Here is a 115343-nt window from a genome sequence, read left to right as displayed (position 1 = left end):
GTCGCCCTGACCCGCGATAATCGCCTGCGCCGCGTAGTTGACCGCCTGCAGCCCCGACGAGCAGAAGCGATTGATCGTGGCCGCCGACGTTTCGACGGGGAGTCCGCCGCGCAGCCACGCGAGGCGGGCGTGATTGAGCCCCTGCGAGGCCTCCGGCATCGCGCAGCCCCACTGCACATCCTCGATGAGTGCCGGATCCACACCGGCGCGATCGATGGCGGCCTTCATGACCGCGGACGACAGGTCCACGGGATGCACACCGGCCAGCGCCCCATCCGCCTTGCCTCGGGCGACGGCGCTACGCGCGGCGCTGACGAGTACGACTTCAGTCATCTGCTCTCTCCTCGCGCGCTCAGTTGCGCAGCGGCTTGCCGGTCTTGAGGGTGTAGGCGATCCGTTCCTGCGTCTCCTTGGTGCCGAGGAGACTGAGGAACTGTTCGCGCTCGAGGTCGAGCAGATCCTGCTCGGTCACATCGCGGGGCGTGCCGTCGCCACCGCAGAGCACATACGCCACGGCGCGTCCCACCCGACAATCGTGGGCACTCGCCTGACCGGCCTCCTTCGCCGCCCACAACGCGTATTCCAGGTTGCCGAGCCCTTCGCGACCGAGGGCCCGCACCGTCTTCTCCACCGGCGGCAGGTAGCCGGGCGCGAGATCGAGCACCCGCTGCTTGGCGTCGCTCAGGTGGTGATCACGGTTCATGCTGATGCGATCGCGATCGCGCAGGAAGCCATTGACCCGTGCTTCGAATGCCGACGTGCTCGTGGTCGCAAACGCGATGAGCTTGAAGGCGCGCTTGACCGCCGCGAAGTAGTCGACCTCTTCGTAGTGCTGCAGTTCGCCGGTGAAGCGCACCAGCAGTTCCTTGGTGCCGCCACCACCCGGCAACAGGCCAACACCGGCTTCCACGAGGCCGATGTAGCTCTCGGCGTGCGCCTGCACGGCATCGGCGTGCAACGTGAACTCGCAGCCGCCGCCCAACGTCATGCCGGCCGGAGCCACGACCACGGGGAAGGGCGCGCGGCGAATCGACATCACACTGTCCTGGAACGCCTTGATGCTCTCGGCGATGTCATCCCATGCGCCGGCGGCAATGGCGAACGACACGAGCGAGAGATCGGCGCCCACGCTGAACGCGCGCGGGTCTTCGTTGCCGATCACGAGGCCATTGAAGCCCAGTTTCTGCACCTTGGTGATCGCCTTGCCCAGCCCTTCCAAGACGCCGCTCCCGAGGCTGTTCATCTTGGAGCGGAACTCGAAGCAGGCCACGCCATCGCCCAGATCGATCAGGCGCGACAGGCCGTTGTCTTCGAGCACACGGCCCGCCTGCGCGAGCCCCACGAGGGAGATGCGCCCCGGGATGCCGGGGATGGGCTCGTAGGTACCTTCGAACGTGAGATACTCGCCGTCCTTGTAGAAGCTGCCGCGGGCCTGATCCAGCAGCGCCGGGATGGGCTTGCCCTGCAGGCGGAACTGTTCGCGGAGCCAATCGAGGCCAAGGGCATCCATGATCTGAAACGGTCCCGCCTCCCAGCCATAGCCCCACTCCATCGCGCGGTCGATCGCCACGATGTCGTAGGCGAGCTCGCTGGCGAGCGTGAGCGTGTAGTGGGCGGCGTCGGTGAGGTGATCACGCAGGAACGCGCCCTGTGCGCCCGGCACCGCGCGCGCGGCCGGCAGGCGCTGCGCGATGGGGGTGCGGATGGCCGCACCGATATCGCCGCCTTCGAGCCGCTGCTGCGGCACATACGTCTTCGTCTTCCAATCGAAGGTCAGCGTGCCCGTCTTGGTCTTGCTGTAAAAGCCGCCGCCCGTCTTGTCGCCCAGCTTCCCCTGCGCCACAAGCGACTCGTGCACCCACGTCGGCAGCGCAAAGTCTTCGCCGGTCGCGGCGCCGATCCCCTTGGTGACATGCGCGAGCACATCGAGGCCGGAGAGATCGCCGGTGCGGAACGTTGCCGTGCGGGCGCGACCGATCAGCGCTCCGGTCAGGCCGTCCACTTCGTCGATCGTGAGCCCGTGCTGCTCCATGCGCCGCATGGTCGCCACCATGCCGTACACGCCCAGCCGGTTGGCGATGAAACCGGGGACGTCCTTCGCGATCACGATGCCCTTGCCCAGCGTGCGCTCGGCGAACTCGCGGATCGCCCCGATCACCGCCGGATCCGTCTCCGGGGTCGGGATGATCTCGAGCAGGTGCATGTACCGCGGCGGATTGAAGAAGTGCGTGCCCAGGAACCGCCGGCGGAACTTCTCGCCACGATCCTTGAGCAGCAGCGCCATCGGAATGCCCGAGGTGTTCGACGACACGATGGCGGTGGGCTTCATGAGCCCCTCGATGCGCGCGAACAGCTGCTGCTTGGGTTCGGGCTGCTCGATGATCGCCTCGCAGATCCAGTCGCAGTCGGCGAGGAGGGAGAGGTGGTCGTCGGTGTTGCCGGTGCGCACACGCGCCGCCGCGGCCGCTTCCATGAACGACGCGGGCTTGCTCTTGAGCGCCTTCTGCAGGCCGTTCCGGGCCGGCGCGCTGCGATTGGGCGACGTGGGATTAGCGTCGCCGGGGATATCGAGCAGGACGACCCGGCAGCCAGCCGAGGCCGCAAGGGCAGCGATGCCGCTACCCATGGCGCCGGCGCCAACCACGCCGACCGTCGTGACACGCATTGAAGGACTCTCCGTGGGGGGACCGGGGAAACATCCGCCCGGGGGCAGACGACCGGAAGTGGTGGGACCCGTAAAATGTGACGCCGGCGTCGCGTTTTGGCGAGAGTGACTTTGGGTGCCGCCGAACGGCGGCATTGCGGTGGCGCCAAAAGCGGCCAGCGTTCAGTGATGTCGTTGCCCGAGCCCGCCACGTCAGCCCTCCTGCCGGCTACCTCGCCCCCGGCGACCCGCGTACCCCCGGCCGATCACCACGCCGTCCTGGAAGCCTTGCTGGCGCAGGCGCCGCTCGGTTTCGCCCTGATCGATCGCGAGCTGCGATTCTGGCGGGTGAACGACACACTGGCGGCGATCAACGGACGCCCGGCCGAGGCGCATATCGGGCGCACGGTGGCCGAGGTGCTGCCGTGGGTGGAGTCGGAGGCTCGCGCGATCGCCGACGAGATTCTGCGGACCAAGCGCCCCGTGCCGTCGCGCGAGTTCCGCGGGGAAACGCCCGCCCAGCCCGGTGTGGAGCGGGTGTGGCGGCAGCACTGGTTTCCGGTCTTTTCGGCGTCCGGCGACGTCGATGCGATTGGCGTGCTCGTGGAGGAGATCACCGCCCAGCGCGCCGCCGAGCAGCAGCGCGAGGAGCTGATCTCGGCGCTCAAGCACAGCGAGGAGCGGCTCCGGCTCAGTATGGAGGCCGCCTATCTGATCGGCTTCTCATGGGACATCGTGCGCGATGAGGTGCATCGGCTGCACAGCATCAGCGAAGGGTTGCCGCCCACCGCGCCCGAGGCGCCGATGCGGATCGCCGATGTCCGAGCCCGCGTGCATCCCGATGATCGCGAGCTGTTCGATCACCGGGTCAAACGCGCGCTCGCCGATCCGTCATCGTCGTACGAGAGCGAGTTTCGCATTGTGGAGCCGGACGGCCGGATTCGGTGGCTGTACGAACGTGGGACCGTCACCCGGAGCGCCAGCGGCGAACCGCTCGCGCTCTCGGGGCTTTCGCAAGACATCACCGCGCGCAAGTCGGCGGAAGAGGCACTGCAGCAGGCCAATCGGCGCAAGGACGAGTTTCTGGCCACGCTGGCGCACGAGCTGCGCAACCCGTTGGCGCCGATCCGCAGCGCCGCGGAAGTGTTGCGGTTGCTCGAGCGTGATGATCCGCGACTGTTGCGCGCGGCGGCGATCATCGATCGCCAAGTCACGCAGATGGTCCGGCTGGTCGATGACCTGTTGGACGTCAACCGCATCACCCGCGGCGACATCGCCCTGCATCGCGAGGTGATCGATATTGCGCGCGTGGTGCACGCGGCCGTCGAGACCAGCCGCCCGCTGCTCGAGGCGTCGCGCCACGACCTGCAGCTCTCCCTTCCGTACACGACGCTGCAGACCAACGCCGACGCAGCCCGTCTGGCGCAAGCGCTCTCCAACGTGCTGAACAACGCGGCGCGCTACACGCCACCGGGTGGGCGCATTGCGCTCACCGTGGCGCGCGACGAGGGGCGCATCATGATCACCGTGACCGACAACGGCTCGGGGATCCCGAGCGACCGGCTCGAGGACATCTTCGACATGTTCACGCGGGTGGCGCCGGCGGACGCCGTCGGCGGCCTCGGTATCGGCCTCGCGCTGGTGCGGCGCATCGTGCAGATGCACGAGGGTGAGGTGCGCGCGCACAGCCAGGGCGAGGGGATGGGCACCACCATCGAGATGTGGCTGCCGCTGCACGTCCCGGCGGCCGTGGAACCGATCGGGCGTATCCATGCCGGCATGCGCGTGCAGACCGATGAGACCACGCTGCGCATTCTCATCGTGGACGACAACGTCGACTCGGCCACCAGTCAGGCCACGATGCTCGAGCTCAAGCACCACGTGGTGTGCGTGGTGCACGACGCGCTCGCGGCGCTCGATGTGGTCCATGTGTTCGAGCCGGATGTTGCGCTGCTCGACATCGGCCTGCCCGGCATGAACGGCTATGAGCTGGCGCAACGACTCCGGCAGGACGCCGCGCTCGCGGGGATGGTGCTCGTGGCACAGACCGGCTGGGGGCAACCCGCTGATCGGGCCCGCGCGCTGGAGGCGGGCTTCGATGCGCATCTCACCAAGCCGGTGGACTGGGCCTCGCTGCAGCGCGTCCTCACCGGGAGCCGGGTCGGCGGCGGACGCGTTCGTCGCCGGTGAGCGACAGCGCGTCTCGTCAGGGATTCAGCCAGTAGCTCAGCTTGAGCAGCACTGTATTGAGCGGGCGCGTTCCGAAGAGGTCGCGCACATCGCGCGCCGGCACGAAGACCCCTCGACCGGTCGGATCGTCGGCGCGCCCCTGCTGCCAGACGAGGAATAATGTGCTCGCCGGGCGGTACTCCCAGCGCACCACGGCGTTCGAATTGAATTGCTTGACGTTGAAGCCCGCGGGTGCCGCGCTGCGATAGCTGCGGAACCGATCGGCATAGGCGGCGGCACGCGGTGCCCCGAGTTCCCGCCAGTTGCTGTAGTCACCGGTGGTGACGAACGGCTGCCCATAGAACTGGAACGACAGCGTGGGGGTGGCGGTCCAGTTCGCGCGCATGGTGATGCTCAGGATATGCTGATGGAGCCGCGCAAACGTGAAGTGCGTGGTATCGCTCAGGAAGTAGCCGTAGTTGCCCACCCACTGCTGGTCGTTGGTGACCTCGTCCCAGGTCAGCCCCATCGCCCCGGAGAAACGGCTGGCCACGCGCGCTTCCACGGCCGCGTCGCCGCCCCGATACCAGGATCGCCCGACGTCGCTGGTGCCTACGCGCCACGCCGCCTTGGGCACGATGGACGGGCGCGGATCACCGACCACATCGAGGCGGAAGGTGTACTTCGCACTCTGGCGCAGCGCGGGCCCGCCCCGGGCGCAGCTCACGCAGTGCGTTCCACCGTAATCACTCACGGAGGTGGTGAGGGCGCCGCCCCAATTGTTGTGCAGCGTGCCGCTGGTGTGCAGTGAGAGGGATTGCGCCGCGAGCAAGCCGCCGGTGGTCCAGTGGGTTTCGGTGCCCAGCTGCGAGAACGCCGACCGCAGGAACCGCGATGGTCGCACGGGACGCAGGTCGAGTGACTGCTTCACCTGCATGTCGTTCACGAGGTTCACGAACCCGAGGTCATTCACCTCGAGCCCCGCACTGGCATAGCGCACGTATCCCTCGTAGCGCAGCCGTCCGCCGACCTGCCGCAGCGTCACCGACGTGGAGGGGCCGCCAAGGGCCGTGCGGGTGGAATCGTAGTGCTGCTCGTGATCGGGGCGCTGATAGAGGTGCACGCTGTTGCGTTGAGTGAGGGCAATCGCCTGCGCCGAACCGCGCACGTCGTTGAAGGCCGCATAGCTCACAACTTCCCACCGGTTCTGCGCGAACCGATGGAATCCCTGCATCAGCAACGTGGTCGCGGAGCGGCGCAGGAACGGATCGGTGGCGGCGTCGAGCTGCCGCCGCACATCGGTGAGCTGAAAGCCGAGTTGGGAACGGCCGGTACGGAAGTCGCGCAGTCCGCGCACCACGAGATAGTTGGTTTGCGGTTCAACGGTGTTGCCGTCGCTCCCCATCACGCGTTCGGTGGACGCGTTCACGACCCCGAACGCCGTCCCGTTCGCAAAGCGGGCGGTGAGCTTGGCCGCCGCCGAGATGTCGGTGAACAGGGGATCGGAATTCGACCGACGCAGCTGCGGCGTGCGGCCGATGCGCCGCGTGTAGAACACCCCCTCGCACGAGCCCTGGCAGCGATACATCCCGGCCCCCTCCTGAAAGAAGGGGCGCCGTTCATCGAACCGGATTTCGAAGGCCGAGAGATTGAGCACCGCCGGATCGGCTTCGACCTGGCCGAAGTCGGGGTGCACCGTGGCGTCGATGGTGACGTTCGCGCCCAGCCCGGCTTTGAGGTCGAGCCCGCCGGTGAGTTCGCCGTGATTACCGAGGGGTCGGTTGGGGAGGTTCGGCACACTGCGCGCGACCGAGTACGGCATCAGCTCGAGCCGCCGCGGTGTGCCCACGTCGGCGATGCCGGTAAGCGTCCCCATCTGTGACATCAGCGTGCGCTGCGACTGCCGATAGCGCGGCCACGCATCGCGCTCGTTGCGCCGCGCGATATCGCGCCAGATGCCGAAGCCAAAGCTGAGGGTGTCCGACTGATTGAAGCGCAGCTGGCTGAAGGGCACGCGAAACTCGGCGGCCCATCCGAGGCTGTCGATGGAGGTGGCGACATCCCAGACCCCATCCCATGTGCCGTCTTCGACGTTGTCGCTGTAGATCACATAGTCGCGCTTCACGCCGGCGGGATTCACTGCCATCTCGACACCGCTCCGACGATCGAGATAGCCGTCGATGATGATCTTGAGCTGATCACTGGCCGTCTTCACATCGCGGCGCGAGAGCAGCGTGACGATGCTGTCGGGGTGCGGATCGTACGCGCGCACGTAGACGTACAGATAGCGCCGGTCGAACGCCGCCCGCGCTTCGGTGCGGAACGAGGCCGGAAAGTCCTCGCCGGGATCGAACTGCACGAAGTCCTGCATGAGCGGCGCCACCCGCCAGACGCCGTCGTCATCACGCCCATCGAGGACCGGCGCGCGTTCGGCGCGCACCGCACGGGCACTGGTGGCCGGCATCGGCACCGGCGCCGCCGGCGTCGGACGCGGCGAGGGGGCCGGTTGGGCGAAGAGCGTTCGGGCGGCGAGGGACACGACGCCCGGCAGCCAACGAGGGAGACGGGGCATGCGATCCCTACGGCTTACGGGTCAGGTCTGCTGCGACGGATTGTAGCCTCGCACATCCGCGAAGAGTGCCCGAATGCGGGCGATCCCGGCGAGGGGGTCGTCTTCGGTGGCCTCGACCGTGGGGCCCAGACGGATGACCTTGGTCGGCCAGTCGAAGGCGACACAGCAGATGGGGACCCCGGCGCCCTTGGCCACGTGCCAGAAGCCGGTCCGCCACTCCGTAACCTTCTTTCGCGTCCCCTCGGGGGCGAGCGTCAGCGCGAAGCGTGCATTCGCGTGAAAGGCGGCGATGGTGGCGTCCACGACGTTGTTCTTGGCGTGACGCTCCACGGGGATGCCGCCGTTCGCGCGCATGAACCATCCCGTGAGCGGGCCGAAGAGCGTGTGTTTGCCCCACCAGTGGGAGTCGAAACCCAGGGCCCACTTGGCCGCGAGGCCGACCGGGAAGTCCCAGTTGGACGTATGCGGCGCCACAATGCACACGAACTTGGGCACATCGGGCATACGCCCCTCGAAGCGCCACCCGGCCCGCTTCAGGAGCCACCAACCGAGCGAGCGCAGCCACTGGCGTTGCGATTGGGGCGCATTTGGACCGAGGGCCCAGTCGTGCATGAGAGAGGGGCAGGGGCGGGAGGGCGTGGCGCGCGGCGGGCTCGCTGGCACGCGGCCAGACGATGGGGTTCATTTGATCCATGTCCGCACCGAATCGCAAGAGCCGCTGGGCTCGTTTCGTCCGGCGTGTGCTGATCACCGGGGGGCTCGGTGCCACGTTCGGCTCGCCGGTCTCGGCGCAGCCGCGCGCCGAGGGACCGTTGGTACTTCGGCTCCCGGTGAGCGCCCGCATCCTCGCGCTCGGCAACGCCGGGCTCACGAGCACCGACGCCGATGTGCTGTTGAGTAATCCGGGCATGCTGGGGCAGGCCCGCGGGAGTGCGGCCTCGCTGCAGCGGTACGGCCGGTTCGCCACCGGCGGCGCGCTCGCCTCGGTAACGACCGCTGGGGTGCTGAGCGTCGCGGTGGGCGTCCAGTTTCTCGACTACGCGGCGCCGAGCGGACGGTACGACGACGCCGTGCAATTCGGTGCGACGCACCTGAGCGACGGTGGCCGCATGGCCGCGTCGAGCAGCGCCTTTACGCTGGGGATCGCGCGCACGCTGCTGGGCTGGCGCATGGGCGGGAGCGTGAAGTACGCCGAGGATCGGCTGGGCGCCCTGCACGACGGCACCGTGGCGGTGGATCTCGGCGTCAGCAAGCCGATGGGGCCCGCCGCGCTCGGCGTGGTGGTGCAGAACCTTGGCGCCGGTCCGCGCCTCGGCGGCGTGCGGGGCCCGCTTCCGACGCGTGTCGGCGTCGGCTTTGGGGGCGGCGGCTTTCCGCTCTCCGAGCAGTTCGACATCGGCGCGCAGATGGCGGTCACGGTCGAAGGTGACGGCTTCGTGCGACCCGCCGGCGGCGCGGAGCTCTCGTGGGTGCCCATCGACGGCGTGCAGGTCGTGTTGCGCGAGGGATTGCGCCTGCCGCGCGAGCCGGATGAATCACTCGTGACGGCGGGGCTCGGGCTGACCGTCGATCGGTTCTCGTTTGACTACGCGCTCGAGCCGATGCGCGGCGGGCGACCGGTGTCGCATCGGGTGGGCCTGCGGATCCGCTGAACGACGAAGGCCCCGGCAGATGCCGGGGCCTTCGTCATCACGTGGCGCCGATCGCGGTGATCAGCTGCAGCTGGGGCGCCCACGCGGAAGCGCGACGGTGCAGTTCTTCGTGGTGCCGTCTTCGGTGATCACGAGCTTGGCCGTGGCGCTGCCGTCGTAGGTCAGCACCTCGCGGCGCGTCTTGGTGACGGCCGCCGAGCCTTCGACGGTCGTGGTGGACTTCATGGAGCGCACCACCGTGCCTGCCGTCGGATACGTCTCGGCCGTCGTGGACACCGGGATCTTGAGACCGGTCGTCGTGTCACCGGCCGTGCGGCTCGCGGTGAACTTCTGGCCGTCGCGGTTGGTGCCGCTCGACGTTTCGGATCCCTTCGACCAGCCGTTGACCGTGCGCAGCGTGCTGCCACTCGCCAGGCCCGTCACCGTGCGCGACGAGCTGTTGTTGACCGTGGCCGTCACCGACGCATTGTCGCGGCCGCGCGTCGTGGTGCCCGTGACCGTGGTGTTGGTGACGATCTTGTCGGTCGTCAGCGTGTCGATGGCCGTCTGCGCCGTTCCGTCGGCCTTGAAGAGGTTGTAGACGGTGGTGATGGTGAGCCCGTTGCGCGTATTCGCGCAGGTGATGTTGGTGCCGCTCGTCGTGCAGCTCGCATCGATGCGCGCGGCCGCGAACGGACCGCCGTGCGGGCCACGACCCGGCGCACCGGCCGCGAAGCCGGCGCCGAGCCCACCACCCATCATGCCGGCCATGCCCGGGCCGCCCGGGCCACCACGACGCGGGCCACCCCACGCCATCCCTTCCTGTCCGTCGCCCGCATAGCTGCTGGAGACCGATTCCATGCCAGCCGGCACCGTGTTGAAGGCGCTGGCGAAGTCGAGCGAACGGGACGCCGTGGGCGCGTCGAGACAGGCGGTGGCGCCAACAACGGTCGCCGCCGCAACGAGACGAAGGGAAAGTCGTGCCATGGGTGGAGGCCCTGGGGTTCGGCTCGAGCGCCGGCGCGACTGTCGCGCACGGGTCGTTCAAGCGTTCACGAGCAAAGACACCAGCAACAGGCTACACCCTACGCCTGTCAGGACGATGACGCCAGCCGTGGCCTCAGTCAGCGTCGATTCGTTTCAAAAACGGGGCGAGCTTTTCCCGCAGTTGACGCAGGGCGCGACTCATGTTGGCCTCGACCGCCTTCACGGTGATGCCCAGCTGCTCGGCAATCTCGCTGTACTTGAGGTTGCGTTCGCGGCTCATGAGAAAGACTTCACGAGTGCGCGGAGGGAGATCTGCGATCGCGTCGCGAATAGCGGCTTCCAGTTCACCGGTATGCGCATCCGCGTCGGCGGCTTCGACCGGCTCGTTCAGCGCCTCGACATAGACCTGCGACTTCTTCTGCACCTGCAGATGTCGCAGGTGATTGAGCGCCCGATTGCGCACCGCCTGCAGCAGATAGCCGGGCACGCTCGACCCATCGGGGAGCGTTTCGCGCCGGCGCCACAATTCCAGAAAGACGTCCTGGGCCAGTTCCTCGGCCACGCCGGATTCGTGCAGGATCCGGTTGGCCGCGCGCACCACGGGCTCGTACCACTGGCGAAAGAGCGCATCGAACGCGGCGTGGTCGCCACGGCGAAGGCCAGCCAGCAGGTCAGAGTCGGTCACGAGGGAAGCGGGCGCGATGAATGAAACACGGGATTGGGCGAACCCGGGACGCAGGTATCTTACACCCGTGTCCAGCGGATTCAGGGGGGCGCCCCCCGTTCCGGTTGGCGAAATCGACCCGACGTAGGGTGCAGTCACTTTCCCGTGTTTCCCCGGCATGTCCGACGAAATCCGCGCCTTCCTGTCCGAAGATCCCGACGCGCGCTGGGAAGCGATCGCCCGCCACCTGGCAGGCGAGAGCGATCCGGCGGAGTCGGCCGCGGTCGAGGCATGGCTGACGGCGCATCCGGAAGACGCTGCGCTGGCCGCGGTTGTTAAGGCGCGCGCCGATCGGGCCGCGGCGATGGCCGCGGTAACCGTGGATACGGAAGCGGCGTTGGCCCGGGTTCGCGCGCGGATCGGCAATGGCCCCACGCTGACGGTGGAGCGGGGCGGTGCGCCGCGCCGGGCGCCGTCGGTACCGACGGCCGCACCTCGACGCCGCTGGCGGGGCGTGGGCTTTGCGGCGGCCGCCGGTCTCGCGGCGATCGTCGGCATCAGCCAGTGGCGCGCCAGTCGGCCCGCCGCGGCGCCCACGGAGTACCGCACGGCCGTCGGCCAGCGCGATTCGCTGCGGCTGCCCGATGGCACCACGGTGGTGCTGGCTCCGGGCAGCCGCCTGACGGTCGCGTCCGGCTATCAGACCGGCGCCCGCGAGGTCACGCTCGAGGGCGCGGCGTTCTTCGAGGTGCAGCACGACGACGCGCATCCGTTCACGGTGCATACGGCGTCGGCCGACATTCGCGATATCGGCACCGCCTTCTCCGTGAAGACGGCCGCCAGTGGCGTATCGGTGGCCGTCACGCACGGCATCGTCTCCATGGGGGCGAAGTCCGCCGCGGCGACCGAACTGCGCGCCGGGGATCGCGCGACGATGGCTCGGGGTACGGTGTTCGTGCAGCGTGGCGTGGTCACCGCCGAGGACGTGTCGTGGACGCGTGGGCAGTTGGCGTATCGCGATGCCCCGCTCAGCGAGGTGCAGGCCGATCTCCAGCGGTGGTATGGTCTCGATCTGCGTATCGCCGACAGTACGCTGGCGGCGCGCACACTCACGGCGACGTTCCGCGGGGATTCTGCCGCGCAGGTCGTCCATCTGATTGCTCTCGCGCTCGGTGCCGATGCCGTGCAGAAGGGCGATACGATTTTCCTCCAGCCGCAGGGATCGGGATCGCCGACCCCCTGAGCGAGGCGCCGAGGCGCATGCTGCACGGAATGCTGACGCGACGCGGACGATTCGCGGGCGCGATGGCCATGCTTACGGCATGGTCCGTCGTGCCCGCGGCCGTTGTGCGTGCCGCGCCAGCCGATCCGACGGCGCCCGGGTGCGCCACGCGCGTGGGGGCCGCCGACAGGGCGAGTCTGTGGGCACCGCCCCTCGATCGCATCGTCTCGGTGCGCCTCACGGACGCGCCGGTGCGCGAAGCGCTGGATCAGATCGCGGGGCTCGCCAAGCTCGAGCTGTCCTACAGCAGCGATCTCTTGCCGTCGGGGCGGCGCGTCTGTCTCGCGCTGACCAAGGTACCGGTGGGCGCGGTGCTCGAGTCTCTGCTCAGCGGTTCCACCTTGCGGCCGATCGTGCTTGGCACGGCGCAGGTCGTGCTCGCGCCCTCGCGACCGGCCGCCGTGGCCGCCGACGCGCCCGCGGTGACCACGCGTCATGCGAGTGTGCTCGACCGGGTCGTCGTGACGGGCTCGCCCGATGGCGCGTCGCAGCGTGGGTCGCCGTTCGCGTTGGATGTGGTGGATGGCGCCACGCTGGCGCAGCATGGGGTCAGCACGCTCGGGGAAGCGATGGATCTTGCCGTCCCCGGCGTCTGGACATGGACGGCGAGTGCAGGCATGGTGACCGCGCGCTACGGCAGCATACGCGGCGCGAGTTCGTTCGGGGCGAGCGCGCCCAAGATCTATCTCGATGGCATCGAGGTCGCGAACCCCTTGCTGGTCACGCAGCTCGATCCGTCGCGGGTGGCGCGCGTGGAAGTCATTCGCGGACCGCAGGGCGCCGCACTGTATGGTGCTGATGCGATCAGCGGCGTGGTGAATATTCTCACGCGCCACGACGGCACCAGCACCGGTGGTACGCAAGTCCAGCTGTCGACCTCGGCCGGCCTCTCGGCCACGGCGTTTGCACCGCGTGACGCCTTCGTGCAGGATCATGCGATCTCGTTGCGGCGGGGCAGTGCCTCGCGCAGTCTGGGGCTCGGCTTCAACGTGGGTACGGTCGGCGCCTATGTGCCGGGGGCATCGGAGCGTCGCCTGCTGGCCGACATGGATGGCCGGCTGGTGAAGGGGAGGGCCGTGCTCACGGGCACGGCGCGTTTCTCCCTGCAGCGGGCGAACGCATCGACCTCGGCGATGTTCGATGTCACGACCGGCGCCCTGTCGGTGCAGCCCACGTACACCACCGCCGCGCGCCGGAGCGCGGGGCCATCGGTGTTGGATTCGACGCGTGGCGCGCCGCTCCCGCGCGACACGGCCCGTTTTCTGGGCGACAGCGCCACAGGACAGGATCTGCAGCAATACACGGTGGGCGGCAGTGCTGCGTTCATGCCGAACCTGCACTGGACCCACACGGCGATCGTCGGCATCGACGGGTACCGCCTGCGTGGGCTTTCCACGCTCGCGACCGCGGCACCGCTGCAATACACCGCGCTCGCCTCGGTCTCGAATGCACAGGGAGCGGCGGACCGCACGACGCTGCGACTGCGCTCCGTGGGACGGTTCGATGTCGCGCCGGCCACGCTCCTCACGCTGACGCTCGGCGCGGAACAGTCGATGACGCGCGAGGCGTCGACGGCCACGGTGATGGGATGGAGTGGCGCGGCGCCCGCCGGCGGAACGGGGGGCGTGATGCCGCGCGTCGGGACGGTGCAGCAGTCCACCACCTGGTACGACAACGCTGGCGTGTCCGCACAAGGGCAAGTGGCCTGGCGTGACCGCTGGTTCGCCTCGGCGGGCGTGCGCGCCGAGCGGACGACGGGTGCCACGCCGAATGCCCAGCAGTCACTGTTGCCGATGCTCGGCGCCGCCTACGTGCGCGACCTGGGCGGCAGTGTCCTCAAGTTCCGCGGCGCGTTCGGCAAGGGGATTCGGCCCGCCCGCACGCTGCTCCGTACGAGTTCGTGGATCGGGCGCTCGCAGGCCGAGGCGCTCGAGGCGTTGGAAGCCGAACAGCAGCAGGGCACGGAGTTCGGCGCGGACCTGCTCCTCGGGGCGCGCACGAGCCTGCACCTGACGCGGTTCGATCAGCGGGCGTCGGGGCTGATCCAGCCTGTGGGCTCGATGACGACCACCACCAACGGTGCCGGACGCCTGCAGCGCACGATGAGCTACACGCTGCAGAACGTGGGCGCGATCGACAATCGTGGCTGGGAGCTCGAAGGCGTCACCCGTTTGCGCGCGCTCACCCTCTCCGGGACCTGGTCCTACGTCGACAGCCGCGTGGCGAAAACCGCGGCTGGATATCGCGGGGAACTGCGTCCCGGCGATCGCATGCTCGATGTCCCGCTCAACACGCTGAGTTTCAGCGCCGCGTACACGCGCGGTCGGTTGACCGTGACCAGCACGGCCACGCACGCCGCGAACTGGGTGGGGTACGATCGCAACGCCATCGGCGCGGCGTTGGTGGCCGACAGTCTGCCGCGTGATCTCGATGGCCCACTCATGCGCCGGTACTGGACGACGTACGGTGGCGTCACCCGCTGGCGCGGCTCGACCGCGTTCCGGTTACGTGGCGATCTGTCGATGGTGCTCACCGGCGACAATCTGCTCAACGTGCAGCGCGGAGCGCCGGACAATGCGAGTGTGATCGCCGGGCGGACCCTCAGCCTCGGGTTCCGAACGCTGTTCTAACCCAAGAACGCCGAACCTGACGACCCCGAACCCCCAACTGATCAGTGTGGGGTTCGGGGTCGTCAGGTTTGGGGTTCTTGGGTTTAGTGGGGAGTGATGCCGATATCGTCGAGCATCACCGCGCCAACCCGCTTCCGGTCGAAGACGAGGCGGATGGTCGTCAGTTGCGTGGGGTCGAACTGCGGGTTCGCCCGGATGAACTGCTCGAGGGGCGCTCGGTAGGTTTGCATCACCGGCTCACTCAGCGTGGTGAAGCGCTGCTTATCGCGCCCGGCGCGGCGGTAGATGTACGTCTCGATGGGCATGCGCACCGGGCCGAAGGTGCTGAGCGGCAGTCGCGCGACATGTCCGGCAGCATCGCTCACTTCCATGGTGAAGTCGGGCGGCAACGTGTCCTTGGCGGGCTTTCTGGGAGCGGGCTTGGGCGTGTCGGCCTTTCTGGCGGGCTTCTTCGCGCTGTCCGCTTTCGCGGTGCTGTCGCGCGCGGTGGTATCCCGCGGTGCGCCGCGTCGCGGGCCGGGCGTTTGGGTGGTGGTCCCCACCGTGAGCAGCAGCGCCCCGCGCGCGCTGGGAGCGAGCGCGGCGCGCAGCGAATCGGAGAGCGTCACGGTGAAGCGCGCCGGCGCACGTGGCGTCGTCGTGTCCTTGCCCACCGGCGTGTTGTTCCACCCCACGGTCACGACGTTGCTGCGGAAGCTCTGTCGGACGCGGCTCTGGACGTCATTCTCCTTCCATGTGCTGAGCGAGTCGGCGCTGATGCGCACCCCGGGCAGCGAGCCGGTGCTGACGTCGAAATCCTCGTCAAACGTCGCGAGCGACGTGGTTCGCGCGTCGGAGTAGCGCGTGAGGTACATGGTGGGCGGGAGCCAATCGCCGGCCGCGCGGTGATCCTGAAAGAGGGCGCGGTATTCGTGCTTCCCCTGCAATACCGCTTCGAGGAAGCTGGTGATCACTACGCGGCCGAACTGCCGCTGTTGTTCACCGCTGACGAGCGCATCGAGTTGCAGGCGTCGCCCGGAGGTCTTGCCGTTGTCCTTGTTCTGCCAGACGGTGTTCCACTGCCCGTGATTGGCGCGGTACATCCAGATGGCGCTCTTGAACTGGTCGCTCGGGGAAGTGAAGCGCACCCGGTTGAACTGCATCAGCCCTTCGAAATCGGAGATGTCGCCGTCGTGTGATCCGTGAATGGCGAGATAGCTCACGTCGGTCAGCACGGTGGGTTGCTGCGCCGGCTTGTATTGCCCGTCCACCGTGCCGATGGCCACCACGGCGCGGATGCCGAATCCGAAACTGAAGCGGCGCGTCGCATCGTCGGGGTTGGCGGGCAGCCGATTGAACGCTGCCGCGACCGCCGCCGCCTCACCGCCGCGCGAATGCCCGATCAGCGCGACGCGGCCCAGATCCACGCGCCCCGACAGCGGTTTCCCGACGGTGTCGTTCATGGCGCGGAGCGCTTCGAGATGCTTGAGCAGCATCCAGCCGCGCGCCCGATTGTTCTCCGTCGAGGTCTCGTTCAGGAAGTTTTCGTCCACCGACGCCGCGATGAAGCCGTGACTGGCCAGCTGTTCAGCGAGCCACACGTAGCCGGGGTCCGAGAAGTCCCGCATGTCGTGGTTCCCGTGCACGATCAGCACGACCGGGAACGGCCCTGCGCCCAGCGGATAGTACAGGCGCGCATTCAGCGGGAATGCCTTCTGATCGAAGCCCCAGTACTTACGGCTCGCCTTGGCGCCGTCCGGCCGAATGGACGCGAAGGGTGAGGCGTCGACTCGCGCTGTCCGATAGGTCACCGAGTCCCGGTACTCCGGACGCCGCCGATCCGTCCCGCTGCCGTAGTAGAGATGCTTCACCGTCATGGGCCCGCGGGCCCCGGGGTTGGGAGCCGTGATGGTCCGATGCGCGAGGACCGTGGACGCATCGCTCGGCGTCAGCGTCAGAGGCTGCGTGCAGGCCGCGAGTCCGGCCAGGGCCGCGGCGGCGAGAAGGGAGGCGCGGAGCATCCCGGAGTGTACGCGCCGGTTCCGCCAAAGCGCGAGGGGCGCCGCGGTAGCCGCGGCGCCCCTCAGGTCCGGCCATCCGGTTGGGGCGGATCAGAATGTCACGCCGACATCCGGCGAGCAGGTCGTCGAGCCGGCATTGCAAACGCGGTAGATGTAGCTGCCCTTGGCGAGCCGGCTGTCGTTCTGTGACCCGTCATTGGCGGTCGTCCAGATACGCGTGCCATTGCGATACACATCCACGTTGGTTGTCGTCGCGCCGCTCCAGAGGAGACGCGCGGTGTTGTTGTTCTTGGAGACCTGCTTGGTGATGCTGAGCGTAATGGCGACCGGGGCCGGCGGTGGCGGCGGCGGTTGCGTCGGCGTCGTGGTCGTGGTGGTATCGATCGGGGCAGGCGCCGGCGTCACGGCGGCCGTGAACAGCGTCGACAGCAGCATGTTGGGCGAGCCGGCCGGATCCGTGATCACGTTCGGCGTGGCGGCGGCGAGCATGGAGCTGCGCACCTGGTCGGCCGTATACGTCGGGTAGGCGCCCAGGATCAGCGCGGCGACACCCGTCACGTGTGGCGTGGCCATCGAAGTGCCGCTCAAGCCGGCGTAGGCGTTGTTGGCGCCGATCCAGCTCGAGGTGATACCCGTCCCGGGGGCGAAGATGTCCACGCAGGAGCCAAAGTTGGAATAGCCGGCGCGATTGTCGCCGCTCTCACTGGCCGCCACGGTGATCGCATTCGGCGTCGCTGCCGGCGAGACGTTGCAGGCATCCTGGCTCTCATTGCCCGCCGCGACGGCGAACACCACGCCGGCGCTGATGGACTTCGTGACCGCGTCATTCACCGACTGGATGTAACCGCCACCCAAGCTCATGTTCGCGACCATCGGAATGCTCTTGTTGTTCGTCTTCTGCTGCGTGACCCAGTCGATGCCGGCGATCACGCCGCTCCACGTCCCCGAGCCGGAGCAGTCGAGCACGCGCACCGGGATCAGCGTCACGCCGCGTGCGACCCCCATCGTGTTGCCGCCAACCGTGCCGGCGACGTGCGTGCCATGCCCGTTGCAGTCGATGGGATTGTTGTCGCCGAAGGCCGAGAAGCCGGTGAGCGTGCGGCCCACGAACTGCTCGTGCGACGTCAGGATGCCGGTATCGATGATGTAGGCCCGCACATTCGACGCCGTGCCGGTGAAGTTGTACATGCCGTCGAGCGGCAGCGCGCGCTGGTCAATACGGTCGAGCCCCCAGCTGTTGGCGGTCACGACGTCGTTGATCCTGACCGGCCCGTCGGCTTCCACGCGGGTCACGCCGGCGGTGCGCGCAAGCGCTTCGGCGGCGGCCGGCGTCAGATTCGCCACGAAGCCCTTGAGCGCGAACTTGTAGCTGCGCTTGAAGAGCCCCTTCTGGAGCCCGGTGAGCGACTTGCCTTTGGCATCCGGATCGGCCGTGGTGTCGGCCAGCGTGACGATGTAGTCAGTCGGATCCGCGCTCGTACTAGTGCTGTCGCTCGTCGTCGGCACGCGGGAGCGCCCGGTCGCGGCGGCCAGGCGGGCATCCGCCGGCTGGGTGGTCGTATCGGCGCAAGCGGCCAGGGCCGCGGTGCCCAGCAGGGCGAAAGACAGACGGGAAATCGGACGCATCGCGTGTTCTCGGATGATGTCGGGTGCGAGGCGGGCGCAGCGGCGCGTCGCTCGTCACACAGCAGACGGATCACCCCCCGGGTCCGGCACGCGCTTTTTCGCTCGTCGTGTGACGTGGATCTCAGTCTGTGACGGTTGTGAATGACATTTCATCTGCAGGCTTACGGATTGGGCGTGACGGCTGCACTTTTGCGCATGCAACGACGCCAATTCGTCTCCGCGCTGGCCGGCAGCACGGCGCTGCCGGCGTTCCTCCCCCAATTCGCGCCTGGGGCCATTCGCCGTCTGATCGATGCGAACGACGTGGCCAAGAGTCGGGGCCGCGCCCTGCTCGATGCCGACGCGACCGCCTGGCAGGGCACCGCCGCGGAAGCGGCAGCGTTCGCGGCCGACGAGGATTTCTGGGAGCCGGTCCAGCGGGCCTTCGACCTCGACCGCACCTGGATCAACCTGAACAACGGCGGCTGCTCGCCGGCGCCCAGCCATGTGATGGCGCAGCTCGAACGGGATCTGCGCTACGCCAACGAGCTCCCGGTGATTCACATGTGGCGTGACCTCGAGCCGCGCATCGAAGTCGTCCGCCGGGAGCTCGCACGGGAGTTCGGCTGCGACCCCGACGAGATCGCGATCACCCGCAACGCCTCCGAAAGCCTCGAGACCTGCATCTTCGGCCTCGATCTCAAGGCTGGCGACGAAGTGGTGGTCAGCAACCAGAATTACGGGCGCATGATCAACGCGTGGAAGCAGCGCGCGGCCCGAGAGCAGATCGTGCTCAAAGAGATCTCCTTCCCGGTGCCGTGCACCACACCGCAGCAGATCGTCGATGCGTTCGCCGCCGCGATCACGCCGCGCACCAAGGTCATGGAGATCACGCACATCACCAACCTCACCGGCCAGATCCTGCCGGTGAAGGAGCTGGTGGCGATGGCGCGGGCCAAGGGCGTCCAGACGATCGTGGATGGGGCGCATGCCTTTGCACAGTTCCCGTTTACGCGCGACGAGCTCGGGTGCGACTACTACGGCACGAGCCTTCACAAGTGGCTGCTGGCGCCGATTGGTACCGGCATGCTCTACGTGCGCCGCGACAAGATCCCGAGCGTGTGGCCGCTCATGGCCGGTAACCCGGGGCAGGAGAAGGACGTCCGGAAGTACGAGGAGATCGGCACACATCCGGCCGCGAATCACAACGCGATCGCGGTCTCGCTGGCGTTCCATCGCGCCATTGGCGCCGCTCGGAAGCAGGCACGCCTGGTCTACCTGCGCGACCGGTGGGCCAAGCGGTTGCTCGCCGAGGGCAACGGACGCGTGAAGGTGCTCACGCCGCTTGACTCCAAGTGGGGCGGTGGCATCGGCTTCTTCAACGTGGACGGGCTCGCGCACGACAAGCTCGGCAACTGGCTCATGGGGCAGTACCGTGTCGTGCAGACACCCATTACGCATCCGGAGTTCACCGGGATCCGCGTCACCCCCAACGTGTATACCACGCTGGACGAAGTCGATCGATTTGCGGAGCTCGTGCTCCAGGCCATCAAGAAAGGAATCGCGTGATGCGGGCAGGCAAGACGGCGGTGGTGCTTGGTGCGGCGCTTGCGGGCGTGGCGTCGGTGAGTGCGGCGCAGCCGCCGTTCGAAGGGGTGGTGACGATGCGCATGGGCGGCCGGGCCGCGGCCGGCGCGCCGGCGGGCGCGGTGACCTCCCAGGAGATCGAGTACAGCATCAGTGGCCGCCGCATGCGCATGACGATGGGTGGCCCGGCCGGCGGCATGACGATGCTGATGATGCCCGCCGACAAGAAGATCTACGTGCTCATGGCGGCGCAGAACGCGTATATGGAAATGCCCATGGCCGATGTGGCCGCGACCGCCCAGCGGGCGCAGTCGGCGACGCCCAGCGACGTGAAGGTGGTGCACACCGGGAAGTTCGATGTGGTGGCGGGGTACAAGTGCGAGCATCTCACTCTGACGGCCACCACGCCGTCCGGGCCGCAGAGCACGGACGCGTGTGTGTCGAAGGAGTTGGGGGCGTTCACCAATCCCATGAGCGGCATGGGCGCCAAGTCGCCGTCGTGGCAGACTTCGGTGGAGGCGCAGGGGTTCCCGCTCAAGGTCACCACGCCTGATGGCACGGTGGCGCTCGAGGTCACCAAGATCGAGAAGAAGCGGCTCCCCAACACGCTCTTCACGATTCCGGAGTCGTACACCCGCATGCAGGCGCCGCCCGCTCGGCGGTAACCGGTACGGCGCGCCGAAGGGCCGTGGCCAAACGACACGCGAGACCGTCGGTGAAACCTCCGCCCGGCGCGGTCGTTAGGAGAGCAGCACCCGACGAAGTTTGACGCCATACGGATTCCCTGGAGGCCCCCGATGATCATGGCCCTGCTGTCTTTTGCCGTCGCGACCGTGGTCGCGATCGTGCTGCACGGCTCGACGCGCAAGTTCGTGCGCAATCGCCTGCGTTACGTGGACGCGGTCCAGAAAGGGCTGGCTCCCTGGCTCGCCGGCGGCGCCGCCTTCTTTGTGGGGTCGCTCCTGGTCCCGGTCCTCCCGCTCGTCGGGATCGGCACGGCCCTCACCGCCGGCTTCGCCGTCGGCAGCGGCGTCGCCGCCGGCGCCCGGGACATCCGCAACGGCGTCTCCCCGATCGTCTACGGCCCCTAGTCCCGCCGTTCCCGCCGCACGTATACGCTCCACGTATACGCCCTACGTATACGCGGTACGTATGCGCCCCACGTATACGCCGTTCCCCCAAAGAGGGTCCGAGAGGCCCTCTTTGTTATTTTCCCCCCATGTCGTCCTCTCCCGCCTCTGACAAGACCCTCCCCTGGGTCGCCCCGTTTGCCGTCTTCATGATCTGGCTGGCGGTCGGCCCGTCGCTCGGTCTGCCGCAACCGTGGGAGTCGATCGCCCGCGTCGGTGTGCTGGTCGCGGTGCTGCTCACGATTTCGCGTGACGTCGTCTTCTCGCTGCGCATCCGGCACCCGCTCGCCAGCATCGCGCTGGGGGTGGCCGTCTGCGCGATGTGGGTCGCCCCCGACCAGCTCGTGCCCGGCTGGCGCGACCACTGGCTCTTCACCAACCGCGTGACCGGCAAGGTCACCACCTCGATTCCGCCCGAGGAGTTCGCGAACCTGCTCGTGGTGGTGCTGCGGGTGGTCCGAGCCGCGCTGCTGGTGCCGATTCTGGAGGAGCTGTTCTGGCGCGGGTGGCTGCCACGCTGGCTCATCAACAACGACTTCGCCAAGGTCCCCCTTGGCACGTTCAACACGATCGGCTTTGTGGGCACCGCCGTGCTCTTCGCGAGCGAGCACGGCCCCTTCTGGGAAGTGGGGCTCGCCTGCGGGCTGATCTACAACTGGTACATGTGGAAGACCAAGTCGCTCGGCGATCTGGTGCTGGTCCACGGCGTCACGAACCTGGCGCTCAGCGGGTTCGTGCTGATGACCAGGCAGTACGCGTACTGGATGTAGCGTCAGGTCGAGATGGTGTCTTCCCGCACGAGCAGGGCGTGGGCGCCGGCGAAATCGAGATGCAGGATGTCACCATGGCCGTGCAGGATCCGTACACTCATGGAGTGCGGCGCCGCCGGATTGTCGGTGTGCAGCATGTCGCCCTCCACGCGGTAGAGCAGGCCGATCACCTGATCCCTTCCTCCGACATCCACATGGTAGTGCAGCGCTCCGTCCGGCCGGAATTCCATGCGCACCCCCGGCGCGAAGTCGAGCGACGGGTCGGCGCGCATGAGGCGCCACGTGCCCAGCAGCCAATTCGCGGTCATGGGCGAAGAATAATTCGGGGGCTGACACTCGTGCTCGGACTGGTGCTGCTGGTGGCCCGGCCGGCCCGCGCGCAGATCGACCACGCGCTCTTTGATCGCCTGCTCAAGGCGCACGTGGTGAACGGGCTGGTGGACTACGACGCCTTTGCGCGGGCGCCCGAGTTTGCGCGGTATCTCGGGCAGCTCGCCACCACGGAGCTCCGGCAGCAGAGCGGGGACGAGCAGCTGGCGTTCTGGATCAACGTGTACAACGCCTACACGATTGCGCTCATCAACACCCACCATGAGCGCGGGTCCATCCGCAACATCAACAAGACGCTCGGGGTGCTGCAGCTCAAGGGGCCGTGGAACGAACGGATCGTGCGGGCCGCGGGGCGCACCCTCACGCTCGACGAAGTGGAGCACCGCATCCTGCGGAAGCAGTTCCACGAGCCGCGCGTGCACTTCGCCATCGTGGCCGCCGCCAAGGGGAGCCCGCCGCTCCGCAGTGAGGCCTATACCGGCGCCAAGCTGGTCGACCAGCTCTGGGACCAGGGGCACGTCTGGCTGACGCAGTACCCACAGGTGAACACCTGGGAGCGGAACGGCCTCACGCTGAGTCCCATCTTCAGCGCGTACTTCACCGACTTCGCCAATAACCACAAGGAGTTCGGGCTCTACATGGCCCAGTGGTATGACGGCGAAGCGCGGGAGAAGCTGGAGGCCGGGAAGTACTTCCGACGGCAGTCGCAGTTCGACTGGTCATTAAACCTGTTGCCCAGGACGGCGACGAGATAATCCGCGAAATCCGTGTCATCCGTGGCCACGGCATGCTGGCCACGGATGACACGGAAACGCACGGTGGAACAGCGGTTTCTTGTTGGGGGAATGCGGGGTTGGTCACCAATCCCCTGTTACCCCTGGGCAATCCGCCGCGTCGCATGAGGTATCCCTCCCACCTCGGAGACGCCCATGCCGTCGATTCGCCGTCAGGTTGCCCGTGTGAAGGCCATCCGCCTCGACCAGTCCTCGATTGGTGAGGCGGGGCTCGCGTTCCTGCTCGCGTACGTCGCTGCGTACTTCTTCAGCGCGCTCTGAGCGCTGATCAGGTCCGCCACGCCTGGCTCGCGATGCCATTGGCATCGCGACGCCACGGCACCCACGCCAGCCCAACCAGCTGGACGTGCACATCGCTCGCCTTGGCTTTGACCACTGTGGTGGTGAGTGCCTCGGTCTGCGCGTCATAGCTCGCGCCCAGCGCATCGATCTCGCTCTGGAGCGTCTGTTCGAGCTCGGCATATTGCGCCTGCGCCGCTTCGAGCGTCTCGGTGGCGCGTCCCACGTCGCCGCTCTGCTGCGCGGCGCGCCCCGCGCCCCGCACCGCCGTGCCCACCTTGCTCACGGTCGTCGCCGAGATCTTGCCGCGGCCAAAGATCGCGCCGAGAATCGCGCCGCCCACGCTGATCGCGGTATCCATCTTGGCCTGACTCGCCTGCGCGGACTCACGCTCGACCGCCTGCTGCGCGCGCCGCACCTTGTCCTGCGCCGTAGTGAGCTTGGTGGCGTACTTGGCGCGTAGCTTCTCGATCTTGGCGTCGCGATCTTCGCGCGACTTGAGCTGCAGGCGGGCCCGGAAATCCCCTTCGCTCTCGCCCGCGTTCGATGTGAGCTTGTAGGTGGGGCTCGTGAAGAGCTGCACCTGTTCGGTGGTCACCACGAACTTCTGCAGCGTCTTTTCCCACGCTGCGTAGTTCTTGGCCTTCATGGCCGCGTCGGGCACCGTGGCGAAGCTCGCCCCATCGGCCGGCACCTTCTCCAGCGCCGACGGGTCGAGTTCGATGCGCTCGGCGCTCGTCCAGTCGAGCGCAATGGGGCCGTCGTCCACGCCGGCGAGCAGCGCCACGCGGCGTGACTCGGTGACGTTGAGCTTCGCGTTGCTGAAGCTCACATCGGCGAGGCCGAGCACCATGGGGTGATACTGCAGCGCGCCAGCCCCCTCGCTGACGGCCGGCAGGAAATACTGCGGGACCTCCGCCGGCAGGACTGGCGGGCGGGTGTTGGCCGATGCATCGACGGCGGCGAGCCCGCCACCGGTATTCGTGGCTGCTGCCGCGGTGGGTGTCGCGGTTGCCGCCGGCGCCGGCGCTGCCGCGGTGACCGCCTTGATCTGCTCGCGCGTCATCGGGCCGGCGAGATAGCTCAACGTCCAGCGCGTTTCGAAGGTGATGGGCGCCGGTTCGTGCACGCTGTGCAGCAGGAACATGCGCTTGCCGAGGCCGGCGATCGTCTGCTCCATGGCGGCCTTGTCGAACGCCTGCCCCCCGCTCGCGCCCTCGAGGCCTTCCATCACGCGCATCTTGTCGCGCTCGGTCTGCAGGCGGCCAATGAACCAGGTGCCCGTGTTCGACAGGCCACGGTAGTCGAGGTCCACCGGATTCTGCGTCGCGAGGACGACCCCCAGCCCGAAGGCACGCGCCTGCTTGAGCAGCGTGAGCAGCAGCACCTTGCTCGGGGGGTTCGCTACGGGCGGCATGTAGCCGAACAGTTCGTCGATGTAGAGAATCGCACGCAGCGACCCGGTGCCCGGCTGCGACCGCACCCACGCCAGAATGTCCGAGAGCAGGAGCGTCATGAAGAACATCCGCTCGGCGTCGCTCAGGTGCGCAATGGAGATGACCGAACCGCGCGGTTTGCCGCTCGGGTCGTAGAAGAGGCGCGCCGTCTCCAGCGGTTCGCCCTGCATCCACGTCTGAAAGCCGGGGGCGGCCAGCAGGTTGTTGAGCTGCATCGCCAGCGCCATGCGGTCTTTCGGCGGAAAGACCGTGTCGAGCGGCATCACGCCCACCGTGCTGAAGGGCGGGCTCTGGATACCACCAATCAGCCCTGCGAGATCGAGGCTCTTCCCGTCGCTCCAGTGGTGATTGAGGAGGTTGGCGATGAGGATGTGCTCGCGGCTCGAGATCGGATCGGCTTCGATGCCGAGCAGCGAGAGCAGTGAGGTGGCGGTGGCGCTCACGCGCTCCTGCAGCGCTTCGGCATCGTCGCGAATCGCGGCCGGCGGTGCGTCGAAGGCGCGCAGCAGCGAAAGCGGGCGACCGGCGGTGGAACCCGGCGTGTAGATGGTTACCTCAGCCGCGTCGCGCAGGCGCTGAATGCGCGCACCATCCTGTCCCCACCCGGCGAGCCCATTCTTCCACGCGCTCGCCTGCTGTTCGGCGAATGCCTCGGGGGTGACCCCGGCGTTGCTCGCCTGCTGCGGATCCACCCACGGGCGGAAGTCACTCGCGGCGAGGTTGGGGAAACGCAGCGCGAGGTTGCCAAGGTCGCCCTTGGGGTCGATCGCAATGACCGGCACCTTGTCGATGAGCGCTTCCTCGATGAGGTCCACGCCCAGGCCGGTCTTGCCGCTGCCGGTCATGCCGATGATGACGGCATGCGTCGTGAGGTCCTTGGCGTCGTAGAGAACGAACTCGTCACGGCGCTGCTTGGCGGCGAGGTCGTAGCGCTTGCCGAGGTAGAAGGCGCCCAGCGTTTCGAAGTCAGTCACGGAGAGACCGGCGGCTCAGGGCCGCGTGGGAGGAGTGGGGCCCGCGGGGCGAAACTGCGCGAGCAGGTCGGCGACGTGTTTGCGCGCCGCGTCGATTTCGTAGTCGCGCACGGGCGCGTCGGTCCCATCGACGCGCTTGCGACGCGTCACGGCGGAGTCACCGGCGAAGGCGAGCGTGAGTTCGACCTCCAGCCGAGTGGGCGAGCGATCGGATGCCTGCGCGGTCTGGCTGCGCGATTCGGTGTACGTGCGCACCGCACCGGTGGGAGCCAGCTCGATCGTGCGCCGGGCCGTGCCGTCGGTGCCAAAGAGGATCTGTTCGGTCACGACGGTGAGGCTGTCGCGCGGTGCGGTCGTGAACGTGATGCGTTCGTCGCCGTTCTGCCATGCCCCGGCGGCGGGAAGGGCGATGGCCTCGTCGCGCTGACGTGCGGCGTCCTTCGCGGCCGGACGTTCGGTCGTGACGCAGGCCGCCAGCAGTGTCGCCAACAGCAGGATCACCGGCGTACGCGCGCCGGTGCGAGTCCACCCCCACATGGTGAGAACGGTACGGCTTAGAACTCGCGCCGCTTCATTTCCTTGAAGATCCCTTCGGCGTCGCTGCCGGGGAGATCGTCCTTGGTGCCACGCGTGGCCTCGAGGGTTGGGTCGTAGGCCTGGCGTGCGGGCTTCTTCGTCTGCGACGCCTTCTGCTGGGTCTTCTTGAGCAGGGCCTTCAGCTGGTTCTCTTTCATTGGCGCAAACGCTCGGTAGGGGACGCAAATCCGGCTGGGATGCCTGCTTAAGATTGTGCTACCGATGCTCCCCACTGTAAAGCGACGCGCCTGGCCCATTCTGCTGACTGTCCACCTGCTGGCCGCCCTGGCGGTCGGGGTGCAGCGACTGCTCTCCGGGGCCCAGATCAACAACTTCCTGATCTTCCGGAGCGCCTTTCACCACCTGATGGCGGGGCAGGACCTGTACGTGCCCTATCCGGCCGAGCACTTCGACCTCTACAAGTACTCGCCCACGTTCGCGCTGCTCTTCGCGCCCTTTTCGCTGCTGCCGCTCTGGCCGGCGCTGCTTGCCTGGAACCTGCTGAACACGGTGGCGCTCTGCTGGGCGGTTCGTGCCCTGGTCGGGCCCGAGCGCGGGGCGGTGGTGCTGGCGGTCTGCCTGCTCGAGGCGCTGGGGGCGATGCAGAACCTGCAGAGCAACGGGCTGGTCGCCGGCCTGATGATCGCCACGCTGGCAAGTCTCGAGCGGGAGGGGGTCGCCGGCGGGGCATTGGCCGTCGTGAGCGGAACGGCCGTGAAGATCTTCCCCGGAGCGGCCGGTCTGCTGGGAGTCATGGACCGCCGCTGGTGGCGCTTTCTGCTCTGGAGCGCCGGGCTTTCCGTGGTCTTCTTACTGCTGCCCCTGCTGGTGACGTCGCCCGAGGGGCTGCTTGCGCAGTACCGCTCGTATGGGCACCTGCAGGAACTCGACCGCCTGCGGCATCCGCAGATGTGGATCGGCGGCCTGCTGCAGCAGCGTGGGATCGCCGTGAACGGGGTGGCCCTTCAGGGGGTGGGGCTGGCGATCGTGCTGACGGCCGGCGCGGTGGCGCGAACGGCATGGCAGGACGCCGCCGTGCGCCGCCTGCTGCTGGCCATCCTGCTGATCTTCTCCAACATCTTCAACCACAACGCCGAGTCGCCGAGCTATGTGATCGGTCTGGCGGCCCTCGGGATCTGGTGGGTGTCGATACCGAGGGCGCGCTGGCGGGACGGCCTGCTGGCGTTCGGGGTGGTCATGGGGTCGCTCGTGGCGAGCGATCTGACGAGCAAGGCGTTCCGGGCAGCCTACCTGGTGGAATGGAAGGGTAAGGCGATCGTGATGACCGTCGTTTGGGTGGTGCTTCTCTGGGAACTGTGGGCCGCGGCGGCCGCCGCCCGGCGGCGGGTGGGACGAATCGGGGAAGCAACCCAAAGCTGGCCAGCGAGTTAGCTCACCACTTGACAGACAGCCGGGTTCGCCATTTTGCCTGTTGACACCCTGACGGGTTGGGGCTACCGTCTAGGGGCATTTGAAGATGAGGGGCGCGCCACGGGCGCGGGAAATCGTGTGACTGCGGGCGACTTCGGGGACCTGCAACTCAGCGGGTCCCTTTTTTCGTGGCAGTCGTTCGGACTCAATGCAGGGCATCCATCGCACAATGGATGCAACCCGCGCGGGGGTTTCGTCCGCGAACCAACACGAGTGCTCGGTGCGTACGGCAGGGCCGGACTCCGAACACACAGCAACAGGAGCAGTGCCATGCGTACGACCGGCAAGGTGAAGTGGTTCAACGATGCCAAGGGCTTTGGTTTCATCACGCCCGACGACGGCTCGAAGGATTGCTTCGTCCATCATTCGGCCATTCAGGGCGGCGGCTTCCGCACCCTGGCCGAGGGTGAGCGCGTCGAGTTCGACATCGTTCAGGGCCAGAAGGGCCCCGCGGCCGAGCAGGTCGTGAAGCTCCGCGGCTAAGCCGCGGTTCTTCAGGAACTGAAGCGGGCCACCAGTCACCAGACTGGTGGCCCGTTGTCGTTGCGGGGGGTGTTGTAAATCAGTGCGGCCCGATGCGGAGCGAGCGCGTCGCGTGGTACACTTCGCGCAGGAAGCTCACCAGCCCATAGATGAGCGCGCCCATCGTGAGCACAAAGAGCGTCGCCACCACGCGGGAAATGTCGGTGGGGATGAACGCACTGACGAAGAGAATGGCGATGATCACGCACACGAGCAGCGCCGCCAGCGTGAACATGGCAATGGCGCGATTGATGTGCCGCGCGCGGCGCGAGAGCCAGCGCAGGTCGTCACCCGCCAGGACGTGACGTTCGCCGGTGAGATCCGGCAGATGCCCTTCGATCAATCGCGCGCGATCGATGATCCGGCCGAGGCGGTTGGTGAGCACGCCCAGCATCGACGCAATACCCGTCAGCAGAAAGACCGGGGCGATGGCGGTTTGGATGATGTGAGCGATGGACTCGACGCGGGCTTCCTGGAGCATGATGCAAGGTAGTAGGGTGGAACCGATCAGTCGTGGGTGTCGGGTTCTAGGTCGTGGGTTGTGGGTCAACCGCGGTTCACCCGCAACCCATGACCAAAAACCCGAAACCGACAACTGATCAGTTCAACCCCAACCCCTATTTGATCTCCCCGTTCCCCCGGTAGTAATCGCCGAGCAGGTGCTCCGCGAAGTACTCCATCAGCATCCGCTGATTGTACGGCCCCGTATCGCGGTAGCCGTGCGGCTGGCCGGGATAGATGAACAGGTCAAAGCGCTTGTTCGCCTTGATGAGGGCATCCACGAGGCGGATGGTGCCGCCGGGGTGCACGTTGTTGTCGAGGTCGCCCGTCGTGAGGGCCAGGTTGCCCTTGAGGTTGGGGGCCAGCTCCCACGTGGTCGGGACCTTGATGTCGAAGCGGAGATTGTCGGCGTTCGTGGAGTCCTGCACCACCTCGCGCGCCGCCGCGTTGCCGGCGGGACCGCCGCGGCGCTGCCCGTTGGCGGCGGCTCCACGCGCACCGCCGCGGCCCGTATCGGCTTTGGCGAGCACCTTCACGCCGTGGTTCCACTCGCTCCAGTTCTGGTTGTAGATGTTGTTGTCGTGATTCCCCGACTCCGACCAGCCCACCTTGAAGAACTCGTTGTAGGGCGGGAGCAGCATCGCGGTGGCGGTCATGAAGCCGCCGCCGGAGTGGCCGAAGATGCCGACCTTGTCGATGTCGATGAACTTGTGGCGCGCCGCGAGCTGCTCGAGCGCCGACTTCTTATCGGCCAGCGCGTAGTCGCGCATGTTGAAGTAGCCGAAGCGATGATACGCGAGCGAGCGGAGCGGTGAGCCACCGCGGTGGCCCACCTCGACCACGATGAAGCCCAGCTGCGCGAGCTGCAGCAGCGGCTGCCGTACGCTGAAGCCGGTCGTGAGCCCCTCGGTCTGCGGACCGGGGTACACGTACACGATGACGGGATACGTCTTCGTGCTGTCGAAGTCGATCGGCTTCCACAGGTTGCCGAACAGTTCCGTCACCCCGTCCGCCGCCTTCACACTGAAGGTGCTCGGCAGCGTGAAGCCCAGCTCCTTGATCTTCGAGAGATCCATCTCCTCGAGCTTGGTGAGCTGCTTGCCGGTGAGGCCATCGCGCACGACGCTCTGCGGCGCGAGATCCATGCGCGAGAAGTTGTCGTACACATAGCGGCCGGTGGGTGAGACCACACTGCCACCGCCGCCTTCGCCGAGCGCAATGGCATGATGCGCGTTGCCGGCATCGAGGAGCGTGAGGCCCGTGCCGTTGCCGTTCACCTTGTAGAGGTGCGTCTGGTAGAGCTGCTCGCCCGGCTCGCGCCCCTGACCAATGACCCACACCGTGCCGGTGGTGGAGTCGATCTTGGCGATGCCGCTCACGTTCCACTGCCCCGTGGTGAGCGGCATCTTCTCGCCACCGTCGAAGCCATAGACGTAGTACATGCCCCAGCCGGTCTTCTGGCTCCACCAGAGGAAGTCGCCCCCCTTCTTGAGATACGCGACATTCTTGGGCTCGATCGCGGCGCCTTCCACGGCATCGGTGAGCAAGACCTTGATGGCGCCGGTCGCCACATCGACTTCGATGAAGTCCACCGCGCGCTGCGGGCGATCGCGGCGGACGAGCCGCACCTTGTCGCCGCTCACCGGGAAGTGCACGTCGCTCAGCGTCTGATCCTTCCACTTCGCGACGTTGAGCTGCTTGATGGCCTTCTCCCCGCGCCGATACACCCAGAGCTCGGTGCGCGTCACATCCTCCTCGCCCGGCATCGTGTACTTGTAGTGCAGCAGCACCGGGCGCGGATTCGCGAGCACATTCACGAGATAGAGATCCTTCACCTTGCGCTGATCACGGCGCACGAAGGAGAACGACTTGCCATCGGGTGACCACGTGCCGGCCGGGCGCACGCGCATCTCGCTGCCCGCGTTGTCGGTCTGGTCGTCGGTGTTTTCGCCGTCCTGCTGCCCGCCACCGCCGTTGAGCGCGTTGAGCTGCCGGCGATTCTCGGTGGTGTCGCGGGCGCCGAACGAGTAGTCCTCCACGCCGTCGCTCGAGATCTTGAGCGTGTCCGGCTTGCCCTTCTCCACGTAGTACAGGTTGTGGTTCAGCGCGAAGACGAACGCCGAGCTGTCGGGGTTGTAGTTGCGGAACTCGCGGCCACCACCGCCGCCGAAGCCCCCGCCGCCACCGCCACCGCGGCCACCCTGTTCAACTTCCTCATCCGCTGCCGGGGGCGCGCCGCGCTGGACACGGCCGAGGCTCTTGAGCTGCTCGGTCGCCAGCGTCCACTCATAGCGCGTGGTGTCCACATTGAAGCGGAACGCCTTGTGGTTCTTGAGGAACGTGATGCTCTGGAAGGGCAGGTTCGTGGCGTCGTACGGCTTCTTGCTCAACACCGTCAGCTGCTCGGCGAGCTTGCTCGGTTCGAAGAGCAGGCGCTTGCTGCCACCGGTGGGTGACGGCACGTAGAGCATGAACCGGACGCCGTTCCGGTCTTTCCAGTAGTAGTACATGCTGTCGGTCTTGCCGAGGAAGCGCGGCTGCACGACCTGCGTGTACGTGATGGGGCGGAGCGCGGCCGCCGTGAAGCGGTTGGCGAGCGCCCAATTGGCCTTGGTGGTGCGGCCTTCGTCAGGCTGCTTGGCTTGCGGGCCGACCTGGGCGCCGGCACTGGCGGCGACAAGGGCGAGGAGGCCGGTGAGATGGCCGGCGCGAACTCTCAGGGACATGCGGGGGGCTCCGTACGAGGGGTGACCTCAGAATACGGGCCGGGCGGCGGGTCTGCTGGGGGCCTGGGGCGCCTTCGGCGCGACAACCAACGAGGGAAGGGGACAACCAACGAGGATCTCCGCCACACCGATCCTCGTCAGTTGTCCCGATCCTCGTTCGTTGTCCCGATCCTCGTCAGTTGTCGCGCGAAGCGCCTGAGAAGCGCGTCGTGAAGTACGGCTGCGTCCACGCCGGCCGGTTGCCCGAGTCGATCACCTTCGCGCGCACATACCGCTCGGTGCCCGAGAGGGTGTACGACGGCGTCAGACTCCGATCGGTCTTGAGCACACGGCCTCCGGCGCCGATGAACAGGGTGGTGTACTTGAAGTCCCCCTGCGGCAGGATGCGCAGCGAGATGCGCGCGCCGTCGGCACGGATGGAATCAAGGATCGGCCCCGTGCTGGCGTAGAAGCGGCCGGCATCGAGCGCCTGCGTGATGGCGTGGCCATCGAGCGACGGGGCCCGCACCACGACCCAGCCGCGACCGGGGTTGGCGCGATTCACCGCGAACTCCCCCTGGAAGTGATGGGCGTCGTCCACCGCGATGCCGTAGATCCGCTTGCCGCCGGTGAGCAGCGCGTCCCACGCCTCTTCCATACCCGGCCAGTCGCCGCCGCCGGCGTTGTGCACGGTGGGGTGCCCGTTGAAGATCTCGATGAGCCGGTCGTTCTTCATGCGGCGCAGGACGGTGGTGTCGATGCTCCAGACAAAATTGGGGTGGTTCACGTGCGGTACGGCCTTCTCGGCGCGGATGGTATCGATGGCTTTCTGCAACGTACCGAGGAGCGTGCTGTCCTTCGGGGCGGGAATGACGCGGGTGACATCCAGCGCGTTGACGTGGATCTGAGCCTTCTGAAAGCTCGTCGTGACCTCTTCACCGGGAATGAGCCGGAAGCTCGAGTCCTGCAGCGAGTCGAGCGTCGCGGGGTTGGTGAAGACGTTGTGATCGGAGAGTACAAGCCATCGATAGCCGTGCGCGCGATACCAGCGGGCGACCTGCGACGGCGGCGTGTCGCCATCGGAGTTGGTCGTATGCGTATGCGTGTTGCCCTTGTACCACTGCCCACCGTCGGGGGACTGCCCGGGGAGGAAACGGGCGCCCGGTTGACGCACGAACGCGCTGGCCACCAGCGCCGCGAAGAGCGCGGCCGGAAGAATACGCATGGCAGTGGTCGGGTTTGAGGTGCCCCAATGTAGCGCGCGCCACGCGCCGGTGCGGGGTGCTAGACTTCAGCGGTGGCGCGTTCGTGACCGCGCCGGGATTCACTTCAGCTAGGGAGCAGGACGATGGGCCTTCTCGACGGCGCACTCGGCAACGTGGCGGGTTCTCTTCTCGGCGGACAGAGTGGTGACGCCGCGCAGATGATTGGGGGGTTGCTCAAACAGTTCGGCGGGCAGGGCAGCACGAATGGGCTGCTGGCCGCGGCGGTGTCGGTGCTCCAGCAGCACGGCGGCATCGAGGGACTCGTCGCCAAGTTCCAGCAGGCCGGACTAGGCGACATGGTGCAGTCGTGGATCGGCACGGGCGCCAATGCGCCGGTGACCGCCGGGCAGCTCGAACGCGTGCTGGGACACGACGCCGTCGCCGAGGTGGCGTCGCAGGCGGGCGTCTCCACGCAGCAGGCGGCTGGCGGACTGGCCTCGGTGCTCCCCGAGCTCGTGAATCAGCTCACGCCCGGCGGGTCGGTACCGGCGAACAGTTCGGAGTTGATCGGCACGGTCATGGGGATGCTGCGGGGGTGAAGGCTTGAGGCGCCTTTGGCGCGACAACTCACGAGGTCGGGGACAACTCACGAGGGCATGCGAGGTGGGCGGCCTCGTCGGCAGTCCCCTTCTTCGTTTGTTTTCGCGCGCAGGCGCCCTAGCCATACCCTCCAACGCGCGCGAGAATAGCACCATACGCCAACCCAACGCCGACATGCTGCAACTGACCGTCAACGGCACCCCCCGCACCTTCAGCGGCGACGAGACGATGCCGCTGCTCTGGTTTCTTCGCGATGAACTGGGGCTCACCGGCACGCACTACGGATGCGGCATCGCGCAGTGCGGCTCGTGTACCGTGCATGTAAACGGCGCCCCGGTGCGGGCCTGTCAGCGGCGCATGTCCACGCTGGCGGGGGCCACGGTCACCACGATCGAGGGGCTGCACCCCAGCGGCGAGCATGCGCTGCAGGTCGCGTGGCGTGCGGTCGATGTGCCGCAGTGCGGCTTCTGCCAAAGCGGGCAGATCATGCAGGCGGCCACGCTCCTGGCGCGTAACACGCAGCCGACGGACGCTGATATCGACGCGACGATGAACGGGCATCTCTGCCGCTGTGGGACCTACCCGCGCATCCGCGCCGCGATCAAGCAGGCCGCGGCACAGATGGACAAGGAGAAGACCAGGTGAGCGCGCGCACCCGACTGCCGTGGCTGGGCGCAACGGGCGCCGCCCGCGAAGGCACCGCCGACGATTCCCGTCGCGACTTCCTGAAGGTCCTCGGTTTGGGTGGCCTGGTGCTCTCGGCGAGCGCGCTTGGTGTCCGCCGTCTGGATGCGCAGGCGTTCAGTGGCCTCATCCTCGCGGAGCCGTGGGAAGCCCAGGCATACATTCGCATCGGCGAAGACGACATCGTCACGATTGTCTGCCATCGCTCGGAGATGGGACAGGGCATTCGCACGACCATGCCCATGCTCATTGCCGACGAGATGGAAGCCGACTGGAGCCGCTGCCGGGTGGAGCAGGCCGGCGGTGACGAGAAGAAGTACGGCAGTCAGAATACCGACGGATCCACGAGCATTCGTGACTTCCTCGATCGTTATCGGGAAGCGGGAGCGACCGCGCGTGCGTTGCTTGAAGACGCCGCCGCCAAGCAGTGGGGCGTACCGGTGGCACAGGTGAAGGCCCAGAACGGCGAAGTGGTGCATGCCGCGTCGAATCGTCGCCTGCGCTTTGGCGCGCTGGTCGCCACGGCGCGCACGCTTCCCATGCCGGCCGCTGGTCGCGTCAAGGTGAAGGCGCCCGCCGAGCGTCGTTGGGAAGGGAAGCAGATGCCCGGCATCGACCTCGTCCCCATGACCACGGGGACGGCCGTATACGGCGGCGACGTGCGCCTCCCCGGCATGAAGGTCGCCGTGATCGCGCGGCCGCCAGTGTGGGGCGGCACGATCGCGTCGCTCGACGACAGCGCAGCGAAGGCGATTCCGGGTGTCGAACGCATCGTGCGCCTGCCGGAATCCAAGGCACCGGCCGGCTTCATGCCGCTCGGCGGTGTCGCGGTCATCGCGGCGAACACCTGGGCCGCCATTCGCGGGCGCGACGCGCTCAAGATCACCTGGAATGACGGCGCCAATGCCAGCTACGACAGCGTGGCGTACAAGGCGCAGCTCATGGCTGAAGTGCGCAAGCCGGGGCAGGCCGGTCGCAATGTGGGCGACGCGACCAAGGCGCTCGCGGGTGCAGCGCGCAAGGTGAGCGCCGAGTACTGGATGCCGCACCTGGCGCACGCGCAGATGGAGCCGGTGGCCGCCATTGCGCGCTGGGAGAACGGCACGCTCGAGGCGTGGGCGCCCACGCAGAGCCCCATGGACGCGCGCAAGACGATCGCCGAGTATCTCAAGGTGGACGTCGAGAAGGTGAACGTGCATGTCACGCTGCTCGGCGGTGCCTTCGGGCGGAAGTCGAAGCCCGACTTCATTTGCGAAGCGGCGTGGCTCGCGCGCGAAGTGGGTGCGCCGGTGCGCGTGCAGTGGACGCGCGAGGATGACCTGCGCAATTCGTATCTGCATTCGTGCGCCGCGCATCGGTTGGAGGCGGCGCTCGATGCGAAGGGCAAGGTGACGGCGTGGCTGCATCGGTCGGCGTATCCCGCCATCAGCGCGACGTTTGCGCCCGGCGTGAAGGGCGCCGAGCCCGACGAGCTGACCAACGGCGCGAGCGACGTACCGTGGGATGTGCCCAACCTGCGCGTGGAGATCGGTGAAGCGCCGGCGCACACGCGCATCGGCTGGTTCCGCAGCGTGAACGCCATTCATCATGGCTTCGCGATCGGCTCCTTCGTGGACGAGCTCGCGCGGGCGGCCAAACGCGACAGCGCCGACTTTCTGCTTGACCTCATCGGGCCCGCGCGGCGCGTGGACCTCTCGATGGCCGGGTTGGTGAAGCCGGCGAGCAACTACGGCGGGACGTGGGCGGACCATCCGCTGGATACCGCGCGCGCGCGTCGCGTTGTGGAACTGGCCGTGGAGAAGAGCGGCTGGAGGAGTGGTGCGCTCGCAAAGGGTCGTGGCCGCGGCATCGCGATGCACCGTAGCTTCTTGACTTACGTCGCCGTGGTCGCCGAGGTGGAGGTCGCGCCGGATGGCACCGTGAGCTGTCCGCGGGCGACCATGGCCGTGGATGCTGGCTTCATCGCGAATCCCGATCGTGCGCGTGCGCAGATGGAAGGCGCCTTCATCATGGCCATGAGTAATGTGATCTACAGCCAGATGACCTTCGCCAACGGCAAGGCGGTGCAGGGGAACTTCCGCGACTACGAGCTCGCCCGGATGCGCGCGACGCCGAAGGTGCTCGATGTGGTGCTCGTGCCGAGCGAAGGCAAGCCGGGCGGGATTGGCGAACCGGGCGTGCCGCCCTCATGTGGGGCCATCGCGAACGCCATCGCAGCGGCGACGGGAGTGCGCGTGCGGTCGCTGCCGGTAGGGAAGCAGCTCGCGGGGTGGCAGACACGCGGCTGAGACGGATCGCCGACGTCAAAACGGGGCGCGCTCGGTACTCGAGCGCGCCCCGTTTTTGTGTGGGTGATGCAGCCTAGTACCGCGGCCGCGTCTTCCGCGGCGCCTTGCCGCAGTTCTGCGGCCAGTTCGCCGGCCACGTGCCCGGCGAGCGATCACGCTTGATGAATTCCGGATCTTCACTCGCGAGATACACCATCATGGCGGCGAGCGTCGCGTTGTGCTTGAGATCGTCGAACACGATCTTGTCGTACGTGTCGCGGTTGGTGTGCCAGGTGTACGTGTTGTAGTTCCAGCTCACCGCACCCATGCCAAAGCTCGGCGTGCCGAAGCAGGCGAACACCGCGCCGTCGGTGCCACCGGGGTTGCCGGTGGGCACGTCATTGAAGCTCCAGCTCACCACGTTGGCGCTCATGCTGTCGGTGTAGAAGCCTGGAAGCTTCTGGTACCACGCCTTGAGGTGACGGCCGATATCCGTGAGCCCCGAGCTCGAGAGGCTCTGCACGCGTCCGGTACCGTTGTCCTGATTGAAGAGCGCCTGCAGCCCCTTGAGCACTTCCGGGTGGTCTTCCGTGAACGCGGTGGAGCCGTTGAGCCCCTGCTCCTCACTCGCCCAGTGGCCAACCATGATCGTCCGCTTGGGCTTCGGATACGCGGCCTTCAGGATGCGCATCGCTTCCATGGCCATCATGGTGCCGGTGCCGTTGTCGGTCGCACCCGACCCGCCGTCCCATGAGTCGAAGTGCGCCGAGAGCATCACGTACTCCTCGGGCTTCTCGGTGCCCTTGATGGTGGCGATGGTGTTGAACACCGGCTGCTCGCCGAGCAGCGTCGCATCGAGGTCCAGGCGCACCGTGGGATGCTGGTTGTTCTCGGCCAGGCGATACACGAGGCTGTAGTCTTCGCAGTCGAGCGTGACCGCCGGCGCTTTGGTGTTGTACGTCTCGAAGATTTCGATGACGCCCCAGCCACCCGCCCCCTGCGCGCCACCGCCAAAGCCACCGAAGCCGCGACCGGCCTGGGCGAGGCTCGCCGCCGGGCCACCGCCACGATCGCTGGCGCCGGTCGGCGTACCACCTGCGCCGCCGCGTCCTCCGCCCGCTCCGCGTCCTCCGGCGCCGGCGCCAGCCGGCGCCGCCGCGAACGGATTGTTGAAGCCACTCAGCTTGTTGCGCGACGTAATCATGCCGAGTACGCCCGCCTTCTCGAGGCGCATACCCAGCGTCCCCGTGCCCAGCGCCATGGAGTAGCCCGTGCCGCGATAGAGCTTCGTGCTGTCCGGGCGGCCGTTCGTCGTCATCACCGCCCAATCCTGCTGCACCTTCGCGACGGCGCTGTCCATGCGCGCCTTGCTCTCCGGTGTGGCCCACCGGATCCAGTCTTCACTCGGCCGGCAGGTGGGGAACGCCGGCGACAGGAGTACGATCTTGCCGCGCGCCTTCGGGAGCCATTTCACGAACTCCGTGCTGTCGGCGAACTTCGGCAGAATGATCGCTTCGGCCTTTACGGGCACGCCCTTGGTGCCCGGGCTCCACGCGAGCATGGTGCCATCGAGCGAGCGCACGCGGGGGGAGATCAGGTCCACGTGCGACGTGCCGCGACGCCAGCCGCGCCACGTGCCGTAGTTTTCGCGCTTGGCCTCGATGCCCCAGCTCTTGTACTGGGCGATCGCCCAGTCGCTGGCCGCGAGGAAGCCCGGGCTGCCGGTGAGGCGCGGGCCGACGGAGTCCATCAGCGCCTGCGCGAGCGAGGCGACCTTCGAGCTGTCCATGCCGAGGCGCCACAGGCGCTGGATCACGGCATCGTCGGTGGGGAACGTGGTCTTCTGGGCGGCCGCGGGCGCCGCAACCGCGAGGGCGGCCGCGCCAGCCAACGCCGCATGACGCAACGCGTGGCGAAGGAAACGGGACATGAGGGGGAGCGATGAGGTGAAGCCGCGAAAATGAGCAGCACCCCAACGTACCACTCAGCGCCGGGTCCTGTTGGCCTCCTGCGCCCGTGAATCGGGGCGCTACTTCCCGCGCGGCTTGGGGGTGTCGAAGTCGTCCTTCGGGATCGCGCCCCAGTCCTTCTTGGGCGCGCCACGCTTGGGCCCGTCGTGCGGGTTGGCCCGCTTGGTCGCCGGCTTGGGGGTGGGGCGTTTGCGGCCGGTGCCGCCTTTACCGCCTTTCATCGTGCGCCTTTCGCTGCGCTGAGGATCTCGCTCGCCACACGCGTGCCCGATTCGACGGCCCCTTCGAGATAGCCCTGGGCCTCGATGGAGGTGTGCTCGCCACAGAAGTGGCAGGTCCCCACCATCTCGCGCTCCGCTCCGGCGATGCGCGTGTACTGACCGACGCGATAGAACGAGTACGAGCCGAGCGTCCAGGGATTCCGCGGCCAGTCATCGAAGGAGGCGACACCCGTGTACGCGGCGGTGAGCCCCGGCATCACCGGTTCGACGCGCGTGAGGAATTCCGAGGCCAGCGCCGAGGCGAGTCGTCCACTCTGCGCTCCGGTGACGTTGCCACCCGTGAAGTTCACGAGTACGCCCGAGGTGCCCGCCTGTGCACGCGTGACTTCCCACGTGGCCTGATAGCCGCGATCACTATAGCTATCGCCGTTGCCGCCCAAGGCTGTCCAGCGACGCGTACTGAACTGCAGCGCGAGCTTGGCGTTGCGTCCCATGCCGAGTTCTGCAATGGCGCGCTGCTTGAGTGCCGGAAACCCGGCGTTGCGCAGATCGACACGATCACGCATGACTGAGAACGGAATCGCGAGGACGAGGCGATCGGTGATCACACTCGTGCGGTCGTCAAAGTCGAGCGTCCAGCGAGAACCGGTGGCGCGGAGCGCCACAAGGGCCTTGCCCGTCTCGATCTGCCCTGCGAGCCCCGCGGCGAGGCGGCTGACAATCTGGTCGTTGCCGCCACGCACCTTGTACTTCTCGTTCGAGGGGCCGAAGAGACGCAGCTGTCCCTGGCCCACGCCGCCGAGGAGATACACCAGATTGAGCGCGGACTGCTCCGTGGTCTCGGCGCCGTACTCGATGTTGTACGCCACATCCAGCAGGGCGCCGATGGGCGATGAGACGCCGCCCGGAACGCGCGTATTGATCCAGTCGCGCACACTCAGGGCGTCGAGTGCGCGACCCTGCGCCGTCGACTGCGAATAGAGGGTGGGAAAGCCTGCCTCGACGTAATCGCGCTTGAGCGGCTGCCACACCGGCTTGAGGTCGTCGAGTGCCTGGCCATAGGAATAGGCGCTCCCGTTGAACCAGAAGAGTGGGGAGGTTCCGTTGGGCTCGGCCGCGAGCAGGTTGTCGAGCGTCAGGCCCAAGTCCTGCGCGAGTTGACGAATCGTGGTGTGTGCCTGATCGATCAGTTCGCCGCCATGCTCGGCCTGCTGCGGCGCGAAGGTCGAGCGATTGGTCCAGCATCGACCGCCGAGGCGTGTATTCGCCTCGAAGACCGTCGCCATGATGCCTTGCTGCTTGAGGCGCCACGCGCAGGTGAGCCCCGCCAGGCCAGCGCCGACGATCACGATCCGCTCCTCGCGTATGGCGGTGGGCGTGCTTGCGGTCGAGGCGTCGGCCGGGCTCGCCAGGTCGGACGCGCGACAGGCGGTCAGCAGTGCGCCGGCGCTGATACCGGATGCCTCGATGAATCGACGACGCGACCATCTCCCCGCGTCGGGCGCCGGTGTAGGCGTGGCGGTGGACGACGTGGCGGCGGTCGTCGCGACGAGATCGGCAAGGGAGCGGAGCAGCGGCGTGCGCATGGGAGCGGTACGGCTTCAGGCGGGAAAGGCGTCGACACCGGCCGATGCAGGTGCTGCGATACTATGCACCACACCGGAGCCGTGCGGAATCCGTCACGCCGCTGGCACCGCGCGGGCGGCCGTCAGTGATAGTTCCGCCCTTTTGCATGCTGCTCGCCGCCGCCGAGCTCGAGCGGTTTGAACTGCTTGGCGCGGACGTTCACGACGTGTTGCTCGACCTGCAACGTACCACGAATCAGCAGCAGCGGGGTGGTGGAGATGAGCAGCGCGTGCTGCTCGAAGCGGTCGGGGGTGATGACGATGTTGATCATCCCGGTTTCGTCTTCGAGCGTCAGGAAGACGAACCCCTTGGCGGTGCCGGGGCGCTGGCGGCAGATCACGAGTCCGGCCACTGCCACCGGTTGGCCGTCCTTGCCGCGTGCGTGCGCTTCGCGGGCGGTGAGCACACCGTTCAGCGCGAGATGTTCGCGCACGTGCTTCATGGGGTGACCCGCAAGGGAGAGTCCGGTCATGCGGAAGTCGGCCTCGGTCAGTTCCACGGCGGAGTACGCGGGGAGCTGCGGCGCGGGCGCCGGCGCGGCGCGCGGCGCGAGCGGGAGTTCGGGGCCACGGGTGGCCGCCATGACCTCCCACAGCGCCACGCGGCGGCGGCGCTCGGGGGGCTCGTGCGCGAAGAGACTGTCGAACGCGCCGGCTTCGGCGAGGCGGCGCCAGGCGGTGCGGTCCAAGGTGACGCGACGGACGGCGTCCTCGATACTGAGGAACGGGCCATCGTGGAGGGCGGCTTCGAGAGCGCGGCGGGCGCGGGCGCCGAGGCCGCGGACGAGACGGAGCCCTAAGCGGACGGCTAACCGATCAGTTGGGGGTTCCGGGTTCTTGGTGGTGGGTTGTGGGTTGATGCCCCAGCGGACGGTGCCGTCGTTGGGCATCAGCGTTCTGCCATCGGGGAGTTCCAGCGTGTGATCCCAGATGCTTTTCGTGAGATCGACCGGGCGCACTTCCACGCCGTGGCGTTTGGCATCTTCGATGAGCGTGCCGGGCGAATAGAACCCCATGGGCTGCGCGTTGAGGATCGCGCAGAGATACTCAGGGGCGTAGTAGTGCCGCAGCCACGCGGTCGCGTACACGATCAGCGCGAAACTCGCAGCGTGGCTTTCGGGGAAACCGTAGTCGGCAAAGGCGTTGATCTGGTTGTAAATGCGGCGCGCGGTCTCTTCGGGAATGCCGTTCGTGGCCATGCCGGCGATGAGCTCTTCGCAGATGGCGGCCATCCGTTCGCGTGAGCGCTTGTGGCCCATCGCGCGGCGCAGCTGATCGGCCTGCCCGGGGGTGAACCCGGCGGCGGCAATCGCGACCTGCATCCCCTGCTCCTGAAAGAGCGGCACGCCGAGCGTGCGGCGCAGCACCTTCTCCACGCTGGGGTGTGGATAGGTAATGGGCTCGAGCCCTGCGCGGCGGCGGAGATAGGGATGCACCATCTCGCCCTGAATGGGCCCCGGGCGAATGAGGGCGACTTCCACGACGAGATCGTAGAAGCAGCGCGGCTTGAGCCGCGGCAGCGTGTTCATCTGCGCGCGACTTTCGATCTGGAAGAGCCCCACGGTGTCGGCCTTGCACATGACGTCGTACACGGCCGGGTCACTCATGTCGAGTTGCCCAAGGTCGACGTTCACGTTGCGCGTGTGGCGGATGTACAGCAGACAATCCTGTACTACCGTGAGCATACCAAGGCCGAGCAGGTCGATCTTGACGAGGCCGACGGGATCGAGGTCGTCCTTCTCCCACTGGACCACGGTGCGCCCCGGCATGGAGGCCGGTTCGATGGGGACGATGGAGCCGAGGGGTTCTTCGGTGAGAATGAAGCCGCCGACGTGGATGGAGCGATGCCGCGGCAACTGATGGAGACCATCGACGACCTGCGCAAGCTGTTGCACGCGCGGATCGTTCGGGTCGAGCCCCGCGCGCGTGAGCATCTCGCGCCCGCTCACGCCATCGCGCGTGGCGGTGGTGCGGTTGCGCCGCTCTTCGTGGGATTCGTCGGCGTGGGCGTCGGTATATCCATCCACCGGCATGCGCGACGATGGATCGAGCTTGGGACGCAGCCGCCCGCCGGGGCGCGAGTTATCGGCGCCCTTGGCAAGCGGTCCGAGATGCGCGCGTTCATCACCCTCGATTTTTCGTTCGGCCTGCAGGTCGAGTAGCTGCTGCCAGGTCGCATCCCGCTCAGAGATCCCCTTGGGTGCCCGTTGCGCATTCGGCGACCCATACGGCTCATAACTCGCCTTGGGCTTCGGTCGATCACTCGCCGACAGTTTGGCGGTCGCCGCCACCTTCCGTGCCGCCTCCCGCACCACGCGCGCCTTGGTGGTCGCCTCGGTGCCGCGAATCATCGCCTGCCCGAGTCGTTCCGCCTCGCCGTTCGTCTTCCCGCCGTTCGTCTTCTCGCCGTCCGTCTTCCCGCTGTCTAATGCGTCCTCTTCATTCACCCGCAACGCCTCCGCCGTCGATCGCGCACTAAACCGATCCGACAACGCCGCCAGCACATCCGCCTGCTCCGTACTGAACCCCAGCACGCGCGCCGCATCGCGCACCGCGCTGCGTCCGCGCCAGGTGATCTGCTCGCACACCATCGCCGCGTGTTCGCGCCCGTAGCGGTTGTACACGTACTGCAGCACCCGCTCGCGGTCGCGATGGGCAAAGTCGATGTCGATATCGGGCGGCTCCTTGCGATCTTCACTCAGAAACCGCTCGAAGAGCAGCTCCATGCGAATGGGATCGACGGCCGTGATGCCCAGACAGAAGCAGACGGCCGAATTCGCCGCCGAGCCACGCCCCTGGCAGAGAATCCCCTCGCGACGCGCAAAGCGCACGATGTCCCACACGGTGAGGAAGAAGCCGGCGAGATCGAGCTTGCGGATCATGCCCAGTTCGTGTGCGAGCTGCCGATCGTGCTTGGGCGTCCGCTGATTCCCCCACCGCTCGTACGCGCCCTGTTCCACCAGTCGCGCGAGATACTCGTTCGCCGTCACCCCCGGGGGCAGTGGAAACGCCGGCATGCTCGGCTTGAGCTGCTCCAACCGAAAGGCACACCGCTCGCCGATGCGCAGTGTTTCGCGCACCCCCTCCTCGGCGCCGCGCCACCGCTTGTAGATGAGCGACGGCTTCTTGAGCGCCCACTCGGCGTTGGGTTTGAGCCGCGTCCCCATCGTGTCGAGTGTCTTTTCATGGCGGAGCGTGGTGAGCACATCGTGCACGATGCGCTGCTCCGGCGTGGCGTAGTGCACGTTGTTCGTCACCACCCAGGGCACACCAAGTCTGGCGGCGAGTGGGCGGAGCTGATCGACCAGCGCGCGCTCTTCCGGCAGCCGATGATCCCAACATTCGATGGCGAGATGCTCGCCGAACACATCGCGCAGCTCGCCGGCGGCGGTCCAGGCGTCGTCGGCCTTGCCTTCGGCGAGCAGCTGCGGAATCCACCCGCGCGGGCAGCCCGTCAAGGCCGTGACCCCCTGCACATGGCGCGTCACGAGCGCCCACGGCACACTGGGCCGGCCGCGTTCACTGTCCATGCGCGCGCGCGTCACGAGCGACGCAATGTTGCGGTAGCCCTCGCGCGTTTCGGCGAGGAGTACGAGATGGGTGCGCCGTTCACGGCGTGGGCCATTGCCGCTCAACTCGGGCATGCGCACGGTGAGCTCGGCGCCCAGAATGCCGCCGATACCGACCGCCTCACAGGCGGTGCCGAAGCGGACGACGCCCCCCAGCTCGTCGTGATCGGTGAGCGCGAGGGCGGGGTAGCCCAGGGCGGCGGCCCGCTCGGCGAGCGTTTCGGGGAGGGCGGCGCCGTCGAGGAGGCTCAAGGCGGAGTGGCAGTGGAGCTCGATATACCCGAACATACGCCGAAATATACTGCTGGCGGCGGGTTTGAACGGATCAGTTCGGGGTTTGGGGTTCTTGGTTGGGGGGGCTGGGTGAACGGTGGATGGAAAGTGATTTGTGACAATCGCTTGGACCGGTAGTCCGGAAGCTTTTTTTTATGGGTTCCGCGTTATCCTATTTCCCGTCTGAACGCCTCGATTCCCGTGCTGATGCCTGAACGTTCGTTGCCGTCCATTCCTGAGCTCCTCGAGACCGTCGATCAGTTGTCGACGGCGGAGCTTGATGGGCTGCCGTATGGCGTCATTCAGCTCGATACGGCGGGGCGGATTCTCAAGTACAACGCCACCGAATCCGAGCTGGCCTCGTTGCCGCAGGCGGAGGCGATCGGGAAGCAGTTCTTCACCGAAGTGGCGCCGTGTACGCGCGTGCAGGAGTTCTACGGCCGCTTCACGAATGGCGTGATCCAGGAGTCGCTCGACGTGAGCTTCCCGTTTCACTTCGCCTTCAAGCAGCATCCGCGCGATGTGCTGGTGCACCTCTGGTTCTCGCGCCGCACGCGCAGTGTGTGGGTGCTGATTCGCGAGATGGGTGGCGCGCGCGTGCCGGAGCGCGTCGCCTAACGTTCGACGCGCTTACCGCGCGCGCCGCAGAACCGCGCGCAGCGAGTCAAGGGACCCGTCATTCGGCGCCGGCTTTACGCCGAGGAGCGCCGCGAGCAGTTCGTAGACGTGGATATTCTGCACCGGCTTGAGCACCTGGCCCGGCGCGATGTCCGGCCCGGCCGCAAGAAAGAGCGCACCCATGCTCGGCAGCTGATTGTCATAGCCATGCGTGCCACCATGCACCGGCTTGCGGTTCGCCGCGCGCCACCGGGTGGTGGGCGTCCACCCTTCGTCGGCGATCAGTACGAGCGGCGTGATGCGCGGATGCGCTCGATAGTGGAAGCGCGCAGGGATACTGTCCTTGCGATACACCTGCACATGCGGCGCCTTGCGAAGCCCGGCATACACGGCGTCGAACTTTCTGGGCTTGGGCGTGATGGCCACCACCGGTGACCAGTCCACGACATCGGCATCCTCAATCGTGATGTAGTCGTCGAGGAACACCTGCCGCGACGTGTCGACCTCCGTCATGCCGTGATCGGAGACGATGATGATGTTCGTGCGATCCGTGAGGCCGCGCGCGGCAATACCATCGAGCAACTCGCCCACGAGCGTGTCCACACGCGCAATGGCGCTGTCGGTCTTGGCGTGCATCGGCCCGAAGTCGTGCCCCGCATCGTCCGTCGTGCTGTAGTAGAGCGTGACGAAGCGCGGCCCCTGACCCACGGGCATGGACAGCCACTCGAGCACCTTCGCGATGCGCTCGCGATTGGGATACTTGTTGTTGAACGGCGTGTACCAGCTCGGCCGGCGCCCCTGGATTTCGTAGTCGCTGCCGGGCCAGAACATCGCGGCCGTCTTGACGCCCTGCTTCTCGGCCGTATTCCAGATCGGCTCGCCGCCCCACCAGCGGGTGTCGCGGGCCACCATCGAATCGCTGATGGTGAACGTCTTCCCGATCACACTGTCGTACATCGTGTTGGCGATGATGCCGTGATGTTCGGGATAGAGCCCGGTGACGACGGTGTAGTGATTCGGGAACGTCTTGCTGGGGAAGGCCGGGATCATCCGCTCCAGCCGAGTACCGCGCGCGGCGAGCTCCCGCAGGCGCTTCGCATAGGGGCGCGCGATGTAGTCTGCGCGAAAGCCGTCGAGCGAAATGAGGACGGTGGTGTGCGGAATCTGCGGGGCGGGGCGCCAGGCGGATGCGGTGGCGGCGAGCGCGAGGATGAGGAGCGGGAGCAGGCGGCGCATGACTGAAACTTAGTGCGCGGGAGGGCGTGGTTCACGGGGCGCCAAAGGTGCCCCTATACTCCACCCGCCGGATCTCGGCAACCGGTCCGAAGTTGAGCAGCAGGCCGACCTGAAGCCCCGCTACCGCCAGATACCGCTCCAACTGCTCCACGTGCGCCACCGCCAGGCGTTGGGTGCGCTTGACCTCAATGATCACGACGTTGTTGACGAGAATATCCGCGCGATAGTAGCCGATCGGGATCTGCTCGTAGTACACCCGATAGGGTACTTCGCAGGCGACGATGAGATCGCGCTTGCTCAACTCGATGGCGAGCGCACGCTGATACACGGCTTCCTGCAGCGCGTGCGGCAACTGGCGGCGCACGCGGTAGTACGCGTTGATGATCTGGTCGGTGATGTCGCGATGGCGCATGCGGGGATCATGCGCCGACCGGGCGGATGTCGTGTCATCGTTTCGGCGCGCATGGGGGCATTCGAACGCGTTGGTGGTCCGCCCGGGAACCCTCGGCGGTCTGAACGGTACGACGGGTGCGCTTCACCCTCTCGAATGCCCAATGCAGACCGACCGCGCCTCCCTCGTTGAACTGGGCCTGCTGCCGGACGACACCGGAGCCTGGCCGCTCTCGTCGCTCTTCGATCACACGCACGCACGGGCTGGGCACGAGGCGCTCAAGCGGTTGCTGGTCACACCGCTCACCAGCATTGCCGAGATCGAGGCGCGGCAGGCGCTGCTCCCCAAGCTCGCGCGGGCGCTGCAGGGGGTGAGCTGGCGCGATCTCCACGCGCTCGCGCAGCAGGTGGAGCAGGGGCTCAGCTCCAACTACGTGCTGGCGCCGAGTTCGCGCGTGGAGGTGATGGCGTTCGCTATGCAGCATCGCGCCATCGTGACCTTTGCGGCGCAGTTGGTGGAGCGGGTACATCAGCTGCGGCAGCTCATGCGACCGATTGCCGATCAGGTGAGCGGCTTGTCGGGCGACGCGGCCTTCCTCGCGCTCCGCGACGGCCTGGCCATCGCCATGGCCGACGCGCGTGGGCAGATCCTCAGCGATGCCGTGTATGCGGGCGGGGCGACGCGCCTGGCGGCGTGTGATACGCTCGTGCGGGGATCAGGCACCGACACCGAGGTCGCGTATCGCGATCAGCTGCGCGTGGTCATCGCGGCCGTTGGGCAGCTCGACGCGTGGTGTGTACTGGCGCGGGCGAGTGCCTCCCTCGAGGGTGCGGTTCCGCGCATGGTGGCGCGTGATGGTACCCTGCAGCTCGAGGCGCTGCGGCATCCGCTGTTGCCCGATGGGGTGACCAACACCGTGCAGCTGGGGGCGCGCGATCGCGTCTGCTTCCTCACCGGCCCCAACATGGCGGGGAAAAGTACGGTGCTGCGGGCAATGGGTCTCGCAGTGTACTTCGCGCATCTCGGTCTCGCCGTGCCGGCGGTATCGGCCACGATCCCCTTGGTCGAGCGGTTCGTGGTATCCATCGCCGTGCGCGACGATCTCGCGCGGCGTGAGAGTCTCTACCTGGCCGAGGTGCGTCGGGTGAAGCGCGTGGTGGAGGCGGTGACGCGGTGCGAGGCCGTGTTCGCCATCATGGACGAGGTCTTTCGCGGCACTAACATCAAGGATGCCACCGCGGCGACCAGCCTGCTCGTGGACGGCTTGGCCGCCGCGTCAGTCGGGCGTTTCATCATCGCGTCGCATCTCGCCGAGGTGGGCTCGGCGCGCGAGACCCTGGCTGGCGTGCGCTGCCTGTTCATGGAAGCGGAGGTGCAGGGCGACGCGATTCGCTTCTCGTACCTGCTACGGCCCGGGGTGTCTGACGTGCATCTCGGGATGCGCCTGCTCGATGCGGAAGGGGTTGGCGGCATGCTCCGAGCCCTCATATCGCGTTGAGCCTCAGTCATACCACCCCTGCACAAACCACCGCGCGTCCGCACAGAACAGCAGCATCTGCCCCTCCTCCTCGGCCACGCAGCGCCAGTAGTCGCGCGCGTAGCCGTCGCCGCGCCACCAGTCGCCGCTCAGGCGTTCGGGACCGTGGGCTGACGCGAGGGTGAGCCGCCGCCCGCGCCACCAGATGGCGTCGGGGAGCCCGTGCGGCGCTTCGACTTCCACGGGTTCGGGGGCCTTGAGCAGGCGCAACACGGCGGGCGCGGTGCTGTCGGTGCTCGGTGGTGGTGGGAGGGGCGCCGAGGCGAGCGCGATGGGATCGGCGCTCACCCACGCACCGGTTTCCTCCACGCGATGCGTATCGCGCGCTTCGGGGTGCACTACGACTTCGCCGGTGTTCTCGGGGTCGAGCACGGCGCGCAGCCGCGCGAACACCGCTTCGGCGTTCATCGCGGCATCACGCCACGACGGCACCAGCAGATCGCCCTGATCTGCCGCGAGCGGCGCGGTGGCGGGGATGCTTACCGTAACGCCGATGATGGGCGCGGGGATGCGCCACCGCTCGAGGAGCGCGCGGCACTGATCGAAGAGGGGTTCGACGCGCGCGAGCGGACGCGCGGGCCGTACCTCGCGGGTGATGGTACGCTGGGGAATACTGAGGATCGAGCGGACAGTTCGTACGTCAGGAGTCAGGGGAGAGGGCGTAGGATGGAGTGCGCGTGCGGCGGCTGGCGCGCCGTCATCCGACGTCTCCATCACATTCGTATGCCCGCCCAACTCCGTCCCGATCTCCTCGATCGGATACTGCCGCCCGGCATCGAGCACGAGCGTCACCGCCACGGCGGCCGCGGCGCGCCCGTCATGCACACACTCCTGCAGCAACCGCTGCAGCTGCGCGCGCAACACGAACAGTACAGGCTCGGCGCTCTCCACCGCTTCCGGCAGTTCCACACTCGCACTGCGCGCGGCTTCCACACGCACCAGACCGGGGCGCCGCGCATCGTCACCGCGCGCGAGACGCCAGGCGGCGAGCCCCTCGGGGCCCCAGCGTTGTTCGATGTCGCCGGGGTCGAGACTCGCCAGCGCGCCCACGGTGCGCAGGCCGAGGGCCTGGAGCGCTTCGCGCAGATCATCGCCCATGGGGACGAGACCGAGTGGCGCGGGCGCGAGATAGCTGGCGCACTGCCCGGGCGGGACGATGGTGCAGTGCGCGTCGAGCTCACCGGCGCGCGGCTTCTTGGCGAGCGGTGCCCAGGTGGCGGCGCGCGCGGCGACACACGAACTCGCAATGGCGATCCGCGCCTCGGGGTGCCACTGCCGCGCGATGGCGTGCAGCGCCTCGATGAGTGCGACTTCGCCGCCCAGCGCATCGAAGCCCGTCGCTCCCACCCACCACATGCCGGGCGCGCCACTCACCGGCGTGACCTGCGGGCTCGCGGCGAGCAGCGCGCTGGTGGCGGCGAGCATCGCGTCGGTGATGGCATGATCATCCCAGGTGCGCACATCGAGCGCCGCGCACCGGGCTCGCGCCTCGGCGATCGTCATCCCCGCGCGCACCCCCGCGCGACCGGCGGCGAGTGATACCACGCGCAATCGCGTATCGGTCGCGAGCGCGCGCGGTACGCTATCCCAGTGCAGCGGGATCGCGTTGGCGCTCTCGTTCGCGTTCTGGTTGACGGCCGTCGCGCCCGACGCGCGGCGAGCCGTTGCTGCCACGCGATTGTCCACTGTGACTCGTGAGGATGGCGCCCGTCCGTTCGCGCGCGAGCTCGCGGCGGGAGCGGCGCCCGTAGCCGGATTCGGCGGCGCGTCGCCGGCCGCGGTACGTGGTCCAGTCGCGCGTGAGCCGGTCGAGCTCGCGCGTGTGCTGTTCGCTGAGCCGGTCGGGGGCGTCGTCGAGTCCAGCAGCAAGTCGAGCTGGATGGCCGGGAAGGTCAGTTCCGTACAGATCGTGGCTCCCGACGCCGAGTCCACCCCAGGTGACGGGATGTTCGGCGACGGGCTGCCCGGCGGCATCGGTGTGGGTGTCGGTACTGTTGCCGCGGGCGGCCCAGGGACGACGCGCGCTTCGCGCCACCCCGCGCCGATCGGGAATCTCGGAATCCGTACACACGCGACGCGCCACGACGACGACACGGGGAACCTCGAACGCACTGGGCTGATGATGGGAAGCGGCCCCCTTCTCCACGGTAACCGACATGGCGGGCTCGCTGGTGCTGCTGGTGCTGCTCGTACTGCCGGGGCGTCGTCGTCGGGACGCCTGGTGCAGTGACGGTGGCAGGCTGAGGGTGAGCCGCACGCGCACCGTGCCGGCGAGCCGTGTGTTGCGCGATTCGCCGGGTTGGAGATGCTCGAGCACCACACACGCTGCGTCGCGTTCGCGCGCGAGCTGCCCGAGTCGCACGCCCTGCACGCGCGTGAGGGGTGGCGCGCCATCGATGACCACCAACCCAAACACGCCGCTGCGCAGCAGCAGATCAGCGGCCCACGCACTGCGCTTGGCATCGGGTGGGCGCACCACCACGAAGCGCTCTCCCAGATCGGCCCACGGGGCCGGCGCGAGGGTATGGCGGGCGTCGATCCAGGCGACCCACGCGCCGCTGTGCAGCACGCGTGCGACCACCTGACGGAGGAGCGCGGTTTTACCCACGGCGAGCGGGCCGGAGAGTTCGGTGATGCGCCCCCGCGGCACACCGCCCCCCAGCGCGCGATCGAGCCGCGGGACGCCGGTGGGCCAGGGGGCGCCAGTCGTGCGCCCGCCGATGACCACGGCATCCAGCTGGGCGCGCAGGGGGGTGAGGGCCTCGAGGGAGGCGGCGACTGACGCAGACATCGTTTTCGGATATTACCCGAATAAAGCCCGAAGCGCCAGAGGTCGGAATTGCCGAGGGGCCTGCGCCGTCTGGAACGGGGCCGCAGTATTGCAGACCTGCCCGTTCTCCCCACCCGGAGTTTTCGTGATGCCCCGCTGGCCGTCCCCGGTTGTCCGTGCGCTCCTGATCGGCCTGCTCACCACCGGCTGCGGCAACGCCACCGAGAACGTGACGTACGATCCCGTGGTGGAGCGCTACATCGGCACCTGGAACGCGGTGCGGATGGGGAATGCAGCCCTGCCGTATCGCACCGCGAGCACGGCGCCCTATACCGAAGTCTCGTCGATTCAGCTCACGGTGGGGCAACTGCAGTTCAGCTTCGTGGAGACTGCGCAGCAATACACCGCCGGCAGCGCGACGCCGACCGCCGTGGGATGCGTCACCTCACGTCGCATCAAGGCGACGTCGAGCACGTTGATTGGTACCGACGTGATCAGTGCGAGTCCGCCGTGTCCGTTTCCCGACTTGGCCCTCAACTTCGTCGTGGCGGGCGATTCGCTGGCGGTGACGTATCGCGGGCAGCGGGTGGTGTTCGTACGGCAGTAGCCGCTGACGCACGATCAGAACAATGACAGTTGCGATTCGGTGGCGTCGAGGATGGCCGCCTCCAGTCGAAATGTCTCGTCGGCATCGCGCACGGACTCGCCGCTTTTCTTGTAGGCTCGCGTCCGCAGCCCATGCCTGCGGCACAGCCTCTCCACGACGCGATGCAGCCCGTCGCGATACGCGTCGCCGGCGTACACACTGTGGCGATACGTCTGCTCATAGCGTGCCGCGAGCGCGGGGAACGACGCCCGGATCATGGGCAGATAGCGACGCCGTGAGGCACTGCGCAGGCGAAGCGCGCAGGCGCCGAAGCTCGTCGCGCCGGCCTTGGCGACCTGCTCCACGACATCGGCGAGCATGCCGGGGTCGTCGGTGATACCGGGCAAGACGGGCATGCAATTCACGCTCACGTCGATACCGCCATCCGCCAACCGTCGCACGGCGCGCAGCCGGCTCTCGGGCGTGGGCGCGCGCGGTTCGAGCGTACGCGCGAGCTCGCGATCGGTGGTGATGAGCGACACGTGCACGCCCACGGTGTTGTGCCGCGCCAGCGATTGCAGCAGCGCGAGATCGCGCGTTACCAGCGGGCTCTTGGTGATGATCACGACCTTAAGTCCGCGCACGACCTGCAGCGCCTCGAGCACTTCACGCGTCACCCGAAAGCGACGCTCGGCGGGCTGATAGGGATCGGTGGCCGAGCCGATGACGAGCGACTCGCCAGCCCTGGGCGCCCGGGATGAGCGCAACGCCTCGCGCACACGCGCGCCGGCATGCTCCTTGACCAGTACGCGGCGTTCGAAGGCGAGCCACGGCGGCATCTCGCGGACGATCTGCCTCCCAAGGTCACCCGCGCGCTCGATGGTGTAGCGGTGCGTGTCGCGGGCGTAGCAATACGCGCAGCCGAAGGCGCACCCGACGTACGGGTTGATGGACCAGAAGCCCATATGCGTCGCCGCCGGGCTGTTGAGGATCCCACCGCCGGGAGCGGCGTGGTACCGGAGGTCGGCCTGCTCACTCAGAAGGCGGAGCGGGTCGGGGAGGATCGGCAGGGCATCCATACTTGGATGGTACCGAATATATACCGAAAGTGCAAACTGATCAGTTCTGGGTTTCGGGTTTTTGGTTGGGGGTTACGGGTTGGGTTCCGAGTGGGGTAGTCTCTCTCCATGACCGACGCACGGCTCTCGGATATCGAAGTGCACCGCAACCTGAGCGCACTGCCCGGCTGGGCGCGCAAAGGGGACGCGATCGCGAAGACCTACCACTTCGCCACGTTCCCGGCGGGGATCGCCTTCATCGCGCGCGTGGCCGAGGTGGCCGAGGCGCAGCAGCATCATCCCGATATCGACATCCGGTACACGCGCGTGCAGTTCGCGTGCAGTACGCATGATGCGGGCGGGATTACGGCGAAGGACTTTCTGCTCGCGTCGGCGATTGAAGCCCTGGCGGCATCGTAGGGGCGCCGAAGGCGCCCTAGTTCTTTCGCAGCGAAACCGACCCGTTCACCGTGCTCGCCCGCAGCCGTGTCCGACCATCCCCAATCGTCCCCCGCAGCCGCCGCGGTGAGAGCGTCCCACTGATCGTGATGGGGAAGTCGGTGCTCACGCGACCGTTCACCGTGCCCAGTTCGAGTTCGGCGCCGAAGTTGGACGGGAGTTCGAGCGTGATGGAGCCGTTCACCGTCTGGTAGTCGAGATCCTCGGCGCGGCCGAGTGAGCCCATGGCGACGGTGATGCTGCCGTTGGTGGTGCGGGCGCGAACGGGGCCGCCGGCGCTGCGGGCGGTGATGCCGCCGTTCACGGTCTGGGCGCGCACTTCGGTGGTGACGTCACGCACTTCGATCGCGCCGTTCACCGTGTTGAGGTCGACGCGTACGCCATCGGGGACGCGCACCTGGAAGTGCACCGACACATCGTTGTTCTCGTTCCAGCGCATGCGTCGTTCGTTGTGGATCCCGTCTTCTTCGCACGTCGCGCCTTCGTTGAAGAGCGCGCAGATCACGACATCATCACCGAACTTCTTCGGTTCGATGCGTACCATCTCGGGGTTGCCCTTGCGCCATCGCTTTTCGGCGGTGACCTCCACGCGGCCGCTGGTGCTGCGCGTGACATCGACGCCGCCGTTCACGTTCTTGATGGCGATGGTGCGCCCCGACGGAATGCTGCCGGACCAGGTAAAGGCGTTGTCGCGACGCGAGTCCTGAGCACGGGCCGGCGCGGAGACGGCCACGCCGATGGTGAGTGCCGCGAAGGCGGCGGAAAGCAGGCGGGAGCGCATGGGAAGGCTCGGAGGAAAGCGAAGAATCAGGAGCGGATGCCGCGCACGAGGCGCACGTCACCGCTGGAAGTTGAGAGGTCGAGCCGCAGCGTCGCGGGGGTGGAGCCGTTGCCGATTTCATAGTGCCGAGTGGCGCGCCGGCTGCGGGAACCGCCGACCTCACCGGGCATCAGCGTGAGCGGCCCGCCGGCGTCGAGTTCGCCGCTGATCGTGGTGAAGTCGAGCGCGGCGCGCGCGCCACCCGGCAGGCGGAGCGTGATGTCGCCGGAGTGTGAGGTGGCCTGGACGCGGGCGTCATCGGCCAGCCCGCCGTCGACCGTGACGTCGCCACTGATACTTTCGGCGGTGACGCTGGTGATGCGATCACCGTCAACGCGCAGGGTGCCGCTGGTGGTCTTGAGTTCGACGTCGCCGCGTACGCCGCGCAGATGCACGTCCCCGCTGATCGTGCTGACACGTACCCCGGTCACCGAGCCGACGACATCCACATCGCCGCTGAACGTGTCAACGCGCAGGCGGCCGGAGAGATTGTCGGCCACGAGATCGCCACTCACTGTCTTGATGTCGACATCGCCGCGCAAGTCGCGCAGGTCCACATCGGCCGACGAGGTGTTGACGACCAGCCGCACGTTGCGCGGGAGATCGAGCTCGAGCGGACCGTCATCGTCGCGATCGCGGGTGCGTTCATTCACGACGATGCCAACCCCGCTCGGACGGAGCTGGTAGTTGCGACCGCCGCCGCGCACGCTGCCGGTGCTGCGGTCGGTGCCGCGCACGATCAGGCGACCGGTGCGCAGCGTGACGTCAACGACGGCGTTGTCGGGGAGGCGGAGGGTCGAATCCTGGGCGTGGAGGCTCGACGCGGCGAGTGCTGAGAGGAACAGCAGACCGCGGAAGCTGAACAGCGGACGCTGGACGGCGGGAGCTGGACGACGGGTCACGGCGGGGGTCATAGCAGCGCCACCTTGCGCATCAGCTCCAGCTTGGCCTCGAGGGCGCGATCGAGCTGCTGCGCGACGAACGCACTGCGCGGGTCCTTCGCGAGCGCCTTGCGGCTGTCCGCGATGGCCTGATCAATGATCTGAAGATTGCGGCGGAGCTCGCTCACGGTCGTGCTGTCCAGCTCAGTGAACCGCTCGTTCACGATGCGGCGGAGGGCGACGATCTCGCGCTCGTATGTCACGCCAGGGGCCACCGGCACGGCACTGTTCGCCACCGTCGTCGCGACCGCCTCCGGCCGGCCCACTACCAGCTCGGCTTTCGGCACCACCAGCGAGCTGTCGGGCGTCTGCGGCTGCTGCGGCGTGACGGGGGCCGCGGTGGCCACGCGCGCGCTGTCCGTCTGAACGCCATCGCCGCCGGCGCGCGTGGCGAACTGCCAGGTCACGCCGGCGGTGATCGCCATGAGCGCTGCGGCCGCTGCACCGAGCCGTCGCACGGACCAGTGAGCAACACCAGGCGCGCGCCGAGCGGCGGTGGGCAGGGGAACGACCTCGGTTTCGAGGCGCTCCGCGATGCCCGCCCACAGATCACGGGGCGGTGACAGCGCTGGCAACGCGCCGGCGTCGGCCACGATCTGCTCGAGGTCGCGCGTCAGCGCATCGCAGGCGGTGCACTGCGCTCGATGCGCGGTCATGAACGCCTGTTCGCTCGGGCTCAGCTCCTGCTCGAGCCAGGCGCCAAGTTGCGCCTCGAAGCGCGCGCAGTCGGGAGCGGTCGGGTTGGTCGGTAGGGCGTCGGTCATCGGTCCTTCATCGCGTAAGCGCGGCCCGCAACAGCATGCGGGCGCGGTGGAGCTGGGCCTTGCTGCCGCCCGGCGTAATGCCGAGCTGCTCACCAATCTCTTCGTGGGTAAAACCTTCGACGTCGTGGAGCACGAACACCCTGCGGGCCCCGTTCGGCAGCCCGGCGATCGCCTGCTCGAGATCGAGCCGGTCGCCCACCGCGAGCGGGCGACTCGGCGCATCGTCGAGCGCCCCGTCATCGGCCAGGCGCCCCGCCTGCACGCCGGCCGTCTTCCGGCGCGACAGAATCACGTTCACCGCCACGCGATGCAGCCACGTGCTGAACGCCGACTCGCCGCGGAAACCGGGCAGCTTCTGCCAGACCCGCACGAACACGTCCTGCGTGACCTCGTCGGCCAGCACCCGGTCCCCCAGCATGCGCACGCCGAGGCTGTAGACGCGGTCCACATGCGCCCGGTACACCCGCTCGAACGCCGCGCGATCGCCGCGGGCGGCGGCGGTCACGTCACTCGGCACGGGCAGGCCCGTGTCGGTGGCGGCGAGTTCGAGGGTGGGGTCAGTCACACGCAGGGCGAGCAAAAGGGCTCCGGAAACTTGGCACGGGATTGGATACCGTGAGCCCCGGGAGGGTTTGAACCCCCGTGCGACTTACAGTTGCGCCACGACCTGCGGCAATTCGGTCATGCTGCCCATCCAGAAATCGGGGTGCGCCGGCGCCAACTCGTCCCGGGTGAACGGCCCCCACAGCGCCGCCCCGGTCCGGCTCCCGGCCGACCGGCCGGCATGCATGTCGTGCGGCGAATCGCCGACAAACAGCGCCCGCGCCGGCGGCACCCCGAGCCGCTCACACGCCAGCCACACCGGATCGGGCAGGGGCTTATGGCGTGCCGTCTCCTCATACGTCACGATCGCATCGAACGCGCCCAGCAGCCCCACATGCCGTAAGGATCGATCCGTCATGCCGCGCCCCTTGCTGGTCACGATCGCCGTCGGGTGCCCCTCCGCGCGCGCCCACGCCAGCATCTCGGGCACCCCGGCAAAGGCCGTCGTGAGCCGCTCGAGATGGAGATCCTGGTACTCGCGGTAGCGCGTCACCATGGCATCCACATCGGCCTCGGTGTCGCACCACTCCGCCAACTGCGTGCGCAGCGGCGTTCCGATCCCCGCCACCCACTGCGCCGTCGTCGGCCGCCGCTCGCGCGTTGCAAACGCAAACTCCATGCACTCGAGCAGGAGGCCGATGGAATCGATCAGCGTCCCATCAAGATCGAAGAGCAGAGCGTGGCGCGTGGTCATGGTGCGCGAAGTCTACACGCGCCGTTCGCGAAACGCAGCGCACGCCACCAGGAGGAGCACATACCGCACGCGCCCGCCCGACGCGCCCTCCGTCTCCGGTGTCGACACCCGCTCCTCAGCTGCCGGCGCCCGCGCCATCCAGTCGCCGACCGGCGCATTCCCCTGGGCGAGCCACCCGCGCAACGCCCGCTCCGCCACCGGCGAGCGCGCCATCGCCACCGCTCGCTGTGCCCGCACGAAGAACGGCGCCAGTCGCACCCGCTCCGCAACCGACAGCCCCCGCGCCACCCACGCGAGCTGCGCCGACGCGCTCCGCTGCACCGCACTCAGTGCCCCGGGATCCTCCCCCGCAATCACCCGCGCCGCCGCGCGCCCACGCCACCGCGCTTCGGCGCGCCACACCCCGCGCAGCCACGCGCGCTTCGCCGCACTCGACACCTGCGCCGGCGCCACCGGCCCCGCACTCGCCGCCGCCACGAACGCCATCACCCGCGCATCGCGCCCACTGACGCGCCATCCGCCATCCACCAACCAGGCGGCCATCACGCCGCTCGCCGCGCGCGATGCGCCGCCCGCGATCAGCGCCGCCACCACCGGTCGCACACCACCCACCACGGGCAAGGCCCGCACGCGCTGCACCGCCACCCGTAGCGACGCCGCATCCGGGACATCCACCGCGTCCGATGCACGGGCCCACTCGGCAAACTGCGCCAGCAGTGCACTGCGCACTTCCACCACACTCCGCGATCTCCCGGCGCGCCCCACCACCCGCGCACCAATCGCCGCCTTGCGCACCACCCGCGCCTCCCATCGCAACGCCCCCTCGACCTCGAGCGACGGCGCCAGCCGATAGACGTGCACCACCCCCCACGGTGAGCCCATGCGCACCGCGCGCCCCACTCGCTGATCACGCAACGCCGCGGTCCACGGCGCATCGCAATGCACCACGACGCCCGCATCCTGCAGGTTCACCCCCTCGGCTAACAGATCCGTCGTCAGCAGCACACGGATCGCCGCATGCGACGGCGGTGGCGGACGTTCATGCGCCCTCGGCGCGAATCGCTGCAACGCCTCCTGCCGGCCGATCGGGCCGCTGGCAATCCGCGCACGCGCACCGGTCAGCATCCCGACGCCAGCGATATCGCGGAGCGCCCGGTACATCGCCTCCACCGTGCGCGCGTACTGCGAGAACGCCACTACCGGCACCCCCGGATGCGCCGCCACTACGCGCCTCAACCACGCCGCCCGCTCCGCGTCACTACCACCGGCGCTCCGCAGCGCATCGGAAAGCGCTTCCAGCGCCGCCAGGTGACGGTCCAAAACGGCGAGCAACGGCCCATGCTCCACCGGCCCCGACGCCAACAGCTCGGCGAATCCGAGCTGCACGTCGCCCTCCGAGACGGCCCACGATCGCAGCTCCGCCTGCGTCGGATGGCGCCCCACCTCCAACGCATCGCGCAACACCGCGCCGCGCAACCGCCGCCTGCGCACCGCATCGAGCAACGCCGCCTCGCTCGAACACCAGGCGCGCAGCAACCCCATGCGGATGAGCGCCCCGGCCTCCGCCCCGTCCTTGGCCGGCAACGGCGCCGGCAACGCCATGATCCGCTCCAGAATCGCGCGATCCATCGGTACCCGATGCGCCCGATGCCACCGCACCGCCGGCCGGCTCCCCGCGACGGCACTCGATGCCCCGCCCACCATGGCCGCGTCTCGGCGCACGATCAGCTCCGCACGCCGCCCCGCCTCCAGTAGGTTCGGCCGACTTCCGGCAAAGAGCGCCAGCATCGCCCGGACATCGCCCTCGCGATTGTGCACGGGCGTCGCCGACAGCAACAGCACATCCGCGCCGGCAATCGCTGCTGACACCCGTTGGTATCGCTGCGTGGCGGGATTCCGCAGATGATGCGCCTCGTCGATGATCACCAGTCGTCGCGCGCCCGTATCGAGCGCAGGCCCATCGCCACGCGAAAAGGCATGCAGCGACACGAGCGCGGCTCCCGTGGTGTGCGTGCGCCGCACCGCCGCCGCCCACATCGGCAACAGCGCCGCTGGCGCAATCACCATGCACCGCTCGTACTCCCGCGCCACGGCCAGCCCCACGTACGTCTTGCCCAACCCCACATCATCGGCGAGCAACGCCCCGCCATGTCGCGCCAGTATGCGCAGCAGTCGCGCCGCTGCCTCCCGCTGATGCGGGGCCAGCACCACCTCGCCCAACGTCGGCGAGGGAAGTGGCGGCAACACACTCTGCGCGACGTAGGCACGCACCAGCTCGAGCCGCCGCTGCGCCACGCGCGACGAACGCGGCGCGGGGGGCACCGCATCCTCAGCCGCGCGGCTCGGCGATGTCATCCCAGGATCCTCACGCATGCACGTACCACTCCAGCAGGGGAAGCAATTCGTTGACCGGAATCCCATAGGCGAGCGCCACCAGCTCATCCAGATCGAGCAAGGCGTTCGTCTGCGCCTCGAGCTGCCGGTGATCATCCCGCGACAACGCGCGACCGGCCGGCGCGAGCAGGCGCACAGCCGACGCCCAATCCCGCGGCACCGGTAACGCGGCGACCGTCCACCCCAGAAAGCGGCGGAACCCGCCACGCGCTGGCTCGGCGAGCACATCCAACCACGCCGACGCGATCGTGGAGCGCAGGAGCGCATGCAGCGCATAGGCGTCGTTGGGATGCGGCGCCCGCACGACATAGCAGGAGTTGAGCGGCACCGTGGGATCGCCGGGCAGCAGCACCCGCGAGCGTAACTTCCGACCGATGTCCGCCCACACGATGCGCACCGCATCGCTCCGCGCCGCTTCGGTACGGAAGAGCGTCCACCACGGCTGCCGATGCCGGATATCCGACCGGCTGCTCAAACCCGGTTTCCATTGCGCCATCCACCGCGCCGTCGCCGGTGGCAGCGTGCGCAGCACCTCGCCCGCCGAGTTGTGCGTCCAGATGATGCGCAGCGTTTGTGCAGAGCCGCTTGTCGTTACCTCATGATCGAGGAACCAGTGACCGACCTCCTCACCACGCAGAACCGGGCGCAACAGCGTGCGCTCGATGACCCCCTGGCGCGGGCGCGCAGGATCGTCGGTCATCACGGTCGCCGTATCATCATCATGCTCCACCGCCCGCACCAGAAAGGCCGCGTTGTACCCGCACTTCACCCCCAGCAGCGGCCGCCCCATCACGGACTGCGCGAGGGGTACGCCCGTGCGCCGCAACGTCTCGAAGGCCGCCTGCGCCGGCGCCGGCAGCAACACCCACGGCGCGCCCGCCTCGCCGCCCAGCGACAGCGCCGGCGCACTGGTGCTGAAGCGCGTGGTGTGCGTTCGCGTGATCGAAATGCGGATCGTCATCTCTTGCGCCGAGCCAGTGGTGGTGGTGAGAACCGCCGACCCCTCCGACGGGGCTGCCGCCCACTCGGCCAGCGCCAGCCGCTCCACTGGCGCTCGGCGCGTGGCGACCACGAGCGACGGATAGGTCGCGGCATCGAACTGCGCCGGCGCGTCGCTCCAGTCGTGCAGCGCACGCAGCTGCGCGTCTCGCAACAGCAGCCGCCGAACGCCGCCGCCCGACAGCGTCCGCCACAGCTTGGCCGGCACGAGCAGCGCCAGCGTGCCGTTCGGGGCCAGCAATTGCACGGCGCGCTCGATGAACGCCACCGCCAGATCGGCCTGCCCGGCAAAGCCCGCCCCCGCACCGGCACCCCGCGCCCCGTCCCGCCACGTGGCATCGCGCATCGTCCGGAACTCCTGCCGCAGCCACACCCGCTCGGCGACCGGCATGGCATGCGGCCGCACCCACGGCGGGTTCCCCACCACCAGCGTGAATCCGCCCCGCGCCGCGACATCGGCAAACATCGCTGCATAGCGAAAGGGCAACGCCCCACCCAGCGCCAGCGCGCGACGCTGCAACGCCAGCGCCCGCACCGACAGACGCAGCAGCGCCAGCTGCGCGCGATCCGCCGCCGATGCACGTCGCCGTTCACCGAACAGGTCGCGCCCGCGCAACGACAGCAGGAGTGCTTCACGCTCGGCGTACACCGCGCTCCGGCGACGGTCCAGCTCCGCAAGCGCTCGCTGGCGCTCCTCGCGGTCGAGCTCACTGGCCAAGGTGGCCTTGCGCGCCCCGCTGGCGCGTACGTAGCGCGCCCGCAGCGCGGTGAGCCGCGCTGGCGACGGTGGGGCAAAGTCGAACGCCCCACCCGCCAGCGAGTCGCCCACACGAATGTGATGATCGAGATTCGGCAGCGGTGCCAGGCGCGCGACATCCGGCTCGGCGCATTCAATCACCACCGACAGCCACAGTCGAAGCTCGCAGAGCCATACGGCCATCGGCTGACGGTCCACCCCGAAGACGGAGCGCGTCAGCACCTCGCGACGGCGCACATGCGCCTCCCGCACGTCGCCACACGCCGCCAGCGCTGCATCGATACGCTCGAGTACGTGCACCAGGAACGCCCCCGAGCCGCACGCCGGATCAAGCACCCGCAGCGCCTCGAGCTGCGGCCGCAACCGCGCAGCCAGTGCCGCCGGCAGGGGGCGTACATCCGGCTGATCGTCGAGCAGAGCTGTCGGCAGTTCGGGGATTGCACTGAGCAATGCCTCACGCACCGCCTGCGCGACCAGATGCGGCGGCGTGTAGAAGGAACCGGAACGCCGCCGTTCCTCGGCTGCCATCAACGACTCGAAGGCACGTCCCAGCATTTCCGGATCCACCGCGGCCTCCGACCAACTGGCGGAGTCTTCGCGCGCGGTAAAGCGATAGCGGTCGAGCACGCCCGTCACGAGTCCTGTGAGCGCGTCATTGCTGAAGCGGTAGCGCGTGAAGCGCTTCTCGAGCGGCGTGGGCGTGAACAGGCCGCCGTTGAGAAAGGGCACCGCCCCGAACGCCCGCGCCACGGGCGCCCGTCGGGAACGTGGCGTGTTGAGCGTGCCGAAGAAGAGCGGCCGCAACAGCGCCTCGTGCAGCGAGCCATTGGCCTCGAGCACCCGCAGCGCGTGCTGCATGAGGAAGTCCCGTTGCCCGTTGAGCCACCCTTTCGCCTCGATGAAGGCGAGGAACAGCAGGCGCGACGCGGCGAGCAACGCCAGCTCGCGCCGCTCCATGGCGAGTGGCGAGGCCGGAGGGCGGCCCGGCCGACGCGGGGTGTCCGCCAGCGAGAGGGAGTCGCCAAGCGCGGTGACGCTCTGTTCAAGTGCCCGGTAGAAGCGATGCGTGAGCGCATCGCGGCGCAGGATGTCGGTGAAGCGCGCATGGCGGAGCAGCGGGTCGTCATCGGTCACCGCGGCGAGCGCCCGTACCGTGTCGGCATCGGAGTCGAGCACGCGCCGCCGATCGAGGCGCAGCGCGGCAATGCGCGGCCCGTGGGGCGAGTCGGTGACGGTGGCGAGCGTGAGCAGGTGCCCGTCGTGATCGATCGCCAGCACACACCAGTGCCGGGTGGGCGAGCGCTTCACGAGCTGCACCGCCAGCAGGCGGGTGCGCTCGCGGGCATCGTAGGTCGGGCCAACAGCCGCCGGCGGCGCCAGGCGGGCGAGCAAGCAGCAGATCGCACCGCTCCCCGGGACCAGCCGGGCCTGGCTCGCGTAGGAAGCGATACCCAGATCGCGCCGCGCGGCCCCGCGCAGGCGGGTCACCTCGCCGGTGAAGCCCAGCAGGTGCGCGATGGGGAGCATCGTGTCGAGCGAATCGGCCGATGCGAGAAGGGAAGCAGCAGTCTTGATGGTGAGCACGGCGGCACGATGTGTCGTGTGCGCGCGACGTGTGTCATCGGAACGTTGCGCATTGGATCATTTCATTCGAGGTTGCGTGGATGACCACCGCCCATTCCGCGCCCCAAGCCTCGGTTCGCGACGTCGCGGCCGTGTTCGTGCGGCTCGGCGTGACGGCCTTCGGTGGACCGCTGGCGCACATCGCCGCCATGGAAGACGAACTCGTCACGCGGCGGCAGTGGGTGTCGCGCGAGGAGTTCGCCGATCTGGTGGGTGCGGCCAATCTCATTCCCGGCCCCAACTCCACCGAGCTCGCCAGTCACCTCGGCTATCGGCGTGCCGGATGGCCGGGGCTCGTGGCCGCCGGCGTGGGGTTCATCCTCCCCGCCGTGCTCCTCGTGTGGGGGCTCGCCGTGCTTTACACGCGGCTCGGCGCACGCGTGGACGTCGCGGCCGCCCTCAGTGGCATGCAGCCCGCGGTGCTCGCGGTGGTGGTGCAGGCGGCCTGGCGACTGAAAGGCAGCTTCGTACGGTCGCGACTCGCCGCCGTGCTCGCCGGCGCGGCACTGGTCGCGGTGCTGGCGGGGGTGTCGGAGCTCACCGTGCTGCTGGCGGCGGTGATCCTGGCGATCGCGATGATCGCACGAACCAATACCAGCGCCCTCCCCGTGGCGCTCTCCGCTACCGGCGCGGCCGCCACGACCACGCTCGGCACGGGTACGATTTTTCTGAGCTTTGCCAAGATCGGCAGCGTGCTGTACGGGAGCGGGTATGTGCTGCTCACCTTCCTGCGGGGGGAGTTCGGCGAGCGGCTGCATGTGCTGACCGACGCCCTCGCGGTGGGGCAGGTGACGCCAGGCCCCGTCTTCTCGGCGGCCACCTTTGTGGGCTATCTGCTCGGAGGTTCGGCCGGGGCCTGGGCGGCCACCGCCGGGATCTTTCTCCCCGCGTTCGTGGGGGTGGCGCTCACCGCGCCCTTCGTTCGGCGGCTCCGTGGGGACCCGCGTCTGGCGCCGGCCCTCGATGTCGTGAATGCCGTGTCCCTCGCGCTGATGGTGAGCGTGGTACTCGTCATGGCGCGGGCAGTGGCCGCGCAGCCGCTTGCGCTCGCTATCTTTCTGGCCACCTCCCTGTTGTTGCTCACCACGCGCGTGGGGGCGGGTTGGGTTCTCCTGCTGGGAGGGCTCGCCGGCCTGCTGCGCCTGCTCTGACCTGGTGTCTCTCGCGATGCGGACCTGCTGGCTCAACGGCGAATTCCTGCCTGAAGATCAGGCCAAGCTGTCGATCTTCGATCGTGGCGTGCTCTTTGGCGACGGCGTGTACGAAGTGGCCGCCGTGTTCAACGGCCGCCTGCTGGACGCCGATCTGCACCTCCATCGACTCGAGCGTTCGCAGCGCATGATCGGCCTCCCGGCGCCGGCGACCACCGCGCAGTGGCTCGACGTGATGCAGCAGCTGGCGACGAAGAATGCGATCGAGGAAGGGCTGGTGTATCTGCAGGTCACGCGGGGCCCCGCCGAGCGTGACTTTCCGTTCCCGGCGAACCCCACGCCCACGGCGTTCGCGTACGCGCGTCCCAAGCGTCTGAGCGACGACCCGAATGCGAGCGGCGTGCGCCTCCATGTCGTGCCCGACCTGCGGTGGGCGCGCTGCGACATCAAGAGTACGTCCATGCTGGCGCAGGTCCTTGCCAAGCAGGCCGCGCGCACAGCGGGCGCCTTCGAAGCGCTCATGCACGAAGACGGCGTGGTGACCGAGGGCGGCTCGAGCAACCTGTGGATGGTGAAGCACGGCATGGTGCAGACGCGGCCGCTCTCGACCGACATTCTGGCCGGCATCACCCGGCATGCGTTGCTGGATGTTGCCGAGGCGCACGGCGTGACGGTGAAGCAGCGCGCGTTCACGCTCGAGCAGGCGCTGGGCGCCGACGAGCTCTTCCTGACGAGCGCCACGAGCTTCGTGCTGCCGGTGACACAGGTCGATGACCACACCATCGCCAATGGTCAGCCCGGGCCCGTCACGACCGCGTTGCGCAACGGCTACATCGAACGGGCGCGTCGCCTCACGGCGTAGACCTCCGTTACTCCGTCCCTCCGTTGCTTCCAGCAAGATGTACTCGCACCGCTGACCTCGGTCGTGCCTGACCTGCGGAGGGGCGGGGCAACGGAGGACTAGCGCGACGTGTACGCCCGGCCTTTCCACTCAACCTGATCGCCGCGCGTGATGGCCTTGAGGCAGATCACGAGCAGCACGATCCCGCCGAGTGGGGCATAGATTGCCCGCCACACCGGATCCTTGTTCAGCACGTTCGCGAGCGCGAAGCTGCTCAGGACAGCGAGTGAAGCGCCGAGGCCCCAGGCCGTAAGCAGCGGCATGCCTAGCAACGCACCGATCGCTGCACCGAGGAACGGGCCCACGATGCCGAAGGGGAAGGCGAGGAGCAGCAGTGGGTAGAGCCACCGGCGCACGGTCTCGCCGCCCCACATCGCGTGGCGGCCGCCGGCGTAGAGGTTCTTTCCCCAGCCTTTCATGAGCGAGGCGAGGCCGTCGTACATGCGGGTGCTCAGGTGGCGCACGCCGAGGGCCATGGAGACGCGGCCGCCGGCGAGGAGGGTGCGCTGGGCGATCATGAGGTCCTCGGCGACGTACTGTCGCACCGCGACATGGCCGCCGATCTGATCGTACCAGGGGCGGCTCACTAGGAAGCACTGTCCGTTGGCGACCACGTCACGCGGGTGGCTGGCGCGTTCCAGCTGATCGGCGCCGCCGTAGCGGCCAAGGATGAGCGTGAAGACGCTCGGCTGCACGGCCTGCTCCCAGATCGTGCCCATGACCTGGCGGCCCGCCACGGAGAAGAGATCGGCGGCGCGGCGACTGCGCAGGGCCATCATGCGGGCGACCAGCTCGGGGCCGTGGCGCGTATCGGCATCAGTGAAGAGCAGCCAGCGGCCGGTGGCGCGTTGCGCGCCCGTGTGGCAGGCCCATTGCTTGCCGAACCAGTCGCCGGGGAGATCGGGGGCGGCGAGCACCTGCACGCGCGGGTCGCCAGCGGCGGCGGCGCGGGCGAGGTCACCGGTGCCGTCGGTGGAGTGGTCGTCCACCACGATGATCTCGAGATTCGGCCAGGTGCTTGCCCGCAGACTCGCCACACAGGCGGCGATGTGCGCCGCTTCATTCCGGGCCGGGAGCACGATGGAGACGCGGTCGGCGCCGGCGGGAGGCGTCGCGTCCACGTCGTCGAGCGACGGCGTATGGCGGAGCCGACCCCCAAGCGCGGCGGGGGCGGCCCACCAGGGGAGGGCGAGCAGAACAGGAAGTAGCACAGACACGGGCGGAACGTAGTGATGGCGGGGACGCGGCGCGTGGCCTCGGGCCTTCACGCCGAGTACGTTCAAGGCATGACTGCGACGGCGAGCCATTCGGCGCCCCATCATGCCCTTCCTGAACCGCCGGCGCTGCCGCCTGGTTCGCATGTGGCGCTGGTGTCGCCGTCCGGACCGCTCAACGGGCCGCATGAGCTCGAGCGCGCCATCGACACCGCGCAGTCTCTCGGCTGGAGCACGTGGGTCGGGCCGCATGCGCTCGCGCGCGAGGGGTACTTTGCCGGCCCCGATCACGCGCGTGCGGCCGATCTCATCGCGGCGCTGCAGGATGACACCATCGATGGCATCTGGTGTCTGCGGGGTGGCTATGGCGCGGCGCGGCTGCTGCCGGCCGTCTGGCCGGTGCTGCAGCAGGCGCGTCCCAAGGCGCTGCTGGGCTACTCCGACATCACGGCGCTGCACGCCGCGTGGGCGCGAGCCGGACTGGCGAGCTATCATGCCCCCACGGCGCGGGCGGTGCTGACGCCGTTCTCACGCGAGCACTTCATCCCCATGGTGCAGGGGCGCACCGAGGCGCTGTGGCGCGCGCCGGAGGCCACCGTGCTGCGCGGCGGGCGCGCGCACGGGCGGTTGGCGGGCGGCAATCTGGCACTCGTCGCGAGCCTCTGCGGCACCCCCTGGGCGTGGGATTTTCGCGATGCCATTGTGGTGCTCGAAGACATCAACGAAGCCACGTATCGCCTCGACCGCATGCTGACGCAGCTCGTACACGCCGGTGCGTTCGACGGCTGCGCCGGGCTGGCGTTCGGACAGTTCACCGACTGCCCCGAGAGCACCAGCGACGGTGCGCGGGCGCTGCCGGCGATTGTACAGGAGGTCGCTGATCACCTGCAGGTGCCGGCCGTGCTCGGGGTGCCCGTGGGACATATTGACGATCAGTGGACGATTCCCTTTGGCGCGGCGGCAACGCTCGACGCCGATGCGCGCGCGCTCACCGTGCGCGCCTGAGTGCGACCTGACCTTCACCTGACAGGATGACTCTATGAAGACCGCTCAGCAGCTCATCGCCGAAGCCAAGGCGCAAATCACCGAAGTGACGCCCCGTGAGGTGCAGGACGCGCTCGCTCGCGGCGAGGAACTCGTGCTCATCGACATTCGTGAGCAGAACGAGTGGAACCTTGGCCACCCCAAGCCGGCGATCTACATCGGCCGCGGTGTGCTCGAAACGCAGATCGAGGCCAAGGTCCCGCGCGACGCGCGCGTGGTGCTCAGCTGCGCCAGCGGCAATCGGTCGGCGCTGGCGGCGCTGGCGCTGCGGGAGATGGGCTACACGAACGTGGCGTCGATGGCCGGTGGCTTCCGCGAGTGGGTGGCGTCGGGTGGCGAGGTGGCCGACTGAGCGCCTCCGTCACCGGCGCGATGCCGTTCCCTCCGTCGCCGCTGGATGCTGCGTTGGCGCACCCCGACCTGGCCCGGTTGGCGGTGCGCCTCGCGTCACATGCGCCGCGTGAGGATGAGGCCGACAAGCGCGCGGCGGTGGCGGCCGTGTTTCGGGTGGTGGACGACGCGCCCGAACTGCTGTTCATCAAGCGCGCGTATCGCGAGGGCGATCCCTGGAGTGGCCACATGGCATTCCCCGGGGGGCGCCATGAGCCGCAGGACCCGTCGCTCGAGTACACGGCCGTACGCGAAACGATGGAAGAGCTGGCGCTCGATCTCACCGCCGGCCGCGTGCTGGGGCGCCTCGATGACCTGGCGCCGCGCAACGTAAATCTGCCGAGCATCGTAATCCGACCGTTCGTGGCGGTCGTGCCACCGGATGTGTCGTTCATCCCGAGCGATGAGGTCGCGGCCACCTTCTGGGTGCCGGTGGCGCGCTTGCGGGCCGACGATGCGCAGGCGGAACACGTGATGACCATCAATGGCGCGCGCGCCCGTTTCCCGGGCTATCGCGTCCACGAACACATCGTGTGGGGGCTCACTGAGCGCATCGTGCGCCAGTTGCTCCCGCTGTTGGATCCCTGACCCTTCGGTTCATGCGTTTTACGACGAAGTTTCCGCTGTTGGTCGCGGCGGGCTGGCAGCTGGCCGCCTGCGCGCGTCCCTCGTCTCCGGCGGCGATGTCGCCGATGGCTGGCAAGCGCGTGGAGGGAAGCGCCGGCATGGTGGCCGCATCGCACCCCGATGCCGCCGCCGCCGGGGCTGAAGTCCTGCGCGCGGGTGGCAATGCCGTGGACGGCTTTGTGGCCACGGCGTTCGCGTTGGGCGTGACCGATGTGTCGCAGACCGGTCTCGGTGGCGGTGGCGCGATGACCTACTACAACGCGCAGACGAAGACGGTCGAGCACCTGAGCTTCTATCCACGCACGGGAAGCGACACGGCGTGGGCGCAGGCGGCGGGGACCCGTGGTCCCGGCCGCGCCGCCGCGACGCCGGGGCAGGTCGCCGGGCTGCTCGAGGCGCATCGCCGCTGGGGGAAGCTCCCGATCGCGCAGGTGATGGCGCCGGCCATTCGCCTGGCGAAGGACGGGTTCATCGTCTCGCCGCTGCTGTCGCGCACGATTGCGAGCAGCAAGGCCAAGCTCGAAGCCGACTCGCTCGCCAAGGCGCGCTTCATGCCGAACGGCGTCGCGTTGCGGCCGGGCGACAAGCTGGTGCAGCCGGAACTCGCCGCCACGCTCGAGCGCATTCGTGATGGCGGGCGCGACGCGTTCTACACCGGTGCGATCGCCGAGGCGCTTGCGACCAAGGTGCAGAGCCTGGGTGGGCTGATCACCGTGGGCGACATGAAGACCTATCCCGTCACGGCGATGCGCCCGCTGTGCACGGAGTGGCGTGGCTACACGGTGCTCGGCGCGCCGCCGCCGATGGGAGGCTCGAGTGTGCTCGAGATGCTGCAGATCGCCGATGCGACAGGCGTGACCAACGCCGGGGGCTTTACCGACAAGCCTGACGCGGTGGTGAAGATGGCCGACATCCTGCGCATCGGCGGTGTGGACGCCAATCGTTGGCGCGGGGATCCGCTCGCGCAGCGTGTACCGGCGCACGGCGTGTCGCACAGCGGCTTTGCGAAGGCGCGCGCCGCGCGGGTGGGCGCGCCGTTGAGCGACTCGCTGCTGGCCGGCGATCCGTGGGCGTTCGATACCGCGAGCGTCCCCGCGACGTGCGCGCCGCTCAACCCGTATCCTGCCGTGAGCGCCAGTGTGACTGCGCCGGCGCACGACGCGGCGGATCTGCTGCACGAGCCGAAGCAGGAGGAGCCGGAAGGGCAGAGCTTCACCTCGCACCTCGCCGTGGTGGACGCGAGCGGCAGTGCGGTTTCGGCGACCACCACGGTGGGCGTGCTGTTCGGCAGCGGGGTGTACACCGGCGGTTTCTTCCTCAACTCGTCGGGGAGCAACTTCGACGCGCGCACGCGCGGCACGAACCGCTACGCGAACTCCACGATGTCGCCAACGGTCATCCTCGACCACGGCAAGGTGCGCCTCGTGGTGGGCGCCGCCGGTTCGCAGTACATCCAGCCCGCGATCACGCAGGTCACGCTCCGCATGCTGGCGTTCGGCGAAGACCCGTTCATGGCCGTCGCCGCGCCGCGCATCTATGCGAGCGCCGGTCAGAAGGACGTCGAGGTGGAGCCGGGTTACACGACCACGGTGTATCAGGCACTCGTCGCCCGCGGCTACATCCCCGTGAGCCGCGTCGCCGACATCACCTTCGGTGGCGTCCACGCGGTGTACGTGTCGCCGAGCGGGAAGCGGATCGGGGTGGCGGACCCGCGGCGGGATGGAGTGGCGGCGGGGTACTGAGCGGCAGCAGCCGGACCACGAACGGCAAACTGCAAACTGCGGAAGCCTGTACATCGGAAGCGTGAACGTCGGAAGCTGGACATCGGGAACTGCGGGTCCCGATGTCCAGCTTCCGCCGTTTCAGCTTCCGATGTACAGGCTTCCGCCGTTACCGAAGGAGTCCTTTCTCCCGCGCCAAATCCCCCAATCCCGTCCGGTCTCTGACTCCTACCTTATCAAAGATGTTCGCCAGGTGCGTCCCCGCCGTGCGTGCGGTGATGCCCAGGCGTGCGCCGATCTCTTTGTTGGAGAGGCGTTGCGCGACGAGCTTCACGATCTCGAGCTCGCGGGCGGTGAGATCGGCGAAGGCGCCGGCGGCATTGTCAGGGGCGACCGGGAGGCGCGCGCCGAGTTCGCGCAGGATCTCGCGGGCGTCGGTGGCGGCGGGGGCGGCGCCGACCTGGTCGAACATCGTGAGCGCCTCGCGGGCCTCATGGACCGCGTCGTCGCGGGCGCCACTCTCGTGGTATACGCGGGCGAGTCGCAGGCGCGCCTTGGCGGCATCGAACGGATAAGGGACCGCTTCGAGTTGGGCGATGGCGCGCTGCAGGTGCGCGATGGCCGTGGAAAAGTCCCCGGCCGCGCGGGCGCGCTCGCCGTCGATCACTTCGACCCAGGCGCGGCCGATCGGGTGCGCGAGATGGGCCGCGGCCTGCTCCAGGCGCTGACGGAGTACGTCCACCGTCGCGGTGTCGCCCAGTGCGAGGGCGGCTTCGATCATGGTGGGCATGAGGCGATAGACCGCCCACGCGACGTAGCCCGTGCGCATCGCCATGTCGAGCGCGATCTGCCCCACGCGGAGCGCTTCGGCGCGTTCACCGACCGCTTCGAGATAGCGCGTGCGGGCCACGAAGGCCGGCAACACGCCGTGCACTTCGAACGGGCGGGAGTGGTCCAGCTGCGCCGCACCGGACACTTCCCACGCTTCCTGCACGAGGCGTTGGGCGGTGGGAATGTCGCCCCGCTGCAGATACACGCCGCTCACCCAATGCAGGATGCGCGCGCGCAGCGTGGTTTGGTCAAGCGCCCGCGCCAGTGTGATCGCGCCTTCGCCCTCGGCGAGGGCGCGGTCCCATTGGCCGATGCCGGCGCGATACTCCAGCGCAATTTCGGCGCAGCGCAGTTCAAGCAACGGACTCGCGAGTTCCTGCGCGAGCCGCGTCGCCTGCTCGAGGTGCGTGGCCAAGGCCTGCGTCTGCGAGGTAAGCCCACCCAGCACCGCCGCCCCGAAATGCGCATGCCACCGCAGATTGCGCTCACCGCTCTTCTCCGCGAGTTGCACGGCGCTGCGCGCGTAGCTCCACGCGCGATGCGCCGGCCCCGTCCACACATGCAGCATAAGCAGGATGCGATGCGCGCGCGCCTGCAGGGAGATGTCGCCCAGCGACTCCGCGGTCGCGACCGCGTCGGCGACTTCGCGCTTGGCGTCGTCGGAGAGGCCGAGCATCTGCATCGCATCGCCCTTGGCGAGTTGCGTGCGAATGACCAGCGAGTCGCTCCCCGCTCGGCGCGCGTGCGCGATGGCCGCGTCGTAGTGGGCCAACGCCTCTTCGCGGCGCCCCAACCCCGTGAGCGACAGCGCATAGCGACGCTCGGCGATCGCCAGCGCCAGCGCGTTGCCAGTCGCCGTGGCGTGCTCGATGGCGCGTTTGCACATTGCGATCGCCTGCTGGTAGTCACCGAGGCGCCGATAGACGCGCATCAGATCGTCCACCAAATCGTCGCGGGTGTTGGCCGGAACCACCTCGGGGTGGGCGTCCGCGCGATCGAGGGCCGCGCGGAGCAGCTCGGCCGCCTCACGGCGGGCGAGTCGCAGCAGTGCCTGCCGACCGGCCGCCACGAGCCACCGGACTGCCACCGCGGGCTGTTCGCGCGGATCGGCACGGAGCCAGTGCACGGCGATGGTTTCCGTCTGCGCGGTGGATGGCTGCGGGCTCACGGCTTCCATGGCCCGCGCGAGCGTGGCGTGGAGTTCGCGTTCACGGGCGAGCCCCACCGATTCCACCAGCGCCTGTTGCATCATCGGATGCACGACCGCGTACACCACGCTGTCGCCCCCCGGGCGCTCGGTGATGATGTCGCCGTCGCGCAGCTCGCGCAGCGCCTCGAAGATCGCGGCATCGTCGAGCCCCAGTGTGCCATCGCCCACGGCCATGCGCGCGACCGTACGGACCACGTCGTGTGTCGCGCCGCTATCGGCCACGGCAATGATCTCGGCGAGCCGACGCGCGGGCGCACCGAGACGCGCCAGGCGATCGGCCAGTACATCGCGAACCGACGGCGGGAGCGTCAGCGTCTCCACGTGCCAGCCGACCCACACGCCGCCCTGCTGTCGCACGTCACCACGCGAGACGAGCTCGCGCAGCACCTGATCGAGGAAGAACGCGTTGCCGAGGGTTGCCTGATGGAGCCGGGTGGCGAACGCGTCTACGACCACGTCGGAGACGCCGAAGTGGGCAGCAAGAACCGCCTTCACCGTGGGCTGCGTCAGCGGCGTCAGGCGCACATCCACGGCGCCGCCCAGCGAGCGCAGCGAGCGGAGTGCAAGGCGAAACTCATCGGGGAGCGTGCGGTCCGTCTCGTTCCAGCACGCCACAATGATGAGTCGCTGCGAGGCCACCTGGCGCCCAAGAAAATGCAGCAACTCCACCGAGGCGCTGTCTGCCCACTGCAGATTCTCGAGGCAGAGATAGAGCGGCGTCTTCTCCGACAGGCGCGTCAGCAGTTGCCGAATGGCGGTGTGCAGGCGAACGCGCTGCTCGGCGGGGTTCACGCCCTCGGCGAGCAGGTTGCCCGAGCCGCGATCAAGGAGGTCCGGCGCCAGCGCCGCGAGAATGGCACGATCGCCGCGCGTGAGCCGCATCAGCGCGCCGCTGTCGAGTGTGGCGAGCAGCGGGGCCATCGCATCGGCGAACACGGCGTAGGGAATGGCCGTCTCCAACGGGTACGCCTGTCCATGGGCGACCTGCCAGCCGCTCGCGCGCGCGGCGGCGATCGATTCTGCGAGCAGGCGAGACTTGCCCACGCCGCCGTCACCGCTCAGCAGCACGAGCTGGCCCAGTCCGGCCGCCGCGTCCTGCTGACACTGCGTGAGCCGGGCGAGTTCACTCTCGCGTCCGACGAACGGGAGCGCGCTGACGGAGGCGCGCGGTGAGGCCGCCGAGGCAGTCATGATCAGAAGGCCTGGTTGAAGCCGATGTAGAGACCGCTCGCACCATCGCGACCGCGGCCATAGTCCACGCGCACGGCGGTGCGCTGCCGCGGGTCGATCTGGAAGCGGAGCCCCGCGCCGTACGTCGGGAGCGCCTTTGTGCTCGTGGCGCTGTTGTGATCGTTCAGGATGCCCAGCCCACCGAACGCCACCGCCCCGACGCGCCGGCGGATGGGTGTGCGCCACTCGGCCTGCGCCGCCTGCAGGTTCACATCGCGATAGCGGCCACGCGTGTAGCCGCGGAGCATGTCGCCACCGCCCACGAGATTCAGCTGGTCGAACGGAATCGCGTCGCCGTCGATCCAGAGGCCGAGGTAGTTCAGGGCCAATGTGGAGGCGCCCACCGGGACGTACTGCCGCACATCCAGTCGGCGACGCACGTATGAGAAGTCGGAGCCGATCGCCGACCGCGAGGCCGTGACGGTGAGCTGCGCGAGGGTGCCGCGATGCGGATTGAACACGAAGTCGCGCGAATCGCGAAGCAGTCCAACGCCCACTTCGCTGACCCGTCCGCCGGTGGCGCCGGTGATCGTCTTGGTGCGCAGCACGCCGGTGGTCGTGTCGGCCGTGATCGTCTGGTCGATCAGTCGTGCCGACACCAGACCGTACCACTGCCCATGCACCCGCTGCTGGATGGTGGCCTGCGCATCGATGCCCTCCGGCGTGTAGGTCTCCTTCGCCGTCTCGGGCGTCTGATCGCCCACGCCGTAGTAGGGGAGCGGGAAGCGCTGCCAGGCCAGACTCCCCCAGAGCCGCCGCGCGTTCTCCCGCGACCAGTACTCACCTTCGACACTCGCCCGCGTCTGCCCTTTGGCGCTTCGGATGATCGTCGGCACAATCGACGCCGGCCGCGCATGGCGCGCCGCAGGCGGCTCGAACACGGCGAGCATGGTTAGCCCGAGCTGCAGCCCGGTCTCCGGCGCCGAGGCGATCGCCGGGAACGGCTGCAGCCGGCGGCGCCACTGGGTGGAATCCGTGGATTGCGCCGAACCCCGCTGCGGAATGCACAGCGCGATTGCGAGCAAAGCAGGGATGGAGGAACGGCGGAAGGGCGTCATGGCAGCACCGGCGGAAAGGGTCAGATCAGGGACACCAGCATGATCGGCCACCCGTGACGTAGAAACGATACGTCAGGTGACGTAGCGCCGCCGCGGCATGAAGGGAAATTCAATTATTGCAATCAGTTACCACTTTCCACGAGATCGCGCGGGTACCCGCCCTGCGGAGTATCCGGAGGAGCGGTGCAGCGGAGGCGTACGTCGGCCTCCGCTGCTTTTCCTCTCCGCATCTCCGCAGGTCAGGTACCGATCGCTTGAAATAAATATTTAGTCTCAGCTAAATTACCGACGATGAGTGAAACGAACGCCCCGCCGACTGCTCCGATCGACCCCGACGCCGGGTGGCGACGGGCGCGACTCGCGCCGTCCCTGGCGGAGGTGCATCGCTCGGTCGAGATCACCGGCACCTCCTGGTTCCGGAAGCTCCTCGCTTTTGCCGGGCCCGGCTATCTCGTGGCCGTTGGCTACATGGACCCGGGCAACTGGGCCACCGATCTCGCGGGTGGGTCACGGTTCGGGTACACGCTCCTGACCGTCATCCTGATGTCCAACCTGATGGCGGTGCTCCTGCAGGGGCTCGCCTCCAAGCTGGGCATCGTCACCGGGCGTGATCTCGCGCAGGCGTGTCGTGATCATTACTCGCCGCGCGTGGCGTTCATCCTCTGGCTGCTGTGCGAGGTGGCCATTGCCGCCTGCGACCTCGCCGAGGTGATCGGCTCGGCCATCGCCCTCAACCTGCTGTTCAAGATTCCGCTCCCCTGGGGCATCGGGCTCACCGCGCTCGACGTGCTGGTGGTGCTCTATCTCCAGAACAAGGGCTTCCGGCTGCTCGAGGCGCTCGTCATTGCGCTCGTGGCCGTGGTGGGCGGCTGCTTCCTCTTCGAGCTGGTGATCTCGCGCCCCGACATGGGTGAGGTCGCGCGCGGGTTCCTACCGAGCATCGAGATCGTGCGCGATCCGGAGAAGCTCTACATCGCGATCGGCATCCTCGGCGCGACGGTGATGCCGCACAACCTGTATCTGCACTCGTCCATCGTGCAGACCCGCAAGTACGCCGAGAACGCCGAAGGGAAGCGGGAGGCGGTGCGGTTTGCCTTCGTCGATTCCACCATCGCGCTCACCTTCGCACTCTTCATCAACGCGGCGATTCTCATTGTCGCGGCGGCGACGTTTCACCGCACCGGCAATACCCAGGTCGCCGAGATTCAGGACGCGCACCAGCTGCTCACCCCCCTGCTGGGTGTGACGGGTGCGAGCGCGGTCTTCGCGCTGGCCCTGTTGGCGTCGGGACAGAATTCCACGCTCACCGGTACGCTGGCGGGCCAGATCGTGATGGAAGGGTTCCTCGATCTGCGCATCCGGCCCTGGCTGCGGCGCCTCATCACGCGCGCGATTGCCATCGTGCCGGCGGCGGTCGTGGCGATATTTTACGGGGAGAGCGGCACGGCCCAGCTGCTGGTGTTCAGCCAGGTGGTGCTGTCGTTGCAGCTCTCCTTCGCGGTGTTTCCGCTGGTCCGCTTCACGTCCGATCCGGCCAAGATGGGCGAGTTCGTCAATTCGACGCTGCTGCGCGTGGCGGCCTATACGGTCGCCATCGTGATTGCCGCGCTGAACGCCTGGTTGCTGGTGCAGACGGTCCGCGGCTGGCTGGCATGACCGTGCTGCTGCTCCTTCCCGCCCCGCGCCTCGTCTGACGCATGTACCGACGCATCCTCGTTCCGCTCGAGCATTCGCCGTACGATCGCGTGATCCTCGAGCATGTGCGTCAGCTCGCGAAGCTCTGCGAGTCGTCGCTGCTGCTCATTCACGTCGCCGACGGGTGGGCCGCCCGCAATCAGCAGTCGCTCAAGCTGCGCGAAAGCGAAGAGATGCGGCAGGACCGCGAGTATCTGGAGCAGTGCTGCGCGTCGCTCCGCGACGAAGGCTTCGACTCGCAGTGCGTGCTGGCCGGCGGTGATCCGGCCGCCGAGATTGCTGCCGCCGCCGATCGCGAGTCGTGCGACCTGATCGCCATGGCCGTGCATGGCCACAAGGGGATCCAGGACCTGCTCTACGGGACCACTGCCAACGCCGTGCGCCACAAGACGACCGTGCCGGTGCTGATGGTCCGCTCGCCCAAGCGTCCGGCGTAAGCACGCCGCGCATTACTTTTTGCCGCATGTCCGCGCCCCAGCCCGCTCCGCCGGTCCTGACCGAGCCTGTTGAGGATTACCTCAAGGCGATCTACGAGCTCGAGCGGCGCCATGGCGCGGCGGCCACCACCGATGTCGCGCAGGCGCTCGCCGTCGCCCCCGCCAGCGTGACGGGCATGATCCGGCGTCTGGCTCAGCAGGGGTACTGCGATCACGTCCCCTACAAGGGCGTGCAGCTCACGCCGCTCGGCCGCCGGGCCGCGCTGCGCACCATTCGCCGACACCGGATCCTCGAGACCTATCTCACGCGCGTGCTGGGCTATCCGTGGGATCAGGTGCACGCCGAGGCCGAACGGCTGGAGCATGCGGCCAGTGACGCGCTCATTGCCTGCATGGCCGCGGCGCTCGGCGATCCCACCGAGGATCCGCACGGCGCGCCGATCCCCACCGTGGACGGCGAGGTGGATGAGCGCTCGCACCGCACCCTCGCCGAGCTGGCGGTGGGCGAAACCGCGCGCATGGTGCGCGTCGTGAGCGACAAGGATTCGTCGTTCCTGCGGTACCTCGCCGAGATCGCCCTGCAGCCCGGCGCCGAGGTGACGCTCGTCGCCCGCGCCCCCTTCGACGGGCCCATCACGCTCCGCATCGGCACCACCGAACCGGTCGTTGGACCTAATCTTGCCGCTCAGGTATTGGTGGACACGATGCCTGATGCCCTGAAGTCGACGGACTGACCCATGCGGTGGGAACGAATGCCTCTGGCACTCGCGCGGCGAGTGTCAGTCGCGCTGGCGTGCGCGTTGGCCGGCGCGCCCCTGATCGCCGGAACCGCAGGCGCCCAAGCGCGCGGGATTGCGATCGATACGCGACTCGCCGAAGACCTTGGTCTGAGCGTCGGCGCCCGTGTGCGGCTCTCCGCAGTCCCCGGCGCCCCGACGGACAGCGCGGTCGTGCGCGCCATCTTCGAGCGCAAGGCCGATCCGGCCGAAGTGGCCCGGCGCGAGTACCGCATCCGCACGCATCTCAGCCAGCTGCAGCAGCTCCTGGGGGCCGATGATCGGGTGGATCGGTTTGCCGTGGGGGTGCGCGACGGCGTCTCAATCGACAGCGCGGTGGCTCGCATCAATCACGTGGCCTTTGGCTTTCGCGCTCACCCCAGCAAAGCGGTGGCGGTGAAAAGTTCGCGCACCTTTCAGGTCGTCGAGCGCTTCCACACCGCCATTGGCATCATCACGGTCGTGGCCAGCGCGGTGTTTCTGCTCTGCCTCCTGCTCCTGAGTGTGGAGGAGCGCAAGCGCGATGTCGCGGCCCTCCGCCTGCTGGGGATCTCGCAAGGCACCGTGGTGCGCGCGATCGTGATCGAGGCGGCGCTCGTCTCGCTGATCGGTAGTGCGCTGGGGGCCGTCGTGGGCTGGATCGCGTCGCTCATCGTGAACGCGCACTTCCAGCAGGTCTATCGCACGCCGCTCCTCTTTGCGCTGCTCACGCCACAGATCTTCGCCTTTGCCACGCTGCTGTCGCTCACGCTGGGCATCGGTGCCGGTGCGGTGGCCGCGTGGCGCCTCGTGCGCACGCCGCCGCTCACGCTTATGGGGCGCTAGCCGATGTCCATGCGCACCACGCTCGCGTGGGCCACGCTGCGTCGTCATCCGGCGCGGACCACGCTGGCCATCCTCGGCATCGCGGTGGCGGCCGCGCTGCTGCTCGACATGGTGATGCTCGCGACCGGCATGCGCACGAGCTTTCGGGCGTTGATGCTCACGCGCGGCTATCAGTTGCGCATCGCGCCCAAGGGGACGCTCCCCTTTGACAGCGAAGCCACCATCGATGGAGCTGACGCGATCGTGGCGGCCCTGCGCGCCAATCCCGACATCAAGGCGGTGAGCCCCTCGCTGGGAACCACGCTGGCGATGCCGGATCAGCTGGTGCCGAGCGTCTTCACGCTGGGGCTCGCGTCGGATGTGCAGGGGGACTACGTGTTGGAACAGGGGCGCGATATCCCCGTCACTGCGGCCGACACGGGGGTCTTGCCGGCGGTGGTGAGCCGCATGTTCCTGATGCGCACGCACCGCCGGCTTGGCGATACGCTCACGGTCTCGGCCGGCGCCGATGCGCAGCTGCGCAGCATGGCGCGCTCGCGCACGGTGGTGCTCGTGGGCGAGGGGCGCTTCTACTACGTACCCAATGAAACGCCGGTGATGGCGCTCCCACTGGCCAGCGTTCGCCGGCTCTCGGGGCCCACGTTTCACGATCGCATGTCGCTCGCCATGGCCGAAGTGCGCCGCGGCGACTCGGCGAGCGTCGAAGCCGCGCGCGCCTGGATCGGGCGCACGCAGCCGCGGGTGAATGCCATTTCCACGGAGACCGCCATTCGTCAGGTGGAGGAGCGGCTCTCCTACTTCCGTCAGCTCGCGTTCGTGCTCGGCGCGATCAGCCTCGGGATCGGCTTTCTGCTCGTGGCCACGCTCATCACGCTCAGCGTCAACGAGCGCCGCGGCGAGATCGCGGTGCTGCGTGCCATTGGCACCTCGAGCGGTGGCGTGTTGCGGCAGGTCTTTCTCGAAGGCTTCATGCTGAGCGGCGCCGGGATTGTGGGTGGGCTCGGGCTCGGTCTCGTGACCGCACGCTGGCTCAACGGCATCCTGAGTGACTTTCCGGGGCTGCCGGCGAGCTTCGACTTCTTTGTCTGGACGCCCGATGCCGCGTGGCGTGCGCTCGCGATGCTCCTGGTGAGCGGCTCGCTCGCCGGTCTGCTCCCCGCATGGCGGGCGGCGTCGATTCCCATTGCCCGCGCGCTGCGGGAGGAAGCCATTGGCTGAGACTGTGCGTACTCCGGGTTCTGCCGAGCCGGTGATTCGTTGCCTCGACGTGGAGCGCAGTTACCGGATGGGCGACGCGACGGTGCATGCCGTTCGCGGTATTTCGCTCGATATCCACCGGGGGGAGTTCGCGGCCATCACCGGCCCCTCGGGCTGCGGCAAGAGCACGCTGCTGCACCTGCTCGGAGCGGTGGACACGCCGTCGGCGGGGCAGGTGTGGGTGAATGGCCGCAACACGGCCCTGCTCAACGATGCCGACGCCACCGCCTTTCGCCTGCGCCACATCGGCTTTGTCTTTCAGCGGTTCTACCTCATGCCTACGCTGTCGGCGCTCGAGAACGTGGAGCTGCCGATGGCCGAGGCCGGCGTTGCCAAGACCACGCGCCGCGCACGGGCCGCCGAGTTGCTCGGGTATGTTGGCCTCGGCGACCGTCGCACGCACCGCCCCACGCAACTCTCGGGCGGCGAACAGCAGCGCGTGGCCATCGCCCGCGCGCTGGCGAATGAACCGGCGCTGCTGCTGGCCGATGAACCCACGGGCGAGCTCGATGCGGCCACGGGCGAGCGCTTGCTCGAGCTGTTCGGGCAGCTGCATCGCGATGGCACGACGTTGGTGTTCGTGACGCACGATGGTGTGGTGGCGCAGGCGGCGCAGCGCGTCATTCGCCTGCGCGATGGCCGCGTGCACGACGATACGGGCCGCGAGGCGGCCGCGCCGGCATGACGGGACCTGGCGCCGTCGAACGCCCGGGGGCGATGCGCCTGGCGATGTCGTGGCTGCTGGCGTGGCGCACGGTGGCCTCGCGGCCGTGGCGTGCGTTCCTGCTGTGCAGCGGCTTTGGCGTGGGCGTCGGGGTGATGATCGTGCTGCTCGCGGTGGGCGAGGCGATGGTGCGACAGGCCAGTCAGGAGCGCCTCGTGGGCGGCGGGGCCATCACGGTGCTCCCCGAGGGGATCGACGTGGAAGTGCTCACCACCGGTGGTCTCGGGGGGCTTTTCTTCTCGGTGCCCAACGCGCGCTTTGTGCATCGGCAGGTGCTGACCTCGCCGCGCCTTGCAGATGCCGTGTCGGTGGCCGCACCGCAGCTCGAGGGCAAGCTGCTCTATCTCACCACCGCCGATGGCGTGGAGCATGCCGTGCGTGCCACCGGTGAGTTGCCGAGCGCGACCGCGGCGCTCGGCGCCATGCCCCGCATCGTGCAGGGCGCGTGGGGCGATGACGATGCGGATCGCCGATGGAGCGCGCCTACACTGGCGGAGTTGCGGCACGATATCGATCACTTCCATCTGCCGGCGCCGGACATGCCGAACCCGGCGACGTGGGGCGAGTGGCACTACTTTAATGTGCTCTCGCCCGACGCGACGCGGTGGGCGTTCATCACGTTCCTCGTGGGCGGCGATGTGCGCGACACGCTCTGGGGCGGGCAGATGCTGGTCACCTTGCACGAGCGCGGCAAACCGCCGCGCCGCTTCGTGCAGCGCGTGCCGCGCCAGCAGGTGCGCTTCAGCACCACCGACGCCAATCTGCGCATCGGCAACAGCACGGTGACCGTGCAGCCCGATGGGCGGTATGCGTTGCACGCGGAAGCGCGCGAGGAGGGCCGGGGCACGCCGTTGACGCTGGACCTGACGGTGGCCCCCACACCGCGCGTGGAGTTTCCCGGCGCCCAGCTGGTGAGTGGCGATTTCACGAGTGGCTACGCCGTCCCCGCGCTGCGCGCCGAGGCGTCAGGGGCGATCTGCGTGGCCGGCGCGTGTACCGCCTACAGCGCCGCGCAGAGCTATCACGATCACAACTGGGGTGGGTGGCGTGGGGTGACCTGGGAATGGGGCGCCACGCGAGCGGGTGAGTATACGCTGCTCTATGGCCGCGTCGCACCGGAAGACAGTGGTGGCACGTCGCCGCTGTTCGTGTACGTCACGGATGCGCAGGGGTTCCTGGCGCTCTTCCGCCCCAAGTCCATTCGCTATGACGACGCGCGCGTGGTCATGACGCGCGAGGGACCGCTCAAGGTCCCGGCCACGGCCGAACTGGTGGACGTGCGCGGCGCCGACACGCTGCGCGTCACGCTCACGATCGACGATGCCGTGGCAACGGACACCCGGCTGGGGCTGATCGAGCGCGGGGAGGGCGCGTACGCCCGCAATCTCACGCGCCCGTGGTTTGTGCAGATGGCCGGCGACGCGGCGTTGAGCGGACGCATCCGCGGCCGCGCCCTGTCGGGACGCGGCCGCGGGTTCTTCGAGACGTACCGCTAGCGCCGCCTGCGCGGCTCAGATCGCGGTGATGCGCTTGCGCAGGGACGGCGCGAGCGCCGGGTGCTTGGCCAGCATGGTCAGCCGCTCCATGTTGTCACGGGCGTGCGCATGCCGGTGAGCCCGGCTGTTGAGGTAGAGCGCGTCGAGCAGGGCACGCGCTTCGGTATCGGTGTCGTGCTTGGCAGAGGCATCGTTGGCGAGCGCCTCGAGTACCGCGGCGCTCTCCCGATACTTCCCCTGCTCGTTCAGCACGAAGGCGAGGCCATACGCCGCTTCAGTGGGGAGGCGGCCCGAATCGCGCTCGAGCGCGACCGCCACGACGTACTCCCGACGGGCCGTCTCAAGGTCACCGGCCGCTTCGGCCGCCATGGCCCGGGCGAGGTAGTCCGGTTCCATGGAGAGGGAGGCCGCCGCGCGGGCAACGGCGTGAATCGGCAACAGAGCCGCCGGATCGGCGGCGGGCGTGGCGATGGTCGTGTGCAACGCCATCAGCAAAGTCGTGATCAGCATGATCGCACTCCGGTTGATGGTCGTGGATTAGCGGATACGGGCGGTGATGTACGCGCGCGTCTCCGTCGAGAGGCGTTCGCCCTTCAGCAGCTCGCGCAGGCGCTCCGCATCGACACGGGCGCGCGCGGTTTGGTGCGTATTCAGATTGAGCCACACGGCATCGGTCAGTGCGCGCGCTTCGGTGTCCGCATCGCCCTTGGCCGATGCTTCATCCGCCAGCTGATCGAGCACCTTGGCGGCGCCCTTCTCGTCGAACTGCGAGAAAAGCACCTGCGCGAGACCGAACGCGGCCTCCGCCGGCAGCTTGCCTTCGTCACGATCGAGCGCCGACGCGATCACATACTCCCGTCGCGCCTCCTGCAGTTCGCCCTGGACGAGGGCACGGCGCGCCTTGGCGATGTGTTCCGCCGAGCGGGTCGGTTCCGCCACGACGGGAGTGGAAGCCGTGGCGCGCGCGGCGGGCATGGCGGCGGCGGTATTCACGGCGGTAAGGGCAGCGATCACGAGCGTCAGCATATATCGATCTCCGCGAGCAAGGTGGGATACACGGAGCCATGCGGTTGCGGCTCCGTGCTTTCGATACGGCGCGGCCGCACGAGGGATTCGGCGGCGGGTCCAGTGGCGGGCCGGTGTGACGAATGGCGTCGGTGTTGCGCTGGTGTGAATGCGACACAGGCCGCAGGCACTGCATCGGGTGCCGGCGGACCGCTCATTGACCGCTTGCGTGTGTCCGAGTGCCACATCGAGCTTTCGGACATGCCCGCTTCACTCCACTTCGGCACACAAGGGTGGAATTACCCGGCCTGGGTCGGGCCCTTCTATCCGGAGGGCACTCGCCCGGCGGATTTTCTGCGCCTGTTCGCCCGCGCCTTTCGCGTGGTGGAGATCGACTCGACGTTCTACGCCATTCCGCCGGTGAGCACCGTGCGCGGCTGGGCCTCGCGCGTTCCCGACGGATTCGTCTTCACGGCCAAGCTGCCGCAGGAGATCACCCACGAGCGCCGCTTCGTGGACGCGCTCGACGTGTTGCAGGCCTTCACCGATCGCATGCGCGAGCTCGGCCCCAAGCTTGGCCCGATCCTCATTCAGTGCGGCCCCGACTTCGCGCCCCATGAGGGCGGGCCCTTCGCCGAGTTCCTGGCCCAGTTGCCGCGTGATCTCCGCTTTGCGGTGGAGTTCCGGCAGTCGGCGTGGATCCGGAAGCGCACGCTGACGCTGCTGCAGCAGCACAATGTCGCGTTGGCGCTGAGCGATGGGCGCTGGATTCCCCGCGAGTGGCTGCTCAAGCTGTGTGGGATGCCCACGGCTGACTTCGCCTATCTCCGCTGGATGGGCCCCGACCGCGCGATCACGGACTACTCCCACCTGCAGTTCGATCGGAGCGCCGAGCTCGATGCCTGGGCGCAGATGATCCCGGTGCTGCAGGGGCAGGTGCGGGAGATCTACGGGTTCGTAAACAACCACTTCGCCGGCCACGCGCCCGCGAGCGTCCGCATGCTGCAGCAGCGCCTCGGCCTACCGACGGTGGATCCGGCGTCGATTGGGGATCAGGCGACACTCTTCTGAGGGGGTCGCTATTTTCTGTAACATGACCGTGCCTCCCGTCTCCGCCCAGGCCGCCGCCCGATTGGTGCGCGGCGATTCCGTTGCGCCGCACGACATCCTCGGCGCCCACGCCGCGCAGGTGGATGGCGTCTCCGGTGTCGTGATCCGCGCGTGGCTCCCGCGCGCCCGCGCGGTGGCGGTGAAGCTCGGCGAGCACGTGACCCCCATGGAGCGGGACGCCTACGGCATCCATGCGGCGTTCCTGAGTGATCGGCAGGTCCCCCTGCGCTATCGCTTCGTGGTCACGTGGGACACCGGTGAGGTCGAGGAGTGCGACGATCCCTATCGCTTCCTGCCCACCCTCGGCGAGATGGATCTCCATCTCTTCAACGAAGGGCGGCATCTGCGTCTGTGGGAGAAGCTGGGCGCGCATCCGTGCACGCTCGATGGCGTGGAGGGCACGGCCTTCGCGGTGTGGGCGCCGAATGCGTCGCGCGTGTCGCTCATCGGGCCGTTCAATCAGTGGGATGGACGGGCGCACACCATGCGCCTGCTCGGCGCCAGCGGCGTCTTCGAGCTGTTCGTCCCCGGTATTCATGACGGCGCGCTCTACAAGTACGAGATCCGCACGGCGAGTGGCGCGATTCGCATCAAGACGGACCCATACGCCTTCAAGTTGGAGCAGGGCCCGGGCTACGCGTCGATCGTGCAGGCCCCGCGCACGTACGACTGGAATGATGGCGGGTGGCTGACGCAGCGCGCCGAAGCCGATCCGCAGCGTGAGCCGATGCTGGTGTACGAGGTCCATCTGGGCTCGTGGATGCGCGGCGAGAACAACCGCACGCTCACCTATCGCGAGATCGCGCCGAGGTTGGCAGACCACGTGCGCCGCCTTGGCTTTACGCATGTGGAGCTGCTGCCGGTGCAGGAACACCCCTTCGGCGGCTCGTGGGGCTATCAGGTCGGCGGCTACTACGCCCCTACCTCGCGCTTCGGCACCCCCGATGATTTCCGCTTCCTCGTGGACACGCTGCATCAGCAGGGGATCGGCGTGCTCCTCGACTGGGTGCCGGCCCACTTTCCCAAGGATGATTGGGCGCTGCGCCGCTTTGACGGCACGGCCGTGTACGAGCACGAGGATCCACGGCTCGGCGATCATCCCGAGTGGGGGACGCACATCTTCAACTACGCACGGCACGAGGTGCGCAACTTCCTCGTGGCGAATGCGCTGTACTGGATTGAGGAGTTCCACATCGATGGACTCCGCGTGGATGCCGTGGCCTCGATGCTGTATCTCGACTACGGACGCGAGGCCGGCCAGTGGCTCCGCAATCAGTACGGCGGGCGGGAGAACCTCGAGGCGGTGAGCTTCCTCAAGCAGCTCAACCACGCCGTGCACTCGCTGTATCCGGGTGTGGTGACGATCGCCGAGGAAAGCACGGCGTGGCCCAAGGTCACGCACCCGATCAGTGAAGGCGGACTGGGGTTCACCTTCAAGTGGAACATGGGGTGGATGCATGACACCCTCGACTACTTCAAGATCGACCCCTTCTTCCGGAAGGGAGCGCACGACAAGCTGACGTTCGCGATCTGGTACGAGTGGAGCGAGAAGTTCGTCAATCCGCTCTCGCACGACGAAGTGGTGCATCTCAAGAAGTCGCTGCTGGGGCGCATGCCCGGCGATGCGTGGCAGCAGCTCGCGAACCTGCGCGCGCTGATCGGCTATTCGGTCACGCGTCCGGGGAAGAGCCTCTTCTTCATGGGGACGGAGCTCGGCAGCTATCACGAGTGGAATCACGACGTGAGTCTCGAGTGGCACCTGCTCGAAGATCCGTCGCGCCGTGGTCTGCTGGAGTACATGGCGGCGCTTGGCGCGATGTATCGCGAGCGCTCAGCCTTTTGGCGTCTGGATCATGATCCCGCCGGCTATCGCTGGATCGATGTGGCCGACCGCGAGAAGAGCGTGTATTCGTATGCGCGCCTAGATGGCGAGGCGCACGCGGTGGTGGCGCTCAACCTCACCCCGGTGCCGCGCCCGGGCTATCGGCTCGGCGTGCCGAGTGCGGGGCGCTACACGCTGGTGCTCAACTCCGATGCACCGGAGTTCGCGGGGAGTGGGTATCCGGTGGAGGTCGAGGCTGAGACGGAGGCGGTGCCGTATCACGGCTTCGCGCAGAGCATCGTGGTGGCGCTACCGCCGTTGGCGATGCTGGTGTTCGACGGACCGCGCCTGACACCGCCGGTTGTCGTGCCGACTGCTGAGACGGCCGTGGCAACGAAAACCGCCACTGCCGGGCGAAAGGGCACGAAGGGCCGGGAGGGCACGAAGCCGGCCAAGGCGACGAAGGCGGTGAAGCCAGCGAAGGAACCGAAACCGGTGAAGGAGGCGAAGCCGATCAAGGAGCCGAAGCCGACCAAGGCACCGAAGCCGGCCAAGGAGCCGAAAGCGGCGAAGGAACCGAAAGCGGCGAAGGACCCGAAGCCGGCGACGTCGCCCTCGACGCCCACGACCAAGCCCACCACGCGCACGCCCAAGACATGACGCGCGCGCGGATGATCGTCTTTGGCGTGCTCACCGTGGTCGCGTCGGCGGTGTGTGTCCGGTTGGGGATCTGGCAGCTGTCGCGCTTGCAGGAACGCCGGGCGAAGAACGCGGTGATGATCGCGCGCGGCGCGATGCCCGCGGTGAGTGTGAGTGCGCTCCGCGCGGAAGACACCACGGCCACGCATTGGCGGCGGGCCACCCTGCGCGGTGTGGCCGACTATGCGCACGAAGCGGTGTATGCCACGCGGTCGCAGGCGGGCTCGCCCGGGGTGTATCTGCTCACACCAGTGCGCCCACTCGATGCCGACTGGGGCGACACCGCGGTGCTGCTGCTGCGCGGCTATGTGTATGCGGCCGACGGGCGCACGATCGATCACGCCAAGGCCCGCGAAGGGGACACGCTCGCGCTCGAGGGGCTCATTACCTCCTTCACGGTGACCAAGCCGGGAACCGTCCGCCTGCCGTCGCTGGCGACGGCCGTGCGGACCCTCGACCGGGACACCCTGTCGGCGATCACCGGCGCCCCGCTGGCCCCCTTCGTCCTGCTGGCCCTGGGGGACACGACCGTCCGCGATGTGACGCGTCCGGCCCGGGTGCCGCCGCCCGCCATCACCGACGGGCCGCATCTCTCCTATGCGCTCCAGTGGTTCGGCTTCGCGACGGTCTTCCTGGTCGGCTACGGCTTCTTCGCCACCGGCGCGGGGCGCCGCCCTCGGCGATCAGAAAACGTCGGGTGACTGTTGCGCGGCCGCAGCAGTTGCGGGCATGCGACTACGGTTGAGCTCGCCATGCTGGCGTTACTCTAGAGGGATACAGGCGAACTCAGCTGTGGCACGACGGTTGCCCTAGCTCCGGGCATGACCTCCGCCGCCCGTCTCCTCGGATCCCTCACGCACTCCGCCCGTCACCCCGCCCGGGTGCTGGGCCATGCGCTCGCCGCCATCGGCCTGTCGCTCGTGACCCCGCTCAAGACGTGGTCGCAGGAGCCGGATGCCCCGGCGCATCGCGACGCCCCGTCACTCCCGGCGCTCGAGGGGGTGATCGGCACCATCACGCCGAGCTTCTCCACGGCGCCCCGCAGCATGTTCGTGCGCCGCGGCCCGCGCGGGGCCCGCACCTATGACAGCCGATCGTCGGTGTGGCTCTCGACGAACGTGCACGATCTGCTCCCTGCGCGCGCGGCGCAGGCCTGGCCGTCGCCCGTGCGGTTGTCGGTGGGCCGTCGCATCACCGATGGGCCGTTGGGCTCGGAGTACGCCATCGGTCTCGATCTCGATGCCGCGCGCCTGCCGGGGAACAACCGCGCCTGGGTGGCCGTGAAGCAGCTCCTGCACACGGTTCGCCTCCCCGGGCCGGCGCTCGTGATGTCGCCCACCGGCAAGCGGTTCGTCGGGCTCTACTGGTAAGCGATCGCCATCGGCGACCGCTATCGGCGGCCGCTCAGTCGCCGATCTGGTAGTACTCCTTGTACCAGTTCACGAAGCGCGCGACCCCCGTCTCGATCGGCGTGGCCGGCTGAAAGCCGACGTCCTCGACGAGGGCATCCACATTCGCATACGTCGCCGGCACATCACCCGCCTGCAGCGGCAGCATGTTCTTCGTGGCCGTGCGGCCAAGGCACTGTTCGAGCGTGCTGATGAGGTGCATCAGCTCCACCGGATTGTTGTTGCCGATGTTGTAGATGCGGTACGGCGCCTTGCTCGTGGCCGGATCGGGCGCGTTGGAATCCCACGCGGGATTCGGCGGCGCGGTGTGATCGCTCGTGCGGATCACCCCTTCGACGATGTCGTCGATGTACGTGAAGTCGCGGCGCATCTGGCCGTGATTGAACACGTCGATCGGCTTCCCTTCGAGAATCGCCTTCGTGAAGAGGAAGAGCGCCATGTCCGGGCGCCCCCACGGGCCGTACACCGTGAAGAAGCGCAGGCCGGTGGTCGGCAGCTGATACAGATGGCTGTACGTGTGCGCCATCAGCTCATTGGCCTTCTTCGTGGCCGCGTACAGCGACAGCGGATGATCGACGTTCTGGTGCACCGAGAAGGGCATCGCCGTGTTCGCACCATACACGCTCGAGCTCGACGCATAGGTGAGATGCTGCACGCCATGGTGCCGGCATCCCTCGAGGATGTTCATGAACCCCACGAGGTTGCTGTCCACGTACGCGTGCGGATTGGTGAGCGAGTAGCGCACCCCCGCCTGCGCCGCGAGGTGAATCACCTTGTCGAAGCGCTCGGTCTTGAAGAGCGCGTCCATCCCCGCGCGGTCGCCCAACTCCAGGCGCACGAAGCGGAACCCGGGCTGCGACGTGAGGCGCGCCAGACGGGCCTCCTTGAGCGTCGGGTCGTAATAGTCATTCACATTGTCGAGGCCAACGACCTCATCGCCGCGCGCCAGCAGGCGCTGACTCGTGTGCGAACCGATGAAGCCGGCAGCGCCGGTGACCAGAATCTTGGCCATGGAAAGAGCAGACAAGGGTGAGACACCACCGGCGACATCCACACGATGGCGCCCGACAAGGACGAGCCAGCCGCCGCCAAGGTCAGCGACCCGGCGGCGGCGTTGGGGTTAGCGACGCTGCAGCAAGATGACCGCGGTCATGATGGCGAGGCCGCCCAGGACGGTACCGAGGCCGACCGGCTGCCCCAACAGCACCACGCCCAGCATGGTCGTCCAGAAGGGCTCGACCGTGCTGGTGATCGCGGTGCGGACCGGCCCCAGCACCCGCAGGCCGGCCAGAAAACCGAGGAAGGACCCGGCCGACAGCACCCCCTGCAGCAGGCTCGCGCCCAGGGCCGTGGCATCGGGAGGGGAAAAGAGCGTGCCGGTCGCCGCGGCCCACGTCGCAAAGAGGAGCGCGCCGCCCACGGCGATGGCGCGCGACACATCGAGCGCTTCGCGCTGCGCCTGCAGCGTGGAGAGCACCGGGATGTACAGCGCATACACCAGCGCCGCCGCCAGAATGACGCCGACCCCAACCGGCGAGAGCGACGCGGCAGCCGGGGCGCCCACCATCGCGGCGATCCCGGTGAGGGCGATCCCCAGCGCGAGGAGCCGACGGCGTTCGAGGGGTTCGATTCCGCGCACGGCGGTGATCACCGCCACCCACGCCGGAAAGGTGTAGAAGAGAAAGCTGGCCGTGGCTGCCGGGAGCCACCGCAGCGCCAGCAGCGCGAGGGTCGCCACCGCCGCCTGCCCACCGCCGGCGATCAGCAGGATACGGGGCGTGAACCACGGCGCGACGCCCGGTGCGCGCGGCGGCTGCCGGACCACGAGCCCGGTCCCGACGAGGATCACCGCGGTGGTGACGTAGCGCCACGTCTGGATCGTTTCGAGGGCCATGCCATGGCCCGTCGCCACCACGGTGAGTGGCGAGATCGAACCGAAGCAACAGGCGCTGACCACCACCGCCAACGTGCCACGCAACAGCGCCGACGGCGCGGTGGTGGTATACGCCGGCGTGCTCAGTTGAGCACCGTCCCGTGCAGCACGAGATACGCGACGCTGAAGTAGATGCTGATGCCGGTGACGTCCACCAGCGTGGCCACGAAGGGCGCCGACGCGCTCGCCGGGTCGAAGCCGAGGCGCTTGAGTACGAAGGGCAGCATCGAGCCGGTGAGCGACCCGAAGGTCACCACGCCCACCAGCGACAGCCCGATCGCGATGGCTACGAGCACATAGTGCGGGCCGTAATCGTAGAGCCCGAGCGTGTGCCACGTGAGAATGCGCGTGATGGCCAGCACGCCGAGGATGCTCCCGAGAATGATACCGGCCGGCAGCTCGCGCAGAATGATGCGCCACCAGTCGCGCAGGCGCACTTCACCCAGCGCCATGGCGCGGATGATGAGCGACGTGGCCTGCGACCCGGAGTTACCGCCCGAGCTCATGATGAGCGGAATGAACTGCGCCAGCATTGTGGCCTTGTCGATCTCGGTCTGGTAGTACGTCATCGCCGACGCCGTCAGCATCTCGCTGATCGCCAGAATGGACAGCCAGCCGCCGCGCTTGCGCACGTTCTGCCACAGGCTGATGTCCATGTAGGGCTCTTCGAGCGCCTCCATACCACCGAACTTCTGGGCGTCTTCGGTCTGCTCTTCCTGGATGACGTCGATGACGTCGTCGACCGTGACCACGCCCAGCAGTCGCTTGTTTATATCCACGACCGGGAGCGCCACGAGGTCGTAGTTCGACGTCACCTGCGACACCTCTTCCTGCGGGGTGTCGGGGCTGACGCTGACCACCTCGGTCCACGCGTGCTCGCTGATGCGCGACCCTTCCGGCGCCGCCAGCAGTTCGCGCAGCGACAGCACGCCGCGGAGGCGGCCGGTCGCATCGGTCGTATAGATCGTGTACATCGCCTCGCGGCGGCCCGCCTTGGCCATCGCGCGCACGCTGCGCAGCGACTCCTCCACGGTGAGCGACTCGAGCACCGACACGAACTCGGTGGTCATGAGACCACCGGCGGTGTACGGGTCGTACTCGAGCAGCCGCTCGGTCTCGGCCTTGTCCTCCGGCTCGAGCTGCTCGAGGATGTCCTCGGCCACGTCCTCGTCGAGATCGTCGAGCGCGTCGGCACGCTCGTCGGGGTCCATCTCGGCGACGATTTCGGCGGCTTCCTCGGCCGGCAGCTCCTCGAGGACCATCGTACGCAGGTCTTCGTCGAGGTACTCCATGACCTCGGCGGCGCGCTCCTTGGGGAGGGCCGCGAGGAACGCGCGCACCTGTGCCTCCGGCAGGGCCTCGGCCACGTCGGCGAGGTCGGCCGGGTGCATCTCTTCCGTCTGCGGACCGATGCTCTCCGGATGCTCCTCGAGCAGCTCGAGAAGGTCCGGCACGATCAGCGCCGCAAGCGGCCGGTCTTCTTTGGCGCGAGGCGTCATCGGCGAAGGGGCTGCGGGCTGGCGGCAAGTTAGTACGGGGGCCTGCCCGCACAAACCCTTCACACGCGGTCGCGTTCCCGAGGGCGCACGCCTCGCGGCGCGCGGGTCAGAGCAGGGGGAGACCGCCCCGTTCGATGCGCATGGACCGGAGCGCCACACCGGCCAGGCCGAGTGCCTCCCGGAGGGCCGCCTCGGACACGGGGGCGCTCGTCTCCAGCACGGCGCCCTGCATGGAGACGTCGGCCTGCTCTATGCCGGGCACCGCCGCGAGCGCCGTCCTGACGGCCCGGACGGCGTGCACGGCAATCAGTCCCTCGATCTCCACGTGGATGCGTTGGCGTGGCATCTTTCAATCTATGACTCGCGTCGCCTTTCTCGGATTGGGTGCCATTGGCACCCCGATGGCCCGGCACCTTGCTGCGGCCGATCTCGATCTCGTCGTCTGGAACCGCACCGGCGCCAAGGCCGAGGCCTTCGCGGCCGCGACCGGCGCCCGCGTGGCCCCAACCCCCGCGGAGGCCGGGCGCGATCGTGACGTGGTCGTGACCTGCCTGCCCGTCTCGCGGGATGTCGAAGCCCTGCTCGATGGCCCCGACGGGCTGCTGGCCACGATGCCGGCCGGCAGCGTGCTGGTGGACTGCACCTCGGGCGACAGCGCGACGTCGCGCCGCATGGCCGCGCGGCTGGCCGAGCGCGGCATCGGCTTTCTCGACGCGCCGGTGAGCGGTGGGGTGAGCGGCGCCGAAGCGGGCGCGCTCACGGTCATGATTGGCGGCGATGAGGCAACGCTCGAACGCGTCCGCCCGGTGCTCGAGCGCTTCGGCAAGCGCATCGTGCACTGCGGCGCCGTGGGCGCCGGTGATGCCCTCAAGGCGGTCAACAATGCGCTCCTGGCGATGCACATCTGGGGGACCGCCGAAGGGCTCGTGGCCCTCGAAAAGGCCGGCGTGAAGAGCGAGATCGCGCTCGACGTGATCAACACCTCGAGCGGCCGCTCGAACGCCAGCATGAATCTGTTCCCGGAGCGCGTACTGACGCGGGCCTTCCCGCGCACCTTCCGGTTGGCGCTGCTCGACAAGGACGTGGGCATCGCCGCCGATCTGGCGCGCGAACAGAAAGTGCCGAGCCCGCTGCTCCAGCTCACGGCGGAACTCTTCCGCCTGGCGCATGGCGAGCTTGGCGAGGAGGCGGACCACGTGGAAGCGGTGCAGGTGGTCGAGCGGCAGGGCGGGGCGAAGGTCGGCGGCCGGAGCGCATCATGAGCACGCTCGTCGCGGCTGAGGAGTCGGTGCTGCCGCTCGCCGATATCCGCGCCCAGTTCCCGGCGCTCGCCCGGGTGGAGCAGGGGCACCCGGTGGCGTACTTCGACGGGCCGGGCGGCACGCAGGTGCCGCGTCGCGTGGTGGACGCGATGTCCGACTACCTCCTCCATCACAACGCCAACACGCATTGGGTCTATCCCACCAGCGCCGAAACCGACGCGCTCCTCGCGCAGGCGCGCGAGACGCTGGGCGACTTCCTGGGCGCCGGTCCGGGTGAGATCGCGTTCGGCGCCAACATGACCACGTTGCTGTTTCACGTGGCGCGGGCGATCGGTCGCGGGCTGCAGGCGGGCGACGAGATCATCATCACCGAGCTCGATCACCACGCGAACGTGGCGCCGTGGCAGGCGCTCGCGAAGGAGCGTGGCGTGGTGCTCAAGTGGTTGCCGCTCGATCTGACCACGTATCGCCATGAGGCGGGGGCGCTCGAGCGTCTGCTCTCGCCGCGCACGAAGGTCGTGGCCGTGGGCGCGGCGTCGAACATCACCGGGACCATCAGTGATGTGGCGCAGATCGTACGCACGGCGAAGGCCGCCGGCGCGCTCACCGTGGTGGATGCCGTGCACTACGCGCCGCATGCGCTGGTGGACGTCCAGGCGATCGGCTGCGATTTCCTGCTGTGCAGCGCCTACAAGTTCTACGGCCCGCACGTGGGCGTGGTCTACGGACGCACCGACGCGGTCGCGGCACTGGATGTTCCGCGCCTCGAGCCGGCGCCGGACTGGGTCCCGGAGATTCTCGAGACGGGCACCCAGAATCACGAAGGCATCGTGGGGGCGGCGGCTGCGGTGGAGTTCCTTGCGAGCCTGGGTGGCTTCACGGGCTCGCGCCGTGAGCGCCTCGCGCGCGCCATGCACGGCCTGCACGAGCGCGGCGAGGCGCTGCTGGCGCGCCTGTGGGATGGGCTTTCGGCGATCGAGGGCGTGACCTGTCACGGTCCGCGTCCCGGCACGCCGCGCACGCCCACCATCTCGTTCCGTGTGGCCGGCCATCCGTCGGAAGCGGTGGCGCGCTTTCTCGTGCCGCGCGGCGTGTACGTCTCGAACGGCGATTTCTATGCGACCACCGTGGCCCGCAAGCTCGGCGTCGCCGAGGAAGGCCTCGTGCGCGCCGGTTGCAGCTGCTACACGTCGCCCGACGAAGTGGAGTGGCTCATCGACGGCGTGCAGGCGCTCGTGCGCGGGGCCCGCTGAATGCGGCATCGCGTCGGCGCGGTGGCGCTCGCAGCCCTGGCGCTGCTGGCGGCCTGCAAGGGCGAGTCGCCCAATCCGGCCACGGCGATGCCGCGCGCCGAGTTCCTCTTTGCGGCGGGGGACTCGACGTATTGGGTGCACTCGAGCGCCGACGGGCTCCGTGTGCGCAGCGCGCCGATTCTGCTCACGCAGGTTGACGGTAAGCTGTTCGAAGTCTTTCTGAGCGATGATGGCGCCGAGTATGTGGACGCCTCGTTCGCCTCCTCGCAGCTCTGGGCGCGCGCGCTCGGCGGCCGCGACAGCGTGCGGCTGTTCGGCGACAGCACGGTGCTGCGCGAGCTGCGGTCGTGGCGGACCGCGCATCCGAACGAGACCGAGATCGATCCGAACGACGAACAGCTCGAGGACGATCCGCGCACGATGGTGCACGATGAGATCGAGATTCTCGACGTGCACGGGCCGTATCTCACTTTCGAGCACCTGCTCAACGTGGACATCGACGGCGGCCCGCCCCATCGGCACGAAGGGCGCCGGTTCGTGGTAGATGTCCGGAGTGGGCGTCTCATGCGGGTGGCCGACTTGCTCGGGGCGCCGGAGGCGCAGCGGGTGATCGCCGAGGCGCAGCAGTCGCTCGCGCGCCTCACGGATTCGATTCGCACGGCCGGGCAGGGCGGTGATGAACGCGCTGCCGCGGCGGTCGAAACACTCGGAAGCTTCGTCTTCGATTCCTCGAGCTTCGGTATCACCGATCTCGGCCGTGAGCCGGCCATCGCCTTCATGGTGCCGGGTAAGAGTGCGGATGGTGAGGCGCTCGCGCTGCATCTGCCGCCGCTCAAGGTCACGGCGCCGGGCTGGTGGGCGGCGGTGCGCGCGACGCTCCCCACCTGGACCGCGGATTCCTCGCGCGTGCGCTGGTCACGTGGGCGGTATGACGTCATGGCGCGCCCCTCCGCCGATGGCGACGCGCTCGCCCTCGTGCTCATGGGCACCGGCGTCACGGCCAAGGAGTGGCCGGTGAGTACCGTTGGCTCGCCCGCCTATCAGCTCATCGCCCTCGATGATCCGCCACTCGACAGCGCGGGCCGCTCCGCGCTGGCGCGCACGTTCGATGTGTCGGCCGCGCTCGATGGCATGGCGCAGCGGGCCGTCTATCAGCGCCCCGCCACCCCGACCGTTCCGCACGCCCGCGCGGCCACTCGCTTCATTCGGACTCGTCATGACTGATCGTGCTCCCCGTCCCGTCTCCGCCTCCCAGCACGAGACGAGTGAACTCATCATGCCCCACGATGCCAACATCCTGGGGCACGCGTTCGGCGGCGCGATCATGGCCATGGTGGACAAGGCGGCGGCCGTGTCGGCATTCCGTCACGCGCGCACGGCGTGCGTCACCGCCAGCATCGATCGCGTGGACTTCCGCGAGCCGATCCACGTGGGCGATCTGGTCACGTGCAAGGCCAGCGTGAACTTCGTAGGCACCACGAGCATGGAAGTGGGGGTGCGCGTCGAGGCCGAAGATCTCATCTCCGGGCAGCGCCGACACACGAACACCTGCTACCTCACCTTCGTCGCCATCGATCGCAACGGCCGGCCCGTGCCCATCTCGCCCGTCGCGCCCGAAACCGAAGAGCAGCGCCGCCGCTACGACGCCGCCCAGAACCGCCGCCGCCGCCGGCTCGAAGAGCGCCAGGCCGAGGCGCGCGAGACGCCCAGCTGATTCCGCGGATAACGGAGCGAATGGAATTCGCGGATAACAGAGCGAATGGATTTCGCGGATAACAGCAACAGCATGCATGGATTTCGCGGATCTTGAGGATTTCACGGATCTCATCCGCGGAATCCGTGAAATCCATGCAATCCCCTGTGCTGTTTCTTTTATCCAAAGAATCCCAATCAATCCCCCAATCTCGCGGGTCCGCTCGAGCGCATCAGAGCGTAATGAACCGTCCCCGCCGATACAGCGGGCGCACGGCGAACCAGCAGAGCAGGGTGAAGAGCACCGCCCACGCGAGTGAGGCGAGCGGCGCGGGGGCACCGAGTCGCTCGAGCAGCGTGGCGATCGTGCCGCCGGTGGACAGACGCACACCGTCCACACGCCACTTGATCGATGAGCGCAGCACGTTCGCCAGCAGTTCGCTGCCCATGTACATCACGAACGGATTGGTGCCGAACACCAGCCAGGGCGCCGTGAGCGCCGGGCGTGGCGCGAGGTCGGTCAGCCAGGCCGCGGCGGCAAGGCCGCACCACGCGGTGCCGGCGGAAAAGACGGCGTAGGAGCTCGACCAGAGCGGTTTGTTGAGTGGCACCACGTAGGTCCACGCGAGGCCAATCGCGATGAGCAGCGCACCGCCGAGCGCCAGCCGCTGCACGCGATCAGCAAGCGCGCGCGATGCGGTAAGCTCAACGCCGGCGAGGACGCCCAAGAGGCCAGTAGCAATCGCGGGCAGTGTGGAGAGCAGTCCTTCCGGGTCGTAGGGCTTCCCGCGATCCCAGAGATGCCAGCCCAGGCCCAGCGGTTCCCAGTTGAGCAGCGCCTGATCCATGCGCACCGGCCAGGTCGCCTCGGGTGGGAGGAGCGTGGGTGTGGTCACGGCGAGCAGGACCGCGTACGCGGCCAGGATCGCCACGGTCACGACTGCCAGCGCGCGCGTCGAACAGCGGCGGCGCATCAGGGCCACCGCCAGATAGACCAGCCCGATGCGCTGCAGCACACCCAGTACGCGCAGCGAGGCGAAGCGCGCCACCACGTGCGCCAGCGGCACCGGTAACCAGGCCGGCCCGGCCGTCACCCGGTTCTCGAAGAACGGGTAGGCGTTGAGCAGCACCCCGGCGAGGAACAGCAAGCCCGCGCGTCGCCAGATCGGTCGCGCCGGGGCTATCGGTCCACCGCGCACATACGCGAGCTGCGTGGTGACGCCCAGCACCACAAGAAAGGCCGGGAAGACCAGGTCGGCGAACGTGCAGCCGTTCCACGGGCTGTGCGCGAGCGGAGCGGGCACGGTGTCCGGCAAACCGGGATTGTTCACGAGCAGCATGCCGGCGATCGTCACCCCGCGAAAGACATCCACCGACGCGAGGCGTTCGCGCGCGGGGCGTAGGGTAGAGCTCACCGGCGTCGGCATCCGCTCAACGTACGGTCGCGCGCACGAAACGCACGAGCTGTTCGGCAATCACCGCGCGGTCAAAGTGGGTCTGCACGAACAGCCGCCCGGCGCGTCCCATCGCCGAGCGCCGAGTCGGATCGTTGGCCAGTGCCGTCAGCGCGCGCGCCCAGGCGGTCACGTCACCCGGGGCTACCAGCTCTCCGCTCACCCCCGCCGCCATGGCGGTCGGGATGCCACCGATCGCGCTCCCCAGCACCGGCACTTCGCAGCTCTGGGCTTCGGCGAGCACCCGACCGAACGACTCGCGCCCCGTGCTCGGCAGGGCCAGCAGATCCATCGCGTGGTAGGCGGCGCGCACGTCACGCGTCCACGGTTCGCGCACGTGACGCCTCCGATCGGGCGCCTGCGCGATGATCGCATCCACCTCCGCTTCGCGCCGGCCACTGCCGATCCACAGGGCGCGCAGCGTGGCGTGCTCCCGCATCGCCGCGTTCAGCGCCTCGGCGAAGGGGACGATGCCCTTGTTGAACTCGAGACGCCCCACGAATCCCACGACCACATCGTCATCGGCAAAGCCGAACGCCGCGCGTGCGGCGGTGCGTGCCGCTGCATCCGGCGCGAAAGCGTGCGTGTCGATCGGATTGGCCAGCACCTGCACGCGCCGACGTGGAGTACGTCGCGCCACGATCCAGTCGCGCAGATCCTCCGACGGTACGATGTACGTGGGACGCACGAAGGGCAGCAGGAGGCGATTGGTGCGCTTCATGCCCGCGTGATGCAGGAAGAACGCACTGGGGACCCGTTCGCGACGCGCGACCCGCAGCGTGCCCCAGTAATCCTGCTCGAAGACCGCGAACACCTGATCGAACCGCGCGCTGCGCAGTTCACGCGCCACGACGGCGCTCGCCTCGGCGTCGAAGGCGGTGCGAAAGGTGGCGGCGACGCGCGTGAGCCGCGGATGCGGCTCGAGCTCGTCCCATACGCCGCGCCCCGGAGTGGCGACGACGGTCACCGCGTGCCCCGCCTGCACCAGCGCCGCGACCAGGTTCGTCGTGTGCGTGCAGGCGCCGCCGGGTTCCGGCAACGTCGCGACGAACAGGAGGCGCAGCGACGCGCGCGCCTCGCTCAGCATGCGATCAGGGAGGGGTGACGCCGACGACGGCCGCGCCCGCGGCCGGGGCCAGCGAGAGGCGCGTGAGTCCCGACTTGTCGGCCACGCGGGTGAACAACGTTGCCACGCTGGTTCGCGCCGCCGCGAGGCTCCACTGCAGCACGGCGCCGCGCGCGCGCGTCCCGCGCCGCGTCTGCCGCGCCCCACTGTACCAGATGCTGACCGAGTCACCCTCGGCCGCGAACGTGGACCGATAGACCGTCGTCCCGAACGCCGCGAACTCTCGCGGGGCGAGGATCGGACGTGGATACGTGGTCCATGTCTCGCCATCACGGCTCGTGGCGAGGAACAGGCTGCTCGCGTGGCACCCCTTGCCCGTGGGGTAGGCGACCACGAAGGCCCAGTACTCGCCGCGATCGGCGACATACTGTACGTCGAGATGCCACGGCTGAAAGCCGGTCTGCGTGAAGCGCACCGCCTTGGCGTCGCTCCACGTAAGCCCATCGGCCGACTGGCGCCGGACCAGGCGCGTGGTCGCGGCGTTGCAGCCGCCCGTGCCCGCATCCACGGCGAAGAGCTGAAACCCATCGGTCGGGTGCTGCACGATGCTCGGCGACACCACGTACTTGCCTTTATCGGCAAACAGCTCGACGGGCGTGTCCCACTGGCGCCCATCGCTGCTGCGCGTCAACCAGATGTGATCGGCGACATGCGCCCCGCCGGGCTTGCCGCCCTGCAGTTCGACTTCGCGATAGTACATCCACAGCTGGCGACTGGCGCGCTCGAAGATCATGTCCGGGTCGGACAGATGCCCGTGCGACGCCTTCACGAGCGGTGCAAAGCTCGATGTGGGGCTCTCCCACCGACGGCCATCCTGGCTGCCCAGCAGCGACGGATTCTCGAGCGTGATCGCGCTGTTCTTGTACGGTGTGAACGCGCTCCAGTAGCGGAAACCGTTCCATGCCTCGGGAAAGCTCACCACGTCGGGATGAACCGCCTCGCCCGACCCGTCATACGTAGGGATGCTCATCGCGGCCACGCCGCGCTGGAACACGTTCTCGCTCGTCAGGGCGGGCAGTGCGCCCGTGACCTCGGCGGAGGTGTTCGCGACGAGCGTCGACGGTGCCGTCGGCATCTCGCCGGCGCCGGCGCACGCCAGCAGCAGGGTCGACAGCAGCCCCCCGGCAAGGACCTGACCCGGGGCACGAACGAGCGTATTCACGGTCGGGCGGTCCGCGTCGCGGCGGATCACTCGGCAGAGCCTAGGCATGCGGATCGATGAGGGGAGCCGTTGAGCGGGACGGCGAGGGCCGCCGGTGTGAGGGCACCGACAACGGCTGTAACGTCGCCGAATCCGTAGGGGCGGTCAATCGTCAGGTGTCATGAAATGCAGCGGGCCGGCAGTACCGCGTCATTAAGATTTCGCCACTCGGCGAAGGGGTCAGGGCGCGCGTGCCACCGGTGCTGTTACGACCCGGGTCGTCGATGACGGCCCGACCGGAATTCCCCCTTGCTGGTCGCCGATTGGTGTCACGAATGCCGCGCCCGACTCTGCGTCTTGTCCCTCGCCGCGCCTCGCGTGCGGCGTGGGCCGCTGGCGTGTGCGGCGGCATGGGCGTCCTGCTCGCCGGCGGCCGTATCGGCGCGCAGGTCGTCGGGCTGACCACCACCGGGGAGAACGACTGTACCGGTCGGCGCATCGTCGCGATCGACGTGCACACCGCGCCCGCCGCCGAGGCCGCGCTCCCGTCGGCGCTCCGCTCGTTGGCCGATGCGCAGTCGCTGCTGCAGACCACGACGCGCCCCGAAATCGTGCGCCGCTTTCTGCCACTCGATACGGGCGTTGTGTGCACGCCAGCCCTGCTCGAGGAGGCGGAACGCGTGCTGCGCGCGCAGCGCATCTTCAGTCACGTCGAGGTGCGGGCGATCGATGATCCGCACGGCGTGCGGGTGGACGTGGAAACGGCCGACGAGTCCAACGTGGCGCTCGCCCCCTACGTGCAGAGCAGCGAGATGCCGCTCCGGGGCGGCAAGGTCGGCGCGCTGAATCTCGGCGGGACGGCGCGCATCGCCGAAGTGGAGTGGCGCGAAGGCGGCGGCTACCAGAACGCGATGGGCGTGCGCTATGTCGATCGTCTCTTCGCCGGACGGCCGCAGCAGCTGCAGCTGGCGGCACGTCGGACGCTCGATGGCTATGACGTGCACGCGGCGATTGCGCGCCCCATCTACACCGCGTCGCAGCGGGTGGCGTTCATCGCGAGCGTAGATCGCTCGCTCGGGTATGCCCCGCTGCGCCGCGTCGATGAATCGCTGATCTCGGTGCCCGTGTCGCAGGCGGTCACAATGTTCGGCGCCACGCGACGCACCGCAGGCGCCTTCGGCGAGCGCATTCTCGGGCTGGCCGTGGCGACGGCCACGCTCGATGCCACCGGCACGGCGATGCGCCCGTCGGCCTTCGGCTTCGTGGCCGACTCGGGCACACCCGTGGCCACCGGCTTCCGCGTGCAGCGCGTCGCGCGCGTGAACCTGCTCGCTGGTCTCGACCGCTCGCGCTTTGTGGTGGTGCGCGGCTTCGATGCCCTGCGGGCGGTGCAGGATGTCCGCGTCGGCTCGCAGTGGAGCGTGCAACTCGGGCAGTCGGTGCCGGTCGCGGCTCTGCGTGATCGCGATCAGTTTGTGGCCATCGATGGCTACGCCGGCACCGGCGGCGCACGGTCGTTCGGCGCCATGCAGTTCCGCGGGGAAGCCCGTCGGGATCTGCGCACGAACCGGTGGGACGGGCAGGTGGTGAGCGGGCACAGCGCGCTCTACCTCAAGCCCGCGGCGCGCGTCACGACCGTCCTGACCGCCGACGCGAGTGCCGCGTGGCGCGTGCAGTCGCCGTTTCAGCTGAGCCTGGCCGACGTGGACGGTGGCGTTCTGGGATACCGGCGCTCGCTGGTGACCGGCGCGCGCCGGGCGGTGGTGCAAGCCGAGCAGCGGGTGCTGCTCCCCTCGTGGGTGGCCCCCGCGCGGATGCCGATGGATATCGGGCTGGCGGTGTTCGCGCAGGCCGGGCGCCTGTGGGCCGACGACTTTGTGCCCTATGCGACCGATACGCCGTGGCAGTCGGTGGTGGGGCTCGGCGTCCTGGTGTCGCCGCCCGAAGCGCGGCGGCTCTATCGGGTGGATGTGGGGGTGCCGCTGGCCGCCGCGCTCCCGGGCGCGACACCGCAGCGGATCGTGGTGCGCCTGACCATCACCGATCGCACGCGGACCTTCTGGCGCGAGCCCCGCGATATCGCGGCGGGGCGTGAAGCGACACACCCGGACGGTCTGGTCAGCTGGCCGTAGGGGCGCGCGGGCGCGACTAGATTGGGCGGATGCCCGATCGACCATCTGACGCGGCGGCGTCCACGACCGCCCGCGCCGACACCTTTGCAGCGCTGCGCGTGCCGAATTTCGGCCGCTACATCCTGGCGCTCTTTACGCTCACCCTGGGCATCCAGATCCAGGGGACCGTGGTCGGATGGCAGGTCTATGACCTCACGCATGATCCGCTGGCGCTCGGGCTGATCGGTCTGGCCGAAGCGCTGCCGGCCATCAGCATGTCGCTCTTTGCCGGCCACTTTGCCGATACGCACGATCGCCGCCGCATTTCGCTGCTGGCGCTGTCGGTGCTCGTGGCGTGCAGCGTCGCGCTCTGGTGGCTCGCCCATCCCACGCCGCTCGGCCTCGCGTCGATGGTGTCGAGTGCGCGCGTGCGCGCGATCTATGCCGTGATCGTGGTCAGTGGCGTGGCGCGCGCGTTTCTGCAGCCAGCGCGGCAAGCCCTCAGCGCCGAGCTCGTGCCGCGCGCGCTCTACAGCAATGCGATCACGTGGCGCAGTGGCAGCTGGCAGCTGGCCGCTGTGCTCGGTCCTGCGCTGGGTGGATTGCTGTACGCGATTGGCGGGAGCACGCTGGCGTACGTCGTGGACGCCGTGCTGATGACCGCCGCGGTGTTCGTCCTCACGACCGTGCGCCATCGCTCACCGGTACGCGAGGTCACCGATGAACCGATGGGTGAGGCGATCCTCGGTGGCCTGCGCTTTGTCTTCAGCGAACCGCTGCTCCTGAGTGCGCTCGCGCTCGATCTCTTCTCGGTGCTCTTCGGCGGCGCGGTGGCGCTGCTGCCGGTGTTTTCGGGGGAGATCCTCAAGGCCGGTCCCACCGGGCTCGGGCTGCTGCGCGCCGCGCCCAGTCTGGGGGCCGTGACCACCGGCATCCTGCTGACGCGCTTCCCGCCGTTCGCCAAGACGGGGCGCAATCTGCTGCTGGCCGTGGCCGGCTTTGGCGTCTGTACGATTGGCTTCGGCCTCTCGAAGAGTTTTCCGCTGTCGCTTGCGCTGCTCGCGCTGGGCGGGGCCTTCGATATGGTGAGCGTCGTGATTCGCAGCCTCATGCTGCAGCTGCGCACGCCCGAATCGCTGCTCGGTCGCGTGAGTGGGGTGAATCAGATCTTCATCGGCTCGTCCAATGAAATCGGCGCCTTTGAAAGCGGGCTCACCGCGCGCTGGTGGGGCGCGGTGACGAGCGTGGTGGTCGGGGGCATCGCCACGCTGGGTGTCGTGGCGACCACCGCGATCGCCGTCCCGTCGCTGCGGCGCCTGCGGGACATCCGGACCGACAGTTAGGCGTCGGTCGGCGTCTCGCGTTCGCTCGGGGCGGCGTCGGTCGCGAGTTCTTCGGTGAGCCCGAGTTCGATCTCGGTGCCGTCTTTCGCGATGCTGGTGTTGGCGAACACGCGCTTGGCCTCCACTTCCAGTTCGCGGGTGTCGCGGGAGTAGCGCGCGCTGATGTGGGTCAGGACGAGACGCCGCGCGCGGGCCTGACGCGCCACATCGGCGGCCTCGCGGGCGGTGCTGTGTCCCGTTTCCAGGGCGCGCGCGGCCTCTTCCTCGGCGAAGGTGGCCTCGTGGATCAGGACGTCGGCGTCGTGCGCCATGGCGATCGTGTTCGCGCAGGGGCGGGTATCGCCGGTGAGCACGATCCGGCGGCCACGCCGGGCGCCCCCGACCAAGGTGGCGGCCTCGATGACGCGCCCGTCGTCCAGGGTCACGGCCTGGCCGCGGTGGATCTTCCCCCAGAGCGGCCCTTCCGGGATCCCCAGTGCCCGGGCCAGCTCGGGGTTGAAGCGCCCCAGGCGATCCTCTTCGATGAGCGCCCAGCCGAGGGAGGCGGAGCCGGCGTGATCCACGGCGAACGCCTCCAGCCGGTAGTCGCCGCGGGGGATGGTGGTCCCCGGGTCCACTTCCGTGATGTCGATCGGAAACGTGGTACGCTCGCCACCCAGGTTGATGCATTGGCGCAACGTTTTGCCGCCGCCACGAGGCACCCACGCCCGGAGCGGTTCCGTGCGCCCCTGCAGCGCCAGCGTGCGGACGAGCCCGGTGATGCCCAGGACGTGGTCCGAGTGCATGTGGGTGAAGAACACATCCTCGAACGCGAACGAGACCCCGTAGCGCATCATCTGCCGCTGGGTGCCTTCACCGCAATCAAACAGCAGAGTCTGCCCTTCCCGAATGACAGCGAGCGAACTGACGCCTCGTTCCACGGTCGGGCGGGAGGCGGCGGTGCCAAGGAATCGGATGAGCAGCGGCATGCCGGGAATATAGACGGGCCGGCCCGAAGGCCGTTTGGGGTTCCGGCTGCGTGACGGCCTGCGCGGCCCCATGTTTGCGATACCCGTCGACACCGGCTCATGGGAGACTCAGCGGCCCATGGTTTGCAGTACAGGTCGGTTGTCATCGCGCGATGTGCCGGATCTGTGACACCATGTCCCAGCCTTCACAATCGCACTTGTTCCCACTTCCGGACGGCCGGGGGGCGTATGACCGGAAAGAGCCGACGCGGATTCGCGTCTATGGATCCCGCGCGTCAGCGCGAGATCGCTAGCAAAGGTGGGCGGGCAGCCCACGAGAAGGGGACGGCCCACGAGTGGTCGTCCGACGAAGCCCGGGAAGCCGGGCGGAAGGGCGGGGTGACCGTGAGTCGCGATCGTGCCCACATGGCCGCCATTGGCCGTGAGGGTGGGGAGTCGCGCTCGGCGGCAGCCCGTCAGGCCCGCCAGGCGAGGATGTCGGACCGCGAGGTGCCGATGCAGGTCGCCCGCGACGCCGAGCGACGTCCGGCGATGCCGGCCGACCGTCGGCCGGAGCTGGGGCGGCAGGACGAGTCGTCGGCGCGCTAAAGACCCACGACCCAGTACCAGGAACCCGGGACTCTGAACGGATCAGTTCAGGGTCCCGGGTTTTTGGTGGTGGGTTGTGGGTCGCTTACGGCGTGGGGTAGCGGTCCAGCTGCGCCTGCAGGCGCGTCGGGTCGATGTTTCGGCCGCTCACGATTGCGGCGACCGGCCCCACGAGATCCCGGATCTTGTCGTGGCGCAATGCCGCCACGGTGACGGCGCCGGCGCCTTCGACCGCCATGCCGGTGGTGCGGTGCAGCCAGGCGATCGTTTCGCCGATCTCCTCTTCGGTCACCAGCACCAGTTCATCGGCACACACCTGCCCGATGTAGAGCGCATCGTCGTCGATCTGACCGGAGAGCCCGTCGGCGAGCGTCGGGGTGACGGTGACATCGACCACATGCCCCGCCGCGACGCTGCGCTGCATCGCCGCCGTTTCGACGCTCTGCACGCCGATGATGCGCACGTGGGGCGCGAGTTCGCGCAGCACCGCCCCCATGCCGCCGAGCAACCCACCGCCGCCGGTGCAGATCAACACGGTGCAGACATCCGGCAGCTGCTCCAGCAGCTCCAGGGCGACGGTGCCCTGACCCGCGAGCAAGTCCACGCCGAGGCACGGATTGATGAAGCGAATCCCTTCGCGCGCCGCATGCGCCTTCGCCATCACCATCGCCACGTCGTAATCCGCCGCCTCGTCGTTCACCGTGGTGCCGAGGGCGCGGATCCCGTCCTTCTTGACCTGCGGCGCCGTGGTGGGGACGTAGAGCATCGCGGGGGTGTGAAACGCCTTCGCGGCATACGCCACGCCGAGTCCGTGATTGCCGGCACTCGACGCCACCACCCCTTTCGCCCGATCCGCGTCGGAGAGACCGGCGAGCACATTGAACGCCCCCCGCACCTTGAACGACCCCGTCGGGTTCTCGAGCTCGAGCTTGAAGAACACCTCCTGCCCGGTCGTCGCCGAGAGCACATCGTTGCGCACCAGACGGCTCGGCGGCATCACCTCCCGCACATGCCGCTCAGCGGCGCGCACGGCGTCGAGGGTGGGGAGGATGGAGTGGTTGAGGAGGGCCATGTGCGGGGGATGTGAACTGCGGAAGCCTGTAGGGCGGAAGCTGGACGGCGGAAGCTGGACAACGGGGACGGCGGGGGGCTGGAGGGAAACGTGATGGGAAGCGGGCGCGTTGTCACCGGCCCGCCGTATCCCGATGTCCAGCTCCCGATGTCCAGCTTCCGAAGTACAGGCTTCCGCTGTGCCGCGGTGTCCAGCGCCGCCCTACAGCAGCCGCGCCCCCGTCACTCTCCCCACATACGCCTCCACATCGAACTTCATCCGCGCCCGGTGTGTCACCATCGGCCGGATCCCGCCCCACACGGGTTTGTTGCCCCAGGGGCGGTCCCAGAGACCGAGGCACCACATGATGCCGCCGACGCTGTTCGGGTCGCGGCCGTCGAGGGCGTACTTGTCGTTCAGGTGAAACATCCACGTGCGCGCCTGCTCGTAGCTCTCGGTCCAGAGCAGTAGCGTCTTGCCCCAGAGCATGCGTGGGTAATTGTGGATGATCCCCTCGTGCACGAGTTCATGCTGCGCGGCATTCCAGAGGCGATCGCCGGTGCGCGCGGCTTCGAGCGTGGCGAGATCGTACAGCACCGGGCGCGGGTCGTTCACGTGCTCGGCCATCGTGCGCTGCACCCAGTCGGGGAGCGCGGCGAGTGCATCGAACTGCGGGGTGCGCACACACCAGTTGTAGGCGAGCTCACGCCACGTGGTGACCTGCTGCACGAAGGCGTCGATATCGGCCGCGCGGGCGCCGCTGGCTCGCGCGTCGCGCACCAGCCGCGCCGAGGGGATATGGCCGAAGTGCAGGTAGGGCGACAGGCGTGACGTGCCCTCGCCGTTCCCCGCTTCGTTGCGCTGTTCGTCGTAGCCGGCGAGATGCTGCGTGAGGAACTGCTGCCACCGCGCGTCGGCCGCCGCACGGCCACCTGTGAGCGGCACGGCGGGGACGGTGTGATCGATCTCGCACGCGGCTATCTCACGCGCGACGTCGGCGTCGCTCATCGTGTCAATCGGCAGCGGCGCCAGCCCACCGCCTGCGGCGATCGTCTCGCGGAGCGACGCGCGCAGGCGCTCGCTCACCGCCACGAGCGGCGCGCCCTCGTCGACCGGCTCGATGGCATGGTCGATGAGCTTGGCCAGCTTGGGGCGAATCGTGCGCGCCGCAAATTCCGCCTTCACAAAGAGGCCGCTCGGCACGGTGCATACACTGTCGATGGCGAGCACGCGGCAGGCACACCGTTCGGCGAAGCGCGCGACGCGTTCGCGAATCCCGGCGGTGGGATAGAGATCGGTGATCACCACATACGCGCGCGCAGCGAGTCGATCCACCACACGGCGATCGCCGTCGCGCCGGCGGCGCAACACGAACTGATAGTGCAGCCCGCGCGCCGCCGCATCGCGCGCCGTGTCACGCGCGCCCTGCAGGATGAACGTGTGGTGTCGATCGCTGGCGTGCGGATACGTCGGATCGAGCCCCTGATGGATCACAACGGGGAGCTTGAGCCGATTCGCCGTGCGAATGGCGGCGCGCAGCCCCCAGTTCTCTTCCAGTCGATGCGTGGACTGCATCCAGTACAGCACGTACTCGCCATCCGGGCGATACGCCTTGCCGTTCACGTCAACGGTGCGGGGGACGAGTTGGTCGCGGACATAGTCCGCCTCGAGGGCATGAAGCGCGGGCACAACCGGGAGCTGAAGGACACGAGGACCACACGGGGGCGGGCTCACAACGTCCGACACCGCAGCGGGGTGCCCGGATTCGCTGTTCGTCGGTCGTGGCGAGCACTGCGCCACCCGGCGCGCCGCTTGACACTGGGTGACCTTCGGCTACCTTACCCGTCTGTCAGCCGAACGGCCCCGCGCTTCGAAGGCGGGGCCATCTTATTCTTAAGACGTTCACTGGCAACGACTTACGCAGTACCGCGGGCCACCAGGGCCGCATTTGGGGCTGTAGCTCAGCTGGGAGAGCGCTGCATTCGCATTGCAGAGGTCAGGGGTTCGAGCCCCCTCAGCTCCACTTTCGCAGTACAGGTTGTGTAGGAACGATGAGTCCTGATCGTTACCGACTCGGCACTGGTGTTACTCGGGAACACAGGCGATCGTCCTGTGTATGAAGCGTTAAGCCCGCCGCCGATCGGTAGGACGGAGAGTTCCAATGACGGCGCGCGTGGCAGCTTGTGAAGCCCTGACCCTCGGGTCAGGGCTTCTGTGTTTTCGGGTTACTTGAGCCCCGCCGCGTCGGCCCGCATCGCCCGCATCGCTTCCGCAATGAATCGGTTCTCCTCCTCCTCCACCTTCCCCGCGTAGTCGCTCACCGCGGTGAAGCCGAGGTTGCCGAGAAAGCGCATGATCGCGCTTTCGCGCACGGCCACGTCGAACGTGCGGTTGAGGAGCGTCTGTCCGTCGGCACCGCTGCGCAGCCCCAGGCGGAAGACCACACCGCGCCCCTCGAACGGGCGTCGGAGCGGCGAGCGGAGCAGGCGCTCGGCGATCAGTGGCAGGTGCCATTGCGGTTCCGTGTTGAAGCGCATGGCCCACGCCCGTTCGCGGGGCGTGTCGTTCACGAAGACGAACTCGCCTTGCATCGCGCTGACGCCCACGGTGAAGAGGCCGAACTTGGCTTTGGCATCGACGGTGAGCGTGACGGTGTCCGGCATGACGCGCGTACCGCCGGCGAGCGGTCGCAGGTGGCCGTCGTGCGAGCGGAACTGGATCGTGAGCGCCTTCTCCGCGCCCTGCGCCTCGAGCCAATCCGTGCCGCCGCTCGAGAGGCGGAATCGATAGCGCGCCGGCTCGATGTACTGGCGCACGTACTTGCCGAAGGCGGGGAAGGTGCGGCCGAGCGTTGTGCCATCGATGGTCAGGCGCAGCGTGACCAGTGTGGAGCCGTCGCTCGCTCCCTGGGTGAGGATCGTGTCGACGCGCACCATGCGACCGAGTGCCTGGGTGGTGCGGGGAAACGCGGCGCGGTAGTCGGCGCGGATGGCGCCACCCGGTCGCTCGGCGGCGGCGAGCAACGCGCGAAAGACCTCGCTTGCCCGCGCGGGGGCCATCGCGCCCACGGCATGATCGACCTCGGTGTGCCAGAACCAGTCGTCCTCGCCGAGCTGTTCGAGGGCAATGAGATGCCGCTGATCGCCGATGTGCGTGGGGGTGGCGACGCCGCGGGCGGCGAGAAAGGTGAACTGGTTGCCGGTGAGGCCGGCCCGCAGCTCCAGATCGCGCGCCGGCCCGGTGCGGGTCGTGCGCGCGCCCGTCCAGATGGCGGTGTCGTTCACCAGCTTGGAGGGGGCGAAGGCGTAGCGGGCGATGCGAAGCCGCGCATAGGCGAACTTGGGCGCGCGCACCACGTTGGTGAAACGGGCCTCGAGGGCGCCCGCCAGGTCATCGAAGGCGGTGCGGGCGGCGGCGACATCGGCGCCATAGGCGAGTGCCGCCCCCTTGCAGGCGGCCAGCTGTGTCACGGCCACGAGGCCCACGGCGGTCAGGAGTCGGCGCACGTCCGAAATACACCCTCCCCGGGGCGTTGATACCAGCGCCACCCGCCGTTTTGAGAGGGGAGTGGCTTAGATTGCTGGGTTCTACCCAGCCATTGTGACGCCCGTGACTGAACCTGCTGCTTCCGAATCCGCTTCGTCGCCCCGCCGCGACTTTATCCGTGAGCTCGTTGCTGACGACGTCGCCACCGGCCGTTTCGGCCGCGGGCCGGCGACGCGTTTCCCGCCCGAGCCGAACGGCTTCCTGCACATGGGGCACGCGAAGTCGATCTGTCTGAACTTCGGCATCGCGCAGGAGTTCGGCGGCACCTGCAACCTGCGCTTCGACGATACGAACCCGGCCACGGAAGATGTGCGCTACGTGGAGTCGATCCAGCGCGACGTGCAGTGGCTCGGCTTCCAGTGGGACGGGCTCTACTACGCCTCGGATTATTTCGAGAAGCTGTACGAGATCGCCGAAGATCTCGTGCGGCGCGGCAAGGCGTACGTGGACGACCAGAACGAAGAGCAGATCCGCACCAATCGTGGCACGGTGACGAGTGCCGGGACGCCGAGCCCGTGGCGTGAGCGTTCGCCCGAGGAGAACCTCGACCTGCTGCGCCGCATGAAGGCGGGCGAGTTCCCCGACGGCTCGCGCGTGCTGCGCGCCAAGATCGACATGGCGCATCCGAACATGATCATGCGCGATCCGCTGCTGCTGCGCATTCGGCATGCGCATCACTATCGGCGCGGCAACGACTGGTGCATCTACCCGCTCTACGACTTCGCGCACGGGTTGAGCGACGCCATCGAAGGGATCACGCGCTCGCTCTGCACGCTGGAGTTCAAGGATGCGCGCGAGATCTACGACTGGCTCGTGCGCGAGGCCGGCTTCGAGCATCCGCCCACGCAGATCGAGTTCGCGCGGCTCGAGCTCGACTACACGGTGCTCTCCAAGCGCAAGTTGCTGCGCCTGGTGAACGACGGGCACGTGAAGGGGTGGGATGATCCGCGCATGCCCACGATCGCCGGCCTGCGTCGTCGCGGCGTGCGTCCCGAAGCGATCCGCGCCTTCGCTGAGGTGATTGGCGTGGCGCGCAAGGATGCGCGGGTGGAGTACGCCACGTACGAGCATGCGGTGCGCAACGACCTCAACATGGAAGTGCCGCGCCGGTTGTGCGTGCTCAACCCGCTCAAGGTCGTGCTCACGAACTACCCCGAGGGGCAGGTCGAGCATCTCGAGGCGCAGGACTATCCGCACGATGTGCCCAAGACGGGGTCGCGCACGGTGCCGTTCACGCGCGAGCTCTACGTGGACCGCGACGACTTCATGGAAGATCCGCCGAAGAAGTTTTATCGGCTGTCGCCGGGTCGTGAGGTGCGGTTGCGCTTCGGCTATCTCATCACCTGTCAGGAGGTCGTGAAGAACGACGCCGGCGAGGTGGTCGAGCTGCGCTGCACGTACGACCCCGAGACGCGCAGCGGCAACGCGCCCGATGGTCGCAAGGTGCAGGGCACGATCCACTGGGTGAGTGCATCGCACGCGGTCTCGTGCGAGGTGCGCTTGTACGACCGCCTGTTCACGCAGCCCGATCCGGATGCGGTGCCGGAGGGGCAGGACTTCCTGTCGGTGCTCAATCCCGAATCACTGGTGGTGATTCCCGATGCGAAGATCGAACCGAGTGTGATGGCCGATCCGGTCGGGTCGCGCTATCAGTTCGAGCGGGTGGGCTACTTCTATGCGGAGCCCGAGGACAGCACGGCGGAGAAGCGCGTGTTCAACCGCGTGGTTGGCCTGCGCGACTCCTGGGCGAAGGAAGTGAAGAAGGGCTGACCATGCCGATCCTGCAGCAGGACGCCCGTGGGCGTCGCTGGTCCGTGGAGGACGTGTGGGCGATCCCGGAGGACGGGCATCGCTACGAGACGGTGGATGGGGAGCTGCTGGTGAGCCCCGCGCCGCGGTACGGGCATCAGGCCGTCGCGATGGCGCTGTACGCGGCGCTGCGCGAGTGGGTGCGCGCTCGTGGCATCGGCGTCGTGCTGGTCTCGCCGGCTGACATCATTCTCGATCCGTATACGCTGGTGCAGCCGGATGTGTTCGTATTGCCGCCGGTCGGCCAGGACGTGATGTGGGGGAAGGCGCCGGCGCCCGCGCCGCTCCTGGCGATCGAAGTGCTCTCGCCCGGCACGGCGCGCAACGACAAGCTCCGGAAACGCCCGCGGCTGCAGCGGGCCGGGATCGAGTGCTGGCTGGTCGACCCCGAGGCGCAGCTCGTGGAGCGGTGGCTCCCCGAGGCGGACCGGCCGGAAGTGTGCGTGACGTCGGTGCGCTGGGAGCCGTCTGGGTCCCCGGAAGGGTGTGCGATCCCGCTGGCGCCGATCTGGGCCGAGGCGGGGCTGCCCCCGGTGGAGTAGGAATCCGCCGGCACTACCGTTGCGGGCCGGGCGCCCTATATTTGTGGGCTCCCGGTGGATCTCGCCGGGAAAGCCAGCTGCCCCTTAGCTCAACTGGCAGAGCGTCTGACTCTGGATCAGAAGGTTCCTGGTTCGACCCCAGGAGGGGCAATACAAAGCGCCGTAACGACTTAGGTCGTTGCGGCGCTTTTGTTCTTACCTCAAATTCTCGCCCCGTGGCTACACCACGGCTACACAGTTTCGGCACAAATGAGCTCGCGCCTTCGACAGTTAAATGTGCTTAGCGTCTCTGTTTCCCCGCTCAGCCTGTAATTTCGTTATTCGATTCTGTCACTGAAGACGAAACAATGAATGCTGTCGGGAGGTAAGCATGGTTGCGTCCGATCTCTCTGAACGTCAGGTTCACACATATGCTCCGCAAACAGAAATCGGTGAAGCGTCTAATACTGGCGCTACGAAGAGCATCGGCGACGCTCGATTTGGGAGCCGCTACTCCGCCTCTCAGATTCGATCCTCGTGTGCGTCGAGATCAGCTTTCCTTGCGGGAAGCGGTCGAGCTCGACTGGTCCAACATTCGCGGGGACTACGATCGGGCGCTGACGAAGGTGACGAAGCAACGAGCGCTTCCCCGCTGAGCTCGTGGGCACGCGGCGAATGAGCAAAGGGAATAAGCCATCGCCGCCGACGAAGAAGGGAGTTGTCACTTCGCCCGCGCAGCCGAACAACTTGGCTCCGCCGACCATCCCGGGTGCTCGTGTGAACATCAAGGGCCACTCGGGGCCTATTCCTTCTCCCGATACACTTCAGGAATACGAGGATAGGTTCCCCGGTCTCGCAAAAGAGATCGTTACGTGGACCTCGGCTGAGCAGAACAATCGGTTGCAGCAAGCCGCTCACGAGCGCGAAATGGAGCGGATCACCACCGACGCTACCATCGAGGATCAGCGTGCTGGCCGAAGCGAGACCAAACGAGGACAGTGGATGCTTTACTCTGTTCTCCTTGTCTCGCTGGCAACCGCCATCTATATGGCGATCTCGGGACAGGAGAAGATGGCTGCGCTCTTCATGAGTCCAATCATCGTGCAGGTGCTTCGGCTGCTATTCCCGCCGAGATCCGGCGCGCCAACGAAGCTCTAGGGTCTCTGTTTCTTGGGCCGCTTTCGTTGACAAGAACGCTCGACTGCAAGATCGCAGTCGAGCGTTTTAGCTTCTCTGTGTTGGCGTTACACGCGTTCTCGATGACGGGAACGGTGACGTCCGACCGCGCGGGATGCGCGTCCTCCCGCTGCGAGGACATTACCATGACCGCGTGGCTCACGCCCGGTCTCGACGCCACCCCGGAAGACTCTCCGGAAGTTCGCCATCCCGAAACGCTGCGGTTCCTCGAAGACCGCAAAGCCTGCCGGGATCTCTACACTGGCTCTCGTGCGATCCACGAGGACCTCGTCACCTACCTCCCTCGTCATGAGGCTGAACGCCCCGTCGATCACGCGCGGCGGGGACGCTTTACCGAGGTCTACAACGGCTTTGGCCGCACGGTTTCGGCTATCACAGCACTCGTCTTCCAGCGGCCTCCTGGCCTAGGCGCTGACATTCCACGCGAGATCCGCGAGCACTATGAGGCGCTTGGGACGAACGGTGCTCACGGAGACGTCTTTCTTCGGGATGCCTTTCTCGATGGCCTTGTCACGGGCTACGGCGGCTTCTTGGTTGAGTACCCCCGCGTACCTGAGCATCTCGATGGGGGACGCCTCACCCTGAAGGACGTACGGGATCGCCGACTCCGCCCGACGTGGTCATTCGTCCCAGCCGAGGACATTCGGGCATGGCGCACCGAGCCGAGGGGGGCCGAGCAAGTCCTCACCCTGCTCGTGCTCACCGAGACGCAAACGGTCCCGTCTGGCCGGTTCGGTGTCCGGCGAGAGCAGCGTTATCGGGTCTATCGCCATGAGTTGGCGTCCAATCGGATCACCGTCGAACTCTGGGCCGAACGTGACGGCGCGGGCTCCCGGCTGCAGATCATCGAGGAGGAGACTGAGCTTCGCGGTCCCTCCCGCATCCCGTTCGTCGGCTTTCAGCTCGGGTTGCCCGCTGGACGCTTCGTCGCCCGTCCGGCGCTGCTGGATCTCGCCGACGTCAACCTCGCGCACTATCGCGTCAACGCGGATCGCCGATGGCTCATGCACCTCTGCTGCGTCCCGGTACCTTGGGCGAAGGGACTGATCACCCCCGAGGGGGCGGAGAACCCGTCCGTCCAGATCGGCCCGAACGTGCTGCTGCAGTTGAACGAGTCCGGCGCCTTTGGCTGGGCGGAGCCTGCAGGGACCGCTTTCGTCCCGACGGCGGAAGAGCTGCAGCGGTTAGAGCAGCGGATGGCGACCCTCGGCTTGGCGTTCATTCAGCGAGATACGCGAGCCGCCGAAACCGCCGAGGCCCGTCGACTCGACACCGCGTCGCAGAACTCCACGCTCGCCGATGCCGCGCGACGATTCGAGGATGCCGTCGAGGCGGGACTCGCCATTCACGCCGAATGGTGCGGGCTCGCGATTAGGAAGAGCGCTACGGAAAGCGGCGGGTCGTTCTCGCTCAATCGGGACTTCGAGGCGACGGTCATTCCGGAGGCGACGCTATCTCTGCTGGCAGGTATGCAGGAACGGGGGCAGCTCACCCTCGATACGCTTTGGCAGCTCATGGAGCGTGGTCAGCTCCTCCCAGCCGGTTTCGACGCCGACCGCGAGAAGGCCAGGATCGCGCTGGAGCGCGATGCCGCCTAGCTCGATCAGGCCAGAAGAAAGCGGAGAAATCCGTGGGTATTACGACAAACCGACAATACCCACGGGATTCGGGCAGCGGCATTAGATATGCTCGCCCTAGGACGTCCGCAGGGCGACGCGTTCGTTAACGTCGAAGCTGCATGTCCGATGAGGCTGACGATTTGACGAGCGGAAGTACCGCCTCTCTCAATCGACTTCCGTTGGACGACATGAAAGTCACCAGTAGTTCGTTTGCATCCTTCGCTTCCGACTTGCGCATTCGGATGTCGAGTGAGCTGGGCTGAAGCTTCCACATTGCGCCTGCCGCGTAGTCGATGATCATTCCGACAGGGCCTCCCAGGACAAAGTTCCACCAAAACCAACCTGACAAGCCACGGGTCAGTTGTAGCTTCTGAGGCTCGTATCCAGCGATAGAAAGCTCAATCGAATACTCGTTCTTCCGAGTGAGGGGAAGGTTCATTGGCGCCGTACCACTCGCAATTTCAACGCCTGCGCCGTTCTTCACTGCGATGTGAACCTGATTGGGCGAGGTATTGATGGGGAGAGTCTGACTCGATCCGTGGACGATAGCCGCGCATCCACTGAAGAGGGTTGCAACGAGTACCACGAGCAATGGGTTCAGAGAGAACCTCGGGGCGAGTGCGCTTCGGAGCTTCGACATGCTCTCCTCCAGTTGTTAGTGTGTCAAGCAATTAGGCGGACGGAATCGGCGCGAATGTATGGCGTGAATTTCCATGCAGCAAGCCACGCCTAAGACGTCCGTGGTACGAAGCGTTCGGCGATTACGGTGCGGTGACGCCGACCGATATGCTGCGGGTATTTCGACCACGAACTCATGCCCGCTGGATCTCGGCGACGGGGGCGAGATCATCTGGTGTCGGGACGCGCACCAAGCCTCACTCCTTCGTGGCATTTGGGAGGCCGCGCATACCGGCATCTCAGCTGAAATGGGGCTCTATCCGGAGCGTCTCGTCCCGCCTTCGCGCCGGGGAAATCCGCGAGCTGGCGAATCGGTGGTCGGTGCCAGAGCTTTATGCAGCCCCTTAATCGGAAGCCGATGAAGCGATTCTTTGATTACCGAGTTGCGCTCGAAGCGAGCAGATCGCCCGAAGGACACTCATGGGCGATTCGAGAGATTGGCGCGGACGGTACGCCGATCGGCTCACCAATGATCCCGTTCACTTGGTCGGCCTCTTTCGACGTCCGCGATATTCAGCGCTTCGTGAGCGTCGAGGGAGACGGACATCGGGATGTTGCAGCGTCGGAGGTGACCGATGAGGCAGACGACGAGTTCACGGTCGGCCCCCCGCTTCTCGCGCGCGTAAGCGATCATCTCGGCGCGAAGCTAATTCCAGAAGAGACGTCCTTCTCTCACTTTGGCACTAGCCGGACGATCTCCAAGATGTCGTTGACCGTCGAGCCTGCGCCGGATGGTGTGGAGGACGCGACTTGCCACGTGTGGGGCGGAATCAAGCACGAGCACGAAGTCGACTTTCGAACGCGAAGCGAAGATGATGAGCTAGCCGTTTCATTGACGGTACCGAAGTCTGCATACGAGCGAATGTGCCGGCTGGCGGAAAGCCCACAGCGGAATCGAGCCTATCTTCGGCTGACGGGGGTTAGCGGCTTCTACGCCGCGTGGAGCCCCTCAATCACTGCCTACTCGATCAAGACGTTAGTCAGTGAAAGTCAGCTTCAGCTAGAAAACGGATCAGGTCTCGCCGTCACCCCGCCTCGACTGGGCTCGGCTCGCCGGTTTACGCTGTCCTTCTCTCGTCAACGCCGACGGAGTCGCTCAGGAACATCCCGAGCGGTTACGAGCGGCGACGCTGCAACACGTTCGCAAAGCAGAATCGACGAGCCTGAACCCGGATCGTTCATGGATCGGATGCGTTCGGTCGAACGTCAGGCCGCGATACGGGACGGGACCCGTGAGGCGCTTCAGGGGAATGGGATCGGCTTCGCGATTGAGCAATTACGAACGCCGCTGTGGATCATCGTCGGCTTACTGGCACTGCTCGTCTGGCGGAGCTGCTGACGCTCACCCCGCCCCCCGACGATCCGCGTATTCCTTCTCGGTTATATGTGCTCTGCTTCGAGACGGAGACGCGTTTTCGGGGTGTGTGTAGCCGCTGGTGTAGCCGTGAGACGAGAGCAGATGGCAGGCGGACTTCTGCAGCAGGTGCTAAGCTCTTGTCGTGCGCTGCGTTATCGGACCGTTCACGCGACTCCGCGCGCACTGATTACAAATCAGAGCGTCGACTGAGGCGCTCCAAAACATTCACTTATCGGCTGCTATTGAGGATAGACCATGCTAAGCCGCCTGATCGCGTTTATCGCTATGTCGTTGTTCCCGGTTCTACTGGTGGCACAACCAGCGTCACGGCCCATAACCACAGTGTACGACCCCGACATGACGCTCACCGGCCTTAAAGGCTTTGATGTTGCATTAGGAATAACTGCTGCAGGCATAGATTCATCATCAGTTCGCAATCGGCTGGAGCTTAAACTGCGCCAGAATGGAATTCGCGTCGGGAGCCAAGAGCCCACAATGCTCTTGCTCTTCTGTGTGTCACATGACGCAGGCGACACTCAACTCGTTTCGTACACCTGTGAAATGATGGTCCGGCAGGTTGTGCCTCGGTGGACACCCAAATCCGGCCACCAGTGGACACCTGAAAACCGGCCACCACAGGCGAGCTGAGGCGTAGCCCA

At 68.0% G+C, this 115343-nt stretch carries 95 protein-coding genes and 2 tRNA genes (1 of these 97 running past the window's edge); 49 read left to right on the top strand and 48 right to left on the bottom strand.

Features of this window, described 5'->3' with window-relative positions; all coding sequences use genetic code 11:
* Both K2R93_00830 and K2R93_00825 read right to left on the bottom strand, forming a co-directional pair.
* Window positions 1-333, bottom strand: the start of a protein-coding gene (locus K2R93_00830; protein MBY0488356.1) for a thiolase family protein. 834 nt of this gene lie to the left of the window's left edge; only the first 333 of its 1167 coding nucleotides appear in the window; it begins with the start codon at window positions 331-333; the stop codon falls past the left edge of the window.
* A gap of 19 nt (window positions 334-352) precedes the next feature.
* Complete coding sequence (locus K2R93_00825; protein ID MBY0488355.1) at window positions 353-2665, bottom strand: 3-hydroxyacyl-CoA dehydrogenase/enoyl-CoA hydratase family protein; 2313 nt, start codon at window positions 2663-2665, stop codon at window positions 353-355.
* 168 nt (window positions 2666-2833) lie between these two features.
* On the opposite strand from K2R93_00825, the gene K2R93_00820 reads away from it, so the two are divergent.
* Window positions 2834-4834, top strand: coding sequence for a PAS domain-containing protein (locus K2R93_00820; protein MBY0488354.1), 2001 nt, complete (start codon window positions 2834-2836; stop codon window positions 4832-4834).
* Between the two features lie 16 nt (window positions 4835-4850).
* Here the strand turns inward: K2R93_00820 and K2R93_00815 are convergent, their stop codons facing one another.
* Window positions 4851-7385 carry a carbohydrate binding family 9 domain-containing protein gene (locus K2R93_00815; protein ID MBY0488353.1) on the bottom strand — a complete coding sequence of 845 codons (2535 nt, stop codon included), beginning with the start codon at window positions 7383-7385 and terminating at the stop codon, window positions 4851-4853.
* A 21-nt stretch (window positions 7386-7406) separates the two neighbouring features.
* The gene (locus tag K2R93_00810; GenBank protein MBY0488352.1) at window positions 7407-7997 is read right to left on the bottom strand and encodes a lysophospholipid acyltransferase family protein; all 591 of its coding nucleotides are present in this window, start codon (window positions 7995-7997) and stop codon (window positions 7407-7409) included.
* A gap of 80 nt (window positions 7998-8077) precedes the next feature.
* On the opposite strand from K2R93_00810, the gene K2R93_00805 reads away from it, so the two are divergent.
* A complete protein-coding gene (locus tag K2R93_00805; GenBank protein ID MBY0488351.1) occupies window positions 8078-9037 on the top strand; it encodes a hypothetical protein in 960 nt (319 codons plus the stop codon).
* A 60-nt stretch (window positions 9038-9097) separates the two neighbouring features.
* Here the strand turns inward: K2R93_00805 and K2R93_00800 are convergent, their stop codons facing one another.
* Window positions 9098-10003, bottom strand: coding sequence for a hypothetical protein (locus tag K2R93_00800; GenBank protein ID MBY0488350.1), 906 nt, complete (start codon window positions 10001-10003; stop codon window positions 9098-9100).
* Window positions 10004-10136: 133 nt separating this feature from the next.
* Window positions 10137-10847, bottom strand: a complete 711-nt coding sequence (locus tag K2R93_00795; protein MBY0488349.1) for an RNA polymerase sigma-70 factor — start codon at window positions 10845-10847, stop codon at window positions 10137-10139.
* Between K2R93_00795 and K2R93_00790 the strand changes: the two genes are divergently transcribed.
* Together K2R93_00790 and K2R93_00785 are read left to right on the top strand one after the other, a co-directional pair.
* On the top strand, window positions 10846-11910 hold the full coding sequence (locus tag K2R93_00790; GenBank protein MBY0488348.1) for a FecR domain-containing protein: 1065 nt from the start codon (window positions 10846-10848) through the stop codon (window positions 11908-11910). The genes K2R93_00795 and K2R93_00790 overlap by 2 nt on opposite strands.
* A 17-nt stretch (window positions 11911-11927) precedes the next feature.
* Window positions 11928-14579 (top strand): TonB-dependent receptor, encoded by a 2652-nt coding sequence (locus K2R93_00785; GenBank protein MBY0488347.1) that lies wholly within the window; start codon window positions 11928-11930, stop codon window positions 14577-14579.
* Window positions 14580-14662: 83 nt separating this feature from the next.
* Here the strand turns inward: K2R93_00785 and K2R93_00780 are convergent, their stop codons facing one another.
* Window positions 14663-16579, bottom strand: coding sequence for a hypothetical protein (locus tag K2R93_00780; GenBank protein MBY0488346.1), 1917 nt, complete (start codon window positions 16577-16579; stop codon window positions 14663-14665).
* Between the two features lie 90 nt (window positions 16580-16669).
* Window positions 16670-18205: a S8 family peptidase gene (locus tag K2R93_00775; protein ID MBY0488345.1), complete on the bottom strand. Its 1536-nt coding sequence runs from the start codon at window positions 18203-18205 to the stop codon at window positions 16670-16672.
* Window positions 18206-18400: 195 nt separating this feature from the next.
* Here K2R93_00775 and K2R93_00770 point away from each other — a divergent pair, with 195 nt between their 5' ends.
* The 4 genes from K2R93_00770 (at window position 18401) to K2R93_00755 (ending at window position 21671) form a co-directional block, all read left to right on the top strand.
* On the top strand, window positions 18401-19753 hold the full coding sequence (locus tag K2R93_00770) for an aminotransferase class V-fold PLP-dependent enzyme (GenBank protein MBY0488344.1): 1353 nt from the start codon (window positions 18401-18403) through the stop codon (window positions 19751-19753).
* Window positions 19753-20436, top strand: coding sequence for a DUF4412 domain-containing protein (locus K2R93_00765; protein MBY0488343.1), 684 nt, complete (start codon window positions 19753-19755; stop codon window positions 20434-20436). The genes K2R93_00770 and K2R93_00765 overlap by 1 nt, the downstream gene beginning before the upstream one ends.
* A 138-nt stretch (window positions 20437-20574) precedes the next feature.
* A complete protein-coding gene (locus K2R93_00760; GenBank protein ID MBY0488342.1) occupies window positions 20575-20862 on the top strand; it encodes a hypothetical protein in 288 nt (95 codons plus the stop codon).
* 128 nt (window positions 20863-20990) lie between these two features.
* Window positions 20991-21671 (top strand): CAAX prenyl protease-related protein, encoded by a 681-nt coding sequence (locus tag K2R93_00755; GenBank protein ID MBY0488341.1) that lies wholly within the window; start codon window positions 20991-20993, stop codon window positions 21669-21671.
* A 2-nt stretch (window positions 21672-21673) separates the two neighbouring features.
* Here K2R93_00755 and K2R93_00750 read toward each other — a convergent pair whose 3' ends face one another.
* Window positions 21674-21979, bottom strand: coding sequence for a hypothetical protein (locus tag K2R93_00750; protein ID MBY0488340.1), 306 nt, complete (start codon window positions 21977-21979; stop codon window positions 21674-21676).
* 30 nt (window positions 21980-22009) lie between these two features.
* Here K2R93_00750 and K2R93_00745 point away from each other — a divergent pair, with 30 nt between their 5' ends.
* Entirely contained in the window at window positions 22010-22756 is a 747-nt protein-coding gene (locus K2R93_00745) for a DUF547 domain-containing protein (GenBank protein MBY0488339.1), read from the top strand.
* Between the two features lie 307 nt (window positions 22757-23063).
* Here K2R93_00745 and K2R93_00740 read toward each other — a convergent pair whose 3' ends face one another.
* Genes K2R93_00740 through K2R93_00730 form a run of 3 tightly spaced genes read right to left on the bottom strand, consistent with a single transcriptional unit; the run spans window position 23064 to window position 26239 of the window.
* Window positions 23064-25505, bottom strand: a complete 2442-nt coding sequence (locus K2R93_00740; GenBank protein MBY0488338.1) for a DUF87 domain-containing protein — start codon at window positions 25503-25505, stop codon at window positions 23064-23066.
* A 15-nt stretch (window positions 25506-25520) separates the two neighbouring features.
* Window positions 25521-26042, bottom strand: coding sequence for a hypothetical protein (locus K2R93_00735; GenBank protein MBY0488337.1), 522 nt, complete (start codon window positions 26040-26042; stop codon window positions 25521-25523).
* A gap of 17 nt (window positions 26043-26059) precedes the next feature.
* Window positions 26060-26239 (bottom strand): hypothetical protein, encoded by a 180-nt coding sequence (locus K2R93_00730; protein MBY0488336.1) that lies wholly within the window; start codon window positions 26237-26239, stop codon window positions 26060-26062.
* Window positions 26240-26303: 64 nt separating this feature from the next.
* Between K2R93_00730 and K2R93_00725 the strand changes: the two genes are divergently transcribed.
* Window positions 26304-27473 carry a DUF2029 domain-containing protein gene (locus tag K2R93_00725; protein ID MBY0488335.1) on the top strand — a complete coding sequence of 390 codons (1170 nt, stop codon included), beginning with the start codon at window positions 26304-26306 and terminating at the stop codon, window positions 27471-27473.
* Between the two features lie 309 nt (window positions 27474-27782).
* The gene (locus K2R93_00720) at window positions 27783-27995 is read left to right on the top strand and encodes a cold-shock protein (GenBank protein MBY0488334.1); all 213 of its coding nucleotides are present in this window, start codon (window positions 27783-27785) and stop codon (window positions 27993-27995) included.
* Window positions 27996-28074: 79 nt separating this feature from the next.
* Here K2R93_00720 and K2R93_00715 read toward each other — a convergent pair whose 3' ends face one another.
* The 3 genes from K2R93_00715 to K2R93_00705 all read right to left on the bottom strand — a co-directional run bounded on the left by K2R93_00715 (window position 28075) and on the right by K2R93_00705 (window position 32465).
* The gene (locus K2R93_00715) at window positions 28075-28515 is read right to left on the bottom strand and encodes a DUF2721 domain-containing protein (protein MBY0488333.1); all 441 of its coding nucleotides are present in this window, start codon (window positions 28513-28515) and stop codon (window positions 28075-28077) included.
* 136 nt (window positions 28516-28651) lie between these two features.
* The gene (locus K2R93_00710; protein ID MBY0488332.1) at window positions 28652-31261 is read right to left on the bottom strand and encodes a DPP IV N-terminal domain-containing protein; all 2610 of its coding nucleotides are present in this window, start codon (window positions 31259-31261) and stop codon (window positions 28652-28654) included.
* Window positions 31262-31436: 175 nt separating this feature from the next.
* On the bottom strand, window positions 31437-32465 hold the full coding sequence (locus tag K2R93_00705) for a CehA/McbA family metallohydrolase (protein ID MBY0488331.1): 1029 nt from the start codon (window positions 32463-32465) through the stop codon (window positions 31437-31439).
* Window positions 32466-32588: 123 nt separating this feature from the next.
* Between K2R93_00705 and K2R93_00700 the strand changes: the two genes are divergently transcribed.
* From K2R93_00700 to K2R93_00690, 3 genes are all read left to right on the top strand, one after another.
* Window positions 32589-33044 carry a YidB family protein gene (locus tag K2R93_00700; GenBank protein ID MBY0488330.1) on the top strand — a complete coding sequence of 152 codons (456 nt, stop codon included), beginning with the start codon at window positions 32589-32591 and terminating at the stop codon, window positions 33042-33044.
* A gap of 175 nt (window positions 33045-33219) precedes the next feature.
* Window positions 33220-33690 carry a (2Fe-2S)-binding protein gene (locus K2R93_00695; GenBank protein ID MBY0488329.1) on the top strand — a complete coding sequence of 157 codons (471 nt, stop codon included), beginning with the start codon at window positions 33220-33222 and terminating at the stop codon, window positions 33688-33690.
* Complete coding sequence (locus K2R93_00690; protein ID MBY0488328.1) at window positions 33687-36017, top strand: molybdopterin-dependent oxidoreductase; 2331 nt, start codon at window positions 33687-33689, stop codon at window positions 36015-36017. The genes K2R93_00695 and K2R93_00690 overlap by 4 nt, the downstream gene beginning before the upstream one ends.
* A gap of 73 nt (window positions 36018-36090) precedes the next feature.
* Here the strand turns inward: K2R93_00690 and K2R93_00685 are convergent, their stop codons facing one another.
* The 4 genes from K2R93_00685 to K2R93_00670 form a co-directional block, all read right to left on the bottom strand.
* Window positions 36091-37257, bottom strand: a complete 1167-nt coding sequence (locus tag K2R93_00685) for a M20/M25/M40 family metallo-hydrolase (GenBank protein MBY0488327.1) — start codon at window positions 37255-37257, stop codon at window positions 36091-36093.
* A gap of 768 nt (window positions 37258-38025) precedes the next feature.
* Window positions 38026-38187, bottom strand: coding sequence for a hypothetical protein (locus K2R93_00680; GenBank protein ID MBY0488326.1), 162 nt, complete (start codon window positions 38185-38187; stop codon window positions 38026-38028).
* A complete protein-coding gene (locus K2R93_00675; GenBank protein ID MBY0488325.1) occupies window positions 38184-39773 on the bottom strand; it encodes an FAD-dependent oxidoreductase in 1590 nt (529 codons plus the stop codon). The genes K2R93_00680 and K2R93_00675 overlap by 4 nt, the downstream gene beginning before the upstream one ends.
* Window positions 39774-39895: 122 nt before the next feature.
* The gene (locus K2R93_00670) at window positions 39896-43669 is read right to left on the bottom strand and encodes a PHP domain-containing protein (protein MBY0488324.1); all 3774 of its coding nucleotides are present in this window, start codon (window positions 43667-43669) and stop codon (window positions 39896-39898) included.
* 192 nt (window positions 43670-43861) lie between these two features.
* Here K2R93_00670 and K2R93_00665 point away from each other — a divergent pair, with 192 nt between their 5' ends.
* The gene (locus K2R93_00665) at window positions 43862-44272 is read left to right on the top strand and encodes a PAS domain-containing protein (protein ID MBY0488323.1); all 411 of its coding nucleotides are present in this window, start codon (window positions 43862-43864) and stop codon (window positions 44270-44272) included.
* Window positions 44273-44284: 12 nt separating this feature from the next.
* On the opposite strand, the gene K2R93_00660 is transcribed toward K2R93_00665, so the two are convergent.
* Both K2R93_00660 and K2R93_00655 read right to left on the bottom strand, forming a co-directional pair.
* Window positions 44285-45508: an ectonucleotide pyrophosphatase/phosphodiesterase gene (locus K2R93_00660; protein ID MBY0488322.1), complete on the bottom strand. Its 1224-nt coding sequence runs from the start codon at window positions 45506-45508 to the stop codon at window positions 44285-44287.
* A gap of 31 nt (window positions 45509-45539) precedes the next feature.
* On the bottom strand, window positions 45540-45920 hold the full coding sequence (locus tag K2R93_00655) for a GxxExxY protein (GenBank protein MBY0488321.1): 381 nt from the start codon (window positions 45918-45920) through the stop codon (window positions 45540-45542).
* Between the two features lie 142 nt (window positions 45921-46062).
* Between K2R93_00655 and K2R93_00650 the strand changes: the two genes are divergently transcribed.
* Window positions 46063-47397, top strand: coding sequence for a hypothetical protein (locus K2R93_00650; GenBank protein ID MBY0488320.1), 1335 nt, complete (start codon window positions 46063-46065; stop codon window positions 47395-47397).
* 3 nt (window positions 47398-47400) lie between these two features.
* Here the strand turns inward: K2R93_00650 and K2R93_00645 are convergent, their stop codons facing one another.
* Both K2R93_00645 and K2R93_00640 read right to left on the bottom strand, forming a co-directional pair.
* Window positions 47401-49110, bottom strand: coding sequence for a hypothetical protein (locus K2R93_00645; protein MBY0488319.1), 1710 nt, complete (start codon window positions 49108-49110; stop codon window positions 47401-47403).
* Window positions 49019-50227 carry a DNA recombination/repair protein RecA gene (locus K2R93_00640; GenBank protein MBY0488318.1) on the bottom strand — a complete coding sequence of 403 codons (1209 nt, stop codon included), beginning with the start codon at window positions 50225-50227 and terminating at the stop codon, window positions 49019-49021. Before K2R93_00640 ends, K2R93_00645 begins: the two co-directional genes overlap by 92 nt.
* Window positions 50228-50354: 127 nt before the next feature.
* On the opposite strand from K2R93_00640, the gene K2R93_00635 reads away from it, so the two are divergent.
* Window positions 50355-50813, top strand: a complete 459-nt coding sequence (locus tag K2R93_00635) for a hypothetical protein (protein MBY0488317.1) — start codon at window positions 50355-50357, stop codon at window positions 50811-50813.
* Between the two features lie 14 nt (window positions 50814-50827).
* On the opposite strand, the gene K2R93_00630 is transcribed toward K2R93_00635, so the two are convergent.
* On the bottom strand, window positions 50828-51871 hold the full coding sequence (locus K2R93_00630; protein ID MBY0488316.1) for a radical SAM protein: 1044 nt from the start codon (window positions 51869-51871) through the stop codon (window positions 50828-50830).
* Window positions 51872-51979: 108 nt separating this feature from the next.
* Here K2R93_00630 and K2R93_00625 point away from each other — a divergent pair, with 108 nt between their 5' ends.
* On the top strand, window positions 51980-52270 hold the full coding sequence (locus tag K2R93_00625) for a 4a-hydroxytetrahydrobiopterin dehydratase (GenBank protein ID MBY0488315.1): 291 nt from the start codon (window positions 51980-51982) through the stop codon (window positions 52268-52270).
* A 16-nt stretch (window positions 52271-52286) separates the two neighbouring features.
* Here the strand turns inward: K2R93_00625 and K2R93_00620 are convergent, their stop codons facing one another.
* The 7 genes from K2R93_00620 to K2R93_00590 all read right to left on the bottom strand — a co-directional run bounded on the left by K2R93_00620 (window position 52287) and on the right by K2R93_00590 (window position 61865).
* Window positions 52287-53090, bottom strand: a complete 804-nt coding sequence (locus K2R93_00620) for a DUF4097 domain-containing protein (GenBank protein MBY0488314.1) — start codon at window positions 53088-53090, stop codon at window positions 52287-52289.
* Window positions 53091-53116: 26 nt separating this feature from the next.
* The gene (locus K2R93_00615; protein ID MBY0488313.1) at window positions 53117-54031 is read right to left on the bottom strand and encodes a DUF4097 domain-containing protein; all 915 of its coding nucleotides are present in this window, start codon (window positions 54029-54031) and stop codon (window positions 53117-53119) included.
* An 8-nt stretch (window positions 54032-54039) separates the two neighbouring features.
* Window positions 54040-54834 (bottom strand): zf-HC2 domain-containing protein, encoded by a 795-nt coding sequence (locus K2R93_00610; GenBank protein ID MBY0488312.1) that lies wholly within the window; start codon window positions 54832-54834, stop codon window positions 54040-54042.
* Between the two features lie 7 nt (window positions 54835-54841).
* The gene (locus K2R93_00605; GenBank protein MBY0488311.1) at window positions 54842-55399 is read right to left on the bottom strand and encodes an RNA polymerase sigma factor; all 558 of its coding nucleotides are present in this window, start codon (window positions 55397-55399) and stop codon (window positions 54842-54844) included.
* 84 nt (window positions 55400-55483) lie between these two features.
* Window positions 55484-56131: an HAD-IA family hydrolase gene (locus tag K2R93_00600; protein ID MBY0488310.1), complete on the bottom strand. Its 648-nt coding sequence runs from the start codon at window positions 56129-56131 to the stop codon at window positions 55484-55486.
* 12 nt (window positions 56132-56143) lie between these two features.
* On the bottom strand, window positions 56144-58504 hold the full coding sequence (locus tag K2R93_00595; GenBank protein ID MBY0488309.1) for a DEAD/DEAH box helicase: 2361 nt from the start codon (window positions 58502-58504) through the stop codon (window positions 56144-56146).
* A complete protein-coding gene (locus K2R93_00590) occupies window positions 58497-61865 on the bottom strand; it encodes an N-6 DNA methylase (protein MBY0488308.1) in 3369 nt (1122 codons plus the stop codon). The genes K2R93_00595 and K2R93_00590 overlap by 8 nt, the downstream gene beginning before the upstream one ends.
* 80 nt (window positions 61866-61945) lie before the next feature.
* Between K2R93_00590 and chrA the strand changes: the two genes are divergently transcribed.
* Together chrA and K2R93_00580 are read left to right on the top strand one after the other, a co-directional pair.
* Complete coding sequence (chrA, locus tag K2R93_00585; protein ID MBY0488307.1) at window positions 61946-63055, top strand: chromate efflux transporter; 1110 nt, start codon at window positions 61946-61948, stop codon at window positions 63053-63055.
* Between the two features lie 16 nt (window positions 63056-63071).
* The gene (locus K2R93_00580) at window positions 63072-63917 is read left to right on the top strand and encodes a D-amino-acid transaminase (protein MBY0488306.1); all 846 of its coding nucleotides are present in this window, start codon (window positions 63072-63074) and stop codon (window positions 63915-63917) included.
* 98 nt (window positions 63918-64015) lie between these two features.
* On the opposite strand, the gene K2R93_00575 is transcribed toward K2R93_00580, so the two are convergent.
* Window positions 64016-65173 carry a glycosyltransferase gene (locus tag K2R93_00575; GenBank protein ID MBY0488305.1) on the bottom strand — a complete coding sequence of 386 codons (1158 nt, stop codon included), beginning with the start codon at window positions 65171-65173 and terminating at the stop codon, window positions 64016-64018.
* Between the two features lie 69 nt (window positions 65174-65242).
* On the opposite strand from K2R93_00575, the gene K2R93_00570 reads away from it, so the two are divergent.
* The 4 genes from K2R93_00570 to K2R93_00555 are packed head-to-tail and all read left to right on the top strand — an operon-like array spanning window position 65243 to window position 68973.
* Entirely contained in the window at window positions 65243-66175 is a 933-nt protein-coding gene (locus tag K2R93_00570; protein MBY0488304.1) for an LD-carboxypeptidase, read from the top strand.
* Window positions 66176-66209: 34 nt separating this feature from the next.
* Complete coding sequence (locus tag K2R93_00565; GenBank protein ID MBY0488303.1) at window positions 66210-66566, top strand: hypothetical protein; 357 nt, start codon at window positions 66210-66212, stop codon at window positions 66564-66566.
* Window positions 66567-66586: 20 nt separating this feature from the next.
* Window positions 66587-67192, top strand: coding sequence for a CoA pyrophosphatase (locus K2R93_00560; protein MBY0488302.1), 606 nt, complete (start codon window positions 66587-66589; stop codon window positions 67190-67192).
* An 11-nt stretch (window positions 67193-67203) separates the two neighbouring features.
* Window positions 67204-68973, top strand: a complete 1770-nt coding sequence (locus tag K2R93_00555; protein MBY0488301.1) for a gamma-glutamyltransferase family protein — start codon at window positions 67204-67206, stop codon at window positions 68971-68973.
* A gap of 148 nt (window positions 68974-69121) precedes the next feature.
* Here K2R93_00555 and K2R93_00550 read toward each other — a convergent pair whose 3' ends face one another.
* Together K2R93_00550 and K2R93_00545 are read right to left on the bottom strand one after the other, a co-directional pair.
* Window positions 69122-72184: an AAA family ATPase gene (locus K2R93_00550; GenBank protein MBY0488300.1), complete on the bottom strand. Its 3063-nt coding sequence runs from the start codon at window positions 72182-72184 to the stop codon at window positions 69122-69124.
* Between the two features lie 2 nt (window positions 72185-72186).
* Window positions 72187-73281, bottom strand: coding sequence for an outer membrane protein assembly factor (locus K2R93_00545; protein MBY0488299.1), 1095 nt, complete (start codon window positions 73279-73281; stop codon window positions 72187-72189).
* Window positions 73282-73605: 324 nt separating this feature from the next.
* Here K2R93_00545 and K2R93_00540 point away from each other — a divergent pair, with 324 nt between their 5' ends.
* Genes K2R93_00540 through K2R93_00510 form a run of 7 tightly spaced genes read left to right on the top strand, consistent with a single transcriptional unit; the run spans window position 73606 to window position 80491 of the window.
* Window positions 73606-74937: an Nramp family divalent metal transporter gene (locus tag K2R93_00540; protein MBY0488298.1), complete on the top strand. Its 1332-nt coding sequence runs from the start codon at window positions 73606-73608 to the stop codon at window positions 74935-74937.
* A gap of 41 nt (window positions 74938-74978) precedes the next feature.
* Window positions 74979-75413, top strand: coding sequence for a universal stress protein (locus tag K2R93_00535; GenBank protein ID MBY0488297.1), 435 nt, complete (start codon window positions 74979-74981; stop codon window positions 75411-75413).
* Window positions 75414-75439: 26 nt separating this feature from the next.
* A complete protein-coding gene (locus tag K2R93_00530; GenBank protein ID MBY0488296.1) occupies window positions 75440-76147 on the top strand; it encodes a metal-dependent transcriptional regulator in 708 nt (235 codons plus the stop codon).
* An 18-nt stretch (window positions 76148-76165) separates the two neighbouring features.
* Window positions 76166-77014 carry an FtsX-like permease family protein gene (locus K2R93_00525; GenBank protein MBY0488295.1) on the top strand — a complete coding sequence of 283 codons (849 nt, stop codon included), beginning with the start codon at window positions 76166-76168 and terminating at the stop codon, window positions 77012-77014.
* Window positions 77015-77023: 9 nt separating this feature from the next.
* The gene (locus K2R93_00520) at window positions 77024-78232 is read left to right on the top strand and encodes an ABC transporter permease (protein MBY0488294.1); all 1209 of its coding nucleotides are present in this window, start codon (window positions 77024-77026) and stop codon (window positions 78230-78232) included.
* 31 nt (window positions 78233-78263) lie between these two features.
* Window positions 78264-78956, top strand: coding sequence for an ABC transporter ATP-binding protein (locus tag K2R93_00515; protein MBY0488293.1), 693 nt, complete (start codon window positions 78264-78266; stop codon window positions 78954-78956).
* The gene (locus tag K2R93_00510; protein ID MBY0488292.1) at window positions 78953-80491 is read left to right on the top strand and encodes a hypothetical protein; all 1539 of its coding nucleotides are present in this window, start codon (window positions 78953-78955) and stop codon (window positions 80489-80491) included. The genes K2R93_00515 and K2R93_00510 overlap by 4 nt, the downstream gene beginning before the upstream one ends.
* Before the next feature lie 15 nt (window positions 80492-80506).
* Here K2R93_00510 and K2R93_00505 read toward each other — a convergent pair whose 3' ends face one another.
* Together K2R93_00505 and K2R93_00500 are read right to left on the bottom strand one after the other, a co-directional pair.
* Window positions 80507-81001: a hypothetical protein gene (locus K2R93_00505; GenBank protein ID MBY0488291.1), complete on the bottom strand. Its 495-nt coding sequence runs from the start codon at window positions 80999-81001 to the stop codon at window positions 80507-80509.
* A 27-nt stretch (window positions 81002-81028) separates the two neighbouring features.
* Entirely contained in the window at window positions 81029-81517 is a 489-nt protein-coding gene (locus K2R93_00500) for a hypothetical protein (GenBank protein ID MBY0488290.1), read from the bottom strand.
* A 240-nt stretch (window positions 81518-81757) separates the two neighbouring features.
* On the opposite strand from K2R93_00500, the gene K2R93_00495 reads away from it, so the two are divergent.
* The 4 genes from K2R93_00495 to K2R93_00480 all read left to right on the top strand — a co-directional run bounded on the left by K2R93_00495 (window position 81758) and on the right by K2R93_00480 (window position 86497).
* Window positions 81758-82567: a DUF72 domain-containing protein gene (locus tag K2R93_00495; GenBank protein ID MBY0488289.1), complete on the top strand. Its 810-nt coding sequence runs from the start codon at window positions 81758-81760 to the stop codon at window positions 82565-82567.
* Between the two features lie 22 nt (window positions 82568-82589).
* A complete protein-coding gene (gene glgB / locus K2R93_00490; protein ID MBY0488288.1) occupies window positions 82590-85088 on the top strand; it encodes a 1,4-alpha-glucan branching protein GlgB in 2499 nt (832 codons plus the stop codon).
* Entirely contained in the window at window positions 85085-85828 is a 744-nt protein-coding gene (locus tag K2R93_00485; GenBank protein MBY0488287.1) for an SURF1 family protein, read from the top strand. The genes glgB and K2R93_00485 overlap by 4 nt, the downstream gene beginning before the upstream one ends.
* A 120-nt stretch (window positions 85829-85948) precedes the next feature.
* Window positions 85949-86497, top strand: coding sequence for a hypothetical protein (locus K2R93_00480; GenBank protein ID MBY0488286.1), 549 nt, complete (start codon window positions 85949-85951; stop codon window positions 86495-86497).
* A gap of 34 nt (window positions 86498-86531) precedes the next feature.
* Here K2R93_00480 and K2R93_00475 read toward each other — a convergent pair whose 3' ends face one another.
* The 4 genes from K2R93_00475 to K2R93_00460 form a co-directional block, all read right to left on the bottom strand.
* Complete coding sequence (locus K2R93_00475; GenBank protein MBY0488285.1) at window positions 86532-87548, bottom strand: NAD-dependent epimerase; 1017 nt, start codon at window positions 87546-87548, stop codon at window positions 86532-86534.
* Window positions 87549-87656: 108 nt separating this feature from the next.
* A complete protein-coding gene (locus K2R93_00470; GenBank protein ID MBY0488284.1) occupies window positions 87657-88514 on the bottom strand; it encodes a DMT family transporter in 858 nt (285 codons plus the stop codon).
* Window positions 88515-88552: 38 nt separating this feature from the next.
* Window positions 88553-89968, bottom strand: a complete 1416-nt coding sequence (gene mgtE / locus K2R93_00465) for a magnesium transporter (protein MBY0488283.1) — start codon at window positions 89966-89968, stop codon at window positions 88553-88555.
* 106 nt (window positions 89969-90074) lie between these two features.
* Window positions 90075-90314, bottom strand: coding sequence for a heavy-metal-associated domain-containing protein (locus tag K2R93_00460; GenBank protein ID MBY0488282.1), 240 nt, complete (start codon window positions 90312-90314; stop codon window positions 90075-90077).
* 10 nt (window positions 90315-90324) lie between these two features.
* Here K2R93_00460 and K2R93_00455 point away from each other — a divergent pair, with 10 nt between their 5' ends.
* The 4 genes from K2R93_00455 to K2R93_00440 are packed head-to-tail and all read left to right on the top strand — an operon-like array spanning window position 90325 to window position 94197.
* Window positions 90325-91230, top strand: a complete 906-nt coding sequence (locus tag K2R93_00455; protein ID MBY0488281.1) for an NAD(P)-dependent oxidoreductase — start codon at window positions 90325-90327, stop codon at window positions 91228-91230.
* A complete protein-coding gene (locus K2R93_00450; protein ID MBY0488280.1) occupies window positions 91227-92483 on the top strand; it encodes a cysteine desulfurase-like protein in 1257 nt (418 codons plus the stop codon). The genes K2R93_00455 and K2R93_00450 overlap by 4 nt, the downstream gene beginning before the upstream one ends.
* Entirely contained in the window at window positions 92484-93707 is a 1224-nt protein-coding gene (locus K2R93_00445; protein MBY0488279.1) for a hypothetical protein, read from the top strand.
* Window positions 93700-94197 carry an acyl-CoA thioesterase gene (locus K2R93_00440; protein ID MBY0488278.1) on the top strand — a complete coding sequence of 166 codons (498 nt, stop codon included), beginning with the start codon at window positions 93700-93702 and terminating at the stop codon, window positions 94195-94197. The genes K2R93_00445 and K2R93_00440 overlap by 8 nt, the downstream gene beginning before the upstream one ends.
* A gap of 211 nt (window positions 94198-94408) precedes the next feature.
* On the opposite strand, the gene K2R93_00435 is transcribed toward K2R93_00440, so the two are convergent.
* The 3 genes from K2R93_00435 to K2R93_00425 are packed head-to-tail and all read right to left on the bottom strand — an operon-like array spanning window position 94409 to window position 97947.
* Window positions 94409-95590 (bottom strand): heparan-alpha-glucosaminide N-acetyltransferase domain-containing protein, encoded by a 1182-nt coding sequence (locus K2R93_00435; protein MBY0488277.1) that lies wholly within the window; start codon window positions 95588-95590, stop codon window positions 94409-94411.
* A 16-nt stretch (window positions 95591-95606) separates the two neighbouring features.
* Complete coding sequence (locus tag K2R93_00430) at window positions 95607-96716, bottom strand: glycosyltransferase family 4 protein (GenBank protein ID MBY0488276.1); 1110 nt, start codon at window positions 96714-96716, stop codon at window positions 95607-95609.
* 4 nt (window positions 96717-96720) lie between these two features.
* On the bottom strand, window positions 96721-97947 hold the full coding sequence (locus tag K2R93_00425; GenBank protein ID MBY0488275.1) for a glycoside hydrolase: 1227 nt from the start codon (window positions 97945-97947) through the stop codon (window positions 96721-96723).
* Window positions 97948-98231: 284 nt separating this feature from the next.
* Here K2R93_00425 and K2R93_00420 point away from each other — a divergent pair, with 284 nt between their 5' ends.
* Both K2R93_00420 and K2R93_00415 read left to right on the top strand, forming a co-directional pair.
* Complete coding sequence (locus tag K2R93_00420; GenBank protein ID MBY0488274.1) at window positions 98232-100028, top strand: hypothetical protein; 1797 nt, start codon at window positions 98232-98234, stop codon at window positions 100026-100028.
* 29 nt (window positions 100029-100057) lie between these two features.
* Window positions 100058-101350: an MFS transporter gene (locus K2R93_00415; GenBank protein ID MBY0488273.1), complete on the top strand. Its 1293-nt coding sequence runs from the start codon at window positions 100058-100060 to the stop codon at window positions 101348-101350.
* Here the strand turns inward: K2R93_00415 and rnz are convergent.
* On the bottom strand, window positions 101347-102318 hold the full coding sequence (gene rnz / locus K2R93_00410; protein ID MBY0488272.1) for a ribonuclease Z: 972 nt from the start codon (window positions 102316-102318) through the stop codon (window positions 101347-101349). The genes K2R93_00415 and rnz overlap by 4 nt on opposite strands.
* A 261-nt stretch (window positions 102319-102579) precedes the next feature.
* On the opposite strand from rnz, the gene K2R93_00405 reads away from it, so the two are divergent.
* Entirely contained in the window at window positions 102580-102906 is a 327-nt protein-coding gene (locus K2R93_00405; GenBank protein ID MBY0488271.1) for a hypothetical protein, read from the top strand.
* An 85-nt stretch (window positions 102907-102991) separates the two neighbouring features.
* On the opposite strand, the gene K2R93_00400 is transcribed toward K2R93_00405, so the two are convergent.
* Both K2R93_00400 and K2R93_00395 read right to left on the bottom strand, forming a co-directional pair.
* Complete coding sequence (locus K2R93_00400; protein ID MBY0488270.1) at window positions 102992-103978, bottom strand: pyridoxal-phosphate dependent enzyme; 987 nt, start codon at window positions 103976-103978, stop codon at window positions 102992-102994.
* A gap of 201 nt (window positions 103979-104179) precedes the next feature.
* A complete protein-coding gene (locus tag K2R93_00395; GenBank protein MBY0488269.1) occupies window positions 104180-105646 on the bottom strand; it encodes a deoxyribodipyrimidine photo-lyase in 1467 nt (488 codons plus the stop codon).
* 261 nt (window positions 105647-105907) lie between these two features.
* Here K2R93_00395 and K2R93_00390 point away from each other — a divergent pair.
* Window positions 105908-105980 (top strand) — tRNA-Ala (locus tag K2R93_00390).
* Between the two features lie 202 nt (window positions 105981-106182).
* Here the strand turns inward: K2R93_00390 and K2R93_00385 are convergent.
* Window positions 106183-107463, bottom strand: coding sequence for a hypothetical protein (locus K2R93_00385; protein ID MBY0488268.1), 1281 nt, complete (start codon window positions 107461-107463; stop codon window positions 106183-106185).
* Between the two features lie 103 nt (window positions 107464-107566).
* On the opposite strand from K2R93_00385, the gene K2R93_00380 reads away from it, so the two are divergent.
* The 5 genes from K2R93_00380 to K2R93_00360 all read left to right on the top strand — a co-directional run bounded on the left by K2R93_00380 (window position 107567) and on the right by K2R93_00360 (window position 112628).
* A complete protein-coding gene (locus tag K2R93_00380; GenBank protein ID MBY0488267.1) occupies window positions 107567-109273 on the top strand; it encodes a glutamine--tRNA ligase/YqeY domain fusion protein in 1707 nt (568 codons plus the stop codon).
* A gap of 2 nt (window positions 109274-109275) precedes the next feature.
* On the top strand, window positions 109276-109854 hold the full coding sequence (locus K2R93_00375; GenBank protein ID MBY0488266.1) for a Uma2 family endonuclease: 579 nt from the start codon (window positions 109276-109278) through the stop codon (window positions 109852-109854).
* A gap of 78 nt (window positions 109855-109932) precedes the next feature.
* Window positions 109933-110005, top strand: a tRNA-Gln gene (locus tag K2R93_00370).
* A 605-nt stretch (window positions 110006-110610) separates the two neighbouring features.
* Window positions 110611-110991 carry a DUF2335 domain-containing protein gene (locus K2R93_00365; GenBank protein MBY0488265.1) on the top strand — a complete coding sequence of 127 codons (381 nt, stop codon included), beginning with the start codon at window positions 110611-110613 and terminating at the stop codon, window positions 110989-110991.
* Window positions 110992-111155: 164 nt separating this feature from the next.
* Window positions 111156-112628, top strand: a complete 1473-nt coding sequence (locus K2R93_00360; GenBank protein ID MBY0488264.1) for a DUF4055 domain-containing protein — start codon at window positions 111156-111158, stop codon at window positions 112626-112628.
* Between the two features lie 124 nt (window positions 112629-112752).
* Here the strand turns inward: K2R93_00360 and K2R93_00355 are convergent, their stop codons facing one another.
* Window positions 112753-113289 carry a hypothetical protein gene (locus K2R93_00355; protein ID MBY0488263.1) on the bottom strand — a complete coding sequence of 179 codons (537 nt, stop codon included), beginning with the start codon at window positions 113287-113289 and terminating at the stop codon, window positions 112753-112755.
* Between the two features lie 396 nt (window positions 113290-113685).
* On the opposite strand from K2R93_00355, the gene K2R93_00350 reads away from it, so the two are divergent.
* Window positions 113686-114666: a hypothetical protein gene (locus K2R93_00350; protein MBY0488262.1), complete on the top strand. Its 981-nt coding sequence runs from the start codon at window positions 113686-113688 to the stop codon at window positions 114664-114666.
* Window positions 114667-115343: the final 677 nt, after the last annotated feature.

The organism is Gemmatimonadaceae bacterium, from assembly GCA_019752115.1.
Classification (GTDB): Bacteria; Gemmatimonadota; Gemmatimonadetes; order Gemmatimonadales; family Gemmatimonadaceae; genus Gemmatimonas.
This window is presented reverse-complemented; position numbering and strand designations above follow the sequence as displayed.

Coding starts and splice junctions, on each gene's coding strand:
- K2R93_00825 (MBY0488355.1), bottom strand. CDS start 2,665: ATGCGTGTCACGACGGTCGGCGTGGTTGGCGCCGGCGCCATGGGTAGC.
- K2R93_00820 (MBY0488354.1), top strand. CDS start 2,834: ATGTCGTTGCCCGAGCCCGCCACGTCAGCCCTCCTGCCGGCTACCTCG.
- K2R93_00815 (MBY0488353.1), bottom strand. CDS start 7,385: ATGCCCCGTCTCCCTCGTTGGCTGCCGGGCGTCGTGTCCCTCGCCGCC.
- K2R93_00810 (MBY0488352.1), bottom strand. CDS start 7,997: ATGCACGACTGGGCCCTCGGTCCAAATGCGCCCCAATCGCAACGCCAG.
- K2R93_00805 (MBY0488351.1), top strand. CDS start 8,078: ATGTCCGCACCGAATCGCAAGAGCCGCTGGGCTCGTTTCGTCCGGCGT.
- K2R93_00800 (MBY0488350.1), bottom strand. CDS start 10,003: ATGGCACGACTTTCCCTTCGTCTCGTTGCGGCGGCGACCGTTGTTGGC.
- K2R93_00790 (MBY0488348.1), top strand. CDS start 10,846: ATGTCCGACGAAATCCGCGCCTTCCTGTCCGAAGATCCCGACGCGCGC.
- K2R93_00795 (MBY0488349.1), bottom strand. CDS start 10,847: ATGCCGGGGAAACACGGGAAAGTGACTGCACCCTACGTCGGGTCGATT.
- K2R93_00785 (MBY0488347.1), top strand. CDS start 11,928: ATGCTGCACGGAATGCTGACGCGACGCGGACGATTCGCGGGCGCGATG.
- K2R93_00780 (MBY0488346.1), bottom strand. CDS start 16,579: ATGCTCCGCGCCTCCCTTCTCGCCGCCGCGGCCCTGGCCGGACTCGCG.
- K2R93_00775 (MBY0488345.1), bottom strand. CDS start 18,205: ATGCGTCCGATTTCCCGTCTGTCTTTCGCCCTGCTGGGCACCGCGGCC.
- K2R93_00770 (MBY0488344.1), top strand. CDS start 18,401: ATGCAACGACGCCAATTCGTCTCCGCGCTGGCCGGCAGCACGGCGCTG.
- K2R93_00765 (MBY0488343.1), top strand. CDS start 19,753: ATGCGGGCAGGCAAGACGGCGGTGGTGCTTGGTGCGGCGCTTGCGGGC.
- K2R93_00760 (MBY0488342.1), top strand. CDS start 20,575: ATGGCCCTGCTGTCTTTTGCCGTCGCGACCGTGGTCGCGATCGTGCTG.
- K2R93_00755 (MBY0488341.1), top strand. CDS start 20,991: ATGTCGTCCTCTCCCGCCTCTGACAAGACCCTCCCCTGGGTCGCCCCG.
- K2R93_00750 (MBY0488340.1), bottom strand. CDS start 21,979: ATGACCGCGAATTGGCTGCTGGGCACGTGGCGCCTCATGCGCGCCGAC.
- K2R93_00735 (MBY0488337.1), bottom strand. CDS start 26,042: ATGTGGGGGTGGACTCGCACCGGCGCGCGTACGCCGGTGATCCTGCTG.
- K2R93_00730 (MBY0488336.1), bottom strand. CDS start 26,239: ATGAAAGAGAACCAGCTGAAGGCCCTGCTCAAGAAGACCCAGCAGAAG.
- K2R93_00725 (MBY0488335.1), top strand. CDS start 26,304: ATGCTCCCCACTGTAAAGCGACGCGCCTGGCCCATTCTGCTGACTGTC.
- K2R93_00720 (MBY0488334.1), top strand. CDS start 27,783: ATGCGTACGACCGGCAAGGTGAAGTGGTTCAACGATGCCAAGGGCTTT.
- K2R93_00715 (MBY0488333.1), bottom strand. CDS start 28,515: ATGCTCCAGGAAGCCCGCGTCGAGTCCATCGCTCACATCATCCAAACC.
- K2R93_00710 (MBY0488332.1), bottom strand. CDS start 31,261: ATGTCCCTGAGAGTTCGCGCCGGCCATCTCACCGGCCTCCTCGCCCTT.
- K2R93_00705 (MBY0488331.1), bottom strand. CDS start 32,465: ATGCGTATTCTTCCGGCCGCGCTCTTCGCGGCGCTGGTGGCCAGCGCG.
- K2R93_00700 (MBY0488330.1), top strand. CDS start 32,589: ATGGGCCTTCTCGACGGCGCACTCGGCAACGTGGCGGGTTCTCTTCTC.
- K2R93_00695 (MBY0488329.1), top strand. CDS start 33,220: ATGCTGCAACTGACCGTCAACGGCACCCCCCGCACCTTCAGCGGCGAC.
- K2R93_00685 (MBY0488327.1), bottom strand. CDS start 37,257: ATGGCGCTGGGCACGGGGACGCTGGGTATGCGCCTCGAGAAGGCGGGC.
- K2R93_00680 (MBY0488326.1), bottom strand. CDS start 38,187: ATGAAAGGCGGTAAAGGCGGCACCGGCCGCAAACGCCCCACCCCCAAG.
- K2R93_00675 (MBY0488325.1), bottom strand. CDS start 39,773: ATGCGCACGCCGCTGCTCCGCTCCCTTGCCGATCTCGTCGCGACGACC.
- K2R93_00670 (MBY0488324.1), bottom strand. CDS start 43,669: ATGTTCGGGTATATCGAGCTCCACTGCCACTCCGCCTTGAGCCTCCTC.
- K2R93_00665 (MBY0488323.1), top strand. CDS start 43,862: ATGCCTGAACGTTCGTTGCCGTCCATTCCTGAGCTCCTCGAGACCGTC.
- K2R93_00660 (MBY0488322.1), bottom strand. CDS start 45,508: ATGCGCCGCCTGCTCCCGCTCCTCATCCTCGCGCTCGCCGCCACCGCA.
- K2R93_00655 (MBY0488321.1), bottom strand. CDS start 45,920: ATGCGCCATCGCGACATCACCGACCAGATCATCAACGCGTACTACCGC.
- K2R93_00650 (MBY0488320.1), top strand. CDS start 46,063: ATGCAGACCGACCGCGCCTCCCTCGTTGAACTGGGCCTGCTGCCGGAC.
- K2R93_00640 (MBY0488318.1), bottom strand. CDS start 50,227: ATGTCTGCGTCAGTCGCCGCCTCCCTCGAGGCCCTCACCCCCCTGCGC.
- K2R93_00635 (MBY0488317.1), top strand. CDS start 50,355: ATGCCCCGCTGGCCGTCCCCGGTTGTCCGTGCGCTCCTGATCGGCCTG.
- K2R93_00630 (MBY0488316.1), bottom strand. CDS start 51,871: ATGGATGCCCTGCCGATCCTCCCCGACCCGCTCCGCCTTCTGAGTGAG.
- K2R93_00625 (MBY0488315.1), top strand. CDS start 51,980: ATGACCGACGCACGGCTCTCGGATATCGAAGTGCACCGCAACCTGAGC.
- K2R93_00620 (MBY0488314.1), bottom strand. CDS start 53,090: ATGCGCTCCCGCCTGCTTTCCGCCGCCTTCGCGGCACTCACCATCGGC.
- K2R93_00610 (MBY0488312.1), bottom strand. CDS start 54,834: ATGACCGACGCCCTACCGACCAACCCGACCGCTCCCGACTGCGCGCGC.
- K2R93_00600 (MBY0488310.1), bottom strand. CDS start 56,131: ATGACCACGCGCCACGCTCTGCTCTTCGATCTTGATGGGACGCTGATC.
- K2R93_00595 (MBY0488309.1), bottom strand. CDS start 58,504: ATGCGTGAGGATCCTGGGATGACATCGCCGAGCCGCGCGGCTGAGGAT.
- chrA (MBY0488307.1), top strand. CDS start 61,946: ATGACCACCGCCCATTCCGCGCCCCAAGCCTCGGTTCGCGACGTCGCG.
- K2R93_00580 (MBY0488306.1), top strand. CDS start 63,072: ATGCGGACCTGCTGGCTCAACGGCGAATTCCTGCCTGAAGATCAGGCC.
- K2R93_00570 (MBY0488304.1), top strand. CDS start 65,243: ATGACTGCGACGGCGAGCCATTCGGCGCCCCATCATGCCCTTCCTGAA.
- K2R93_00565 (MBY0488303.1), top strand. CDS start 66,210: ATGAAGACCGCTCAGCAGCTCATCGCCGAAGCCAAGGCGCAAATCACC.
- K2R93_00560 (MBY0488302.1), top strand. CDS start 66,587: ATGCCGTTCCCTCCGTCGCCGCTGGATGCTGCGTTGGCGCACCCCGAC.
- K2R93_00555 (MBY0488301.1), top strand. CDS start 67,204: ATGCGTTTTACGACGAAGTTTCCGCTGTTGGTCGCGGCGGGCTGGCAG.
- K2R93_00550 (MBY0488300.1), bottom strand. CDS start 72,184: ATGACTGCCTCGGCGGCCTCACCGCGCGCCTCCGTCAGCGCGCTCCCG.
- K2R93_00545 (MBY0488299.1), bottom strand. CDS start 73,281: ATGACGCCCTTCCGCCGTTCCTCCATCCCTGCTTTGCTCGCAATCGCG.
- K2R93_00535 (MBY0488297.1), top strand. CDS start 74,979: ATGTACCGACGCATCCTCGTTCCGCTCGAGCATTCGCCGTACGATCGC.
- K2R93_00530 (MBY0488296.1), top strand. CDS start 75,440: ATGTCCGCGCCCCAGCCCGCTCCGCCGGTCCTGACCGAGCCTGTTGAG.
- K2R93_00525 (MBY0488295.1), top strand. CDS start 76,166: ATGCCTCTGGCACTCGCGCGGCGAGTGTCAGTCGCGCTGGCGTGCGCG.
- K2R93_00520 (MBY0488294.1), top strand. CDS start 77,024: ATGCGCACCACGCTCGCGTGGGCCACGCTGCGTCGTCATCCGGCGCGG.
- K2R93_00510 (MBY0488292.1), top strand. CDS start 78,953: ATGACGGGACCTGGCGCCGTCGAACGCCCGGGGGCGATGCGCCTGGCG.
- K2R93_00505 (MBY0488291.1), bottom strand. CDS start 81,001: ATGCTGATCACGACTTTGCTGATGGCGTTGCACACGACCATCGCCACG.
- K2R93_00500 (MBY0488290.1), bottom strand. CDS start 81,517: ATGCTGACGCTCGTGATCGCTGCCCTTACCGCCGTGAATACCGCCGCC.
- K2R93_00495 (MBY0488289.1), top strand. CDS start 81,758: ATGCCCGCTTCACTCCACTTCGGCACACAAGGGTGGAATTACCCGGCC.
- glgB (MBY0488288.1), top strand. CDS start 82,590: ATGACCGTGCCTCCCGTCTCCGCCCAGGCCGCCGCCCGATTGGTGCGC.
- K2R93_00485 (MBY0488287.1), top strand. CDS start 85,085: ATGACGCGCGCGCGGATGATCGTCTTTGGCGTGCTCACCGTGGTCGCG.
- K2R93_00480 (MBY0488286.1), top strand. CDS start 85,949: ATGACCTCCGCCGCCCGTCTCCTCGGATCCCTCACGCACTCCGCCCGT.
- K2R93_00475 (MBY0488285.1), bottom strand. CDS start 87,548: ATGGCCAAGATTCTGGTCACCGGCGCTGCCGGCTTCATCGGTTCGCAC.
- mgtE (MBY0488283.1), bottom strand. CDS start 89,968: ATGACGCCTCGCGCCAAAGAAGACCGGCCGCTTGCGGCGCTGATCGTG.
- K2R93_00460 (MBY0488282.1), bottom strand. CDS start 90,314: ATGCCACGCCAACGCATCCACGTGGAGATCGAGGGACTGATTGCCGTG.
- K2R93_00455 (MBY0488281.1), top strand. CDS start 90,325: ATGACTCGCGTCGCCTTTCTCGGATTGGGTGCCATTGGCACCCCGATG.
- K2R93_00450 (MBY0488280.1), top strand. CDS start 91,227: ATGAGCACGCTCGTCGCGGCTGAGGAGTCGGTGCTGCCGCTCGCCGAT.
- K2R93_00445 (MBY0488279.1), top strand. CDS start 92,484: ATGCGGCATCGCGTCGGCGCGGTGGCGCTCGCAGCCCTGGCGCTGCTG.
- K2R93_00440 (MBY0488278.1), top strand. CDS start 93,700: ATGACTGATCGTGCTCCCCGTCCCGTCTCCGCCTCCCAGCACGAGACG.
- K2R93_00430 (MBY0488276.1), bottom strand. CDS start 96,716: ATGCTGAGCGAGGCGCGCGCGTCGCTGCGCCTCCTGTTCGTCGCGACG.
- K2R93_00420 (MBY0488274.1), top strand. CDS start 98,232: ATGCCGCGCCCGACTCTGCGTCTTGTCCCTCGCCGCGCCTCGCGTGCG.
- K2R93_00415 (MBY0488273.1), top strand. CDS start 100,058: ATGCCCGATCGACCATCTGACGCGGCGGCGTCCACGACCGCCCGCGCC.
- rnz (MBY0488272.1), bottom strand. CDS start 102,318: ATGCCGCTGCTCATCCGATTCCTTGGCACCGCCGCCTCCCGCCCGACC.
- K2R93_00405 (MBY0488271.1), top strand. CDS start 102,580: ATGGATCCCGCGCGTCAGCGCGAGATCGCTAGCAAAGGTGGGCGGGCA.
- K2R93_00400 (MBY0488270.1), bottom strand. CDS start 103,978: ATGGCCCTCCTCAACCACTCCATCCTCCCCACCCTCGACGCCGTGCGC.
- K2R93_00375 (MBY0488266.1), top strand. CDS start 109,276: ATGCCGATCCTGCAGCAGGACGCCCGTGGGCGTCGCTGGTCCGTGGAG.
- K2R93_00360 (MBY0488264.1), top strand. CDS start 111,156: ATGACCGCGTGGCTCACGCCCGGTCTCGACGCCACCCCGGAAGACTCT.
- K2R93_00355 (MBY0488263.1), bottom strand. CDS start 113,289: ATGTCGAAGCTCCGAAGCGCACTCGCCCCGAGGTTCTCTCTGAACCCA.
- K2R93_00350 (MBY0488262.1), top strand. CDS start 113,686: ATGAAGCGATTCTTTGATTACCGAGTTGCGCTCGAAGCGAGCAGATCG.